Here is a 113,881-nt window from a genome sequence, read left to right on the forward strand (position 1 = left end):
GCGGCTGCTCGCCCGCGTGCCCACCGGCGGCCGGACCCCGCTCGCCGAGGGGCTCACCGCCGCCTACGAGCTCGTCCGCCGCGAGCGCGCCAAGGACCCGCACCGCCGCGCGCTGCTCGTCGTGCTGACCGACGGCCGCGCGAGCTCTGGTGGGCGGCAGGCGATCCCGCGCGCCCACCGGGTCGCCGCGGGCATCGCCCACACCGGCATCGCCAGCGTGGTGGTGGACTGCGAGGAGGCCCGCGCCGGCTTCCGCCTCGGCCTGGCCCGCGACCTCGCGCGCCACCTCCGGGCTGAGCACCTCGAGCTGAGACAGCTCGCGGCGGAGCAGCTGTCGGGCGCCATACGGCAGCGAACCGGCGCCGGCAGCGCCGAGACTCGCACCCCCAGGAGCGTGGCCTGATGCCCAAGGGAGTCCCCACCACCGTCCCGACCGACGGGCTCACGACGCGCCAGCGCCGCAACCGGCCCCTCGTCGTCGTCCACACGGGTGAGATGAAGGGCAAGTCCACCGCCGCCTTCGGGCTCGCGCTGCGCGGCTGGAACCAGGGCTGGCGCATCGGCGTGTTCCAGTTCGTCAAGAGCGCCAAGTGGAAGGTCGGCGAGGAGAACGCCCTCAAGGCGCTCGGCCGCCTGCACGAGCAGACCGGCGAGGGCGGACCCGTCGAGTGGCACAAGATGGGCGAGGGCTGGTCCTGGGCCCGCAAGGCCGGCACCGACGAGGACCACGCCCAGGCTGCGCTCGAGGGCTGGCGCGAGATCCAGCGCCGCCTCGCCGCCGAGGCCCACGACGTCTACGTCCTCGACGAGTTCACCTATCCCATGAAGTGGGGCTGGGTCGACGTCGACGAGGTCGTCACCACGCTGCGCGACCGCCCCGGGCACCAGCACGTCATCGTCACGGGTCGCGACGCGGACCCCCGGCTCGTCGAGGCCGCCGACCTGGTCACCGAGATGACCAAGGTCAAGCACCCCATGGACGCCGGGCAGAAGGGCCAGCGAGGCATCGAGTGGTAGAGATGGCTCGGGCGGCAGCGCCGTTGACGCGGCTGCCCCGCGTGGTGATCGCCGCCCCCGGGTCGGGCAGCGGCAAGACCATGCTGACCACCGGGATCCTGGCGGCGCTCACCCGCCGCGGTGTTGTCGTGTCGCCGCACAAGGTGGGGCCGGACTACATCGACCCCGGCTACCACGCGGCGGCATGCGGGCGGGTCGGCCGCAACCTCGACGCGCACCTGCAGGGCGTCGAGCGGATCGTGCCGCTGCTGCTGCACGGCGCGCTGACCCCCGAGCCGGCCGACGTGGCCGTCATCGAGGGCGTCATGGGGCTCTTCGACGGGCAGCTGGGCGGACGCGGCTTCGCCTCGACGGCCCATGTGGCGCAGCTGACCTCGTCGCCGGTCGTCCTCGTCGTGGACGGCGCGCACACCTCGCGCTCGGTGGGCGCGACGGTCCTGGGCTTCTCCCGCTACGACCCCGGGGTGCGGATCGACGGCGTCATCCTCAACAACATCGCCTCCGCGCGGCACGAGGCGGAGGCGCGAGACGGCATCGAGGAGACCGGGATCCCGGTCATCGGCTGCGTCCCGCGGGTGCCCGAGGTCGTCGTGCCGTCGCGTCACCTGGGGCTCGTCCCCGCCGCCGAACGCTCGCCCGAGGCCGCCGCCGCCGTGGACGCCCTCGCCGACATGGTCAGCGCCCACGTCGACCTGGATGCGTTGCTCGAGGTCGCCGGTGCCGCAACGGATCTGGCAGGGGAGCCTTGGTCGCCGTCCGCGGCGCTGGGCGCCCTCGCAGCCCCCGCCGGATCGCGCGGTGGGGTCGCCGTCGCCGGGGGTCGAGCCTTCACCTTCGGGTATGCCGAGACCACCGAGCTCCTCGCCGCCGCCGGGCTGTCCGTCGAGGTCTTCGACCCGCTGGTGGACACCGAGCTCCCCTCTGGTGTCTCAGGACTCGTGGTCGGGGGCGGCTTCCCCGAGGTGCACGCCGTCGACCTCGCCGCCAACCGCTCTCTGCTGCAGTCGATCCGGTCGCTGGCGGCGGGCGGGGCCCCGGTCTCGGCCGAGTGCGCCGGGTTGCTCTACCTCGGGCAGACGCTGGACGGGCACGCGATGGCCGGGGTGCTGCCCACGCGCGCTGAGTTCGGGCGCCGGCTCACCCTCGGCTACCGCTCCGCCGTGGCGCTGACCGACTCGGTGCTCGCGCCCGCCGGGACCCGGGTGACCGGGCACGAGTTCCACCGCACCCAGGTCGTGGCGGCCGACGGGGACGCGCAACCCGCCTGGGCGTGGGCCGACCGCGACGGCGGATCTCGCGTCGAGGGTGTCGTCCAGGGCACCGTCCACGCGAGCTACCTGCACGTCCACTGGGCCGGGCAGCCCCACCTCGCCCGGCGGTTCGTGGAGGCGGTGGTCTCGTGACCGGAGCGGGCGACCCGGGGCACCACGGGGACGTGGAGGCGCGAGGCGCGCGGCTGGACCTCGCGGTCAACGTCGCGGTGGCGCAGCCGCCGGCGTTCGTCGCCGAGGCCATCGTCCGCGAGGTCCCACGCCTAGCCGCCTACCCCGACCCCACCGCAGCCACCGAGACCCTGGCCGCCGAGCTCGGTGTCCCCGCCGGGTGCGTCCTGCTGACCAACGGGTCCGCCGAGGCCTTCACCCTCGTCGCCCGCCTCCGCCCCTGGCGCGAACCCCTCGTCGTGGAGCCGCAGTTCACCGAGCCGGCGGAGGCGCTGCGGCACGCCGGCACGCCTGCCACCGCGCACCTCCTCGACCCGGCCACCGGGTGGGCGGTGGACGGCGCGTCCGTCCCCGCCGCGGCCGACCTCGTGGTCGTCGGCAACCCGACCAACCCCACCTCCCGACTGCACCCCCGCGAGCAGATCCTGCGGCTCGTGGACACCGCCACCACCCCCGACGACCGGGTGCTGCTCGTCGACGAGGCCTTCCTCGACGTCTCGACCGACCCCGCCCAGACGGTCGTGCCCGACGCCGCCTGCCGCACCGCGGGCGACCGCACCATCCTCGTCACCGGCAGCCTCACCAAGACCTTTGGCCTGGCGGGCCTGCGTGCCGGCTACGTCGTGGGGCCGGAGCGCGAGATCGACCGGCTCCGACGCCTCCAGCCGCACTGGTCGGTCAACGCGCTGGCCCTCGCTGCCGTCCTCACGGTCTGCACCCCGCGGGGCCGCGACTTCCGCGACGAGCAGCGAGCCCGCTTGCGCGCCAACGCGTCCCACCTCGCCGCCACCCTGCGCGCGTGTGGCCTGCACGTCCCCGTCGATCCTGACGGGCCCTTCGTCCTGGCCCAGCACCCCCGCGCGGCCAGCCTGCGAGAGGGCCTGCGCGCCACCGGGATCGCCGTCCGCCGGGCCGACACCTTCTGGGGCCTGGACGACACCTGGTTGCGGTTCGCCGCGCGAGACAGCGGCCCGGTCGACGAGCTGGCGGCCGGCATACGACAGATCGAGGAGGAGATCCGATGAGCTCCAACGCCTTTGACCGGGCCGGCCGTGAGGCTGTCTATGACGTCATCCGCGAGCGGCGCGACATCCGCTCCACCTTCACGATGGACCCGATCGACGACGCCACGCTGACCCGCGTCCTCACCGCCGCGCACATGGCGCCGAGCGTGGGGTTCAGCCAGCCGTGGGACTTCGTGCTGATCCGCGACGAGGAGCGGCGCCGGCGCGTCCAGCGGCTGGCGCAGCGGCAGCGGGACGAGTTCGCCGCGAGCCTGCCGAGCGATCGTCAGCGGATGTTCGACGGGCTCAAGATCGAGGCCATCTGCTCCACGCCCCTCAACGTCGTCGTCACCTGCGACCCGACCCGCGGCGGTCCGCACACCATCGGCCGGCACGCCGACCCGCGGATGACGAGCTTCTCCACGGCCACCGCCGTGCAGAACCTCTGGCTCGCCGCCCGCGCCGAGGGCCTCGGCGTCGGCTGGGTCAGCTTCTTCGACCCGCACGAGCTGGCCCGCGAGCTGGCGCTGCCCGAGCACCTCGAGGTCGTCGCCTACCTGTGCGTCGGGCACGTCAGCGCGTTCCCGCCCGCCCCCGAGCTGCAGACGACGGGCTGGGCCCGCCGTCGGCCCCTCGCGTGGGCCGTGCATGATGAGACCTGGTCCACCCGCACCCTGCCCGGAGGAGTCCCCGTGTCGCTGCTCGACGAGACCATCGCCGCCATCACCCCCGCCGACGCGACGGTCCTCGAGCAGGCGCAGGCGCGGCAGGCCCAGCTGACCAAGCCACCGGGCGCCATGGGCCTGCTCGAGTCCACGGGGGAGCGCGTCGCCGCCGCGACCGGGGAGTGGCCACCGCACATCCCCTCGCCGGTCGCGCTGGCGGTCTTCGCCGGCGACCACGGGGTGCAGGCGCACGGCGTCTCCCCGTGGCCGCAGGAGGTGTCGGTGCAGATGGCGGTCAACATCGCGACGGGTGGCGCCGTGTGCAACGCCGCCGCCCGCCAGGTCGGCGCCGAGGTCGACGTCGTCGACGTGGGCCTGGCCGCGGACCTGCCCGCCATGCCGCACCTGCTCGTCCGCAAGGTCGCGCGCGGCACGGCCGACCTGTCCGAGGGCCCGGCCATGACCGCCGAGCAGGTCCACCAGGCCATCGAGGTGGGCATCGACGTCGCCCGCGACCTGGTCGCGCAGGGCAACCGCCTCCTGCTGGCCGGCGAGGTCGGCATCGGCAACACGACGCCCGCGGCCGCCCTCGTCTCGGTCTTCACCGGTCGCGCCCCCGAGGAGGTCACCGGCCGCGGGGCAGGACTGGACGAGGCCGGTCGCGCCGCCAAGGTCGCCGTCGTCGAGCGTGCCATCGCCACCAACGGTGCCACCCGCGAGGACCCGCTCGCGGCCCTCGCCGCCGTCGGAGGCCTGGAGCACGCCGCCATCGTCGGCTTCCTGCTCGCGGCCGCCGCCGAGCGCACCCCCGTCGTCCTCGACGGCGTCATCGTCTGCTCGGCCGCGCTGGTGGCCCAGGCCCTCGCACCCGACTGCGTCGACTACTTCGTCGCCGGGCACGCCGGCGTCGAGCCCGGCATCCTCGCGGCGCTGTCGACCCTCGGTCTGGAGGCGCTGGTCGACCTGGACCTGCGCCTCGGCGAAGGCAGCGGCGCCGCCCTCGCCGTCCCGCACGTGCAGCTGGCCGTGCGCATGCTGACCGAGGTCGCGACCTTCGAGTCGGCCGGGGTGAGCGGCAAGGACGCCGAGGCGCACGCATGACGGCACCGACCTGGCGGCTCGCCGGCGTCCCCGTCCTGGTGGCCGGCGGTGGGCCCGGCGCCCTCGTCGAGGTGGTGCGGCTGCGCGAGCGGGGGGCCGACGTCACGGTCGTCGCGCACGAGCTCGTCCCCGCGCTGGAGGACCTCGTGGACCGTGGTCTGGTCGCGCGGGGCGCTGACGTGACGGAGGCCGACCTCGTGCGCGCCTCGCGCCTGGTCGTCGACGCCCGCGACCGGACGGAGCAGGGCGAGGGACCCGACGTCCTGGCCCTCGCCGCGGAGGCGGGCGTCCCGGCATACGGCCTCCAGGGGACCGACCAGGTGACGGGCGCGCAGGGCCCGGCCGGCACGGGCTCGGTCGTCCTGGTCGGTGGCGGCCCCGGGGACCCCGGTCTGCTCACCAGGCGGGGGTATGACGCCCTGCGGGCGGCCGACGTCGTCGTCACGGACCGTCTGGCGCCGGTGAGCCTGCTGTCCGAGCTGGCGGCCCACGTCGAGGTGATCGACGTGTCCAAGATCCCGCGAGGCCGGTTCACCCCGCAGGAGGAGATCAATCGTGTGATCGTCGAGCAGGCCCTGCGGGGGCGCCGCGTCGTGCGGTTCAAGGGCGGGGACTCGTTCGTGTTCGGGCGCGGCTACGAGGAGGTGCTGGCCTGCCGGGAGGCGGGCGTGCCGGTGGAGGTCGTCCCGGGCGTCACCTCGGCGGTGTCCGTCCCCGAGCTGGCCGGCATCCCGGTCACCAATCGCGGCACGGTGCAGGGCTTCACCGTCGTCAGCGGCCACGCGGCGCCGGACGACCCCCGCAGCTCCGTCGACTGGGACGCCCTGGCGCGGGCCGGCACGACGATCGTCGTGCTCATGGGCGTCGAGACCCTGCCACGGATCGCCGGGGCCCTGCTGGCGGCCGGCCGCGAGCCCCGGACGCCCGTCGCCTGCGTCATGGACGGCGGGCTTCCCTCGATGCGCACCGTCCGCACGACCCTGGGCGCCCTGCGCGACGAGGGGGTGCCGGAGGGCCTGGTGCCCCCGGCAGTGACGGTCGTGGGCGAAGTCGCCGCGCTGTCGTGACCCGCGGCGCGCGCCGTCAGCCGGACTACCTCTCCCGACTAGGGTTGGCGGCATGAGCACCGACGCCTACACCTGGTCCTACCTCGACGCCGACGGCCGCCCGACGACCTCCGACGCGCTGCCGGCGCTGACCTTCCCCAGCCAGGGCGAGGCCGAGGCGTGGTTCGCAGAGGAGTGGGAGGAGGTCAGGGCCGCCGGCGTCGACGCGGTGGCCCTGCTGCGCGGCGAGGACGTCGTCTACGGCCCCATGTCGCTGCAGGCGATGGGGGAGTGACGGTGCCTGACCTGCTGCCTGCCGACCTCGCCCGCACCCTGCAGCACCTGGTGGGCACCGCGCAGCTCGAGTGGCGCAGCCCCGGCGTGAGCGCGGGCGTGGTGCGCGACGGGCGGCTCGTCTGGTCCACCCACGTGGGCTCTGCCCGCCTGGACGTCGACGCCGGCACCCCCGGCCCCAGCGCCCACGACGACACGCAGTTCCTCATCGGCTCGGTCACCAAGACCTTCAGCGCCGTCACGATCATGGCCCTGCGCGACCGGGGTCGGCTGTCGGTGGAGGACACGCTGGAGGACCTGCTGCCCGGGACGCCGTTCGGCGACCTGACGATCCGGTCGCTGCTCGCCCACGCGTCGGGCCTGCAGCGCGAGCCGGTCGGCCACCTGTGGGAGTCCTTCGAGGCGCCCGACGAGGACGCCCTCTTGAGTGACCTGGTCCGGGCCGAGCGCGTGCTGCCGCCCCAGCGGGCGTTCCACTACTCCAACCTCGCCTACGCCCTGCTCGGGCAGGTCATCTCCCGGGTCGAGGAGCGCCCCTGGGAGGACGTGGTGCGAGAGGTGGTGCTCGAGCCGCTCGGTATGACGCGCACCGGCCTCGTCCCGGACGAGCAGGACCGGGCGCACGGCTACCAGATCCACCCGCACGCCCGCACCGCCACCCTCGAGCCGGTCATCGACCTGCGCGCCACCGCGCCGCTCGGGGGCCTCTGGTCGACCGTGGCCGACCTCGGCCGCTACGCCGCGTTCTGCTCCGACGCGGGGCGGTTCGACGTCCTGGCTCCGGAGACGATCGCCGAGATGTGTAGCCCGGTGATCATGGCCGACCCCGAGGACTGGACCACCGGCCAGGGCCTCGGCTTCGGACTCTTCCGCCGGGGCGAGCGCGTGCTCGCCGGCCACGGGGGCGCCATGCCCGGCTTCCTCACCGGCCTGCGCTTCCGGCCCCGTGACCGGGTGGGGGCCGTGGTCTTCGCCAATGCGACGTCCGGCCCCTCGCCGCTGGTCCTGGCCACCGACCTGCTGTGCGCCCTGCTGGACCACGAGCCCACCACGCCCGGCGTCTGGACGCCCTCACCGCGGGACGACGAGCGCGACGCCCTGCTGGGTCGCTGGTGGTGCGAGGGATCGCCCCTCGACTTCGAGGTGCGGGGCGACGCCCTGTGGTCCACGATGCCAGGCTCGCGCGGGATGCTCGACGACACGCGTTACGAGCAGGTGGACCGGGACCTCTACCGCGCGGTCGAGGGGCGCGAGCGCGGCGAGCTGCTGGAGGTCGTCCGCGCCGACGACGGGCGGATCCGCAAGCTCTACTTCGCGACCTACGCCGTCACCCGCGAGCCGCTCGCCTTCGCCGACCTGGAGGCGTGACCGGTCACAGGACGGGGCCGCGGCCCTCCCCGCGCCGACCCACGAGGTGCATCAACGTGCCCGCCCGCCGGTAGGGCTCGGTGCGGCCGAGGCGCTCCTCCATGTCGAGGATCGCGGCCAGCTCGGCCGGGTCCGCGGGCACCGGGGTGTCGATGGCGACGCCGTCGCTGAACGTCCGTATGCCGTACCAGTACTCCAGCGAGCACCGGATCCCGCCGAAGAACGCCCCGAGGCGCTCCAGGGAGTCCGCCCGGCACTCGACCCCGAGCTCGTTGGTGTAGCGCGGGTCGCGGCGCTCCCAGGCCGACCGCTCGACCTCGTCGAGCAGGGCGGTGGCGCGGGCGAAGTCCCCCCGCTGCACGTGCCGCCAGGCCATGGCGCCGGCGTTGCGTGCGACGACCGACACGATGCCGTCGACGTGGACGCGGCGTCCGAGCGCGCGCAGAGCGGGGTTGGGGTCCTCGACATACATCAGGACGCCGTGGCAGAGCACGGCGTCGAAGGTGCGGCCCTCCAGGCCGGGGACGGCGTCCAGCGTCTCCAGGGAGCCGTCCAGCACCCGCAGCCGCGCACGGACGCTCGAGGGCTCCTGGGCCAGAGCGGTCCCGCAGACCGCCCGCATCTCGGGGTCGGGCTCCACGGCCACGACCTCGTAGCCGTCGCGCGCCAGCTGGATCGCCTGCGTCCCCTGGCCCGCCCCGACGTCGAGGACGGTGGCGGGGGGCAGGGTCAGGTGCACCGCGAGCTGCCGCCGGACGAGCTCCTGGCGCACCACGTTGCGCAGCAGGCCCTGCCGGTCGAGCCAGTGCCCGCGACCCCGGCCGAAGCCCGCTCCGGTCACCGGGGGTGCTGGCCCCGCTTGACCTGGGGGCGCGGGACGCGCGTGGGGCGCAGCTGGAAGGCCCGCATGCCGGAGTAGAAGCCGGCTCGGGGAGGCCAGATCTCGCCCGGGTGGGTGGCCGCGAACTTCCGCTTCATCGCGTAGTGCACGATCGTCTGCTCGACGATCCCCAGCAGGATGACGCCGTAGGTCAGGACCATCACCGCGGTGATCAGGGCCGGGTTCTTGAACTGCCCGACCAGCAGCGACAGGACCATCGCCACGATGAGCGCGGGCATCGTGAACTCCGCGATGTTCCATCGCGCGTCGACGTAGTCGCGCATGTAGCGACGCGCCACGCCCCGGTCGCGGGGGAGCAGCGCCCACTCCTCGCCGCGCATCATGGCCTGCTGCTGCTTGGCGCGCTCCTCGCGCGACGCGGCCCGGTCGCGCTGGGCCGCGGCCTTGCGGTCGGTCTCGATCAGCGGGCGCCGCCGGGCGGCCTCGGCCTCGCGCCGCTTGGGCGTGGGGCGGTTCTTGGCCCCGGGGCGGTCCTGGTGGGCCTGCTCCTCGAGCTGCTCGAGGGTCGCTGCCTCGGTCTTCTTGCGTCCTAGCACGAGGGTCAGCCTATCCGCCCGCACCTCCGCTGGGCCTCACGGCTCACAGGCGCTCGCTCGTCCGACGGTAGGCTCGGGCTGCCGACCGCCCCGCTGAATGGAGTCCTCGCATGTCCGTCCGTCCCGTCGTCATCTACGGCGAGCCCGTGCTGCACCGTCGCGCGGAGGCGGTGACCGAGTTCGACGACGCCCTCCGGGGACTGGTCGAGGACATGTACGCGACGATGGACGCGGCCAACGGCGTGGGCCTCGCGGCCCCCCAGATCGGTGTGGGGCTGCGGATCTTCACCTACGAGATGGACAACGAGGACGGGGTGCCTCGGCGCGGGGTGGTGGTCAACCCCGTGGTCACGACCTCCGGCAAGCCGTCCGACGACCCGGATCCGCACGACGACGCGGAGGGCTGCCTGTCGGTCCCCGGCGAGTCCTTCCCCCTGGTCCGGCCCCAGCGCGCGCACGTCATCGGCCAGGACCTCGACGGCAACCGGGTCGAGTGGGACGCGACCGGCTGGTTCGCCCGATGCATGCAGCACGAGTACGACCACCTCAACGGCACCCTGTACGTCGACCGGCTCGAGGGCCGCTGGGCCCGCAAGGGCAAGCGCATGCTCAAGGCCAACGGCTGGAACGTCCCCGGCCTGACCTGGATGCCGGGGGTCGACGCGGATCCCTTCGGCCACGACGCCCCGGGTGCCGTCGGCGACGGTGACGGCGACGCCGACGGTCATGGTGGTGTCGAGGGGGACCAGCCGGCCGAGGGGACGACCGTCGCGGAGGGCGGGGGGACCGGGCGGCCGTGAGGGTCCTCGTCGCCCCCAGCGCCTACCGCGGCACCCTGACCGCCGCCCAGGCCGCCGACGCGATCGCCGAGGGCTGGCGGCGGGCCGCGCCCCACGACGAGGTGCTGGCCCTCCCGCTGTCGGACGGCGGGGAGGGTTTCGTCGACGTGCTGAGCGCGCTCGCCGGTGCTCGCCCCCTGGCCACCACGGTGCGCGGGCCCCTCGGCGACCAGGTCCCCGGGGTCGTGCTGCTGCTCGAGGGCCCGTCGGGGACGATCGCGTATGTCGAGGCCGCCCAGGCCTGCGGTCCCGCCCTCCTGCCGGCCGACCGGCGCGACCCGCGACGCGCCTCGTCGTACGGCGTCGGCCAGCTCGTACGCGAGTCGGTCGCCGCGGGGGCCTCGCGGGTGGTCATCGGCGTGCGCGACCTGCTGTGCAACGACGGCGGCTACGGCTTCTGGTCCGCGCTGGCCGGGCGACCGGCTCCAGGGACCCAGGAAGACGCTCTACCTGACGTCGAGGTCGAGGACTGGGGCTGGCTGCACCAGCTGCGTCGATCCCTGGTCGAGGTGCAGCTCGTCGTGGCAACGCCCGACGAGCTGCCCCTGCTGGGTCTACAGGGCACCTCGGCGCAGCAGAGCCCTGCTCGCGGGGCCACGCCCGAGCAGGCCCAGGCGTTGGAGGGGAGGCTCGGGGCCCTCGTCGACGCCGTGGGTCGCGTCCTCCCCGGCCCCACCGATCTGCTGACCGGCCGTAGGCGCCGCCTCGACAAGCTCACGGGCGCGGGCGCCGGAGGGGGCCTCGGCTACGGCGTGCTGGTGCTCGGCGGCTCCATCCAGCCGGTGGGCGAGACCCTCGCCGCGGCGCTGGACCTGGACGGCGCCGTCGCGGCCTGCGACCTGGTCGTCACGGGGGAGGGTCGACTGGACTGGGCGAGCCTGCGGGGCCGGGTGGCGGCGGTGGTCGGCGAGACGGCGCTGCGCCACGCGCGTCCCGCGATCGTCATACCCGGTCAGAGCCTCGTCGGTCGGCGCGAGTGCGCAGCGATCGGCGTGACCGGCATCTATCCCGTCGCCGACACGCTGACGGCCGTGCCGCGGTCGATGGCCGACCCCGCGGGCACCCTCTCGGCCAGGGCCACACGCGTCGCGCGCACCTGGTCACCGGCCCCACCGTCACCGGCGACGGGCTGACGTCGTCGTCCGTGCCCGCCCGGGGAGCGGCCCTGGTCGATGCGCACGGCGCGCCCGGGAAGTTTCCGGGAACACGATCCGGTGTGCGAAGGTTGTTGTTCGTATCCCGCCGACCTGTGCGGGGGATCCCGAACCATGGAGGAGACTGCTCATGAGTCTTCAGGACGACACCCAGACGCGCGCGGACTCGGTCACCGCTGCCACGCACGGGGTGCAGCTCACCGACGTCGCCGCCGTCAAGGTCAAGAGCCTGCTCGAGCAGGAGGGGCGCGACGACCTCCGGCTGCGCGTGGGCGTGCAGCCCGGCGGCTGCTCCGGCCTCATCTACCAGCTGTACTTCGACGAGCGCACCCTCGACGGTGACCTCGTGCGCGACTTCGACGGTGTCGAGGTCGTCGTGGACCGGATGAGCGCTCCGTACCTCGACGGCGCCTCGATCGACTTCGCCGACACGATCGAGAAGCAGGGCTTCACGATCGACAACCCCAACGCCGGTAGCAGCTGCGCGTGCGGGGACTCGTTCAGCTGATCGGTCCCGTCGGCAGCGTCCGGCGACCACGAGGGGGCGGCACCGCATCGCGCGGCGCCGCCCCCTCGTCGCGTGCGGGGTAGGGTCTGCCCGTGCAGATCGTCGTCACCGGGTCCATCGCGACCGACCACCTCATGACCTTCCAGGGCCGATTCGCGGACTCGCTCCTGGTCGAGCAGCTGGACAAGATCTCGGTCTCCTTCCTCGCCGACAGCCTCGACGTGCGACGGGGAGGGGTGGGGGCCAACATCTCCTTCGGCCTGGCGGCCCTCGGGCAGCGCCCGGTCCTCGTGGACGCCGTCGGCAAGGACTTCGAGGACTACCGGACGTGGCTGGTCGACCACGGGGTGGACTGCGACCACGTCCACCGTTCGCACGACCAGCACACCGCCCGGTTCGTGTGCACCACCGACCGAGACCTGGCCCAGATGGCGACCTTCTACGCGGGCGCGATGAACGAAGGCAGCCGCATCGACCTGGCGCAGGTCGTGGCGGCGCTCGGGACCGTCGACCTGGTGGTGATCGCCCCCAGCGACCCGGAGCGGATGACCCGACATACCCAGCAGTGCCGCGAGCTCGACATCCCCTTCGCCGCCGACCCCTCCCAGCAGCTGGCCTTCATGGACGGCCCGGCCATCCGCGAGCTGATCGACGGGGCGCACTACCTGTTCACCAACGAGTACGAGCTGCACCTGGCGGCGCAGAAGACCGGCTGGACCGTCGACGAGATCACCGACCGGGTGCGGGTGCGCGTCACCACCAGGGGCAAGGACGGCGCCGAGATCATCGCCCGCGGGCAGGAGCCCGTGCGCGTGCCGGCCGCGCTCACCGAGCAGGTGGTGGACCCCACGGGCGTCGGAGACGCCTTCCGGGCCGGCTTCCTCGCCGGCGTCGCGGCGGGGCTCGGCCACGAGCGGTCCGCCCAGCTGGGGTCCATGCTCGCGACCCACGTCCTCGAGACGACGGGCACGCAGGAGTACCACCTCGACCACGACGGCTTCTACGCCCGCCTGGCCGGCGTCTACGGCCAGGAGGCGGCGGACGAGCTGGCCGGGGCCGTCACGGTGCGGTGACACCTCCGGTCGAGCCGCCGCCGAGCCCCTGGCGCCTTACCCTGGAGGGCGCCGAGCCGGGCGAGGACGTCGTGGGCGTGGGCGCGGACCTGGGGCCCGGCACGCTGCTGGCGGCCTACCGGGCAGGGATGTTCCCCATGGGGCTGGGGGACGGCGGTCGCGGCCCGCTGGGCTGGTGGTCGCCCGACCCGCGAGGCGTGCTCGAGGTGACGGACCTGCGCGTCACCCGCTCCCTGCGTCGTTCCTGCCGCCGGCTGCAGGTGCGGGTTGACACGGCGTTCGACGACGTAGTGGCGGGGTGTGCGGACCCGTCCCGCTCCGGGCGGTGGATCACCCCGGCCGTCGCCCGGGCCTACGCCGAGCTGCACCGTCTCGGCTGGGCGCACAGCGTCGAGGCGTGGGACGGCGACCAGCTCGTGGGCGGGTTGTACGGCATCGCCGTCGGGGGCCTGTTCGCGGGGGAGTCGATGTTCCACCGCAGCACGGACGCCTCCAAGGTCGCGCTCGTCGGTCTCGTCGAGCTCCTCGGCGCGGACCTGCCGGACGTGCGGGCGGCCGGCGGCGACCGTCTGGTGGACGTGCAGTGGAGCACCCCGCACCTCGCCGGGCTGGGGGTCAAGGAGGTCTCACGGGCGGACTACCTGGCCCGGCTGCCCCGGCTCCTACGGAGCCGGCTGCCGGACGTATGGCGCTGAGCCGCCGGGGCGTCCGGGGCTGCGGACCGGTGCGGCGAGACTCACATCACGACTCGCCCGACAACGGTTCCGTCCGGCGTGCGGGGAGGCGATCAAGGCCATTCACAGGGTAGTGTTCGGGTGTCGTTCCACCTGTAGGAGTGCTTCACATGTCGGAAGGTGCGTCTGTTGCGCAGGCACAATGACTCATCGCGAGGAACCAAGCGCTCCCGTCTGCTGACGGGCGGCCTGGGGCTTGCGGTCCTGACCACGTTGGTGAGCGGCTGCAGCGAGGCCGCGCAGCGCGGCTTCCTGCCTCAGGGGGCGACCGTCTCCACCGAGCGCATCGAGAACCTCTGGGTCTGGTCGTGGATCGCCGCGTTGGTCGTGGGGTGCATCGTCTGGGGACTCACCATCTACTGCATGGTCGCCTTCCGCCGCAAGAAGTCCGACACGGGCTACCCCGCGCAGCTGCGCTACAACGTCCCGGTCGAGATCTTCTACACCGTGGTGCCGATCCTCATGGTGGGCGTGCTGTTCTACTACACCGCCCGCGACGAGGCCGCCCTCCTGGACACGTCCGAGAAGCCGGACGTCACCGTCAACGTCGTGGGCAAGCAGTGGAGCTGGGACTTCAACTACGTCGAGGCCAACACCTACGAGGCGGGCAAGCAGGCCGCGCTCGACGGCAAGCCCGGCGCCGAGGCGGCTCTGCCCACCCTGGTCCTGCCCGTCGACAAGCGCGTGGAGTTCGTGCTCACGAGCCGCGACGTCATCCACTCCTTCTGGGTGCCGGCCTTCCAGCAAAAGCTGGACATGATCCCGGGGCGGGTCAACAAGTTCCAGGTGGTCCCCGACCGGATCGGCGACTACAAGGGCAAGTGCGCCGAGCTCTGCGGCGCCTACCACTCGGAGATGCTGTTCAACGTCAAGGTCGTCTCACAGGCGGACTACGACAAGCACATCGCCGACCTCAAGGCCTCGGGGCGCACCGGGCAGCTCCCCAACGGCCTCAACCGCGAGAAGCTCGAGCCGACTGAGCAGGCCAAGATCCCGACCACGCAGGGGAGCAGCAACTGATGGCCACCGCAACGACGAGCCGAGCGCCGCACACGCCTCGAGAGATCCGGAGCGAGCGGCGCAAGAAATCCATCGGGACGCAGATCGCCAACATCCTCACGACGACCGACCACAAGCTCATCGGCAACATGTACTTCGTGACCTCGGTCGCGTTCTTCATGCTCGGTGGTCTGCTCGCCCTGCTGATCCGCCTCGAGCTCTTCGGGCCCGGTCTGCAGATCGTGGACAACAAGGAGCAGTTCAACCAGCTGTTCACGATGCACGGCACGATCATGCTGCTGCTGTTCGCGACCCCGCTGTTCGCCGGCTTCGCCAACGCGCTCATCCCGCTCCAGATCGGTGCCCCGGACGTCGCGTTCCCGCGGCTCAATGCGCTGGCCTACTGGATGTACCTCTTCGGCGGCCTCGTCGCCGCCTTCGGCTTCCTGACCCCCAACGGCGCCGCCTCGTTCGGCTGGTTCGCCTACGCGCCGCTGTCCGACGCGAGCTACAGCCCCGGCCTCGGCGGCGACCTGTGGGTCTTCGGCCTTGCCCTCACCGGCTTCGGCACGATCCTCGGTGCGGTCAACTTCATCACGACGATCCTGTGCATGCGCGCGCCGGGCATGACGATGTTCCGCATGTCCGTCTTCACGTGGACCGTCCTGGTGACCTCGCTGCTGGTCATCATGGTCTTCCCGGTCCTGGCCGCGGCGTTGTTCGCCCTGGGTGCCGACCGCAAGTTCGGGTCCTTCATCTTCTCGCCGGAAAACGGCGGCCCCGTCCTGTGGCAGCACCTGTTCTGGTTCTTCGGCCACCCCGAGGTCTACGTCATCGCGCTGCCGTTCTTCGGCATCATCAGCGAGGTCATCCCGGTCTTCTCCCGCAAGCCGATCTTCGGCTACAAGACCCTGGTCTTCGCGACCGTGGCCATCGCCGCGCTGTCGATGTCGGTGTGGGCGCACCACATGTACGTCACGGGCCAGGTGCTGCTGCCCTTCTTCTCCGTCATGACCATGCTCATCGCCGTCCCCACGGGCGTGAAGTTCTTCAACTGGATCGGCACGATGTGGGGAGGGTCCCTGACGTTCGAGACGCCCATGATCTGGGCGATCGGCTTCATCGTGACCTTCTGCTTCGGCGGCCTGACCGGCGTCATCCTGGCCAGCCCGGCCATGGACTTCCACCTGTCCGACTCCTACTTCGTCGTGGCGCACTTCCACTACACGGTGTTCGGCACCGTCGTCTTCGCGATGTTCGCGGGCTTCTACTTCTGGTGGCCCAAGTTCACCGGCAAGATGCTCGACGAGCGACTCGGCAAGATCCACTTCTGGATGCTCTTCGTCGGCTTCCACGGCACCTTCCTCATCCAGCACTGGCTGGGTGTCGAGGGCATGCCGCGCCGCTACGCCGACTACATGCCCGAGGACGGGTTCACGCTCTTCAACCAGATCTCGACCTACTTCGCCGTGATCCTCAGCCTGTCGATGCTGCCCTTCCTCTACAACGTCTGGCACACCGCCCGCACCGCCCCCACGGTGCTGGTCGACGACCCGTGGGGCTACGGCGCGTCGCTGGAGTGGGCGACGTCGTGCCCGCCCCCGCGGCACAACTTCCACAGCATCCCGCGGATCCGTTCCGAGCGCCCCGCCTGGGACCTGCACCACCCGGACGCGGAGGGTGCCCACCCCGAGGCCGACCCGGCCACCATGGAGCGCCTGGGCGCAGACGCTTCGCAGCGTGGGCGAGCCACCGCGACCGCCGCGCACCGAGAGGACCGTCACTGATGCGCACCGCCGTCAAGCTGTTCACGATCCTCGGCTTCTTCTTCCTGCCGGTCGGGATCATCTACGGCTTCGTGACTAGCTGGTCCGAGCCCGTCGGCGTCGTGGCGCTGCTGCTGCTGGTCCCCGAGATGTGGATGTCGGCCTTCTACATCAACGCCACGGCCAAGCGCCTCCCCGGGGTCGGCCCCGAGGACAACCCGCGCGGGGAGATCGCCGACGCCGAGGGGGACTACGGCTTCTTCGCGCCCCGGTCCTGGTGGCCGATCCTGCTGGCGGGTGCCGCGGCCCTGATGTTCATGGGGTTCGCCGTCGGCTGGTGGTTCTTCATCCTGGCTACGGGCCTGGGCATCATCGGGCTGATCGGTTGGGTGTTCGAGTTCTTCCACGGGGAGCACGCGGTCTGACGCCGCCGGTGCAACCTGGCGGGCCCCGGGGACGTCCTGTCCCCGGGGCCCGTTCGCGCACCCCGGCAACCGGCCACCGGCCACCGGCAGGCGGCCTCCCGGCCGAGCGCCGGGCTGCGCGGACACGCCACAGCTCGACCATGATCCAGGCAGCCCGATCGGTCCTGGAGGAGGACCCAGGGCGCTCACGCAGGGGGGGGAACGCTTGACCCGAACGACGCAGACCAGCAGGACCGCCACGCTGGCGGTGAGCCTGGCAGTGATGACGGGGGCCACGACGGCCCTGGCGGGCTGCTCCCGCGCCCAGTCGGGGGCGGGGGAGGCCCGCAGGACGGACGGCAGCCCCGAGCGCCTCACGGAGCGCTGTGGCCCCCTCCACGACCACGCCCGCCGGGGTTGCCCCGGTCAAGGTGACGGTGACCCCCGCGGACGGCGCCCGCGGGGTCGAGCCCGCCGCCTCCGTGACCGTCTCCGCCACCGGCGGTCAGGTCCGGGACGTCGTCGTGACCGACCGGTCCGGGGCTCACGTCCCGGGGACGGTCAAGGACGGCGCCTGGACCCCGCAGCGTCGTCTGGGGCTCGACTCGACCTATTCGGTGCGCTCGGTCGTCAGCCTCTCCGACGGGACCTCTCAAACGGCGTCGTCGTCCTTCCGGACGCTCAAGCCGGCGACCACCGCGAAGTACACGCTCCTGCCCTCCGACGACACGGTGGGAGTCGGCATGCCGGCGATCGTGCAGCTCGCCTCCGCCGTCAAGACCCCGCAGCAGCGCGCCGAGGTCGAGCGCAACGTGGAGATCACCACCGTGCCGGCCGTGGAGGGGTCCTGGGGCTGGCTCGACGACCGCCAGCTGATGTGGCGCCCCAAGGACTACTAGAAGCCGGGCACGCGAGTCACCGTCAACGCCCGGCTCGCGGGCGTGCAGACCGGGGCGGGCAAGTACCTCGTCCGGGACGACACCCGCTCGTTCACCATCGGCCGGTCGCAGGTCAGCACCGTCGACATGAGGACGCACCACATGGCCGTCGTCCGGGACGGCGAGCAGATCAACAACATCCCGGTGACGACCGGCAAGCCGGGGTTCACCACCCGCTCGGGCACCAAGGTGATCATGGAGAAGGTCGGCGCGATGACCATGGACTCCGAGACGGTCGGCATCCCCAAGGGCAGCCCCGAGTACTACAAGCTCGACACGAGGTGGAACATGCGGATCACGTGGACCGGGGAGTTCCTCCACGCCGCACCCTGGTCGCAGTGGGCCCAGGGCAGGCGCAACGTCTCGCACGGCTGCACCAACATGGGCCTCGACGATGCCCGCTGGATGTTCGAGAGCTCCATGGTCGGCGACGTCGTGCGGTTCACGGGCTCGGACCGACCCTTCGAGCCCACAGAGGGCATCGGGGTGTGGCAGTACTCCTGGCCGCAGTGGCAGCAGCAGAGCGCCCTTCGCTGACGACCGGGAGCGGGGGCGCTCAGCCCCACCCCATCGCGTGCAGCCGTTCGTCGTCGATCCCGAAGTGGTGAGCGATCTCGTGCACCACGGTGACGGTCACCTCGTTGCGCAGGTGGTCCAGGTCGTCGCACATGCGGCTCAGGGGACCGCGATAGAGGTAGATGCGGTCCGGCAGCAGCGCCTCGGCGCCCCAGCCGCGCTCGGTGAGGGGAGTCCCCTCGTAGAGCCCCAGTAGGTCGCCGAGCTCCTCGGGGGGTTCGTCCTCCACGAGGAAGACCACGTTGTCCAGCAGGTCCATCAGGGCCACGGGCACCTCGTCGAGGGCAGCTCCGACGGCGTCGTCGAAGGTCGCGTCGTCCACGAGAACCGGCATGCCCCCAGCCTGCCACGTCGGCCCGGACAGGGCAGGAACGCGGCACGGGCGCCCTCCCGAGAGGGGAGACGCCCGTGCCGCGGCGGAGCCGAGGAAGGTCAGCTGCGCTCGACCTCGACGGGCCGGTGACCATCGATCGCCTCGTGGCCATGGCCGTCGTGGTGCGCGGCAGCGAGGTCGCGCGGGGTGACGGGCGGGATGTCGTCCTCGAAGAAGAAGCGCGACAGCCGAGCACGACGCTTGTCCGAGGTCGTCCCCGGTCGCGGCACGCCGTTGGCGTCGGTCGCGTCCCCCAGCTCGAGCGGACGGGCCGCCTCGTACTCGACGAGGTTCCACCGGGTGTACTCGTCGATGTCCTCGTGCTTCTCCGAGAAGGCGCCGTCCGCGGTGCGCATGATGCGACCCGTCTCACGGCCATGCAGCACCAGGTCGCGGTCGCGGCGCTGCAGGGAGATGCAGACGCGCTTGGTAGCCCAGAAGGCCACGAGCGGCAGCACGAAGAAGCCGATGCGCAGGAACCACGTGATGTCGTTGATGGACAGGTGCAGATGCGTGGCGATCAGGTCGTTGCCCGCGGCGGCCCACAGCACGGTGTAGGCCGTGATGGCGGCCAGACCGATGGCCGTGCGCGTCGGGGCGTTGCGAGGACGCTGGAGCAGGTGGTGCTCACGGTCGTCACCGGTGATCCAGCGCTCGAAGAAGGGGTAGGCCCCGAGCAGGACGTAGACGAGGGGGAGCAGGAGCAGCGACCCGATGAGGACACCGTAGGTGAGCGTGAAACCGCCGAACGAGACCTCGGTCCAGCCGGGCATCAGGCGCAGGGCACCGTCGGCGAAGCCCATGTACCAGTCGGGCTGCGACCCCGCCGTCACCTGCGTCGGGTCGTAGGGGCCGTAGTTCCAGATCGCGTTGATCGAGAAGAGGCCAGCGATGAGGGCCGTGATCCCGAAGACGATGAAGAAGAAGCCGCCCGCCTTCGCCGTGTAGACCGGCATGAGGGGGTAGCCAACGACGTTCTCGTTGGTACGGCCGGGCCCGGGATACTGCGTGTGCTTGTGGACCATCACCAGGATCAGGTGGGCGGCCAGCAGCCCGACCAGGATCGCGGGCAGCAGCAGCACGTGCGCGGCGAAGAGTCGCGGGATGATCGCCTCGCCGGGGAAGCCCCCGCCGAAGAGGAAGTACACGAAGTAGGAGCCGATGACCGGGATCGTCAGCATGAAGCCCTGGGCGGCGCGCAGGCCCGTGCCCGACAGGAGGTCGTCGGGCAGGGAGTAACCGGCGAAGCCTTCGACCAGCGCGAGCATGGCCATGAGGGCACCGATGACCCAGTTGATCTCACGCGGCTTGCGGAAGGCCCCGGTGAAGAACACACGGAACATGTGCACGACCAGCGCGACGACGAAGATGAGGGCCGCCCAGTGGTGGATCTGCCGGATGAGCAGACCACCGCGCACGTCGAAGGAGATGTCCAGCGTCGAGCGGTAGGCCTCGGACATGTGGATGCCCTTGAGCGGGACGTAGGAGCCGTCGTACTCGACGTGGCCGGCGCTCGGGACGAACCACATGGTCAGGAAGACCCCGGTGATCAGACAGATGATCATGGAGTACATCGCGACCTCGCCGAGCATGAACGACCAGTGGTCCGGGAAGACCTTGCTCATCATGTAGCGGACGCCCTTGGCGGCACCGGTGCGGTCGTCGACCCACCCGCCGACGCCCGCCACTCCACCGGGCTTGCGTGCCGGGCGGACCTCGCGGATGTCGTCGGCCCGCAGGTCGTTGGTCGAACGGGTGGTGGTGCTCATCAGCCACGCTCCCAGAAGCTCGGGCCGACTGCCTCGGCGAATCCTGAATCGGCGACGAGGTAGCCCTCGTCGTCCACCGTGATCTTGAGCTGCGGCAGCGGACGGTGTGCTGGGCCGAATATTACCTTGCAATCCTGCGTCACGTCGAAGGTCGACTGGTGGCAGGGGCACAGCAGGTGGTGCGTCTGCTGCTCGTAGAGGCCAACTGGGCACCCGACGTGCGTGCAGATCTTGGAGTACGCGACGATGCCCTGGTAGCCCCAGTCACGCTCCTTCTTGACCTTGATGTCGTCCGGGTCAAGACGCATGAGCAGGACCGCGGCCTTGCCCTTCTCGTTGAGCGGGTGCTCCGACTTCTCGATGCCCTCGGGCAGGACGTGGTAGACGGAGCCGATCGTGACCTCGTCCGCCCGGATCGGGAGGTTCTGCGGGTCCCGCATGAGACGAGGACGACGGCCCTTCGGCCAGTGCTTCTCGTCCCAGAAGGTCGTCGACAGGTCGTTGCCCGGCAGCGGACCCAGCCCCCCGACCACCGGCAGGACCAGCGGGATGGCGAACAGGCCGAGCGCGCCGCCCAGCGTGGCCTTGATGAGCGGACGACGGTTGAGCTGGGCCGCCTCGCCGCCCTCGCCGAGCGCCGCGGCGAAGGCAGCCCGCTCGTCGGGCGAGCTGCGGAGCTCATGACGCTCCTCGACGACCTCGTGGTCGGGCATGAGCGTCTTGGCCCAGTGCACCGCCCCGGCGCCGATGAAGAACAGGCTGATCGCGAGAGTCAGCCCCAGCCCGACGTGCATGGCGAGGACGTTGCCGAGGAAGGGGATGGCGACGTAGGTGTGCTGGGGGATGGCGAAGTAGAGCACGACGAACGCCAGCGTGCCGAGGATCGACAGCAGGAACATCGTGGCCACCTGGCGCTCCGCGCGACGGGCGGCGGCCGGGTCCTTGTCGGCGAGGCGCTCGACGTGCGGGGGGAGGCCGGGGTTCTGGAAGCGCTTCGGGATCCCGCCGTGGCCGACGACGTCGCCCTGGTCGAGACGAACCGCACCCTTGCCGAAGTCGTTGGAGTCAGTCATGCGCTGCGATGCCCCATCAGGAACGGAGTGGTTGGTCTGGTCGTTCATGTCCTCAGGCCGCCTTCTTGCCGAGCCACACCGCGGCGACGATCATCAGGCCGATGCCCAGCGTCCAGGCCAGCAGGCCCTCCGGCACGGGCCCGAGGTTGCCGAGGGCGGCGCCTCCGGGGTTCTTGTCCTCGTCCATGGCCTTGAGGAAGGTGATGACGTCGCGCTTGGCCTCGGGGCTGAGGTTGGCGTCGTTGAAGACGGGCATGGACTGCGGGCCGGTCTGCATCGCCTCGTAGATGTGCTTGCCCTCGACGCCCCGCAGCGTCGGCGCGAACTTGCCGCGCGTCAGGGCACCGCCCGACCCGACCGCGTTGTGGCACATGGCGCAGTTGACGCGATAGATCTCGCCGCCCTCGGCCGCATTGCCGCCGCCCTCGGTGAACTCCTCCGAGGGGACGGCGGGCCCGGCGCCCAACGTCGCCACGTAGGCGCCCATCTGACGGATCTGCTCCTCGTTGAACTTCGGCGTGTTGCGGGCCGCCTGGACTGCGGGGGCCGCCATCGGCATACGACCGGTCCCGACCTGGAAGTCGACGGCCGCCGCGCCCACGCCGGCGAGGGTCGGGGCGTCGGGACCACCCTCGGCGTTGAGGCCGTGGCAGCTGGCGCAGTTGGCGAGGAAGAGCTTCTTGCCCTCCTCGACGTCCTGGGCGCTCGAGGCGGTGGCCGTGGCTGTCGCGTCCTGCGGCTTGGCCACGGCGTAGGCCGCACCCACCACGAAGAGCATGGCCAGGAGGAGAACGAACAGTGTGGCGGGGTGCCTGCGCCGGGCGGCCAACGCGTTCACGAAAGGGTCCTGTCGTCGACGGTCATGGGGCGGGTGCTGCTGGGTGTGTCGAGCTGCGGGGAGCGGGTCTGCACTGTTACTTGAGGATGTAGATCACGGCGAAGAGCGCGATCCACACGACGTCCACGAAGTGCCAGTAGTAGGAGGTGACGATCGCTCCGGTGGCCTGGGCGTGGGTGTAGCGACGGGTCGTGAAGCTGCGGGCGATGATGAGCAGGAAGGCGATGAGCCCGCCCGTCACGTGGATGGCGTGGAAGCCGGTGGTCATGTAGAAGACCGAGCCGTAGCCGTTGGAGTTCAAGGTGATGCCCTCGCTGGACAACTTGGCGTACTCCCAGGCCTGGCCGGAGACGAAAACAGCCCCGAAGAGGTAGGTCAGGACGTACCACTCGCGCATGCCCCAGCGGCGCACGTCCAGCAACGACCCGGTGCGGGCGGGCTGGCCGGCCTCGGCCTTCCACACGCCGAGCTGGCACCAGACCGAGGAGATGACCAGGATCAGCGTGTTGACCGCGGCGAAGGCGACGTTGTGCTTGGGCGTCTCGGCGGCCCACTGCTCCGGCACGACCCCCCGGATCGTGAAGTACATCGCGAACAGGCCCGCGAAGAACATGAGCTCGCTGGAGAGCCAGACGATCGTGCCCACCGAGGCGAGGTTGGGCCGGGTCGCCGGGCCGAGCGCGGCATGGCTGGGGGAGCTGTGGTGCACAGCGGATGCAGTCGACACGCCGCCATCTTGCCCCAAAAACGCGGGACTTGCCCAACGACAGGCGATCTCCGGAGAGTCGGCCGCCCGGGACGCCCCTGAGATGCCCGTCGGGCGCCCGCGCGGGGGCCGCTAGGATCGGGCGCATGACCGCGAGCCACACTGCTTCGTCCAGCGGCGCCGACGCCCTCCGCGGGCTTCGCGTCCTGCTCTACTCCGACGACGTCACGACGCGTGACAAGGTCCGCCTGGCGGTCGGCAAGCGCCCGGCCAAGGACGTGGTGATCGAGGCCTGGCACGAGGTCGCGACAGGCGAGATGGCGCTGCGGGGCGCCGAGAACGGCCAGTTCGACCTGCTCATCCTGGACGGGGAGGCCGGCAAGGTCGGGGGGATGGGCCTGGCCCGGCAGATGAAGAACGAGATCTACGGCTGCCCACCCATCCTCGTGCTCACCGGCCGCCCCCAGGACAGCTGGCTCGCGGCCTGGTCTCAGGCCGACCTCGCCGTGCCGCACCCCCTGGACCCGCTCGCGCTGGCGACCGGCGTCTGCGAGCTGGTGCGCCGCGACCGCACCCGCGCGTGACGGAGATCATGCCGGGGCCGGGGCCATTCACCTGGCCCACGGTGCTCAGCGGCCTGATCGACGGTCGCGACCTGTCGGTGGACGAGGCGCGCTGGGCGATGGGGCAGATCATGTCGGGCGAGGCGACCCCGGTCCAGACGGCCGGCCTCCTGATGGCTCTGCGCGTCAAGGGCGAGACGGCCGACGAGCTGCGCGGTCTCGCCGACGAGATGCTCGCTCACGCCCGTCCCCTCGTCGTACCCGGGCCGTCGCTCGACATCGTCGGCACCGGCGGGGACCGAGCCAACACCGTCAACATCTCCACCATGTCGTCGCTGGTCATCGCCGGCGCGGGGGTACGGGTGGTCAAGCACGGCAACCGCGCGGCGTCCTCCAAGTCCGGCTCGGCCGACGTCCTGGAGGCCCTCGGCGTGGGTCTCACCCTGCCCCCTGAGCGCGTGGCCGAGGTGGCGGACGAGGCCGGCATCACGTTCTGCTTCGCGCGGTCGTTCCACCCCTCGATGGCGCATGCGGCCGCGGCGCGTGGAGAGCTGGGCGTCGGGACCGCCTTCAACTTCCTGGGTCCCCTGACCAACCCGGCCCGGCCCACCTATGCGGTGGTGGGGTGCGCCGACGCGCGTATGGCGCCCCTCATGGCCGGCGTCTTCGCAGGGCGGGGGAGCGACGCCGCCGTCTTTCGTGGGGACGACGGTCTGGACGAGGTCACGGTGTCCACGACCACGTCGGTGTGGTGGGTCTCGGGCGGCGAGGTCGTCGAGCGCACCCTGGACCCGCGCGCGCTGGGCTTCGAGCTGCACGACCTGTCCACGCTGGTCGGTGACGACGCCGCGCACAACGCCGGGGTGGTGCGCCGGCTGCTCGCGGGCGAGCGCGGCCCCGTGCGGGACGCGGTCCTGCTCAACGCGGGCCTGGGCCTCGCGGTCGCGGGCGCCCGGGACGCGGGCGGTGCCGCTGACCACGCGACCTTCGTGGCGCTGGTGGCCGACGGGGTCGAGCGGGCGCGCCGTGCGATCGACGAGGGCGCCGCCGCCCAGGTGCTGGAGCGGTGGGTGGCAGCGACGTCGACCTCGAGCTGAGGTCGAGGTGCTGGGGCGCCTCGCCGGGCAGGTCCCTACGCGGCGTCCGACGCGTGCGGTCTCAGCCGTCGACGCCGAGGCTGAAGGCGGCCTCGAGGTCGTGCCGCGAGTAGGTGCGGAAGGCGATGTGGGTCTGGGTCCCCACGACCCCGTCGACCTTGTTGAGCCGGTCGGCGATGACGTCGGCGAACTCGTCGTGCTCGCGCACGCGCACCATGGCGACGAGGTCGACGTCCCCGGTCACCGAGTAGACCTCGGTGACGCCCTCGAGCTCGGCGATGGCCTGGGCCACCTCGGGGATGCGGTCGACGTCGGCGTTGATGAGGACGATGGCTGAGATCACAAGCCCACCCTAGTGCGCCACCAGCGAGGCCGTCCCCCTCGACCGACGGACCGGCCAGGCGTCGAAGCCGGGGTCGGTGGCCGCCGCCACCAGCGGCTCCAGCCGGGCGTGCTCGCCCTGGGCGCCGTGCACGGGGCAGCTCCACGACCCGTCGAGCTCGACCAGCCGGACGCCGTCGGTCTCGAGCCAGCGCAGGACCAGCTCGGTCTCCTCCGTGCCGACCGCGCCTCGCAGCCCCACGGAGGAGGGCTCCGGCACGTGCTCGGCGGAGGCGCGCAGGGCCTCGACGTGCGGCATCGGGTCGGCCCCGGCCGGGGTCACGACGGTCCCGGCCAGTCTGCCGTGGCGGACGCACACGACCTCCCACCCGCCGCCGGGAGCGCGACGGGCGGCGACCAGCTCGGGCGTGGCACGCAGGGGCGCGAGCCGTTGCGCCTTGCCCGCCCCCCGCACCAGGGCGAGCAGCCGGTCCCGCACGACGCCGGCCTCCTCGTAGCGGTCCTCGCCGGACAGGTCCGCCATGCGGCGGTGGAGCGCCCCCACGACCGCACGGCAGTCCCCCCTCAGCATGTCGCGCACCCGATCCGCTACCGCTGCGTAGTCCTCGACCGTCTGGTCGCCCGTGCACGGGGCGCCGCACCGCCCCATCTCCGCGAGAGCGCACGCGGTGCCGCGGGGGCGCAGACTCAGTCTGGAGGTGCACTGGCGCAGCGGCACCGCGTCGTGGACCGCCGCCACCGCCGCCTCTGCGGACAGCCGCGAGGTGTAAGGGCCGGAGTAGGTGGCGCCGTCGTCGCGCAGCTGCCGCACGAGGGACAAGCGGGGAAAGGGCTCGTCGGTCAGCTTGATCCACACGCCGCGGTCGGGGTGCCGGGACCGCCGGTTGTAGCGGGGCTGGTGGGCGGCGATCAGCCGCAGCTCGCGGACCTGGGCCTCGAGCCGGGTGCCGCACACGATAGGGGTGACGGACTCGGCGAGCGCGACCATCTCCGCCATCCGCGTGCGTCGCTCGGACGCCGTGAAGTAGGAGCGGACCCGGGACCTGATGTCGTGCGAGGTGCCGACGTAGAGCGGCCGACCCTGGGCGTCCTTGAAGACATAGACCCCGGGCCGGGACGGCAGCCCCTCGGCGAGGTGCCGCTTGCGTCGCTGGGCGGGGGACACGCGCGAGGTGAAGGTCAGGAGCTCGTCGAGGGTGTGCACCCCCTGGTTGCCGACCCGGCCGATCAGCTCGTGCAGGACGTCGACGGTGGCCTTGGCGTCGTGCAGCGCCCGGTGGTCGGGGATGGTGCGGGAGGAGAACAGCGCCGCCAGCGTGGCGAGCTTGTGGTTGGGCGCCTCGTCGCGGGGCACCAGCTGCCGGGCGAGGTGCACGGTGTCGAGGACGCGGACGGCGGGCCAGTCCAGGCCGCAGCGCTCCGCAGCGGCCCGCAGGAACCCCACGTCGAAGCGGGCGTTGTGCGCGACCAGCACGCTGCCCCGGGCGAACTCGAGGAAGGAGGGCAGCACCTGGGCGATCGACGGCGACTCGGCGACCATGGCGTCGGTGATGCCGGTGAGCACCGAGATGAAGGCCGGGATGTGCGCGTGCGGGTTGACCAGCGTCTGGAACTCGCCCAGCTCGACCCCGCCGCGGACCTTGACCGCACCGATCTCGGTGATGGCCGAGGTGGCGGGGCTGCCGCCCGTCGTCTCCAGATCCACGACGACGAAGGTGGTCTCCGCGAGGGTGGGGCCCAGCTCGTCGAAGGTGCCCTGGACGGCGTGCCCGGTGCGGAGGGTGGGGGTCGAGCTCATGGCGACGACCCTAGGGGCGGCCACCGACAGACCCCCGCGGCGGGCCGTCGACACGCTGGTGACCCGGGGTCTGTCAGTGGTGGCGCCTAGCGTCCTGGACATCGGGACCGTCCGGTCCCGCCGACGTGAGGAGTCACTCATGCTGCTGGAGTGCCGCACCTGCCCCGTCCGTGGTGACGCCTGCCGCGACTGCATGGTCAGCGCCCTCGTGGAGGGGCCCGCCGTGCCGCTGGACCCGCGCGAGCTCGCCTTCGTGGCGCAGCTCGTCGGGGCCGGGCTCGTGAGCCGTGACCACGCTCGGGAGCTGTATGCCCGCCGCCAGCCGGTGTCCGCGGGCCACGGCGACCCGCTCTCGGGCACGCGGGCCGGCTGAGCCGGTGGCTATGGTGTCGCCGTGACGAGTCCGCGCCCGAGAGCCCGCTGGTGGCCCGTAGTGCTCGGCTTCGTCCTGGCGGCGAGCCTGCTGGCGGTCGCGGTCCTCGGGTGGGGACGACTGACCGCCACCGACCTCGGGGCGGCGACCCCGGCAGGTCGCTCCACCACAACGGCCCTGGCCGGGGTCCAGGAGCTCCTGGACCGGCGGGTGGCGGCGGCACGGTCCGGGGATGCGAGCGCGTGGCTCGCCGACCTGGACCCGTCCGCGACGTCGATGCTTGACCGGCAGCGGGCCCTCTTCCGCTCCCTGCGGGCCCTCAAGGTCGAGGGGCTGACGTTGCGGGCCGAGCGCTTCCTGCCCGGCCCGGCGGTCCGCGCCGACGGCACGGTGGGCGACGGCACGGCACGGGTGGACGCCGTCGGTGCCTGGACCCTGCCGGGGGTGGACGCCCGGCCCGCGCCCTTCGCCGTGGAGCTCACCGTCCGCAGGCAGGGAGCCGGGTGGGTGCTGGTGGACGACACGGCCGTGGGGACGGTCCGTCAGGCCTTCGACCTGCCGGGGCTGCAGGTGCGCCGCACCGCGGCGGGCGTCGTGGCGGGCAACGCGTCCGCGGCGCACCTGGACGAGGTCGCCGCCGACCTGGCGGGGGCGCGCGCCCAGGTGGAGCGAGCCTGGGGCCGACTCGCCCACCTGCCGGCCGTCGTGGTGCCGAGGACGGAGGCCGAGTTCGCCTCGCTCACCCGTCGCACGGGCCAGGACACCTCCCAGGTCGCCGCCGTCACCTACGGGATGCTCGAGGAAGGCTCCACCGCCCGCGGTGATCGGGTGGTCGTCAACCCGCGGGCGTGGTCGCAGTCCACCCGGCAGGGACGACGCATCGTGCTCGCCCACGAGCTCACGCACCTGGCCGTCCGAGGGTCGACCACGCACCCCGTGCCCCAGTGGCTGAGCGAGGGTTATGCGGTGCACAGGTCCTACGCGGGGCTGCAGGTCGACCCCCGCCAGGCGGCTCCCGAGCTGCTCGACGCCGTCGCCCGGGGACGGCTGCCGACGAGCCTCCCCGCTGACGCGCGCTTCGAGGGGGCGGCCTCGGGCACGGCCTACGACGAGGCCTGGCTGCTCGTCGACTGGCTGGCCCGGACCTACGGCGAGGAGACGCTGCGCCGGGTCTACCGCGAGGCAGGGGCAGGGGGCTCCGTCGAGGAGGCGCTCGGGAGGATCGGCCTCAGCGAGACCGACCTGCTCGTGCGGTGGCAGCAGGAGCTGCGTCGGCTGGCGGGGGCGCCTCAGGAGCCGGTCCCGTGATCAGGTCGGCTGCACCGACGCCGTGATCGGGCCGGCTGTGGCGACGCCGTGACCGCTCCGGAGGACCCGCGGCGCGGTCCGCACGACCCCGCCGACGCCGTGACCGACCGCCAGGCGCCTCAGTCGTCGGAGACCGGCCCGCCGTACATCGCGTCGATCACCGGCGCGAAGTCTCGCACCACGAGGTGCCGCTTCACTTTGAGGGAGGGGGTGAGGTAGCCGTTGGCCTCGGTGAAGTCCTGGTCGAGGATGGCGAACTCGCGGATGGACTCGGCCCGCGAGACGGCCTCGTTGGCGTGCGCCACGGCCTCGTGGACCTCCCGTCGCACCCGGGGGTGCGACGGGGCGTCGGCGAAGTCCACCTCACCCAGCCCGTGACGCGCGGCCCAGCCGGGCCACATCTCCTCGTCGAGGGTGACCAGCGCACCCACGAACGGCCTCTTCTCACCGACAACGATGCACTGCGACACGACCGGGTTGGACCGCAGGCGGTCCTCCAGGACCCCGGGCACGACGTTCTTGCCGCCGGCCGTCACGATGATCTCCTTCTTGCGACCGGTGATGCGGACGTGACCGCTGTCGTCGATCGAGCCGAGGTCGCCGGTCCGGAACCACCCGTCGGTGAACGCTGCAGCCGTGGCCTCGGGGTTGCCGCGGTAGCCCCGGAAGACGTTGACGCCCCGGGTGAGCAGCTCGCCGTCGTCCGCGACCCGGCACTCCACACCAGGCATGGGCCGCCCGACCGTGCCGATCTTGAGGCCGGGCACGTCGTTGACGCTCATGGGGGCGGTCGTCTCGGTCAGGCCGTATCCCTCGAGGACCGTGACGCCGATGCCGCGGAAGAAGTGTGCCAAACGAGGACCGAGCGGGGCACCTCCCGAGACGGCGTAGCGGACCCGACCGCCCATGGCGTCCCGCAACTTGCGGTAGACGAGGCGGTCGTAGACCGCGTGCTGGAGCCGCAGCGTCACGGGGACCCGCCCTTGGTCCATGGCCCGGCTGTGCGCGATGGCGGCGCGGGCGGCGGCGTGAAAGACCTTGTGCGTGCCGGCCACCTCGGCCTTGGCCTCGGCCCCGACGTAGACCTTCTCGAGGACCCGGGGGACGACGAGCAGGAAGGTCGGCTGGAAGGACTGAAGGTCGGCCATGAGGTTCTTGATCGACGGGGTGTGTCCCATCCGCAGGCCGTAGTCCACGACGAGGACCTCGATGAGCCGACCGAAGACGTGCGCCAGCGGCAGGAACATGATGGTCGAGGCGTCGTCCGTGACGACCTCGGGGAGGTGGTGGCGGGTGTTGTCCGACAGGGTCATGAAGTTGGAGTGGGTGAGCTCGGCACCCTTGGGCCGGCCTGTCGTGCCGGACGTGTAGATGATCGTGGCCAGGTCCGAGGGGCCCGCCAGCCGCGCCCGCTCGTCGACGACCTCGTCGGCGACCGTGGACCCGGACTCGACGAGCCGGCCGAGGCCCCCGTCGTCGATGACCCACACCTCGCGGAGGTCGGGGAGCCGGTCCCGCACGTCCGCCACCGAGGCCGCGTGCTGGGGCTTCTCGACGACGACGGCCGCGGCCCCGGAGTCCTCGAGGATCCACGCGATCTGCTCCGCGGAGCTGGTCTCGTAGATCGGGACGCTCACGGCGCCCGCGGTCCACAGCGCGAAGTCGGTCAGCGTCCACTCGTAGCGGGTGCTCGAGAGGATCCCGACGCGCTCTCCGGGCTCGATCCCCGCCGCGACGAAGCCCTTGGCGAGTGCCCAGACCTCGTCCCGCCACTGGGCGGACGTGACGTCCTGCCAGGCCTCGCCAACCCGGCGCCCGAACACCACGCGGTCCGGGTGCCGCGCCGCGTTGCGCGTGACCAGCCCGGCGAGGTTCCCCTCGGTGGGTGCGGGGACGATGATGGGCGTGCTGGTGGCGTCCACGGGCTGCTCCTTGGCTCGACGTCGGACCGGATGCAGGCTACAGCCGGCGGAACCTACCGGAGAGTAACCATATTCCCGGCCCCGCGGTGTCGGATGTGGCCGGACCCACACGCTCGGGAGCGCCCGGGCGTCGTCCTGGCTAGGGTGGCACCCATGGCCCAGCGCACCGAGTCCAGCATTGTCATCCCTGCCTCTCCGGCGGCCGTCCTCGACGTGGTCGCGGACGTCGCGTCCTATCCCGAGTGGACGCCCGAGATCCGCTCGGTGGAGGTCCTGTCCGAGGACGACGGCTGGGCCGAGCAGGTGCGGTTCTCCCTGGAGGCCGGGCCCGTCAAGGACACCTACACCCTGGCCTACGACTGGGACGTGGACGAGGACGGAGCCGGCACGGTCTCCTGGCACCTCGTGGAGGGCGGCGTCCTGAAGGCCATGGACGGGTCCTACCTCCTGGAGCGCGTGGACGGCGGCACCAAGGTGACCTACGCGCTCGGCGTCGACGTGAGGCTGCCGATGCTGGGCGCCATGAAGCGGGCCGCCGAGAAGCGCATCGTGGAGGGTGCGCTGCAGGGTCTGGCCGGGCGCGTCCGCGGCTGATGGGCGCAACCCACGAGACGGCCGGGGCCGGCACGGTCGACGAGGAGTCGCGCCGGCTCAAGGATCTGCTGAGGGCGAGCCTGGGCACCCAGGCGTCCCTGCCCGACCAGCCCGACGAGCGGGACCAGCCCGACGAGCGGGACGAGCCGGAGGCGTCCGGCCACGCGGCGGGCACCTGCCCCGTTTGCCGGGCCAGCCGCCTCGCCCACGCCGTGGCCCCGGACATGATCGACGAGGTAGGACGCGGGGTGGAGGCGCTGGGGCGATCGCTCCGGGCCCTCGCGACGGCGGCCAGACGGCATACTGACGAGCACCTGCACGCACGGACGGATGAGGAGCGAGGATGACCACCATCGGTCTGGACGTGGGCGGCACCAAGATCGCCGGCGCCCTGGTGGACGAGGACGGCGCCGTCGTCGCCCGGGCCCGCCGGGAGACGGGGATCCCAAGTGCGGAGTCCGTGGCCGGCGCCTCGGCGGACCTCGTGCGTGAGCTGGCTCAGCACCACGACGTCAAGGCCGTGGGCATGGCGGTGGCCGGGTTCGTGGACAAGTCCGGCGCGCACGTCGTCTACGGCACCAACCTGGGTATGCAGGACGAGCCCATGAAGCAGCGCATGGAGTCGCTCATCGACTACCCGGTCATCCTCGACAACGACGCCAACGCGGCCGCTTGGGGCGAGTTCCGGTACGGCGCCGGCCGCGACAGCGACGACATGCTGCTGGTCACCGTGGGGACCGGCATCGGGGGCGGCATCATCCTCGACAAGCGCCTGCTGCGCGGGGCGTACGGCTTCGCCGCCGAGATCGGGCACATGCGGGTGGTGGTGGACGGTCCCCGGTGCGGCTGCGGCAACCGCGGCTGCTGGGAGATGTACGCGAGCGGCAGCGCCCTGCTGAGGTCCGCCAAGGAGCTCGTCTCCTCGGGCACCCCCCATGCGGCCCGGCTGCGCGAGGCGTGCGGTGGGCGGGCCAAGGACCTCAAGGGTCAGGCGATCACCGAGCTGGCCGCGAAGGGCGACCTCGCCAGCATCGAGCTGCTCGAGGACCTGGGGCGCTGGCTCGGCGAGGGGTGCGCCAGCATGACGGCGATCCTCGACCCGGACATGATCGTGGTCGGCGGGGGCGTCGTCGAGGCGGGCGACCTCCTGCTCGACCCGGCCCGTCATGCCTATGGACGCCACCTCACGGCGCGTGGGCACCGCCCCGTGGCACGGTTCGTGCCGGCCTCGCTCGGCAACGACGCCGGCATGATCGGCGCCGCCGCCATCGCTGCCGAGGTCTACGACGGGGCGGGGGCCGACGCGTGAGCGATCTCGCCATCGGGATCGACATCGGTGGCACCAAGGTCGCCGGGGGCGTGCTCGACCAGCAGGGGGCGATCGTGGCGCGCGCCCGCCGGGACACCCCGCACCGCAGCAAGAGCCCCGGCGTGGTCGAGGACACGATCGTCGGCGTCATCGAGGACCTGCTGGTGCAGGTGCGCCGCGAGGAGGTCCTGGCCGTGGGCGTCGGCGCGGCCGGATGGGTCTCGGCGGACCGCGCGACCGTGCTGTTCGCGCCGCACCTGTCCTGGCGCAACGAGCCGCTCCGGGAGCGGCTCTCGACCCGGGTGCCGGTCCCGGTCTACGTCGACAACGACGCCAATGCGGCGGGGTGGGCGGAGCACCGCTTCGGCGCCGGTCGCGGCGAGACCCACCTCATGATGATCACGCTCGGCACCGGCATCGGCGGCGCCCTCGTCATGGACGGGCAGGTCCAGCGCGGACGGTATGGCGTGGCGGGGGAGTACGGCCACATGATGGTGGTCCCCGGCGGCCACCGGTGCGAGTGCGGCAACCGTGGCTGCTGGGAGCAGTACGCCTCGGGCAACGCCCTGGTCCGAGAGGCGCGCAGCCTCCTGCTGGCCAACTCGCCGGTGGCCCATGACCTGCTGGAACGTCTCGGCGGCGAGGACCAGGCCCTGACCGGCCCCGTGATCACGGAGGCCGCCCAGGACGGCGACCAGACCTGCGTCGAGCTCATCGCGGACATCGGACGGTGGCTCGGCACCGGTCTGGCCAACCTCGCGGCGGCCCTCGACCCCGGCAGCTTCGTCATCGGCGGCGGCGTCAGCGCCGCCGGGGACCTGCTGCTCGGCCCGGCCCGCGAGACCTTCGCCCGTGAGCTGACCGGGCGTGGCTACCGCCCCATGGCGCGCATCCTGCAGGCCAGCCTGGGCAACGAGGCGGGGCTCATCGGCGCGGCGGACCTCGCGCGCAGCGAGGTCCTCGCGACGCCATGACGGTGCGCGTCGCGAGCTACAACACCCGCGACTTCCTGGACGACCGCAGGGCCGCCGCCCGCGTGGTGCGAGCGCTGGCGCCGGACGTCCTGCTGCTGCAGGAGGCTCCGCGGCGGTTCTGGCCCGGCCCGCTGGTGCGCAGCTTCGCCCGCGAGACCGGCCTGCGCTGGCCAGGCGGCCACCGCGGCTCGGGCGGGACGACCGTCATGCTCTCGGACCGCCTCACACTCGTCGACTGCCGGCACCACGGCCTGCCGGTGCCGCTCGGTCAACGGACCCGAGGGTATGCCGTCCTGCGCGCCCAGCTCCCCGAGGGGCCGCTGCTGACGGCGGTGAGCGTGCACCTGGGGTTGTTCGAGGGGCAGCGGCTCAGGCACACGCACCAGATCCTGCGCGACCTGCCGCGCGAGGGGCCGCTCGTGCTCGCCGGCGACCTCAACGAGGGCCCGGGCGGACCCAGCTGGCAGACCATCGCCAGGGTGCTCGACGTGCTGTCGGTGGAGGAGCCCACCTACCCGTCGTGGGCTCCGGTCGAGATGCTCGACGTGGTCTGGGGGAGGGGCCTGCGCCGGGTGGACGGCACCCCGCCGCCGTTGGACCGAGGAGGCCGGGACGTCCGGCGCGCCTCGGACCACCTGCCGGTGTGGGCGGACGTCGACCTGCTCGCGCCCTGACGGGCGGGGCGCTGGGCCTCGGCGGCCCAGAGGTGCACCTCGTCCTGCGGTCACACCCGCGCGCCGTCGTCGTCCTCGTCGTGCGTGCTGGGCAGACGCAGCACCAGCCCCGCGAAGGCCGCGACGGTGGCGAGCCCCGCCAGCCACAGGTAGATGCGCGGGGTGGTGTGGCCCGTCAGCACCAGCAGCAGCAGCACGAGCGGGCCGGCGCAGAGGCCGACGAGGATCGCCCACCAGACGGGGTCGGAGCGCCACGACGGCATCGGGGCAGGCGGCGGTGGCACGTAGCGGTCGTCGGGGTCGTCGGGGTCGACGGGAGGGCTCCAGGAGCGGTGGTCGGTCCCCATCGACAGCCCCGACGCGGGGTCGCGGTAGACCAGGCGCGGGTCCAGGGCGCGGCGCTGCTGCGGCGTCCCGGTGGGTGGCGGAGGAGGCACCGACTCGGGGGCGTGAGCGGGACCGGCAGCGGCGCCCTGGCCCGGTCGGCCCTCACCCGGGAGGTCATCTGAGGTCGATCCGTCCTCGTCGTCCCAGCGCGCGACGATCTCCTCGAAGCGGGCGTTGATGTCGTCCGGCTCGTGGGTGCCCATGGGTCAGCCTCGCCGCACGCGCTCGACGAACTCCACCGATCGGTCGTGGATCATGTGCGCGTCGTGGTCGAGGGTCGCGACGTGATAGCTGTCGGCGAGGCGCACGTGCGTGACGTCGGTGCTGGAGATGCGGCTCAGCAGGAGCTCGGAGCTGGAGGCCGGGACCACGTGATCCTCGTCGGACTGCATGAGCAGGACGGGCTGAGTGATGTCCGGCAGGTCCCGCACGGTCAGGGCCCACAGCTGCATCATCGACGACAGGGCGTGCAGGGGGGTCCGGTCGTAGGCCAGCTCGGTCACCCCGCTCGCCCGGATGTCGCTCGCGATCCCGGCGATCGACGGCGCCAGCCGGCGCATGAGGGGGAGGGCCCGCAGGCGGTGGTCGTCGCTGCGGTAGGCGGGATTGACCAGCATTAGGCCCGCCACGCTGGGCCCGTGCAGCTCAGCGAGCCGGGTCACGAGCGCGCCCCCGAGGCTCAGCCCGGCGACGAAGACGGTGTCGCACTCGTCGAGCAGGCGCAGCAGCTCGCGCTCGAGCACGGCGATCCAGTCGTGCCACTCGGTGCGGTTCAGCGCCTGCCAGGTCGTCCCGTGCCCCGGCAGGCGGGGCAGGCGTACGGCATACCCCTGGTCGGCGAGGTGCTGGGCCCAGGGCCGCACGGACTGCGGACTGCCCGTGAAGCCGTGGCTGACCAGCACGCCGACCCCGTGCCCCTCGGATCGCCCAGGGCTGCTGAACGCCTCGGCACCTGGCAACACCTGCACGTCGACCTCCTGATGGCTGAGCCGCGCGTCACGGCCGTCCCAGGGTAACCGGGGCTGGGTTAGAGTGCTGATCACGCGCGCGCAGATCGAGGTGGCTACGGTGCTCTACTGGTTCTTCAAGTCGCTGGCCCTCGGCCCGCTGCTGAAGGTGCTCTTCCGACCCTGGGTCGAGGGCTCCGAGCACGTCCCCACCCGTGGTGCGGCGATCCTCGCCAGCAACCACCTGTCCTTCTCCGACTCGTTCTTCCTGCCGCTCGTCCTGAGCCGGCGCATCACCTTCCCGGCCAAGATGGAGTACTTCACGGGTCGGGGGGTCAAGGGGCGGCTGACCGCGGCCTTCTTCCGCGGGGTCGGGCAGATCCCCATCGATCGCACGGGCGGCTCGGCGAGCGCCGCAGCCCTGCGCTCCGGTCTCGAGGTCCTGCACCGGGGCGAGCTGTTCGGCATCTACCCCGAGGGCACGCGATCCCCGGACGGTCGGCTCTACCGCGGCAAGACCGGGGTGGCGCGCCTGGCGATCGAGGCCGGGGTCCCCGTCATACCGGTCGCCATGATCGGGACCGACAAGGCCCAGCCGACCGGCAAGCTCATCCCCAAGGTCATGCGCATCGGGGTGCGCTTCGGCGAGCCGATCGACTTCTCGCGGTATGCCGGGATGGAGGGCGACCGTCACGTCCTGCGCGCCATGACGGACGAGATCATGTACGCCCTCATGGAGCTTTCCGGCCAGGAGTACGTCGACGAGTACGCCGCGACCCGCAAGCAGCGGATGGTGGAGACGGCACGGGCCAAGGCCGAGGAGGCCAGGGTGCGGGCGCGCGAGCTGCAGGACCAGACGCGCGTCAAGGCCGACGAGGCGCTGACCCGGGCCAAGGAGCTCGGGGACCCCGCGGCGCTGAAGGAGCTGGGCGACCAGACCCTGGCGCGCGCCGAGGAGGCCATCGCCAAGGCCAAGGACCGACGCACGCACAAGGACTGAGCCGATGGCTGCGCGGCGCTCGACGATGGCCGGCCTGGAGCGGGGCATCTGGCGCGGCATCGACGTGTTCCGCCTGCTGGCGCTGTGCTACGCAGCCTCGATGGTGTGGATCCACCGGGACACCATGACCCGTCCCTGGGTGGCCTGGCTGGTGCTCGTCGTCCTCGCGGCCTGGTCCTGCTGGCTCGCGACGCGTCAGGCCCGCAGCGCCGGCGCCCTGGGGGCCGACCTCGCCCTCGCCTGCGGCGCGATCCTCGCGACCATCGCGGTGCACCCGCCGGAGCTCATCGCCGGCGGTTCCACGACGATCCCGTCCATGTATGCCGCCGCGCCCGTCGCCGCCTGGGCCGTCAGCTGGGGCCTGCGGGGGGCCCTGGTGTCCGCCGGTGTCGTGACCGTGGCCAACCTCGTCGAGGTCGGCCAACCGACCGGCGCGACGATCTACAACACCTTGCTGCTCGTCGTCGTGGCCGCCTGCCTGGGCCTCTGCATGGACCTCGGCCGCCGCAGCCAGGCCGCGCTCGACGAGGGTCTGCGCCTGCAGGCGGAGGCGGCCGAGCGGGAACGAATCGCCCGCGTCGTCCACGACGGGGTCCTGCAGACGCTCGCGCTGATCCACCGCCGCGGGGCCCAGGCGGGCGGCGAGGCCGCGGCGCTCGGGGCGCTGGCAGCCGCCTCCGAGCGCGACCTCCGCTCGCTCGTGACGGCGGCCCGGCCCCGCGAGCGTCCCGGCACCGTGACCAGCATCGACGTGCGGGCCGCCCTCATGGCTCTGGCTGGGCCGGGGGTGGAGGTCGTGGCACCCGCCGAGGCCGTTCCCCTGCCGTCCCGGCGGGGTCAGGAGCTGGTCGCCGCCGTGGGTGCCCTGCTCGACAACGTCGCCCGCCACGCCGGACCCGGGGCGCGCGCCTGGGTGCTGCTCGACGACCTCGGCCCGGCGATCGAGGTCACGGTCCGTGACGACGGCTGCGGCATACCGCCCGGTCGTCTGGAGGAGGCGGAGCGCGACGGCCGGCTCGGCGTCGCGTCCTCGGTGCGCGGTCGCCTGCGGGACCTCGGGGGAGAGGCGACCGTCCGATCGACCATGGGGCGAGGCACGACCGTGCGGCTGTGCCTGCCCACCCAGGAGGAGTGATGACCCAGCGGAACGACACCGACCGCGACGGACGCCGGACCTCGGTGCTCGTCGCCGATGACCACCCCATGTGGCTGGACGCCGTGGTGCGCGACCTCGACGACGCGGGGTACGACGTCGTCGGCACCGCCACGGACGGGGAGGCGGCGGTGCGCAGGTCGCTCGCCACCCGGCCCGACGTCCTCGTCCTCGACCTCAACATGCCGGGGCTGCGGGGGCAGGAGGTCTGCGCGCGCCTCGCCGCGGCCGGCCTCGGCACGCGGGTGCTGATCCTGACGGCGAGCGGGGAGCAGCAGGACGTCCTCGACGCCATCAAGGCCGGCGCGACGGGCTACCTGCTGAAGTCCACCGGCCGCACGGAGTTCCTCTCCGCTGTGCGGGCGACGGCCGAGGGCCGCGCCAGCTTCACGCCGGGCCTGGCCGGGCTGGTCCTGGGGGAGTACCGCCGCCTGGCGTCACGGTCCGAGCGGCATCCGGAGCCGGACGCCGCTCCCGTCCCCGAGCTGACGGCGCGCGAGGTGGAGGTGCTGCGGCTGGTGGCGACGGGCATGTCCTACAAGGACATCGCCGCCGAGCTCACCATCAGCCACCGCACCGTGCAGAACCACGTCCAGAACACCCTGACCAAGCTGCAGCTGCACAACCGCGTCCAGCTGGTGCGCTATGCCATCGACCAGGGGCTCGACGGCCCGGCCTGACCGAGGCCTGACCTCCGCCTGACCATGGTCAGAAGGTCGGGAAGCGCTCGCTGGTCTGCTCCGGCGGCAGCGTCTGCTCACGCAGCACCTGCAGCACCCGCGCGTCGATGCCGTCCGGCGTCAGACGCATCTCGAGGTTCTCCATGGCGCCCCACGCGCCGAGGGCCGTGGCCACGTCGCCGGCGTAGCCCAGCCGCTCCAGCCGCTCCCGCACGTCCTCGAGCAGGGGGCCCTCCAGGGGCAGGACCTTGGTCGGGCGGCCGAAGTGGAGCTCGTTGAGGGCCACCAGCCGGTGCAGCTCCTGCACCGGCTGAGGGTGGTCGTCGACCCGCAGGTCGGCCAGCACGCCGCAGGCGTCGTAGCCCGCGCCCGGGAAGGTCGCATAGACGCCGGCGCTCTGACGTCCCCGGCGGTCCCCGCCGGCCCGGTCACCGGCGAGCAGGGTCTCGACGAGCCGGTCGACGAAGGGCAGGTGCGCGCCCTCGAGCCAGGTGCGCTCCATCGACGTGACGACCTCCTCGCCCGTGAGGATGTTGCCCTGGATCGCGTAGCCGCCGTCCGCGTCGCGACCCGCGACCCCACCGCACCACGGCACGCAGTCGGCGCCAGTGAAGGTCACCTGGCTGGTCGCCCCCACGATCCCGACCTGACGGGTAGCGGCCTGGGAGTCCTCGCCGGTGATCCGTGCCAGGGCCTCGTCGGCGGTCAGGCCCTCCTCGAGCCGGTCCAGCGCGGCGACCCGGTAGCCGGCGTTGGCGAGCGCCTGGCTGGCGACCGCCCCGACCCCCGGGCGCACCATCGCCACCGGTCCGCTGGCGGCGAGGAACCTGCTCGCGACGGCGACGCCGTAGGCGTCTCCGACGTTGGCCACGATCGAGAACGTCATGCGTCGACCCTAACGTCTGGGGGAGCCCGGGGCGCGGCGCCCGTGATGCGGACGCGTCCTGGTGCGTGCGGCGAGGGCCGTAGGCTGTGGCCGTGAGTACCCAACCCGCTCCCGAGCTCCTGACGGCCCTCGACGCGTGGCGCGACCTGCCCGCCGCCCAGCAGCCGTCGTGGCCGCAAGGGTCCGGGCTGGAGGCGGCGGTGGACACGCTCCGCTCGATGCCGCCGCTGGTGTTCGCCGGGGAGTGCGACCAGCTCACCGACCGGCTGGCCTCGGCGGCCCGCGGCGAGGCCTTCGTGCTGCAGGGCGGTGACTGCGCCGAGACCTTCGCCTACGCCACGGCGGACAACATCCGGGACCGGGTCAAGACCCTGCTGCAGATGGCGGCGGTCCTCACCTACGGCGCCAGCGTGCCGGTCGTCAAGATCGGCCGTATGGCGGGGCAGTACACCAAGCCCCGCTCCTCGGACACCGAGACGCGGGGGGAGGTCACGCTCCCGGCCTACCGCGGCGACATGGTCAACGACTTCGAGTTCACCCCCGAGTCGCGCCGGCCCGACCCGCAGCGCATGGTCCGCGGCTACCACGCCAGCGCCGCGACGCTGAACCTCGTGCGGGCGTTCACCACGGGCGGGTTCGCCGACCTGCGGCACGTCCACGCGTGGAACCGCGGGTTCTCCGCCAACGCCGAGTACGCCCGCTACGAGTCCATGGCGCGCGACATCGACAAGGCCATGCGGTTCATGCTGGCCTGCGGCGCCGACTTCGACGCGATGCGGTCGGTCGAGTTCTACGCCAGCCACGAGGCGCTGCTGCTGGAGTACGAACGCGCGCTCACCCGGATCGACCACCGCACGGGGGTCGCCTACGACACGAGCGGCCACATGGTGTGGGTCGGCGAGCGCACCCGCCAGCTCGACGGGGCCCACCTGGAGTTCGTCTCCCGCATCCACAACCCGGTCGGCGTCAAGCTGGGCCCCTCCACCACCGGCGACGACGTGATGGCGATCGTCGACAAGGTCGACCCCGAGCGTCGTCCCGGCCGACTGACCTTCATCACGCGCATGGGGGCCGGCACGATCCGACAGGCGCTGCCGCCCATCGTCGAGCGGGTGCAGCAGGAGGGAGTCCTGGTGACCTGGGTGACGGACCCCATGCACGGCAACACCCACACGAGCGCGAGCGGCTACAAGACCCGCGACTTCGACGACGTGGTCGACGAGGTGCGGGGGTTCTTCGAGGTGCACGCCGACCTCGGCACGATCCCCGGTGGCATGCACGTCGAGCTCACCGGCAACGATGTCACCGAGTGCACAGGCGGGTCGATCCGCATCGAGGACGCCGACCTGTCGGCGCGCTACGAGACGGTGTGCGACCCGCGGCTCAACCACCAGCAGAGCCTGGAGCTGGCCTTTCTCGTGGCCGAGATGCTGGCCCAGCGGTCCTGAGCCGCACCTGGGCAGATGTGAGAGAGTTCGTCGCATGCCTCGCACCGAGCCGCGCACCGTGCCCCCCGGGCAACGGCTCGTCGCGGAGCTGCCGGTGCAGCACTACGGACGGGTGCCGGTGCTCTCGCCCGAGACGTGGACGTTGTCGATCGTCGGCGAGACGGCCGGGCCGGATCGGGTCCTGACCTGGGAGGACCTGCAGGCGCTGCCGCGTGACACCCTGGTGGCTGACCAGCACTGCGTGTCCAAGCTGACCAGCCAGGACGTCGTGTGGGAGGGGGTCCTGGTGCGGCACGTCGTGGACCTCGCGCCCCCGGCCGACGGCGCGGGCCACGTGCTCGTCTCGGCGACCTACGGCTACAGCGCCAGCCTGCTGCTCGACGACCTGATCTCCCCGCGGTCGCTGCTCGCCACGCACCGCAACGGCGACCCCCTGGCCGCCGAGCGAGGAGGTCCGGTGCGCCTGGTCGTGCCGCACCTCTACGGCTACAAGGGCCCCAAGTGGGTCGGCGAGATCGCCTACCTGCGGGAGCCGGTGCGCGGCTTCTGGGAGCAGCGCGGCTATCACCTGGTGGGTGACGTATGGCGGCAGGAGCGGTACTCCTACCAGGAGTGAGCGTGAGCGCACGCCCGCCGGACCTGTCTGCACGGCCGGTCGACGCGCGGGTGGGCTCACGGCTCGTGGTGCAGCGCCTCCAGCGGAGGGTCGTCCGCCCCGCGACCACGGCGGCCCGCGAGCTCCACGACATACATCGCGGCCAGGACGAGACCGCCGCCGAGCACCATCCGCGAGGTCACCGACTCCCCGCCCAGCGTGACGGCGAAGCCGGCGGCGAAGACCGGCTCGAGCGTCATCACGATCGCTGCGCGGCTGGCGCTCAGGTGGGCCTGCGCCCAGGTCTGGGCCCAGAGCGCGCCGGCGCCGGCCACGACCGCCATGTAGACCACGGCCCACCAGGCGCCGGTGCTGGGTGGCAGACCCACGCCGTCGACCGCGGCCACGACCGAGCATCCCACCGCGAGCGCGACCATCTGGACGGTCGACAGGGCGGTGGCGAGCTCGGCGGTGGAGAAACTCGCGACGCCGAGGATGTGGATGGCGTAGACCGCGGCGCAGGCGAGAGTGAGCGCCTCGCCGAGGCCCACCGGTGAGGCCACGTCACCGAGGGACAGGACGGCGAGGCCCAGGACCGACAGCACCACGGCGACCCAGGTGGCGCGGCCGACCCGGTCGCGGAGCAGGACGGCCCCGAGCACGGGAGTGAGGACGACGTACAGGCCGGTGATGAACCCCGACCGGGAGGCCGCGGTATGGGCGAGCCCCACGGTCTGCAGGACCTGGGCGACGGCGTAGACGAGGCCGAGCAGCACGCCGGCCACGCAGGCGCGCCGGTCCAGGGTCCGCAGGCTGCGGCCGAAGAGCAGGAGCAGGCACACGGCCGCGATGGTGAACCGGACGGCCAGGAAGTCCACCGCGTCCATGGAGCCGAGCAGGTCGTGGATGAGGTAGAAGGTCGAGCCCCACACCGCCGTCACAGCGACCAGGGCCATGGTGGCGACCCCGGGGCGAGGGGTGTCGCGGTGTCTCGAGGAGGCCGCGTCCGCCACTCAGACCACCACGACGGTGACGGTGCTGCCCTTGGGGGCGCGCCCCCCGGAGGGCCGCTGCTGCGACACGAGGCCGAACACCTCGCCCAGGGGTGACGAGACGCGCACCTGGAACCCCGCGGCCCGCAGCGCGGCCACGGCGTCGTCCTTGCTGCGCCCCCTGACGGACGGCACGTCCACCATCTCAGGCCCCTTGGACAGGGTCACCGTGACCGGGTCGCCCTGGTGGAGGGTGCCACCGGCGGGGGACTGCTGGGTCACCGATCCCTCGGGCACGGTGGTGGAGTAGACCCGCTCGGGGCCCTCGGCATAGGTCAGGCCGACGGTCGTGAGGGCGCGGCGCGCCTCGGCCGCGGTGCGCCCCGTCAGGGAGGGCACCGGGATAGGGCGACGGCCCTTGCTGACGACGAGGGACACCTTGGTGAGCGGGCGCAGCGAGGTGCCCGCGGCCGGGTCCGTGGAGACCACCTGGCCCGCGGGCACCTGCTCGTCGTAGGCCTCGGTCACCGCCCCGACGGCCAGGCGGGCACCCTCGAGCGACTGCCGCGCCGCGTCGGTCGGGGTCCCCCGCACCTGGGGCACCTGGTGGCGCTCGGGGCCGCGGCTCACCACGAGGGTCACGTCGTCGGTGCGGTGCAGCCGCGTGCCCTCGCCCGGCGTGGCCTGGATGACCGAGCCCTGGGGGACCTGCTCGTCATAGGTCTCCTCGACGGACGCGTCCAGGTGCGCCGCGGCGAGCCGGGCCTGGGCCTCGGTGAGGGGGATGCCCGTGAGGGTCGGCACGGTGGTGGGGGCGCCGGGGCCCTGCGTGAGGTACCACGCCGCGCCGCCGCCCACCAGCAGCAGGAGCGCCAGCAGGGGCACCAGCAGGCGCAGCCGCCGTGGGCCACGCGGGCCGCCGACGGGTGGGGTCGCGCCGCGCGTGGCCCCGGCGGGGGCGCCCGGCTGCACCGGCGTCGGGATGGGTCGGGCCGAGCCGGCTGCGCCGGACCGGGGTATGGCGACCGTCGGGGTCGCCCTGGCGGCGGCGGCCTCCGGCTCGCGGGGCCTGGCGTCGAGCTCGTCCGGCCCGAGCGCCGACCGGACCTCGCGCAGCCGCGCCGCGAGAGCCGCCCCGTCGGCGGGGCGCTCACCGGCGTCGCGGTGGGTGGCCCAGGCGATCACCTCGTCCAGCACGGCCGGCACGCTGGGGACGGCCTCGCTGGGCGCGGGGATGCTGCCGTGCACGTGCTGGTAGGCCACGTGGATCGGGGACTCGCCCTCGTAGGCCTTCTGCCCCGTCAGCAGCTCGTAGAGGACGAGGCCGGTGGCGTAGACGTCGCTGCGGGCGTCGGCGATGCCCCGCTCGACCTGCTCGGGGGACAGGTAGGACACGGTCCCGAGGATCGTGCTGCTGGCGGCGGTGACGGTCTGGGCGGTGACGGCCCGCGCCAGACCGAAGTCCGCCACCTTGACGCGGCCGTCGTCGCGGATGATGACGTTCTCGGGCTTGACGTCCCGGTGGATGATGCCCGCCTGGTGGGCCACCCCGAGCGCCTCGGCCAGCGGCACCACGAGGTCCAGGGCCGCGCGCACCGTCAGGGGCGCCTCGGCGTGGACGACCTCGCGCAGGGTGCGCCCGGGCACGAGCTCCATGACGAGGAACATGTCGTCGTGGTCGACGCCCTGGTCGAACACCGCGACGATGCGGGGGTCGTTGAGGCGGGCCGCGGACCGGGCCTCGCGCTGGAACCTCGAGGCGAAGGACTCGTCGTCGGTCAGGCCCCTCCGCAAGATCTTGACGGCGACCTCACGGTCGAGGCGCTCGTCGAGGCCCTCCCACACGGACGCCATGCCTCCGTCGGCGATGTGCCGGACCAGGCGGTAGCGCCCGTCCAGCACCCGTCCCGGGGCGGTGAGGTCGGTGGGGCGAGGCACCGTCCGATCCTAGGCGGGGGAGCCGCCGCGGCCTCACATCCGGGACCGGTGTGCCTTGACCGAGGCGACGTAGCGCCGCGTCTCGCGGTACATCCCGCGCTGCGTCACCGAGGGGAGACCCTGGTAGTAGGCGCCGATCGCGGCGTCCTCGCTCCCGGCGGTCGCCCGCAGCTGCTTGAGGATGACCACGCCGGCCGTCACGTTGTCGCGGGCGTCGCCGAGATCGAGGCGCCGCCCCGCGAGGGCGGAGGCCCATCGGGCGTTGGCGGGCATCACCTGCATCGCGCCGCGGGCGCCGACGTGGGACGTGACGTCCTGGCGCCACCCGGACTCCTGGAGCCCCACGGCGAGGGCGAGGCGGCGGTCGACGCCGTGCTCGGCGGCCACCTGCTCGATGAGGGCGCGGACCTGGGCCTGCTGCGCGGCCCGCGAGGTGGTCGGGGCGGGCCTCGGCGTGGCTGCCGCACGGCGTGCCGCGGTCGGCGACGCCGGCGCTGCTGCCTGGACGCGCCTGATCGGCGCGCTCGTCGTCGGGGCGGCGGCCTTGGTCGCGGACGCGGCGCCGGGGACGGGGATCACGAGCCGCTGGCCCGGGTGGATGCGTCGTCCACCGGCGGGAAGGGCGTTGGCCGCGACGACGGCCTGCACCGTGGTGCCGGCACGACGGGCGATGGTGTATGTCGAGTCGCCACGGCGGACGACGTAGTCCCCCGCAGCCACGGTGCCGGCGGCGGCGGCCGGCGGGGTGGTCGAGGCGGTGCTGGGGACGACCGCGGCGGCGATCGTGACGGCGGCGATTCCGGCGATGAGGGGCATCGGGGGTCCTTGCGGTCGGTGGGTCCGGATCAGGAGGCTGCTCGGGTCGTCCCCTGCCTGCTGGGCGGCGACGGGCCGCGGCACGTTGAACGATCCATCACTCACCAGTGAAGCACGGTCACCCGGATGGCGCACCCGTGCGCGTCGACCTGAGCGCATGGCACCCTAGGGGACGTGAGTCGCTCCGCAGCCCCTGACCAGGTCCTCCTCGCCCGCCTCGACGAGCTCGTTCCCGGATGGGTCACCGTGCCCGACGTGGCCGAGACGTGCGCCGTCCCGCTGTCGACGGTCCGGTCGTGGCTCGCAGAGGGCGAGCTCGCCTCGGTGCGCCGCGGCGAGCGCAGGGTCGTCAGCGTCCCCTCGACCTTCCTGCAGGACGGCGCTCCGCTGCACCTGCTGCGCGGCACGCTCTCGGTGCTGCACGACTCCGGGCTCAGCGACGCCGAGGCGATCGCCTGGCTCCACGAGCCTGACGACACGCTGCGCACCGGCACCCCGGTCGGCGACCTGCGCGCGGGGCACCGCACCGAGATCCGCCGCCGGGCCCAGGAGCTGGCCTTCTGAGGGTGCCCCGGCGCTGCGGGCACCTCCCGGCATACGGCTGAGGACCGGCGGCCGGTCGCGACCCCGTCAGCTGGTGCGGGTCGTGGCGTAGGCCGCGAGCTCGACGAGGACCTGCCGACCCTCGTCGAGCAGGGCTGCGGTGTCGTCGAGCCGCTCCAGGCCCTGCTGCACGAGCCGGTCGATGTCGCGCTCCACGGCGTCGACCGCCCCCGCGGCGAGGATCGTCTCGCACATCCAGGCCACCGTCTCGTCGTCGACGGCGGCGTCGCCGAGATGGCGGGCGAACCTCGCCGCGCGCTCCTCGTCGAGGGCGGCCAGGGTGTGCGCCACGAGGACGGTGTGCTTGCCCTCGCGCAGGTCGTCGCCGGCGGGCTTGCCGGTCGTCACCGGGTCCCCGAAGACGCCGAGCAGGTCGTCGCGCAGCTGGAAGGCCTGCCCCACCGCCAGCCCGAACTCGCCCAGCTTCTTGAGGTCGCCCTGCTTGGCGCCCGCGGCGGCCGCCCCGATGACCAGGGGGTGCTCGATGGAGTACTTCGCGCTCTTGTAGGTGATGACGCGGTGCGCCAGCCGCAGCCGCTGCTCGGTCGTGAGGTGGTCCCAGCCGCGCGCCGCCTCGAGGACGTCCAGGAACTGCCCGCCCATGAGCTGGGTCCGCATCTCGTCGAACACCGGCCGCGCGCCCTGCAGCTCGTGCCGGCTCAGGCCGGAGCCCGCGAACATCGAGTCGGTCCAGGTCAGGCAGAGGTCGCCGGCGAGGATGGCCCCGGCCACCCCGAACCGCTCCGACAGGCCCTCCCACCGCTGCTCCGCGTGGTGCGCGGCGAGCCGACGGTGCGCGGACGGCAGGCCGCGCCGGGTGTCGCTGTCGTCCATGACGTCGTCGTGGATCAGCGCGGCGGCCTGGAAGAGCTCCATGGCGGCGGCCGCCCGCACGATGGCCTCGTTGTCATCGCCCCCGGCGGCGCGGTAGCCCCAGTAGCAGAAGGCGGCGCGCAGCCGCTTGCCCCCGCGGAGCAGGTCCGCGATCGCGTCGACGAGCAGTCGGGTGTCGCGGCCCACGGGCGCGAGCTGGGACGTGCGCAGGGCGATCTCTTCGTCGATCTCGGCCTGGACCCGGTGACGCAGCTGCGCCAGGTCGACGATCTCGGTCCCTGCGGTGGTCATCCCGGCATCCTCCGTCGGTGCGGCCCTGCGGCGCGGTGGGTACGGCGACACGGGGGTGCCCACATGTCGGTGCAGCCCGAGCCTACGCGGTCGGCTCACCTAGAGTCGCGGCCATGGCACCGGGCTCGTCCTTCCTCGCTCCTCGCGACCTCTCCGGCATCTCCATCCCGGACATGCTGCGGGCCGAGGGGACGAGCTTCAGCTTCGAGTTCTTCCCGCCCAAGGACGACGAGTCCGAGCAGGTGCTGTGGGAGGCGGTCCGCCACCTGGAGAAGAAGCGCCCGTCCTTCGTGTCGGTGACCTACGGCGCCGGGGGGTCCACCCGCGACCGCACGGTGCGGGTGACCCGGCGCATCGCGGAGGAGACGACCCTGCTGCCCATGGCGCACCTGACCTGCGTCGCCTCCTCGCGGGCCGAGCTGCGCAGCGTCGTCGGGGCGTATGCCGACGCCGGGATCCGCAACGTCATGGTGCTGCGCGGTGACCCCGCGGGCGGCCTCGGCGCCCCCTGGGTGGCCCATCCCGAGGGGCTGGACCACGCCGACCAGCTGGTGGCCCTGGTCCGTGACCTGGGCGGCTTCACGGTGGGGGTGGCGGCGTTCCCCGACAAGCATCCCGAGTCGGCCTCGCTCGAGCAGGACGCCGACGTGCTCGTCGCCAAGCAGCGGGCCGGCGCGGACTTCGCCGTGACGCAGATGGTCTTCGACGTCGACAACTACCTGCGGCTGCGGGACATGGTGACGTCCCGCGGCGGCACCCTCCCGATCATCCCCGGCCTGATGCCCATCACGTCGGCCAGGCAGGTCGCGCGCATGGCGGAGCTGTCGGGATCGGCCCTGCCCGTCGCCGTGACGTCCCGGCTGGAGGCGGTCGGTGACGACGCCGAGGCCGTGCGCGAGGTGGGGGTCGAGATCGCGACCGAGCACGCCGCCCGGCTCATGGCCGAGGGCGCTCCGGGGCTGCACTTCTACACGATGAACCGGTCGACCGCGACGCTCGAGGTCTTTGCCAACCTGGGGCACTGACCTAGGAGGGGTCTGCCCTTCCGGCGCCGGTGCCCCAGTCGTCGTACCTCCGCTTGAGCCGGGCGATGCGGCGCAGCAGCCAGACCACGGCGACGATGCCGGCGAGCAGCAGGACGCCGGCGACGGCCGCGGCGGCCCAGGGGTGCTCGGTGGCCAGGGTCATCACCCCGATGACGGCGACGTCCTCCGCCGAGGAGATCGCGACATTGCTGACCGGCTCCGGCGAGGCGTTGACCCCCGCGCGGATCCCGGCCTTGACGCCGTGGCTCGCCAGGGCGCTGAAGCCACCGGTCGCGGCGGCGAAGGCCTGCTCCAGACCCGACCCCTCGTGCCCGGCCAGGAGGTAGCCGAGGGTCGCTCCCACAGCGGGGCGCACGAAGGTGTGCACGCCGTCCCACACGGAGTCGAGGTAGGGGATCTTGTCGGCGAACATCTCCAGCAGGAACAGCACCGCGGCGGCGACCAGCACGTCCGTGCGGGTCAGCACGTGCGGGACCAGGTCGATCGAGAAGAACCGCCCGGCCAGGCCCATGACGAGCACCACCGCGTAGGCGTTGATGCCGCTCGCCCAGCCGCTGGTGAAGACCATCGGCAGCAGCTCGGTCCCCATGCGTCCTCCTGCGTGCTCGGTGCTTTGTGATGGCTCGGTGCTCGTGATTGCTCGGTGCTCGTGCGTGGTGTCGTCGGCGACGCCCCACCGTATCCGGTCCGGGTCCCGCCGGAGGGGGATTCGAACGTAGTCGGGAAGGACTGACCAGCGCCGATGCGCAAGTGGGTGACAGGGGGGGTGGGGTCTGTCGGTGGTCGGCCCTAGAGTTCTCTTCATCGAACACATGTTCGGTCAGGTGGGTCGGTTGTTCGAAGGAGGAGCGGTCATGAGGCGGTGCGAGGACACCATCGAGGTCAGGTACGAGCTCAGGCAGGAGGGCCGGCCGGTGCAGTTCATCTGGCGGGGGCGCCTCTACGACGTGCGCTCGGTCGTCGACCACTGGCGCGAGCGTCGCCCCTGGTGGCGCGAGGTGCCCGACACCCGGTCCATCACCCCCGCCGACCTCGAGGAGGAGGTCTGGCGGGTCGAGGCGGCCCCCGGCCGCTCCGGCTCCCTCGGCGTCTACGACCTGGCGGTGCGCGGCTCGCGCTGGCAGCTCGTCCGGCTCTCCGACTAAGCCCCTTCCCACCTCTGCGGCCGGCCCTCCCGGCCGGCTCTCCCCGACCAGACCGTATGACGAAAGCAGGTGCACGATGACCGCCACGATCGCCACGAGCACGCGGCCGCCGCTGACGACGGCGACGCTCGACCTGCTCGACCGCGCCTACGCCGCCCTCGCCGAGGCGACCTGCGCGGGCACGACCGCCGACCGCTACGTCGCGGCGCACCTGTCGGGCCTGCGCGCCGGCGCGGCGCTGCTCGCCGCCAGGGGACCGGTGCCGGGCCGGGGGCGGCCCCGCAGCGTGTGGGAGCTGCTGCCGGCCGCCGCACCCGAGCTGGGGGAGTGGGCCGCGTTCTACGCCGCGTCGGCGAGCCGCCGCGCGGTCGCCGAGCGGGGCGGCCACGTCTCGGCGCGCGAGGCCGACGACCTGGTCCGGGCCTCGGAGACCTTCCTCGCCCTGGTCGAGTCCGCCCTCGGGGCCCCACCGCACGCGCCGCTGCCGTCCCTGCAGGTGGTCACCGGTGGCCGATGACTTCGTCCACCTGCACGTGGCGTCCGGCTGCTCCCTGCGCTACGGCACCACTCCGCCGGCCGACCTGGTCGACCTTGCCGCGGGGCACGGGCAGGGCGCGCTGGCGCTGACCGACCGCGACGGTCTCTACGGCGCCGTGAAGTTCGCCCAGGCCTGCCTGGCCCGGGGCGTCGACCCGATCCTCGGGTCCGACCTCGCGCTGGGCGAGGTCGCCGGGCAGCGCATCCGGCCGGTGGGTCGCACCCCGGTGCGTGGCGGTGCCGTCGTGGACCCGAGGCTGCCCCGGGTCACCGTGCTCGCCCGGGGGCGATCCCGGGTCGAGCAGGGGCGCGGCTGGGCGCGGCTGTGCCGACTGGTGTCGGCGACCCACCTGGCGGGCGAGCGGGGCGAGCCGGTGACGAGCCGCGTGCTGGTGGCCGAGCACGCCGACGCCCTCACGGTGCTGGTCGGACCGGACTCCGACGTGGGCCGGGCGATCCTGCGAGGTCGGTCCGACCAGGCTCGGCAGCTGCTGGAGCGGTGGCGGCACGCGCTGCCCGGGGACGCGCTCGTCGTCGAGGTCGTCCTGCACGAGGGGCCACCGGGATCCGTGGGCAGCCGCCGCCAGGCGGCCGCTCTGCTCGCGCTCGCCGACGAGGTCGGGGTCCCCGCCGTGCTGACCGCCGCCGTGCGCCACGGCCGCCCCGACGACGCGGTGACGGCCGACGTCCTGGACGCCGCCCGCCGCCTGGTCGCCCTGGACACCCGGCACCTCGACCGAGTGACCACGCTCGGCCACCTCGCCTCCACCCCGGACATGCTCGCCCTGGCCCGCCAGGCGTGCGGCGGGGACCGGGCTCGTGCCGACGAGCTGGTGCGCGCCACGCTGCGGGTGGCCGACGACTGCCGGCTCGACGCGCGCCGCGACCTCGGGATCGGGTCCGTGCAGCTGCCCGAGCCCGGCATCCTCGGCATACGGCCCGGGCAGTCCCCCCAGGCCGTCCTGGACGAGCGCTGCCGAGGTGCGCTGCTGACCCGCTATCCCGACGCGGGCGACAGCGAGCGCAGGGCCATCGAGTCCAGGCTCGACGACGAGCTGGGGGTCGTCGCCGGCCTCGGCTATCCGACCTACTTCCTCACCGTCGCGACCGTGTGCGACCTGATCCGCGAGATGGACGGCCGGGTCGCGGCGCGCGGGTCGGGCGCCGGCAGCCTGGTCAACTACCTGCTCGGGATCAGCGGCGTCGACCCGATCCGCCACGACCTGCTGATGGAGCGCTTCTGCTCGCCGCTGCGGGCGCAGCTGCCCGACATCGACATCGACGTGGAGTCCGACCGGCGCACCGCCATCTACGAGCGCGTCCTGCAGCGCTTCGGCGGCGACCGGGTGACCTGCGTGTCGATGATGGACACCTATCGGGTGCGCCATGCCGTCCGCGACGTCGGGGGAGCGCTCGGCATGCCCCCGATCGAGGTCGACGCGATCGCCAAGGCCTTTCCCCACATCCGCGCCCGGGACGCCCGCAACGCCATCGCGGACCTGCCCGAGCTGCGGGCCAGCGGCCTGGACGCGCCACGGCTGCAGACCTTCTTCGACCTCGTGGAGCGGGTCGACGGGCTGCCCCGGCACGTCGCCCTGCACCCGTGCGGGATGGTGCTGTCCAACTCCGGGCTGCTGGACCGCACGCCGGTCGAGGCCAGCTGGCTGGGCTTCCCCATGAGCCACTTCGACAAGGACGACGTCGAGGCCATGGGACTGCTCAAGCTCGACGTCCTCGGCATCCGCATGCAGTCCTCGATGGCGCACGCCGTGGCCGAGGTCGAGCGGGTCGACGGGATCCGCATCGACCTGGACGACCAGGCCCAGGTGCCGCTGGACGACGAGGCGACCTTCCGCCTGATCCGGAGCACCCACACCCTCGGCTGCTTCCAGATCGAGTCGCCCGGGCAGCGCGAGCTCATCGGCAAGTTCGGGCCGGAGAGCTTCGACGACATCATCATCGACATCTCGCTGTTCCGTCCGGGACCGGTCAAGTCCGACATGATCACCCCCTTCCTGCGGGCCCGTCAGGGCTGGTCGGAGCCGGACCACCTGCACGAGACCCTCGTGCCCGCGTTGTGCGAGACCGCGGGCGTCGTGGTCTTTCACGAGCAGGTGCTCCGCATCGTCGCCGAGACGGCGGGCGTGACGCTCGCCGAGGCGGACGAGGTCCGCCGCGCCATGGGATCCCCTGAAGGTCAGGTCGAGGTCGAGGCCTGGTGGCGCCCGGCAGCGGCGGCACGCGGCTACTCCCCGGACGACGTCGACCGCATCTGGGCCGTCCTCAAGGCCTTCGCGTCGTTCGGCTTCTGCAAGGCGCACGCGGCGGCCTTCGCCCTGCCGACCTACCAGTCCGCGTGGCTCAAGACCCACCACCCGGCGGCCTTCCTCGCCGGGGTGCTCACCCACGACCCGGGGATGTACCCCAAGCGACTGATCCTCGACGATGCCCGCAACCTCGGCATCGCGGTCCTCGGCCTGGACGTCAACGCCTCCGACGACACCTACCGCGTCGAGAAGGTCGCGCCCTGGGAGGAGCCTCCACCGCAGATCCTCGACCAGCAGACCCGCTCCCGGCCCGTCCACCCCGACCTGCCCGACGGGCGGGCCTACGGCATCCGGCTGTCCCTGTCGGACGTCAAGGGCATCAGCGAGGCCGAGGTGCAGCGCCTGGTCGCCGGCCGGCCCTACGTCACGCTGGCCGATGTGTGGAACCGCGCCCAGCCCTCGCGTCCTGTCCTCGAGCGGCTGGTGATGGCCGGGGCGCTCGACTCGCTCTACGGCCTGTCGGGCCACCGGGCGGTCGCCGGGCTCGGCCGTCGCGGCAAGGTCACCCGCCGGGACCTGCTCCTGCACGTGGCCGAGCTCGAGCGCTACAGCCGGGCCACGGCGCGCAGGGCGCCGCGTGGTCGCCGGGGGAGCGCACCCACGGTCCCCGACCGACAGGCCGCCTACCCGCAGCGCGCCGACCTGAGGCTCGCCGCGCCGGACGTGCGCTCCGCCGCTGCGCGCCAGTCCCGGCAGCACGCTCCCGTCGTCCCGGCCGGGCAGCAACCCGTCCAGCTGTCCCTCGACCTCGGGGACGAGCCCACGCTGACCGTGGGCAGCGGTCTGCCCGAGATGACCCAGACCGAGCGGGTGCGCGCCGAGCTCGACGTGCTGGGGCTCGACGCGACCGCGCACGTCCTCGAGCCCTACGCCCCTATGCTGCAGGCCCTGGGCGTCGTGCGGTCCGCGGACCTCCTGGGGTGCCGCAGCCGTGCCGTCGTGCACGTCGCCGGTGTCAAGGTCGCCACCCAGACCCCACCGGTCCGCTCGGGGCGGCGAGTCGTCTTCCTCACGCTCGACGACACGACCGGGCCGGTCGATGCGACCTTCTTCGAGGACGTCCAGGGGCCCTACGCCGCCACCGTCTTCCACTCCTGGATGCTGCTCGTGCGGGGCGAGGTGCGCCGCACCGGTCCCCGGGGGATCTCGCTGCGGGCGACCGGCTGCTGGGAGCTCGGGGCGCTGTGGGAGGCCTGGCTGCAGGACGGGCCGCGGGGCGTGCACGACCTGCTCGCCCGCGGCGACGCCGAGGCCCGGGAGCTCGCCGCCGAGGCCGAGCGGGCCACCGGCACGGCCGGACCCCGCCCGCGTCGGGTCCTGCGCCACGCGTCGGGGTTCGAGCAGTCGCCCTATGCCGACATCCGGCCTGCGGGGGGCGACCAGGGCGAGGCCCACCGCACGCCGCCGCGCAAGCTGTGGCACTCCAGCCCGGGCAGCTCGGGGCACTAGGGTGGACGAGACGGCGCGTCCGCGCGCACCCCGCCCCGAAGGAGCCCTCCGATGCCCGACCACGCGGACCGTCCCGCGGCCCGTCGCTCCCGCGGTGCCGGGGTCGAGACCAACCTGCGCACCGCCGCGGTGTGGGAGGCCGTCCAGTCCGTCGCGGACGACCTGTCGGCCCAGCTCGACCGTCCGCTGCGGGTCCTCGACCTCGGCGGTGGGACCGGTGGCGTCGCCGTCGCGCTCGGTGGGCTCGGGCACGAGGTCACCGTCGTCGACCCCAGCCCCGACGCCCTGGCCGCCCTCGGCCGTCGCGCCCGCGAGGCCGGCGTCGCCGACCGCGTCCGTGGTGTCCAGGGTGACGCCAGCACGCTGCGGGAGGTGCACGAGGTCGGCACGGCAGACCTGGTGTGCTGCCACGGGGTCCTGGAGTTCGTCGACGACCCGAGCGACTCCCTCGCCCAGATCAGTGCCGCCCTCACCCCCCACGGCGTCCTCAGCCTGGTCGTCGCCCAGCGGCTGGCCGTCGTGCTCGCGCGCGCCATCGCGGGGCAGTTCGGGCAGGCCCAGCACGCCCTCACCACGCCCGAGGGCACCTGGGGGGCCGCCGACCCCCTGCCCCGCCGGTTCGACCTGTCCTCCGTCTCGGCCCTCGTCGAGGCCGCGGGCCTGGAGATCATCGACACCCACGGCGTCCGCATCTTCAGCGACCTCGTCCCGTCGGCCCTGGTGGACTCCGAGGCCGACCGGATGGCGCTGCTGGACCTCGAGCGCGCGGCCGCGAGCCACCCAGACTTCGCGATCCTCGCGCAGCTCGGCGCGGCGCTGCACGTCATCGCCGCACGGCACTGAGGCGGGCGCGCCGTGAGCCGGCGACAGTTCCGCCTTGACGACCCAGAGGCACAGCCCGGGGACCTGGACGACACCGGCTGCCACATCCTGCACGTCGACATGGACGCCTTCTACGCCTCCGTCACCCTGCTTGAGCACCCCGACCTCGTCGGCACGCCGGTGATCATCGGTGGGGGCACGCGCGGGGTGGTGCTGTCGGCGACCTACGAGGCGCGACGCTACGGCGTCGCGTCGGCGATGCCGATGGCCCGGGCGCGGCGGCTGTGCCCCCAGGCGACCGTCCTGCGGCCCGACCACCAGCGCTACGCGGAGGTGTCTCGGGGCGTCATGGCCGTGTTCCGTTCGGTCACGCCCCTCGTCGAGCCCCTCTCGGTCGACGAGGCCTTCCTCGACGTTTCGGGATCCCTGCGCACCCACGGTCGCCCCACGCGGATCGCCCACCAGGTCCGCGACGCCGTCACCGACGAGCAGGGCATCACCTGCTCGGTCGGCGTCGCCCCCACCAAGTTCGTCGCCAAGCTCGCCTCCGGCCTCGCCAAGCCCGACGGGCTGCGCGTCGTGCCGGTCGAGGACGTCGTGGCGACGCTGCACCAGCTGCCGGTCGCGGCCCTCTGGGGCGTCGGTGACCGGACCGAGGAGACGCTGCTGCGCCTCGGGCTGCGGTCGGTGGCCGACATCGCCCACACCCCGGTCGCGACCCTGCAGCGTGCCCTCGGCCCGGCCATGGGCGCCTCGCTCCACGAGCTGGCCTGGGGTCGTGACCCGCGCCGCGTCACCCCGGTCCACGTCGACAAGAGCGTGGGCGCCGACGAGACCTTCGGTCACGACATCGACGACCCCGTCGAGATCCACCGCCACCTGCTGGGGCTCGCCGACCGATCCACCGCCCGGCTGCGGTCCCAGGGGATGATGGCGCGCACCGTCTCGATCAAGGTCCGTTTCTCCGACTTCACCACCATCACCCGGGCCAGGACGCTGCGGGAGCACACCGACGTGAGTCAGGACGTCTACCGCACCGCGCGCGACCTGTTCGACGCGCTGGGTCTGCAACGCGCCCGGATCCGCCTCGTCGGGGTGCGGCTCGAGGGGCTCCAGGACGCCGGGCTGGTGCCGCGTCAGGGCCTGCTCGACGAGCGCGAGCACGGCTGGCGGGACGCCGAGCGGGCGGTGGACCGGGCCAGCGCGAGGTTCGGGGCGGGTGCCGTGCGGCCCGCGAGTCTGGTCCGACCTGGGGACGGATCTACCACAACCCCTCGCCGGGATCTATCCTGAAACCATCTTCGTTGAGTCAGACGGAGACCGCCGCGACGATGCTCCTCGTGCCGCCGCGACCCGGTCGCCCACGGACTCACGACCGCACGACCCCGAGGGAGGGGAGCCAGATGCCGCTCTCAGAGCGTGAGCAGGCGCTGCTCGAGCAGATGGAGCAGGCGCTGTATGCCGAGGACCCGCGCTTCGCGGCCCAGCTCGCGAGCGCCAGCTCGGCCCCCGGGCGCCGTCGGCGCTACCTCCTCGGCGCGGTCGGCGTTCTCGCCGGGCTCGGCGTCGTCCTCCTCGGCGTGACGCAGCAGCAGGTGTGGATCGGTGTGCTCGGCTTCCTGATCATGGTGGCGTCCGGGTTCTACGCCCTGGCCACGCCGAGGCGTCGGCTCGGCTCTGTGGGCGGGGACGGCACCGTCCAGCAGCACCAGGGCCGACGCTTCGGCCGTCCCGGTGGGCGGTCGACGGGCGGGCAGGCGGTCGGATCCACCAGGTCGACCCGGGCCGACCGTGCTCCCCGCGTCACGGGACGCGCCCCGCGCACCCAGAGGTCCGGGAGCTTCATGCAGCGCCTGGAGCAGCGCTGGGACGAGCGTCGACAGCGCGGGGAGCTCTGAGCCTCGCCGACCGGCGCCGCAGGCGCTAGGCCCAGACGAGCCCGGCCGCCCAGGACGCGCTGATCAGCAGACCAGTCGAGAGCTCGATGAGCATCGACAGGCCCACCGCCTTGAGCGCGTGCACGGTCGAGGGCCAGGCCGATCCCGTCGAGCCCAGCCGCTGCAGCTCCGACACGAACACCCCGAGCACGAAGCCGCCGACGGCCCCGACGACGGGGATCACGAAGAATCCCACGACGGCCACGAGCACGCCCGCGACCAGAGATCGGGTCGGGACGCCCCCGGTGCGCAGGCGTCGCCCCGGCAGGACGTACTGCAGGGCCAGGCCCGCGGCATACAGCACCGTGACGAGTACGGCGAGCCACCAGGTCTGGGTGACCACCGCCCACACCAGGACGGCACCCCAGACGAGCAGCAGGCCCGGGAGCACGGGGACCACGATCCCCAGGAGCCCGACGACGACACACAGGGCGAGCAGGACGGTCACGGTGGTGGTCACGCCCTCAGCCTAGAGGCAGCACGACGAGACCCCCGCCGTCGCCGGTCGGGGGTCTCGTCTCGCCGTCCTCGCGGACGGTCGGGATGCGCCGTCAGCTGCTCGACGACGTGTGCAGCCGGTCGGTCTGGTCGTCGATGTCAGCAGCCAGGGGGCGCAGGCGGTCCAGGTGCTCGCGCCCGTGGTGGGCGCAGAACAGCAGCTCACCTCCGGACGCGAGGCGGGCTCGGATGTAGGCCTGTGCGCCACAACGGTCGCAGCGGTCGGCTGCGGTCAGTTCGCTCGGTGCCAGTGCAGTGGTCACGATGGGCCTCTCTTTCACGTCAGTGGGGGTCGCTCCCGGACAGCTGTGGGTGCGGCCTCTACGGCGGTGACAACAGTCAAGCACGCGCATTCGTTCCCACCCGCGCATTTCTCGCTGGGCGGAGCGCCCGCGGGCGTCCCACCGCCCCGGCGAGGGCTCCGTGTGGCGAGCCTGCGAGGGGGTGTCAGACCCGGCGGGTACCCTGCCGAGCGTGTCAGACGCCACCACCCCCGCCAGCACGAGCCCCGACACCTACTCGGCGCGCCACCTCCAGGTCCTCGAGGGGCTGGAGGCCGTCCGCAAGCGGCCGGGGATGTACATCGGGTCCACGGACAGCCGCGGCCTGACGCACTGCCTGTGGGAGATCATCGACAACGCCGTGGACGAGGCGCTCGGCGGCCACTGCGGCCACATCGAGGTCGTCCTCGGGCGGGACGGCTCGGTCGTGGTGCGGGACGACGGGCGGGGCATGCCGGTCGACAAGGAGCCCCGGACGGGGCTGTCCGGGGTCGAGGTGATCTTCACCAAGCTGCACGCCGGCGGCAAGTTCGGTGGGGGATCGTATGCCGCGTCCGGCGGCCTGCACGGCGTCGGCGCGAGCGTCGTCAACGCCTTGTCCAGCCGCCTAGACGTCCAGGTGGACCGGGGGGGCAAGACCTACCAGATGAGCTTCCGGCGGGGAGAGCCCGGCACCTTCGAGGACGGCGCGGCCCCGGGCCCCGACAACGCCTTCACGCCGTTCGAGCAGACCTCGGAGCTGCAGGTCGTCGGCAAGACCAGGCGCGGGGTGACGGGGAGCCGGGTGCGCTACTGGGCCGACCACCAGATCTTCGTCAAGAACGCCTCGCTCGACCGCTCCGACCTGGTGGCCCGGGCCCGGCAGACGGCCTTCCTCGTGCCCGGGCTCGCGATCGCCGTGCGCGACGAGCGGGACCTCGACGGCGAGGGCGTCTACGAGGAGACCTTCCAGAACGACGGCGGGATCAGCGAGTTCGCGGAGTTCCTCGCCTCCGACCCGGCCCTGACCGACGTCTGGCGCCTGCAGGGCAGCGGCGAGTTCACCGAGACGGTGCCGCAGCTGGACGCCCGCGGCCACATGGTGAGCACCGAGATGACGCGCGAGTGCACCGTGGACGTCGCGGTGCGCTGGGGGACCGGTTACGAGACGCGGACCGAGGCCTTCGTCAACATCATCCACACCCACAAGGGCGGCACCCACGTCAGCGGCTTCGAGCAGGCCCTCATGAAGGTCTTTCGCAAGCAGCTCGAGGTCAACGCCCGCCGCCTCAAGGTCGGCACGGACAAGGTCGACAAGGACGACATCCTCGCAGGGCTCACGGCGGTCGTGACGGTGCGCCTGGCGGAGCCGCAGTTCGAGGGGCAGACCAAGGAGGTGCTCGGCACCAGCGCGGTGCGCGCGATCGTGGCGCGCGTGGTCGAGCGCGAGCTGACGGCCCTGCTGACCTCCTCCAAGCGGGGGGAGAAGGCCCAGGCCGCCTTGCTGCTGGAGAAGGTCGTCTCCGAGATGAAGTCGCGGATCTCGGCGCGGCAGCACAAGGAGACCCAGCGCCGCAAGAACGCCCTCGAGACCAGCACCCTGCCCAGCAAGCTGGCCGACTGCCGCAGCAGCGACGTCGACCGCTCCGAGCTGTTCATCGTCGAGGGTGACAGCGCGCTCGGCACCGCCAAGCTGGCCCGCGACTCGGACCACCAGGCCCTGCTGCCGATCCGCGGCAAGATCCTCAACGTCCAGAAGGCCTCCGTGGGCGACATGCTCAAGAATGCCGAGTGCGCGGCCATCATCCAGGTCATCGGCGCCGGCAGCGGGCGCAGCTTCGACCTCGACGCCGCGCGCTACGGCAAGGTGATCGTGATGACGGACGCCGACGTCGACGGCGCCCACATCCGGACCCTCCTGCTGACCTTGTTCTTCCGTTACATGCGCCCCCTCGTCGAGGCGGGCCGGGTGTACGCCGCCGTCCCCCCGCTGCACCGGATCGAGGTCGTCGGTGCGGGCTCGCGCAAGAACGAGCTCATCTACACCTACAACGAGCAGCAGATGCGCACCACGGTCCGGCAGCTGGAGCGCAAGGGCCGCCGGATCAAGCAGCCGATGCAGCGCTACAAGGGCCTCGGCGAGATGGACGCCGACCAGCTGGCCGAGACGACGATGGACCCACGCCAGCGCACGCTGCGGCGGGTGACGCTCGCCGACGCCGAGGCGGCCGAGCGCGTCTTCGAGCTCCTCATGGGCAACGAGGTGGCCCCCCGCAAGGACTTCATCGTCGACTCCGCCCATTCCCTCGACGCGGAGCGCATCGACGCCTGAGCCGCCCGACGGTCACGATCTGGGCGCCGATCTGCCCGCGTCGGGCCCTCCGGGGTGGACGAAACCGTCTCCGTCGGTGATCGTCTCAGCCATGAGTGACAACGACACCTCGCCGATGACCGGCACGGCGGAGCCCAGCGCCGGCGACGGCAAGCCCGAGCTGCACCGGGCGATCGGACCCGGCCTCCTGCTGCTGTTCATCGTCGGTGACATCCTCGGCACCGGCGTCTACGCGTTGACGGGCAAGGTGGCCAAGGAGGTCGGCGGCGCGGTCTGGCTGCCGTTCCTGTGCGCCTTCGTCGTCGCGATGCTCACCGCCTTCAGCTATCTCGAGCTGGTGACGAAGTACCCCCGGGCGGGTGGGGCGGCGGTCTACACCCACAAGGCCTTCGGGGTGCACTTCCTCACCTTCCTGGTCTGCTTCACCGTCATGTGCTCGGGCCTGACCTCCGCCTCCAGCGCCGCGCAGGCCTTCGCCGGCAACCTCAACAAGGCGGCGCACCTCGGGTGGCAGTCCGGGGGCACCATGCTCCTGATCGCTGCCCTCGGCTTCATGACCCTCGTGGCCATGATCAACCTGCGCGGCGTGGGCGAGAGCGTCAAGGTCAACGTCGTGCTGACCCTGGTCGAGCTGTCCGGCCTGCTCATCATCATCGCCATCGGCCTGTGGGCGATCATGCAGGGCAAGGGCGACGCCGCGACCCTCACGCAGTTCAACGTCAAGGAGGGCTCCAACGTCTTCACGGCGGTGGCCTCCGCGACGGCGCTGGCGTTCTTCGCGATGGTGGGCTTCGAGGACTCGGTCAACATGGCCGAGGAGACCAAGGACCCCGTCAAGTCCTTCCCCAAGATGATGCTGATCGGCCTGACCGTCACCGGCATCATCTACGTCCTGGTGGCCATCGCCTCGGTCACCCTGGTCAAGCCCGCCGAGCTCGGTGAGGGCGAGACTCCCCTGCTCAAGGTCGTGCAGGCCGGTGCCCCGGCCTTCCCCATCGCGATCTTCGCGGTCATCACGATGTTTGCCGTGGCGAACTCGGCCCTGATCAACATGCTGATGGCCTCGCGCCTGCTCTACGGCATGGCGCACGAGGGCGTCCTGCCCGTGACCCTCGGCAAGATCCTCCCCAACCGGCGCACACCCTGGGTGGCCATCCTGTTCACCACCGTCCTGGCCTTCGGCCTGATCTGGTTCGCCGACCTCAAGGCGCTGGGAGGGACGACCTCCTTCCTGCTCCTCGTCGTCTTCACCATCACCAACATCGCCGTCCTCGTGCTCCGCAAGGACCGCGTCGAGCACCGGCACTTCACGGCCCCGACGGTCATCCCCGTGATCGGAGCGGCCCTGTGCGCCTTCCTCGCCTCTCCGCTGTCCAAGCGGGACCCCAAGGACTACCAGGTCGCCGCCGTCCTGCTGGTCGTCGGCGTCGCGCTGTGGATCCTGCACTGGCTGTCCACCAGGTTCATCGGGACCGGTCGCACCAACCGGCCCGAGCGCGTCGAGGAGCTCGGTGCCTACCACGAGGACCTCAACAAGCAGCGCGAGGGCCACCCCTGGACCTGACCGCCGCCGACAACGATGCACACGCTCGGCTACGGCAGCGTCGCCGCTCGTGCTGGCGGGGTGACGACGGCGGGGTCACGACGGCGGGGTCACGACGGTTCGAGGACGCCCGGCATAGGGTGGGCGGGTGACCTCAGAGCGCCCTGACCCGACCTCCAAGCTGCCGGAGACGGCCTGCTCGCTGTCCTGGGAGGGGGCCGGGCACCCGGTGGGCGGGACCGCCGCGATGGCGGACTTCTGGATCGCCCTCGAGCAGCCCGGCCCGTGGGGCAGGGATGCGTTCACCGAGTCCTGGCTCGACCCCGCGCTGGGGGACCGGCTGGAGGGTGCCTGTGCCCGGGCCGGTGGGCGTCTGGTGCTCATCCGCTCGGTGTCCGACCGCCGGTCCCAGGCCGACGGGGCACCGCGCCAGGTCTACGTCGCCGGTGACCTGCGGGGCGCGTCCGGCGGCCCGTGGCTGCTCGCCGGGGCGATCGTCGACCCCGCCGACCTGCTCGGCCTGGACCTCGGTGCCCTGGTCGACCGGGGACCGGACGCGGTGCTGCAGGCCCTGCCCGGGCTGCACCGCACCGACGCCGGGATCCTCCTGGTCTGCACCAACGGCAAGCGGGACGTGTGCTGCGCCGTGCGGGGCAGGCCGGTGGTGCTCGAGGGTGCGCGGCACCGCCCCGGCCAGGTGTGGGAGTGCACCCACACCGGCGGCCACCGGTTCGCCGCCACCGGCATCGCGCTGCCCAGCGGACACACGATCGCCCGGCTGACCGGCGAGCTCGCCGTCCAGGTCGTCGACGCCGAGGCGCGGCGCGAGCTGTGCCTCGCCGCCCTCGACGCCGCGCACGACCGTGGCCGCAGCCACCTCGACCTGCCCGCCCAGGCCGCCGAGGCCTGGGTCCGGGCGCGCACCCAGGAGACGTCGCTGAGGGCCCTGACGAGCCGGATCGAGAGCGGCGACGAGTGGGACGCGCAGGTCAGGGTCACGCACGAGGACGGTCGCGCGTGGCGGCTGCGGGTCCACAAGGAGCCCACGGGCGAGCGCCTCTACGACTCCTGCGGCAACGACCCCGCCCCGGCGCACCGGTTCTACGTCGACGAGCAGGACTGACCGAGGTCACTGCGTCGAGGTCTGCACCACGTCGTCGAGGCTGTCCGGGTCGTAGTCGTCGCGGTCCACGACCACCCGCTCGCGCGTCGGTCCGGTGTTGGGCGGCAGGTCGAAGAGCCCCTCGCCCTGGGCCGTCCCGGCGGCGTCGGAGGACGTCGGCGAGGAGGAGGCCGCCGCCCCGGCGCTCACGGGTGAGCCCGTGGGCAGCGGACCGCCGATCCCCGCGATGGGGCCCTTGGCGGGCACGCCGGAGCCGTCCCGCTTGCCGGTCGCCTCGGGCAGCGGGACCGCCACGCCGTTGGGCCCGCAGGCCCGGGCGGGCAGGTCACCGACCCAGGCCAGGATCAGCTGGTCCTGCCCGTGCAGGAAGCGCTGGCACCGGACCCCGCCCGTGGCCCGGCCCTTGACGGGGTACTCGCCGAGCGGGGTGACCTTGATCGAGGGGGTCTGCGTGCCCGGGAGCGCTCCGGCCGTCCCTGCCCCGGTCACGACGACCGAGTCCGCGGACGGCTCGACGGCGCCGAACCACAGGGCAGAGGCCTTGGCGGAGAGGCGGATTCCCGCCATACCTCCTGCGGTGCGGCCCTGGGGCCGGACCGCCGAGGCGGGGAAGTGCAGCAGCTGCGCGTCCGTCGTCACGAAGCACAGGTGCTCGTCGCCGGTGCGCAGCTCGACCGCGCCGACCACCCGGTCGCCCGGCTTGAGCGAGATCGCCTCCCACTCCCTGCGGTTGCCGGGGTAGTCCGTCGTCACCCGCTTGACGACGCCCTGCGCCGTCCCCAGCGCGAGGCCGCGGGACTGCGGGGCGAGAGACTTGAGCGTCAGCGGCACCTCGTCCTTGCCCAGCTCGACATAGGCCGTGAGTGGCGCGCCGCCGGACAGTGAGGGGGCGCCGTTGGTCGGTGGGAGTGTCGGCAGCTCCAGCGCAGACAGCCGGACCACCCGCCCGCTCGAGGTGACCAGGCCGACCTCGCCCCGTGCCGTCGTCGCCACGGCGGCGACCACCGCGTCGTGCTTGGACCGGCCGCCCTCGTTGGACAGGGCGCTGCCGTCGGCCGTGCGGGCCAGCAGCCCGGTGGAGGACATCAGCACGTGGCAGGGGTCGTCGGCCACCTCCAGCGGCGTCGCCGAGGTCGCGGGGGTGCCTGCGGACTCGAGCAGGACCGTGCGGCGCGGGGTGCCGTGCTGCTTGGCGACCTCGCCGAGCTCGGTGGACACGAGCCGCAGCAGCAGGCCCTCGTCGGCCAGGAGCTCGCGCAGCTCGGCGATCTCGCGCTGCAGCTCGTCGCGCTCGTTCTCCAGCTCGATGCGGGAGAACTTGGTGAGGCGCCGCAGCTGCAGGTCCAGGATGTAGGTCGCCTGCGCCTCGGAGAGCTCGAACACGTCCATCAGGCGCGCCCGGGCGATCCCCGCGTCGTCGGAGGTGCGGATGACCTGGATGACCTCGTCGATGTCGAGGATCGCGACGAGCAGGCCCTCGACGAGGTGGAGGCGGTCCTCCTTCTTGCCGAGGCGGAACTGCGAGCGGCGGCGCACCACGTCGGTGCGGAAGTCGACGTAGACGCGCAGCAGGTCCTTGAGCCCCAGGGTCTGCGGCTGGCCCTTCACGAGCGCGACGTTGTTGATGCCGAAGGAGTCCTCCATCGGCGTCAGCTTGTAGAGCTGCTCGAGGACCGCGTCCGGGTTGAAGCCGTTCTTGATCTCGATGACGAGGCGCAGCCCGTGCTTGCGGTCGGTGAGGTCCTTGAAGTCGCTGATGCCCTGGAGCTTCTTGGACTGCACGAGGTCCTTGATCTTGTCGCGGACCTTCTCCGGACCGACCAGGTAGGGCAGCTCGGTGACGACGATGCCCTTCTTGCGGGCGGTGATGCTCTCGACGCGGCAGGTGGCGCGGGTCCTGAAGGTGCCGCGGCCGGTGAGGTAGGCGTCACGGATGCCCTCCAGACCGATGATCCGGCCGCCGCAGGGCAGATCCGGGCCTGGCACGAACTTCATCAGGTCGTCGAGCGAGCAGTCCGGATGAGCGATGAGGTGGCGCGCAGCGCCGATGACCTCCACCAGGTTGTGCGGCGGCATCTGCGTCGCCATACCGACCGCGATGCCCGAGGCGCCGTTGACGAGGAGGTTGGGGAAGGCCGCCGGCAGGACCCCCGGCTGGGTGAGCTGCTCGTCGTAGTTGGGGACGAAGTCGACGGTGTCCTCGTCAAGACTGCCCAGCATGGCCAGGGCGGCGGGTGCCATCCGGGCCTCGGTGTAGCGGCTCGCGGCCGGCCCGTCGTCGAGGGAGCCGAAGTTGCCGTGCCCGTCGACCAGGGGCAGACGCATGGTGAACGGCTGCGCCTGACGGACGAGGGCGTCGTAGATCGCGGTGTCGCCGTGGGGGTGGTACTTGCCCATGACCTCGCCGACGATGCGGGAGGACTTGACGTGGCCGCGGTCGGGGCGCAGACCCAGCTCGTGCATGCCGTAGAGGATGCGCCGCTGCACCGGCTTGAGGCCGTCGCGGGCGTCCGGCAGCGCGCGGCTGAAGATCACCGAGTAGGAGTACTCCAGGAAGGCCTGCTGCATCTCGTCGGAGACGTCGATGTCGATGATGTTCTCGACGAAGTCGTCGTCCAGGGTGGGAGCGGTGGTGCGGCGCGCCATGCGGGTGCAGTCTCCTTCGTGGGTGGATCCGCTCCATCCTGCCTGTCGGGCACCCCATCAGGCCGTATGGCGCGCCGGGGCCACCGCCTGACGGGGAGACGCACGAGGCCCGGTGCGCCAAGGGGGTAGCGCACCGGGCCTCACGCCGGCTGGGCCGGCCGATCAGACCGTCAGAGCAGGTCGAGCATGATCGGGTCGGCCAGGTCGAGGACGGCCTGGCGGGCCTTGCGGGCGGAGCGGGCCTTGAGGGCCGCCGTGGCCATCCGCTGGCAGGCCCCGAGCTCGTGCAGGCTGAGCGCGGTGCGCACGGCCGCCAGCTTGGGGGTCGCCATCGACAGGGAGGAGACACCGAGACCGACCAGCACGAGCGCGAGGAGCGGGTCACCGCCGGCCTCGCCGCACACGCCGATCGGCTTGCCCGTCGCCCGGCCGCCCTCGCAGGCCATCTTGACCAGGTCGAGCAGCGGCGGCTGCCACGGGCTCAGCAGGGGCGCCAGCGCGCCCTGCATGCGGTCCGCGGCCATGGTGTACTGCGACAGGTCGTTGGTCCCGAGCGACGCGAAGTCGCACACCTCGAGGATGTCCTTGGCGCGGATCGCCGCCCCCGGGACCTCGATCATGGTGCCGCCCTTGGGTAGTCCCACGGCCTTGACCTGCTGGGCGAACCAGCGGGCCTCCTCGCGGGTGGCCACCATCGGGGCCATGACGCGCACGTCGGCGCCCGTCGCCTGGTAGGCCGCGGCCAGGGCCTGGAGCTGGGTGTCCAGCAGGTCCTGACGCTCGCGCTGGAGCCGCAGGCCGCGCACTCCGAGGGCGGGGTTCTCCTCCTCGCCGAGGTCGGCGAAGGCCAGCGGCTTGTCGGCCCCGGCGTCGAGGGTGCGGACGACCACGCGACGCTCGGGGAAGGCGCGGAAGACCCGGGTGTAGGTCTCCGTCTGCTCCTCCAGCGTGGGCGCGTCCTCGCGGTCGAGGAAGAGGAACTCCGTGCGGAAAAGCCCCACGCCCTCGCAGTCCAGCTTGCCGGCCTTCTCGGCGTCCTCGGCGGTGCCGATGTTGGCCAGGAGGGCGACCTTGGTGCCGTCGCGGGTGACGCCGACCCCGCTGACGTTGGACAGGGCGGCGGCCCGGCGGCGGGACCGCTCGGCGAGCTGCTCCTGCTCGTCCTCGGTGGGGTTGACGATGACCTCGCCGACGCCGCCGTCCAGCGCCACGACCGTGCCGGCCGGGATCTCCAGGGCGCCCTGGACCCGCACGACCGCGGGGATGCCCAACTGGGCGGCGAGGATGGCGGTGTGGCTGGTCGGTCCGCCGGCCTCGGTGACGATCCCGCGCACCTTGTCGATGTCCAGGGTCGCGGTCTCGGCGGGCGCCAGGTCGTTGGCGACCAGGACGCTCGGCTCGTCGAAGTCGGGGACCCCCGGCTCGGGCTCACCCAGCAGGCGGGCGACCGTGCGGTCCCGGACGTCGCGCAGGTCGGTGACGCGCTCGGCCATGTAGCCGCCGAGCGACTCGAACATCGTGCAGAACTCCTCGACGGCCGCGGTGACGGCGGTCGCGGGACCCTTGCCGGCGTCGAGCTGGGTGTCGATCCCCCCGGCGAGCCCGGGGTCGCGGGCCATCATGACGGTGGCCTGCAGGATCGTGGCGGCCTTGGGGTCGGCCTTGGCGGCCCGCGCCTCGAGGCCGGCGGCAACCTGCTCCATCGTCTCGCGGACGTGGGCCTTGGCCGCCGCCGCGTCGGGGGCGGCGGGCTCGTGGGCTGGTGCCGTGGGAGCCGGCCGGACCTGCACGACAGGTCCGGCCGACGTGCCCACGCTCACACCGATGCCGCTCAGCTGACGGTGCGGGGCGTCGGTCATCGCCGGGTCACTCGTTGTCGAGGTCGCGCTCGAGCAGGGCGACGAGCTCTCCGAGCTTGTCCTCGGCGCCGTCGCCCTCGGCGGAGAGCGTGACGACGTCGCCGTGCTTGGCGCCCAGGGCCATGACGGCCAGGATGCTGCGGGCGTCGACCGGGGTCTGGCCCTCCTTGGCGATCGTGACGGGCAGGCCCGTGGCCGTGGCGGCCTGGACGAACATCGAGGCCGGACGGGCATGCAGGCCGACGGACGACGCGATGGTGACGTTGCGAGAAGCCATGAGGATCAGTCCTTCTGGGTGTGCGGTGGTCGGTCGTGGGACTCACCGTATGCCGGGGACGTGGTCCCCGTCATACCGGGCTGGTGCAGGTGGTGCTGTGCTGTGCTGTGCTGGGTCAGGCGGTGACGGCGTCCTGCGCCGCCGACGTGGACGCCACGACCCGGCGGCTCTCGTCGGCGCCCTTGAGCGCGACGACGAGGAGCCCGGTGATGACGGATCCGACGATGACGGACAGGAGGAACATCAGCGGGTTGGTGATCAGCGGCGTGACCCACAGACCGCCGTGCGGGGCGCGGCTGCCGGAGCCGAAGGCCATGATCAGCGCGCCGGCGACGCCGGAGCCGACCATGGACGACAGGATGACGCGCCACGGGTCGGCGGCGGCGAACGGGATGGCGCCCTCAGAGATGAAGGACGCCCCGAGCAGCCAGGAGGCCTTGCCGTTCTCCTGCTCGGCCTTGGTGAAGAGCTTGGGCCGCAGGGCGGTGGCGAGGGCCATGCCCCAAGGGGCGACCATGCCGGCGCCCATGACGGCCGCCATGATCTTGAGCTGGGGAGCGTCGGTGGCGCCCGCCGCCACAGCAGACAGGCCGGTGGTGCCGAAGGTGTAGGCCACCTTGTTGACGGGACCGCCCAGGTCGAAGCCCATCATGAGCCCGAGGATGAGCCCGAGCAGCACCGCGTTGGAGCCGGACATGCTCGTCAGGCCGCTGCTCAGGGCGTCCATCAGACCCTTGATCGGTCGGCCGAGCAGCAGGATCATCGCGCCCGCGGTGATCAGCGTCGACAGCAGCGGGATGACGACGACGGGCATGACGCCGCGGACGCCCTTGTGGACCTTCCAGCCGGAGATCCAGCGGGCCATGAAACCGGCGAGGAAACCGGTCACGATGCCGCCGAGGAAGCCGGCGCCCATGGTGTTGGCGATGAACCCGCCGACGATGCCCGGCACCAGGCCCGGCCGGTCGGCGATGCCGTAGGCGATGAACCCGGACAGGATCGGGACGAGGAAGCCGAAGGCGGCCGCGCCGATGAGGAAGAGCAGCGCCGCCCAGTGCATCCCGGCGCCGGGGTTGAAGGCGTTCTGCAGGACGGTGACCTTGTCGGTGGCTCCCGCCGGGTTGAGGGTGTACATCGACGTGACGTCGATGGCGCCCTGCTTGCCGCCGAAGAGCTGGGCGAGCATGAACCCGAGCGCGATCATGATGCCGCCGGCCGCGACGAACGGGATCATGTAGGACACGCCGGTCATCAGCCACTGGCGGATCTTGGTGCCGGTGCCGACGCGCTCCCCCTCGCGGGCCGGGGTGGCCCCCGCGGCGGCGGTCGTCGTCGCGGCAGCCGCTGCCGGCGCGGTCGAGCCCGCCTGGCCGCGCTCGGCGACCAGGCGCTCGATCTCGGCGATGAGTGCAGGGGAGTCGGACACGGCCCGCTTCACGCCCACGTCCACCGTGGGCTTGCCCGCGAACCGCCCGACGTCCTTGACCTCGAGGTCGTGGGCGAAGATCACGCCGTCGGCCGCGTCGATGACCGACTGGTCGAGCGGCTCGGATCCGGCCGACCCCTGGGTCTCCACGACCATGGTGTGGCCGGCGTCCTTGGCGGCCTGCTCGAGGCCCTCGGCGGCCATGTACGTGTGCGCGATGCCGGTCGGGCAGCTCGTGACGCCGACCAGGGTGAGGGAGCGGGCACCACCGGCGGCGTCGCCCGAGGCAGCACCGGCCGACCCGGCGGGCGACGGCGTACGAGCCTGCTCCGCTGCCTCGACCGCCTGGGCCACCAGCGTCGGGGCGTCGGAGACGGCCCGCTTGACGCCGACGTCGACGGTCGGCTTGCCGGCGAACCGGCCGGCGTCCCTGACCTCGAGGTCGTGGGCGAAGATCACGGCGTCCGCGGCGTCGATGACCGACTGGTCCAGCGGCTCGGAGCCCGCGGACCCCTGGGTCTCGACGACCATCTCGTGCCCGGCCTCGCGCGCCGCCTGCTCGAGGGCCTCGGCGGCCATGTAGGTGTGCGCGATCCCCGTCGGGCAGCTCGTGACCCCGACCAGCCTCACTGCTCGACCTCGGACCGGACGATCTGAACGACCTCGGCCGGGGTGACGGCGTTGCGCAGGGACTCCTTGAACTCGGCGCGCATGAGCTTGCGGGCGAGCATGGCCAGGATCTTGAGGTGGTCCTCGCCGCCGCCCTCGGGCGCCGCGATGAGGAAGATGAGGGTGGCCGGGCCGTCCTCGGACCCCCAGTCGATGCCCTCGCGGGACCGCCCGAAGACCAGCGACGGCTCCGTCACGTGCGTGGACCGGCAGTGGGGGATGCCGATGCCGCCGGGCAGCCCGGTCGCCATCTGCTCCTCGCGCTTGCGCACGTCGTCGAGGAAGCCCTCGAGGTCGGTGACCCGGCCCTCCGACGCCAGGGTCTGGCCGAGGGTCCGGGTGGCCTCGGTGCGGTCCGTGGCACGGAGGTCCAGCACGACCTGCTTCTCGGTGATGAGGGACATGATCTCTCCTTGATGGGGTGGGGTCTGGTGGGCGGCGTCTCAGAGAGACAGGGTGAGGTCGACCGGGTCGCTGACCCTGACGTCGATCCTCGCAACATCCTCGGGAGTCGGCACCTCGGTGCCCGGCAGGCACACCGCGGCGGACCCGAAGGCGACGGCGGTGCGCAGCGCGACCGACGGGGCGTCGCCCCGGCTGAGCGCGTGGAGGTAGCCCGCGAGCAGGGAGTCGCCGGCGCCGACGGTGGACAGCGGGTGGGTGATCGTCGCGGCGGCGTGGGCGACCTCGTCCGGGGTCACCAGCAGGGCGCCCTTGCTGCCGAGGCTGACCACGACGCTGCCGACGCCGCCGGCGATCAGGGTGCGGCAGGCGTCGACCACGTCGCCGAGCGTCGCGAGCGGACGGCCGACGAGCTCCTCCAGCTCCTCGTCGTTGGGCTTGATGAGGTCGGGCGAGGCGCCGACCGCCGCCGCCATGGGTGCTCCGCTGGAGTCGATGGCGACCTTGGCGCCCGCCTCGTGGCCGCGGCGCACGAGGTCGACGTAGAACGCGGGGTCCAGTCCCGGGGGCAGGGAGCCGCACCCGACGAGCCAGGCCAGGCCCTGGTCGGCGGCGCGGTCGACAGCCGCGAGCAGCGCCGCGACCTCGTCCTCGGACAGGGCCGGGCCCAGCTCGTTGACCTTGGTGGTGGTGCCGTCCGGCTCGACGATCCCGACGTTGGCGCGGATGCTGCCCGAGATCTCGACAGCCTCCACGGGCAGGGCGATCTCCCGCAGGAGGGTCTGCATGATCTGGCCCTGCGGGCCCCCCACCGGCAGCACCGCGACCGTGTCGGTGCCGTTGACGGCGAGGGCGCGGGAGACGTTGATGCCCTTGCCGCCCGGGTCGAGGCGCGAGTCGGTGGCCCGCTGCACGGCGCCACGCTGCAGCGTCGTCACCGCGATCGTGCGGTCGACGCTGGGGTTGGGTGTCAGGGTCAGGATCACGCGCGGACCACCTCCGGGCCGTGGGCTTCGAGCTCTGCGGCGGTCTCGGGGTCGAGGCCGCTGTCGGTGACGATGGTGTCGACGTCGCTCAGCCGCCCGAACCTCGAGAAGTGGGCGACGCCGATCTTGCTGTGGTCGGCCAGGACCACTACACGCTGGGCGACGGTGACCATGGCGCGCTTGACGGAGGCCTCCGACGGGTCCGGGGTGGTGAGGCCCTCGTCCAGGGTCAGGCCGTTGGTGCCGATGAAGGCGACGTCGACGTGGATGTCGCGCAGGGCGTCCACCGACCAGGAGCCCACGGAGGCGAGGGTCTTGGCCCGTACCCGCCCGCCGAGCAGGTACAGCGCGACGTCCTCGCGGGTGCTGACCACCTGGGCGATGGACAGGGAGTTGGTGACGACGGTCAGCTCGCCCCCCGTCGGCAGCAGGTGAGCGAGGGCCAGCGTCGAGGTGCCGGCGTCGAGCAGGATGCTGCCGTCGACAGGCACCAGCTCACGGGCGCGCTGGGCGATGGCGGACTTCTCGGCGGTCCGCTGCTCGGAGCGCATCTGGGTGGTGGGCTCGAAGGCGAGCTTCTCGATGGCGATCGCCCCGCCGTGGACCCGCCGGACCAGGCCGTGGCGCTCCAGCACCGTCAGGTCGCGCCGGATGGTCTCGGGCGTGACGTCGAGCTCGGCCGCGAGCGCGGCGACCTCGACGCGGGACTGCGAGCGGGATCGCTCGACGATCAGCTGGTGACGCTCGTGCTGGTGCACAGCGACCTCTCCTTCATCGGGCCTGGCCCGCCCGTCGTCGACGACGGGCGAGCTCCGCGGCCCCGCCAGACGGCGACGGCTCCCGGATGCCGCAACGGTAAACCCGGTTGTGTTTGTTATGCCAGAGATGACGCGAACAGACATGGCGAGGTGACGCGTTCTGGCGCGTTCACGCCCGTGGTGCATGTCCGAGCAGACGTGACGGATGTCCGATTCCTACAACGGTGGCGCCGCGCGACGGTGCGCTCGTCTCGTCATACGGGGTTGTCGCCGCCGCTGCGGTCCGCCGCGCTCGGCCCGGCAGGGAACGGTCGCCCGAACGCACCGTCGTGGGCCACCTCCGCCAACGGGCGCCGGCGTCGCGAGGCGCTGCCCGGCGCCCCGCGGTCGCCGCCCGGGTCGGGATGACCCAGGGCCAGCGTCGCCACCAGGCGCCGGTCGGCCGGTATGCCGAAGGCCTCGCGTACGGCGTCGTGACGCCCCCGCGGCACCCCGAAGAACAACCCGCCGAGACCCTCGTCGTGGACCGCGAGCAGCGCCAGCAGGGCCGCCATGCCCGCGTCGACGTCCCAGTAGGGGATGGGCCACCGCTCGGTCGAACGGTCGCCCCACCTCTTGTCGGGCTCGGCGTAGCGGTCCAGGTAGCGCTCCGGGTCGCTGCACACCAGCACCAGGCAGGGAGCCGTCAGCAGGCCGCGCAGCCAGGCGTCCGGCGGCCCGGGGCGGCGGGTCGCCTCCCAGTAGCGGTCGACGTCCGGCCGTCGCGAGAGGACCACGAAGTCCCAGCCCTGGGACCAGCCGGCGCTCGGCGCGTGGGTCGCGTGGGTCAGCGCCCGCACCAGCACGTCCCGCGGCACCGGCCGGTCGGGGTCGAACCGGCGGTGCATCCGGCGGGTGGTGACGAGAGTGCCGTGATCCATCACCAGAGCGTGACACAGTGACCGCGTTGGATCGGCACCCAGCCCATGAGCGGACTGGGACGTCGAAGGGGCATGACCACAGCGACGATCGTCCTCGACGTCTCGGCAGCCACGACGGCATGTCGTGGAGCAAGGTGCAGGTCGCCGGCGCACCCTGAGGCGGGACGTGGGATCCTGACGGCATGAGCGCGCAGCGTGGCAGCCACGGACCTGGCCGGCTCGGTGTCTCCGACCCCAGCTCGTGGGAGGCGGACGTCGTCCTGCGGGACGGGTCGGTGTGCCACCTGCGCCCGATCCGTCCGGACGACCGGGAGCGGGTCCAGGCCTTCCACTCCCGCCAGTCGCCTGAGTCGATCTACCTGCGGTTCTTCGCCCCGATCAAGGAGATCAGCGCCAAGGACCTGACCAGGTTCACCGAGGTCGACCAGGTCGAGCGGGTCGCCCTCGTGGCGACCGTGCGCGACGACATCATCGGGATCGGCCGCTACGACACGATCCGACCCGGCGTGGCCGAGGTGGCCTTCAACATCTCCGACCACTACCAGGGCAAGGGCATCGGCTCGGTGCTGCTGGAGCACCTGGCGGCCATCGGCCAGGAGCTGGGCGTGGAGGAGTTCGTGGCCGACGTCCTCCCGCAGAACCGCAAGATGATGAAGGTCTTCACCGACGCGGGCTACGAGGTCAAGCACTACTTCGACGACGGCGTCATCGCCGTCACCTTCCAGATCCGGCCCACCGTGCGTTCCGAGCTCGTGCGGCTGTCGCGCGAGCACCGCTCCGAGGCGGCCAGCATCCGCACCGTCGTCGAGCCCGCCTCGGTGGTCGTCGTGGGCGCCAGCCCCCGGGTCGAGGCGCTCGGTCACCTGATCCTCGACAACCTGCTGCGGGGCGGCTACACCGGGGGGCTGCACGCCGTCCACCCGACGGCGTCCGAGGTCCTCGGCGTGCCCTGCCACCCCTCCGTGAGCGCCATCGGCGAGCACGTCGATCTGGCCGTGGTGGCCGTCCCGGCGTCGGAGGTGCTGGGCGTCGTCGATGACTGCGCCGCCGCGGGCGTCAAGTCCCTCGTCGTGGCGTCCTCCGGCTTCGCGGAGTCCGGTCCGGAGGGGCGCGAGCGGCAGCAGGAGCTCCTGCAGCACGCCCACGCCAATGGGCTGCGGGTCGTCGGCCCCAACACCATCGGCGTCGCCAACAACGCCCTGCACCTCAACGCCACCGTCGCGCCCCGGCTCCCCAGGCCGGGCACGCTCGGCCTCTTCGCGCAGAGCGGGGCCCTCGGCGTGGCCGTCCTGGACGCCGCGTCACGGCGCAACCTCGGGGTCTCGGTGTTCGCCTCCGCCGGCAACCGCGCCGACGTGTCGGGCAACGACCTCATGCAGTACTTCATCGACGACCCGGGCACCGAGGCGGTGGGCATGCACCTCGAGTCGGTCGGCAACCCCCGCAAGTTCTCCCGTATCGCGCGGCAGCTCGCGGCCTCCAAGCCGGTCATCGTGGTCAAGTCCGGCTACTCCGGCTACTCGGTCCCGCCGGGGCACCCGGTGCGCCCCACCCGCGTGCCCCGGGAGGCCTTCGACGCGATGATGACGCAGGCCGGGGTCATGCGCGTCGAGAACGTCCACCAGCTCTTCGACGTCGCCGCCCTCGTCACCTCCCAGCCGCTGCCCCGCGGTCCGCGGGTGGCGATCGTCGGCAACGCCCACGCCCTCGGGGCACTCACCGCCGACGCGTGCCTGAACCGCGGCCTCCAGGTCACCCACGGGCCGGTCTCGCTGGCCCCCGAGGCGACCGCTGAGGCCTTCGCCGAGGCCCTGCGGGCCGCGCTCGACGACGCGGCCGTCGACGCCGTCCTCACGTGCTTCATCCCCCCGCTCATCACCGCCGACGAGTCGATCGTCAGCACCGTCGCCCAGGTGGCCGACGGCAGCGACAAGCCCGTCCTCGGCACCTTCCTCGGCATGCGCGGGGTCGCGGACCCCCGCACCGGTGAGGGACCCGGCCACGTGGGGGCGGTCCCGGCCTACCCGATGCCCGAGGACGCCGTGCTGGCGCTCGACCAGGCCGTCCGCTACGCCGCCTGGCGCGAGGCCGACAACGGCGAGCGGGTGACCTACGACGACATCGACCGGCACGCCGCCTTCGCCGTCATCGACCACGTGCTGCAGGACGCCCCGCAGGGCCGCGTGCTCACCGACGACGAGGCGCAGGATCTCCTCGAGGCCTACGGGGTGCCCGTATGGCGCCGCGTGCGGGTCTCGTCGCCGGACGAGGCAGCCGCGGCCGCCGCGGTGGTGGGCTACCCCGCGATGATCAAGTCCGTGTCCCAGGTGCTGCGGCACTCGCCGGGGCTCGGGGCGCTCCGGCCCGACCTCGACGACGAGAAGGAGGTCCGCGAGGCCTACGCCCACCTGGTGTCGAGGTTCGGGTCGTTCGGGGACCTCGCCCTGGTCGTGCAGGCCATGGCCGGGCCCGGGGTGGCCTGCGTCGTCCGGTCCACAGAGGACGCGTTGTTCGGACCCGTCGTGAGCTTCTCCGTCGCGGGCGCGCCGACCGAGCTCCTCGGGGACGTCAGCCACCGCATCCCCCCGCTCACCGACCGTGACGTCACCGACCTCGTGACGACGGTCAAGGCCTTCCCGATGCTCGACGGGCACCGCGGCGCGCAGCCCGTGGACCTGGCGGCGCTGCACGACGTCATCGGGCGGGTCTCCGTGCTCGCCGACGACTTCCCCGAGGTCGCCGCGCTGGAGCTCAACCCCGTGAACGCCCGCCCCGGCGGGGTCGACGTGCTCGGCGCCGAGATCACCGTCGCCCGGCCCGGGCTGCGCACCGATGCCGACCGCCGGGCGATGACGGGCTGACGCGCGTGACGGGTCGGTCGCCCGCAGGTGCCACAATGGCGGCCATGCCTCGCGCCTCGCAGACCCCGGCCGACCTGCTCCCGCACCCCTTGCGGCGTGACATCGAGAGGGCCGGCTACTACCCGGCCCTCGTGGCGGACGTCGTCGCCGAGGCCGCCTGCGGCGAGGAGGTCGTCGAGCACCTGGTCCACCAGGAGACGACCTTCGACCACGACGGCATCCTGCGCCACGTGACCGTGCTGGTGCTGACCCCCTCCCGGCTCGTGGTGGGGCACGTCGACGACCACGTCGACGCCGCCGCGTCCGCCGGGGTGCCCCGCACCGGCCGGGCGGCCGACCGTCCCGTCGACACGGTCGTGACGGCGACCTCGGAGTCCGTGCCGCTGTCCTCCGTCCGCGGCGTCATGCTCACCCACGTCGTGGCGTCGGCGGCGTCGTACCGGCCCGGGAGCCTCGGGGGAGAGGTGACGGTCTCGCTCGGGTGGGGAGCCGTCAACCGAGTCGACCTGATGCCGGCCACCTGCGACAACCCGGACTGCGACGCCGACCACGGCTACGAGGGCACGATCTCCAGCGACGACATCTCGTTCCGGGTGAGCGCGGACGCCGACGGGCCGGAGGCCGTCGCGCAGGCCCGGGCGTTCGCGCGGGCGCTGTCCCTGGCCACGGGGCGCTGACGTGCGGCGGGAGGCGGTCGCCCGGCTGGCGGACGCCTACTCGGGCCTGGGGCTCGCCGACGTGCTCCCCGGCGTCGCGCGCTCCCTCGGGGTCGACCTCGGGCCGCGCGAGGTGGGACGGCTGACGCTGCCGCGGTCGCGGCGCGCCGTCGTCGTGCTCGTCGACGGGCTCGGTCGTCACCTGCTGGAAGCCCGTCGCGGTCACGCGCCGTTCCTGCGGGCAGCCATGTCCGGCGCGCCGGGGCTGCACGCGGGGTTCCCGTCCACCACGGCCACGAGCATGGGGACCTTCGGGACGGGGCTGCCGCCGGGTGCCCACGGCCTGGTCGGCTACCAGGTGCTCGTGCCGGGCGAGGACCGCACCTTCAACGAGCTGGCCTGGGACGAGGGCGTCGATCCCTTCGTGTGGCAGCCGCACGACACGGTCCTGCAGCGGTGTGAACGCGCCGGGGTCGCGGTGACCCGCATCGGGCCGCACTACTTCGACGGGTCCGGCCTGACCAACGCGGCCCTGCGTGGCGGCGCCTTCCTCGGCGCCAAGGACCTCGACGCGCGCGTGGAGGTGGCGGCGCGCGCCGCGGCGTCGGGTCCTCGCACCCTCACCTACCTCTACTGGGGAGAGCTCGACAAGACCGGCCACGTGCACGGCTGGCAGTCCCCGGAGTGGACCGCCGAGCTCGAGCACGTCGACGACCAGCTCGCCCGGCTGCGCCGACTGCTCCCCGACGACTGCGCCCTGCACGTCACGGCCGACCACGGCATGGTCGACGTCCCGCTGGACCGTCGGCTCGACATCGCCGCCGAGCCCGACCTCGCCGACGGCGTGCGCCACGTCGGGGGAGAGCCGCGCTCCCTGCAGCTGTATGCCGAGGACCCCGGCGCCTCGGGGGTCGCCGCCATGGTTCGGCGCTGGTCCGAGCGGCTCGGGGACGAGGCGCTCGTCAGGACGCGCGAGCAGGTCGTCGACGAGGGGTGGTTCGGCCTGGTGGAGGCCGCGGTCGTCCCCCGCATCGGCGACGTGGTGGTCGCCATGACGGGGTCGGTGGCCGTCGTGGACTCGCGCACCATGCGGCCCGAGCTGATGGGTCTGCTCGGCGTGCACGGGTCGGTGACCGAGCAGGAGACCGCCATACCCCTGCTCTCCTGGCCGGCGAGGAGGGGCTGATGATCGAGCAAGACGCGGGCCGTCCCAGCCCGGACCAGAACCCGTTGTTCGGCATCTGCCACCTCGCGCCGGCCGTGGGGCGCCTGCGCCTCCACGCCGGTCTGATGGGCGCGGGCAAGTCGGCGCTGGCGATCCAGGTGGGCTTCCACCGGCGCCAGGCGGGCCGTCCCGGCCTGATCTTCACGTCCGCGGACCGCGCGGGGTCCGGCACGCTGTCCTCCCGGCTCGGGCTGTCGGTCTCGGCCCGCGAGTTCACTGAGGACACCGACTTCGTCGCGACGATCGGTGAGGCGCTGCCGCCGCGCGGCTTCGTCATCGTGGACGAGGCGCAGTTCCTCACACCCGCCCAGGTCGACGAGCTCGCGCTGCTCGTGGACGAGATGGCCGTGGACGTGGACTGCTTCGGGCTGCTCACGGCCTTCGACTCGCACATGTTCCCCGGCTCCCAGCGGCTCGTCGAGCTCGCCGACGACATCCTCGACCTCGTCGAGGTGCTGTGCTGGTGCGGGCAGGCGGGTCGGGTCAACGCGCGCATCGAGGACGGCGCCGTCATCCGGTCCGGCTCACAGGTGGCGGTCGGCGACCTGGGCGGTGGCGCAGGCGCGACCTATCGCGTGCTGTGCCGACGGCACTGGCGCGAGGGAGAGCCCGGTCCCGGCGTCCTGTGACGCGATGTGACCTGCACCACCGACCCCCGGGTGGGGGGCCTGCGGGGTTCGGGTTAGGTTGGGGCCACCAGGGCGAGCACCGACGGCTCGTGACCAGAGGGTTGTCAAAGGGGACGATCGATGACGACGTACGTGTACGACTTCGAGCACGGTGACAAGGACCAGAAGGATCTGCTCGGGGGCAAGGGTGCCAACCTCGCCGAGATGACCAAGCTCGGTCTGCCGGTGCCGCCGGGCTTCACCATCACCACCGAGGCCTGCCGCGCCTACCTCGAGCAGGGCCAGGCCCCCGCGGAGCTGGGGGTCCAGGTCACCAAGGAGCTGCGGCTCCTCGAGCAGAAGATGGGTCGCCGGCTGGGCAACGCCGACGACCCTCTGCTCGTGTCGGTGCGGTCCGGGGCCAAGTTCTCGATGCCGGGCATGATGGAGACGGTCCTCAACATCGGTCTCAACGACGACTCCGTGGAGGGGCTCGGCCGCATCGGCGGCGACGAGCGGTTCGCCTGGGACTCCTACCGCCGGCTGATCCAGATGTTCGGCGCCACCGTCATGCACATCGAGTCGCGCCGGTTCGCCGACGCCCTCGACGCCAAGAAGGACCAGCACGGCGCCAAGACCGACCCCGAGCTCGGTGTCGAGGCGCTCCGGGAGCTGGTCGGCGAGTACAAGCAGATCGTCCGCGACGAGACCGGACGCGACTTCCCCCAGTGGCCCCGCGAGCAGCTGGACATGGCCATCATCGCCGTGTTCAAGTCCTGGAACACCGAGCGCGCCCGGCTCTACCGCCGCCGGGAGCGCATCCCGCACGACCTCGGCACCGCCGTCAACGTCTGCACCATGGTCTTCGGCAACATGGGCGACACCTCCGGCACCGGCGTGGCGTTCACCCGCGACCCCTCCACCGGCCACTCGGGCCACTACGGCGACTACCTGATCAACGCCCAGGGCGAGGACGTCGTCGCCGGCATCCGCAACACGATGTCCTTGGCGGACATGGGCACCCACCACCCCGAGCCCTTCAAGCAGCTCGAGCAGAACCTGCACCTGCTCGAGACGCACTACCGCGACCTGTGCGACGTCGAGTTCACGGTCGAGCGGGGCAAGCTGTGGATGCTGCAGACCCGCGTCGGCAAGCGGACCGCCAACGCGGCCTTCCGGATCGCCAGTCAGCTGGTCGACGAGCAGCTCATCACGATGAACGAGGCCCTCGAGCGGGTCACCGGCGAGCAGCTCGTCCAGCTGATGTTCCCGCAGCTCGACCCCGACGGGGACCGGACCCTGCTCGCCCGGGGCATGGCGGCCTCGCCCGGCGCCGCGGTCGGCACGATCGTCTTCGACTCGGCGGCCGCCGTCGCCAAGGCCGCAGAAGGGGAGCAGGTCCTGCTCGTCCGTCGCGAGACCAACCCCGACGACCTGTCGGGCATGATCGCCTCCGTGGGCGTCCTGACGGCCCGCGGCGGCAAGACCTCGCACGCGGCCGTGGTCGCCCGGGGAATGGGCCGCACCTGCGTCTGCGGGGCCGAGGAGCTCCAGATCGACGCCAACGCCAAGACCCTGGTGGTCGGGGACCAAACCTTCGGCGAGGGCGACTGGCTGTCCATCGACGGCGCCACGGGCGAGGTCTTCGACGGCCGGCTCGAGGTCGTCCCCAGCCCCGTCATGCGTTACCTCGAGCACGGGATCGAGCGCGGCGTCGAGGGGCTGGACGACGAGACCACCGAGCTCGTCAAGGCCGTCGACCGATTGCTGAGGCACGCCGACAAGGTGCGCCGCCTCGACGTCCGCACCAACGCCGACACGGCCGAGGACTCCCGGCGCGCACGCCAGCTCGGGGCCCAGGGCATCGGCCTGTGCCGGACCGAGCACATGTTCCTCGGCGATCGCCGGGTACTCATCGAGCGGATGATCCTCGCCACGTCCGACGAGGACAAGCAGTCGGCGCTCGACGCGCTCCTGCCGCTCCAGCGCCAGGACTTCGTCGAGATGCTCGAGGCCATGGACGGGCTCCCGATGACCGTGCGCCTGCTCGACCCGCCGCTGCACGAGTTCCTGCCCGACCTGACGGAGCTGTCCGTCAAGGTGGCGGTGGCCGAGGCCAAGGCCGAGACCGACCCCCACGACGTCGAGCTGCTGGCCGCCGTGCGCAAGCAGCACGAGTCCAACCCCATGCTCGGCCTGCGCGGCGTCCGCCTCGGCCTCACCGTCAAGGGCCTGTTCGCGCTGCAGGTGCGCGCGCTCGCCGAGGCCGCCGCCATCCGCAGGCAGGCGGGCGGCGACCCCCGGCCGGAAGTCATGGTCCCCCTGGTGGGCTCGATCAACGAGCTCGACCTGATCCGTGACGAGGCCGAGCGGATCATCGCCGAGGTCGCCGAGCAGCAGGGGGTGCAGCTGCAGATGCCCATCGGCACGATGATCGAGCTGCCCCGCGCGGCGCTCACGGCCGAGCGCATCGCCGAGTCCGCCGACTTCTTCTCGTTCGGGACCAACGACCTGACCCAGACGACCTGGGGCTTCTCGCGCGACGACGTCGAGGCGGCCTTCTTCACCAACTACATGGACAAGGGCGTCTTCACGGTGTCGCCCTTCGAGACGATCGACCGCACGGGCGTCGGCCGCCTCGTCCAGCTCGGTGCCGAGGGTGGCCGCGCCGGCAATCCCCGCATCCACCTCGGTGTCTGCGGCGAGCACGGTGGCGACCCCGCGTCGATCCACTTCTTCGACTCCGTCGGCCTGGACTACGTGTCCTGCTCGCCCTTCCGCGTGCCGGTCGCCCGGCTCGAGGCCGGGCGCGCGACGGTCGGGGACAGCGACGCCACCGCCTGACTCTGCGGTATGACGTGCGCGTCGGCCCCGGCACCGTCCGGGACCGGCGCGCACGTCCGTCATATCGACCCGTCCCAGCAACGCGGCTCCCATCGCCATCAGGACGCCGGACGTCCGCATCCCGTGCCAGGCTGGGCCCATGAACCTTCGTTGGTACACCCTGGTCATCGACTGCCACGACATCGCTGCGCAGGCCCGCTGGTGGGCCGAGGTGCTCGACTGGCACATCGTCTACGAGGACGAGCACGAGGTCGCCGTCGTCCCCCGCGACATGACGGACGAGCCCATCGCCGCCGATCGGTGGGCCTCCACCCCACCCGGCCTGGTGTTCGTCCCGGTGTCCGAGTCCAAGGCGGTCAAGAACCGCCTCCACATCGACCTCGCGCCCCACGTCGACGACGACCGTGAGGCGCAGATCGACCGGCTGGTGGCCCTCGGGGCTCGCCGGGTGGACGTGGGTCAGGACCGCACGGACGTGACCTGGGAGGTCCTCGCAGACCCGGAGGGCAACGAGTTCTGCGTGCTGTCCTCGCGGGACCGCTGAGCGCGACCCGTCAACCGGTCACTCGGGCTTCGCGCCGAACATGATGTCGTCCCAGCTGGGGACGGACGGTCGACCGGCCTTGCGGCCCGTCTGGGCACGCCGCTGCGAGCGGTTGCCCGGGGGTGTGGCCCCGCCCACCTGCGCAGGCTCGGTGCGGTCGGGACCTGCCTGGTCGGACGCTGCCTGGGCGGCCTCGCGCTGGTCGGGCTCCGACGTCTCGGGCTCGGCCGCCCTGGAGCTGGTCCCGCTCGTGTGGTCGGCCAGCGACCTGGACTCGTCGTCACCACCGTCCAGGTCGGGCAGGGCTACCTGACCCGGCACGCGAGGGTGCGGCCGCGGAGCGGTGTCAGGTGCCTCGGTCTCGGGCTCCTCGGCGGCGGGCTCCTCGGCATCGGGGGCGAGCTCGTCGCTGGAGCCGTCAGGTCGCAGCGCCGCGGGGCTCACGGGGCCACCCTGGGGCAGGGCGGGCTCGTCGGGCGAGGGCCGCGAGAACTCGCCCTCGCGGTCGGCGATGACTTCGTCGACGACGGCGTCCAGCTCGCCCACGGACCCCGCGGACAGGGCCGCGGCGATCTCCTCGCGGTCCAGGGGCACCGTGGCCTCGGGGGTCGCCCCAGCCTCCGACGGCGCAGCCGGCGCGGACTCGGCCGGCCCCGTCTCCGGCTGCGCGGTGGACGGGGCACCGCGCCGGCGCGCACGTCCGCGTCGCGGCGCGCGCTCGACGGACGCCTGCTCAACGGGGACCTGCTCGGCGGGCGACTGGTCGGAGGCCTGCTCGACCTCCGCGGCCATCAGCGGCTCCTGCGTCGGCACCGCGCGCGCTGGCCTCGCCGGGACGCGTCGACGACGAGCGCGGCTGCGCTCCCGCATCGAGTCGACGAGGTCGCTGTCCTCGTCGTCATCGTGCTGGCGGCGGGTCCGCGCGGGCTCGGGAGCCGTGATGGGGCGCAGGTCGTCACCGCCGTCGTCGCCCTGCTGGGGGGAGTGGATCCCGCCCTCGGACTCGACGTCGTAGACGCGGGGCGTGGCGGTGCGCGGCACCAGCGGAGCCGGGCCCGTGGTGCTCGGTGCGTCATCGCCGGTCAGCCAGCGCGCCTCGTCGTCGATCGGCTCCACGGCGCGGGTGCCGAGGTCGAAGTGCCACCGCGCCTCGCGCAGCCGCCCACCGGCGGCGAACGTCAGGGCCAGCGTCCACGGCGAGTCGGCGCCGCGCCACGCGTCCCAGGACGCGCTCGTGGGGTCGACACCCCGCTCGGTCAGGCGGTCGGCCACGCGGCTCGCCAGCAAGGGGGACGGCTGGCCGCCCGGGGACCGCAGCCGCACCGACGTCGCCAGCCCGGCGACGTGCTCCCGCTCGGCGATGATCGGCCCCTCGTAACGGGCGATCCGCTCCAGGGACCATCCCGTGAGCTCGGCCACCTCGTCGGCCGAGGCACCAGCGCGGATGAGGGCCTGGACCTGGCGAGGGCCGGCGGACGGGGCTGCGTCCCCGCCCCCCGCGGGGCGGGGACGCTCGTGGCGCACGGCCGATCGCAGCGCCGAGTCGAGCGGGACCCGGTAGCGGGCGCCGTCGTCGGTCGCGAGCAGCAGATGCACGCCGTCGTCCGCGATCCCGACCAACCGCAGGTCCTGCACGCTCATGAAGTCTCCGTCCTACCGCTCGCAGGCCCGGCGCGGGGGTGCCCAGCACATGCCCAGTACACGTCGACCCTAGGTTTTCACGGAACCAGGCGTCCACCAACCGACCACGCCGACCGACGCAGCCGGCCCCACCCGCTCCTCCCCGGCGTCGTGGGCAAGGGATGCGGGGCGGGGACGGCTCGGCCACTAGGCTGCTCGGGACATGGTGACCTCCTACCCCCAAGCTCTGCTGGGCCTCGACCTCGTCGGCGTCTTCGCCTTCGCCCTGTCCGGGGGCCTCGTCGGTGTCCGCAAGGGGCTCGACATCTTCGGCGTGCTCGTGCTGGCCTGCGTGACCGCGCTGGGGGGAGGCGTGCTGCGCGACGTCGTCCTGGACGTCCGCCCGGTCGGTCTCACCGACTGGCGCCTCGTGCTGGCGGCGGTGATCGCCGGGCTGGTCGCCTTCGGCTACGCCCACGTGGTGCAGCGCCTGTCCAAGCTGGTCCTGACCTTCGACGCCTTGGGGCTCGCGACCTTTGCGATCGCCGGGACGGTCAAGGCCCTCAGCCTCGACGCGCCCGCCCTCGAGTCCGTCCTCATCGGCTTGATGACCGCGGTGGGCGGCGGCATGGTGCGCGACGTCCTCGCCGGGGTCGTGCCGGAGGTGCTGCGCACCCAGCTGTATGCCGTGCCCGCCCTCGCCGGCAGCGCCCTGCTCGTGGCCCTGACCTCCCTGGACGTGACCGGGCCGGTGCCGAGCATCGTCTGCGCAGGCTTCGTCTTCGCCGTCCGGATGGCCGCGCTGCGGTGGCACTGGTCGGCACCCCGATCCCCGAGGAGTCTCCCGTGACCACACGACCCGAGCAGGCCCGCGAGGACGTCGACCCGTCCGACGGCACCCGCGGCCCCTCCGTCCCCAGCGACCCCAGCGACCCTTATGATGCCGTGCTCGTCCTGTCCTTCGGTGGCCCCGAGCGCCCCGAGGACGTGCTGCCCTTCCTGAGGCAGGTCACGGCCGGGCGGGGCATCCCCGACGAGCGTCTGGCCGTGGTGGGGCAGCACTACTACGACCGCGGGGGACGCAGCCCCGTCAACGACCTCGGCCGCGCGCTCGTCGCCGCGCTGCACGACGAGCTGGGGCGTCGCGGCGCCGAGCTGCCCGTCGTGCTGGGCAACCGCAACTGGTCGCCCTGGCTCGACGACGCCCTGCGGTCCCTGCACGACGGCGGGGCGCGCCGGGTCGTGACGGTGGTGACGAGCGCCTTCTCGTCATACTCCTCCTGCCGGCAGTATCGCGAGAACCTGTCGGACGCCGTGGACGCCCTCGGCGCCGAGGGTCACGAGCTGGTCGTCGACAAGGTGCGCGTCTACGCCACCCACCCCGGCTTCGCCCGCACCATGGCCGGCCTCGCGGCCGACACCGCCGCCGGGCTGCCGCGCGAGGTGCTCCCCTCGACCCGCATGGTTCACGTGACGCACTCCATCCCGCTGTGGATGCAGGAGTCCTCCGGGCCGAAGGACGCGCCGGACGTGTCCTACCGCCACCAGCACGAGCAGCTCGCCGCGCTGGTCGACGCCACCGTCGAGCAGCGCCTCGGCGTCCCGCTGCCCAGCACGCTGGCCTATTGCTCGCGCTCCGGCCCGCCCTCTCAGCCATGGCTCGAGCCCGACATCAACGAGCACCTCGCGGACCTCGCCGGCGAGGGGGTCTCGGACGTGGTCGTGGCCCCGATCGGCTTCGTGTCGGACCACATGGAGGTCGTCTACGACCTCGACACGGAGGCCGCGGCCACGGCCGCCGCCCTCGGGCTGCGGCTGCACCGCGTGCCCACGGTGGGCACGCACCCGGACTTCGTGGCCGGTCTGGCCGACCTGGTGCTGGAGCGAGCGGCCGAGGCCCGTGGCGAGGTCGTCGAGCGGGCGGCGGTGCCCCCGGGCGCCTTGTGGTCGACCTGCCCGGCGGGGTGCTGCGCGGGGCGCGAGGACCGGCCGGCCCTCTGCGGGGGCTGAGCGCGGGCCGGTGCCAGAATGGGTTCATGTCGCAGACCCCGCAGCCACCCGCCGGCATCGACCTGCTCGCTCTGGAGTCGCTGGCCCTCGACGTCGCCCGCACCTGCGCCCGCCTGATCGTCGACGAACGACCCCGCGACCTGGGGGTCGCGGCCACCAAGTCCAGCCGCACCGACGTCGTCACGATCATGGACCGGCGCTCCGAGGATCTGGCCCGCGAGCTGCTCGGCCGGGCCCGTCCGGACGACGGGTTCCACGGCGAGGAGAGCAGCCGCGTGGCGACCACCTCGGGCATCACCTGGGTCGTCGACCCGATCGACGGGACGGTCAACTACCTCTACGACATACCCGCGTATGCCGTCTCCGTGGCCGCCGTGGTGGGCGACCCAGCCGTCCCCGGGGCCTGGGCCCCGGTCGCCGCGGCGGTGGTGGACGCGGCGCGCGGCGATGCCTACGTCGCGCGGCGCGGGGGCGGCGCGCGCCTGCTGCGGACCGACCCCCGGCGACCCGAGGCGGGGCACGAGGAGCAGCCGCTCGCCTGCGCGGCGACGGACGACCTCGGCGGGGCGCTGTGCGGCACGGGCTTCGGCTACGACGCGGACGTGCGGGCGGAGCAGGGGCGCGTCGTCGCGGGGGTGCTGCCGCAGGTCCGCGACGTCCGCCGCGGCGGGAGCGCGGCGCTCGACCTGTGCTGGGTCGCCGAGGGACGCCTCGACGTCTACTACGAGCAAGGGCTGCACGAGTGGGACCTCGCCGGGGCCTGGCTCGTCGTCACCGAGGCCGGGGGCCAGGTGCTGGGGCTGCGCGGCTCCGCCCCGGCAGACCCCTTCACCGTCGCGGGCCCGCCCGCGCTGACCGGCATGCTCGTGCCGGTGCTGGAGGGGCTGGTCGCGCCGTCCTGAGGCCCGCCAGAGCGCCGGTCAGGGGGGCGCCCAGAGTGCCGGTCAGGGGACCGATCAGAGTGCCGGTCAGGGGGCCGGCCCAGGCCGACCCTCTCCCGAGATGCAGCCGATCTCGATTTCGGGCACAATGCGCCGCGAGCCCGGGCACAAAACCGACCAGCGATGCGTTGGACCCGGCGCACCGTCGGGGGAGGTCCCCGCCGAGAGCTGCATGGAGAGGGCCCACATGGCAACTGACTACGACGCACCGCGCAAGACCGACGACGACCTCTCCGAGGACTCCATCGAGGAGCTCAAGGCTCGTCGCGGCGACACCGCCTCGTCGAGCGTGGACGTCGACGAGACCGAGCAGGCCGAGGGCTTCGAGCTGCCCGGGGCGGACCTGTCCGGCGAGGAGCTCTCCGTGCGTGTGCTCCCGCGCCAGGCCGACGAGTTCACCTGCAGCCGTTGTTTCCTCGTGCACCACCGCAGCCAGCTCGCCAAGGAGGTCGGCGGCCAGCCGGTCTGCCGTGAGTGCGCCTGACGAGATCGAGGTGCTGCTGCTCCGGCTCGACCCGGAGCTGGCGCCCCCGGCATACGCCCACCACGACGACGCCGGTGCCGACCTGCGCGCCCGCGAGGACCACGTCCTCGGCCCGGGCGAGCGGTGCCTCGTCCCGACCGGGGTCGCGGTCGCGATCCCGCAGGGGTATGCCGGCTTCGTCCACCCGAGGTCGGGGCTGGCCGCACGGCACGGGGTGACGATCGTCAACGCGCCCGGCACGGTGGACGCGGGCTACCGGGGCGAGATCCTCGTCAACCTGCTCAACACCGATCACGAGCACGCGGTCCGGATCAGCCGCGGTGATCGCATCGCCCAGCTCGTCCTCCAGCGCGTCTCCCGCGCCAGGTTCCGGACAGTAGACTCGCTGCCGGAGTCCGTCCGCGGAGTCACCGGGCACGGGGCCAGCGGACGCGCCTGACGACCCACGCCCCACCACCTGAAGGACACCGATCCCGTGGCTCTCTTCCGCCGAGGCAAGGCCGGCAAGGCCGACGTCGACAGCACCGCCGCCGACACCACGACGCAGGCCCCCGCCCCGCAGCCGGCCAAGGAGCAGGGTCCCTACGACCGCACCGAGGTCAGCGAGCTCGGCGAGCGGCTGGACCTCGGGTCGCTGTGGGTCCCCGGGATCACCGGCATGGAGCTGCGGCTCGAGCTCGACCAGCAGACCGGGGACGTCGTGGCGGTGAGCTGCCACCTGGCGGGCTCGGCCCTGCAGCTGCAGGCCTTCGCCGCGCCGCGGACCCTCGGCATCTGGGACGACATCCGCGACGAGATCGCGGCCGGCATCCAGGGGCAGGGCGGCGCGGCCGAGACGCGCGACGGCAGGTTCGGCACCGAGCTGGCGGTCCAGATGCCCACCGGCCCCGGCAGCTTCGCCCCGGCGCGCTTCCTCGGCGTCGACGGCTCTCGCTGGTTCCTGCGGGGGTTCCTGTCAGGCCCGGCCGCGGAGGACGACCAGCAGGCGGCCGAGCTGCTGCAGGTCTTTGCCGATGTGGTGGTGGTGCGCGGCGACCAGGCGATGGCGCCCCGGGAGCTGCTGCCCCTGACCCTGCCCGAGGGAGCCCAGCCGGGCTTCGACGAGGCCGGTCAGGACGGTCTGGACAGGCACGACGGGCACGACGACGCGCGGCACCGGTCCGCTCGTGGGACCGACGACCTCCAGCCCTTCGAGCGCGGGCCCGAGATCACCGAGATCCGCTGATGGCCACGCGCGCCGACCGCCGAGGCGGCTTCCTGCGCCGAGCGCTGCACCGGATGGTGCGACCGGCGGAGGAGATCGAGGACCACGAGCTTCGCTCGGACTCCGACCGGCTCGGCGTGACCTGCATCGCCGATCTCGTCGACCGCGAGATCGCCACGGTCTCCGGCGCGGTCCGGTCCACGACCCTGAGCCCCGAGGGCACGGTGCCCGCGCTCAAGGCCGAGATCTACGACGGCTCCCAGCCCCTCCAGCTCATCTGGCTCGGCCGGCGCCGCATCGCGGGCGTCCGTCCCGGCACCTACCTCACCGCCCACGGGCGCGTCTGCCGGGTCGAGGGCGTCCCCACCATCTACAACCCCCACTACGAGCTGCTGCCCGGGCGGGGCACGCCCACCGCCGGGGGACGGTGACCGTGTCCGCCGACGTCGAGATGGTCGAGCATCTGATTCGCGCGCGGCTGGCCACCGCCGTCGGGGGCCTGCGGGGGTCGATCGAGGCCGCGCTGCCCACGATCGCCTTCGTCGTCGTGTGGCTGGTGACGAGCGACGTACGCACCGCGGTGATCGCCTCGCTCGTCCCCGTGGCCGTCCTGCTCCTGGCGCGGCTCGTCCAGCGGCAGACGCCCCAGTACGTCCTGTCCAGCCTGGTCGCGACCGCGCTCGCGGCGTTCTTCGCGCTCCGGTCGGGGCGGGCCGAGGACGCCTTCCTGCCCGGCATGGCGCTCAGCGCCGCCTACCTCGCCGGGACGCTCCTGTCGATCCTCGGACGGGTGCCGGCCGTCGGCTTCCTCGTGGCCATCGGCGACCCGGGCTACCGCGAGGACCCGCTCGGGTGGCGGCGCAACGAGCCGCTTGTGCGGGTGAGCGCCCGCCTGACCTGGGTGCTCGTGTGCTTGTTCGCGCTCCGGCTGCTCGTGATGGTCCCGCTCTACCTCGCCGGTCAGGTCGCCGCCCTCGGCGTCGCCAAGATCGCCCTGGGGTGGCCCGCCTACCTCGCCGCGGTCGCCGTGATGGGCCTCATCCTGGTCAAGGGAGCCACCCCGGTGGAGCGCGAGGAGCTGGGGCACGAGGCGGACCGGCAGCTCTGAGCTGAGGTCCGGGTGTGTCGAGCGCGAGGCGGCGGACACCATGCGACCTGAGCCCAGTGCCGCCGACGCACCTACCCCCGGTAGTCACATCGACCGGCCTTCGTCCCCCAGGCTGATGCCCCTACCCCCGGTAGTCACATCGACCGGGGGTAGGTCAGTCCTCGTCGTCCTCGGCGTGGTCGACCTCGGCGCGGGGCTTGCGATGACCGGGGGAGAGCAGGTCCTCGAGGCGGTCCTCGACCTCCTGCACGGTCAGGAACAACAGCTCGTCCCCGGCCTCGACTGAGTCGTCCCGGGTGGGGGCGATCGGCAGCCCGTCCCGGATGATCCCCACCAGCGCCGTGTCCCGGGGCAGATCGACGTCGCCGACGCGGCTGCCGGCATACGGGCTGTCCGGGGGGAGGGTGATCTCCACCATCGTCGCCCCGCCCTTCTGGAAGGTGAAGATCTGCACGAGGTCGCCGATGCTCACGGCCTCCTCGACCAGGGCGGTCATCAGGCGCGGCGTCGAGACGGCCACGTCCACGCCCCACGACTCGTCGAACATCCACTCGTTGCGCGGGTTGTTGACGCGAGCCACGGTGCGGGGCACGCCGAACTCGGTCTTGGCGAGCAGCGACACGACCAGGTTGGCCTTGTCGTCGCCGGTCGCCGCCACCACGACGTCGCAGTCCGCGAGCCCCGCCTCGGTCAGCGAGGTGATCTCGCACGCGTCCGCCAGCAGCCAGGAGGCCTCGGGGACGCGGCTGGCCTGCACGTCGTCGGCGTCCTTGTCGACGAGCAGGACCTGGTGGCCGTTGTGGAGCAGCTCTCGGGCGATGGACCGACCCACGGACCCGGCTCCGGCGATGACGACACGCATGGACTGGCTGACCTCACTCCGTGGGCGGCGCGGCGGCAAGCACGCGCTCGATGGCTGGGATGTCCTCGGTGGTCGACAGGACCCGGACGATGTCGCCCTCCTGCAGCACCGTGTCCGGGCCCGGGAGCATCCCGACGCCGAGACGGCTGAGGTAGGCCACGCGCGCGCCGGTGGCGGACTCGACCGTAGACAGCCGCAGGCCGACCCAGCTGCGGTCGATGGCGACCTCGCTGAGGGCGACCTGGCCGCTCGGGTCGATGAACTCCGGCACGGAGCCCTGGGGCATGAGGCGGCGGACGACCCGGTCGACGGTCCACTGGACGGTGGCGACGGTCGGGATCCCGAGCCGTTGGTAGATCTCGGCGCGGCGGGGGTCGTAGATGCGGGCCACCACGTGCTCGACGCCGAACGTCTCGCGGGCCACGCGGGCGGCGAGGATGTTGGAGTTGTCGCCGTTGCTGACGGCCGCGAAGGCGTAGGCCGACTCGATGCCGGCTTCTTTGAGCGTGTCCCGGTCGAAGCCGATGCCCTTGACCCGGCGGCCCTCGAACCCGCGTCCCAGCCGGCGGAAGGCCGCGGCGTTCTGGTCCACCACGGCCACGTCGTGGCCGCGCTCCTCGAGGCTCAGCGCCAGCGTCGATCCGACTCGGCCGCAGCCCATGATCACGAAGTGCACGGTGAGAACGCTACACCGGGCGCGCCCACCGTCCTCGGCCGCGCCACCGGTGGCGCTCGCCGGGAATACAGTGGGCGTCGTGTCAGATCTAGGTCGTGCGCTCAAGCGCGTCGTCGTCGGTCCCGCCATGAGGTCGGACAAGCTGGGGGAGACCCTCCTGCCCAAGCGTCTGGCGCTCCCGATCTTCGCCAGCGACGCCCTGTCGTCGGTGGCCTACGCCCCGGACGAGATCTTTCTGACGCTCGCGCTCGCCGGCGGGGCGTTCGCCACGACCCACTCCTGGCAGATCGGTCTCGGCGTCGTCTTCGTCATGGTCGTCGTGGTGATGTCCTACCGCCAGAACGTCCATGCCTACCCGAGCGGCGGCGGGGACTACGAGGTCGCCAACGAGAACCTCGGCCCGTGGGCGGGTCTCGGCGTGGCGAGCGCCCTGCTCGTGGACTACGTCCTGACGGTGGCCGTGTCGATCTCGTCCGGCGTCCAGAACGCCACCGCCGCCATACCCGCCCTCGACGGGCACGAGATGCCGGTCGCCGTGGCCCTCATCGTCCTGCTGACGGCGATGAACCTGCGCGGGGTCCGCGAGTCCGGCAAGGCCTTCGCCATCCCCGTCTACGCCTTCATGCTGTCCATCATCGGCATGGCGGTGTGGGGCATGGTGCGCTCGGCGAGCGGGTCGCTGCCGCAGGCCGAGAGCGCGAGGTTCGAGCTGCTGCCCGAGCACGGCTACGAGGGGCTCACCGGCATCGCCCTGGTCTTCCTGCTGCTGCGGGCCTTCAGCTCCGGGTGCGCCGCCCTGACCGGCGTCGAGGCGATCTCCAACGGGGTCCCGGCGTTCGAGAAGCCCAAGTCGCGCAACGCGGCGACCACGCTGCTGCTCATGGGCGCCTTGTCGGTGACGATGCTCATGTCGATCGTCTACCTCGCCATCCAGACGGGGGTGAAGTATGCCGAGAACCCGCAGGAGCAGCTGCTCCTCGACGGCCGGCACGTGGGCCCCGGCTACGTCCAGCACACGATCATCGGTCAGCTCTCGCTCGCGGTCTTCGACAACTTCCCCCTCGGCGTCGTGGTCGTCTCGGCCGTCACCGGCCTCATCCTGGTCCTGGCCGCCAACACCGCCTTCAACGGCTTCCCGGTCCTCGGGTCGATCCTCGCCAAGGACGGCTACCTGCCCCGCCAGCTGCACAACCGGGGCGACCGGCTGGCCTACTCCAACGGCATCATGATCCTGGCGGCCGCCGCGATCGTGCTGGTGATCATCTTCGACGCCGAGGTCACCAAGCTGATCCAGCTCTACATCGTCGGGGTGTTCGTGTCCTTCACCCTGAGCCAGGTGGGGATGATCCGGCACTGGAACCGCCTGCTGCGCGACGGCGACGGCGACGCCAGGCAGCGTCGGCAGCACCGCACGAGCCGCGTCGTCAACTATGTCGGCGCGTTCATGTCCGGCTCCGTGCTCATGGTCGTCCTGGTCACCAAGTTCGCGGCCGGCGCCAAGTACGCCATCCTCGCGATGCTGGTGCTCTTCGTCATGATGAAGGCGATCCGCCGGCACTACTCGCACGTCAGCCACGAGCTCGCCGTCCCCGAGGACGACACCCTGGAGGGTCGCCTGCCCTCGCGCGTGCACGCCGTCGTGCTGGTCTCCAAGGTCCACAAGCCGACGCTGCGGGCCCTCGCCTACGCCCGTGCCTCCCGTCCCTCGACCCTCGAGGCGATCACCGTGGCCGTCGACCCCGAGGAGGGCGAGCGCCTGCAGGAGGAGTGGCTGCGCCGCGGGATCCCGGTGCCGCTCAAGGTGCTCGACTCGCCCTACCGCGAGATCACCCGCCCGGTGCTCGGCTACATCGCCTCGATCCGACGCACCTCGCCGCGCGACCTGGTCATGGTCTTCGTCCCGGAGTACGTCCTCGGCCGGTGGTGGGAGTCGATCCTGCACAACCAGAGCGCGTTCCGCATCAAGAGCCGGCTGCTGTTCATGCCCGGCGTGATGATGACCAGCGTCCCCTACCAGCTCCGCTCGTCCGACGACCTGCGCGACGAGCTCGACGCGGCGACCGCCGCCCAGGACCGCGGCCGCGGCCTGGTCCACGCCGAGGAAGGCCCCACCCCGTGAGCGGACCCCACCGCACCCCCAAGAGCTCGTCCGGTCGCCCCGGCAGGACCACCGGTCACGGTCGGGGGCGCGGACCCCGGACCTCGCCCGCCCGCGAGCGCCGCGTCAAGGGGGAGTCGCTGGTCGGCACGGAGGCCGAGCTCGAGGTCGGCAACGTCGGCCACGGTGGCTTCTGCGTCGGGCGCCTCGACGGCCGCGTCGTCTTCGTCCGACACAGCCTGCCGGGGGAGCGCGTGCGCGTCCGGATCACCGAGGGCGGCACGGGCGACCGCTTCCTGCGGGCGGACGCCGTCGAGGTGCTGGTCGCCTCGCCGCACCGGGTCGAGCCACCCTGCCCGTATGCCGGGCCCGGTCGCTGTGGCGGCTGCGACTGGCAGCACGCGTCCCTGCCGCACCAGCGCGAGCTCAAGGCCGCCGTCGTCCGCGAGCAGCTGGACCGCCTCGCCGGCCTCGACGTGGAGGGCCTGGTCGTGGAGCCGGTGGAGGGCACGGGCGCCGACGACGGGCTGGGCTGGCGCACGCGGGTCGAGTTCGCCGTCACCGCCGAGGGTCGCGCGGGGCTGCGCCGGCACCGCTCGCACGAGGTCGAGGTCGTCGACGACTGCCTGATCGCGACCCGCCCGGTCATCGACAGCGGCGTGCTCGCCACCTCGTGGGACGGCTGCTCGGGCGTCGACGTCGTGGACGCCTCGGGCCTCGAGGAGGCGGTGCTCGTGCCGCTGCACGCCGACGGGACCGCCGGCGCCGACCCGACGGCGCTCGAGCTGGTCGGCTTCGAGGACTGGGAGCACGGCTTCGAGGTCTCGGCGCGCGGCTTCTGGCAGGTCCACCCTGGCGCCGCCGCGACCTTCCTCGCAGAGGTGGTGGAGCTGCTCGACCCCGTCGAGGGCGAGCACGCGCTCGACCTCTACTGCGGCGTGGGGCTGTTCGCCGCGGGGCTCAGCGATGCGGTGGGGGAGTCGGGGCACGTCCTGGCCGTCGAGGCCGATGCCAAAGCCGTGGACCACGCGCTCGACAACCTCGCCGAGCACGCGAACGTCGAGGTGCGGCAGGGCCGCGTCGACGCGGTGCTGGGGCAGGCGGCGCGCGGCGGCATACGGGCCGACGTGGTGGTCCTGGACCCGCCACGGTCGGGGGCGGGTCGACGGGTGATGGGGCAGATCACCCAGCTGGGGCCGCGGGCCGTCGCGTACGTCGCGTGCGACCCCTCCGCCCTGGCGCGCGACCTCGCCGTCGCCGAGGAGCTCGGCTACCTCCTGACCGACCTGCGGGCCTTCGACGCGTTCCCGATGACCAGCCACGTCGAGTGCATCGCCCTGCTCGAGCCGGCCGGGGAGGCAGCGGACGCCGAGGTCGACGAGGACGCCGAGGGCGACGAGGACGCCGAGGGCGACGAGGACGCCGAGGGCGACGAGGATGAGGAGACGGCTCGCCGAGCCCCCTGACCAGCGCCCCTGGACCACCCTGCCCTCGCCCCGGCGGCGTGGGTGGGGGACAATCAGCGGGAGCACCACCCCGCGTACGACAGGTGTCTTGACGTCAAGACACCGCCGTGAGATCGTTGTCTCGACGTCGAGACAATCACCCCTCGTGGAAGGAACAGGCGTGAGCCAAGAGAGTGTGAACAGCTTCGGAGCCAAGGACACGCTGGAGGTCGGTGACGCGTCCTACGAGGTCTTTCGCCTCGACAAGGTCGAGGGCAGCCAGACGCTTCCGTACTCCCTGAAGGTGCTGCTGGAGAACCTCCTGCGCACGGAGGACGGCGCCAACATCACCGCCGATCACATCCGGGCCCTCGGCGGCTGGGACGAGAAGGCCGAGCCCGACACCGAGATCCAGTTCACGCCGGCGCGCGTGATCATGCAGGACTTCACGGGCGTGCCCTGCATCGTCGACCTCGCCACGATGCGCGAGGCCGTCGCCGACCTGGGCGGGGACCCCGCTCGCATCAACCCCCTGGCCCCCGCCGAGCTGGTCATCGACCACTCGGTGCAGATCGACTCCGCGGGCAACCCCAGGTCCTTCCAGATCAACCAGGACTTCGAGTACCAGCGCAACAACGAGCGCTACCAGTTCCTGCGCTGGGGCCAGACCGCCTTCGACGACTTCGTGGTGGTCCCCCCGGGCACCGGCATCGTGCACCAGGTCAACATCGAGCGCCTCGCCCGCGTCACGATGTCTCGCGGCGGCCAGGCCTACCCCGACACCTGCGTCGGCACCGACTCGCACACGACGATGGTCAACGGGCTCGGCGTGCTCGGCTGGGGCGTCGGCGGCATCGAGGCCGAGGCGGCCATGCTGGGTCAGCCCGTGTCGATGCTCATCCCGCGCGTCGTCGGCTTCAAGCTCACCGGGTCGATGAACGCCGGGGTCACCGCCACCGACGTCGTCCTGACCATCACCGAGATCCTGCGCAAGCACGGCGTGGTGGGCAAGTTCGTCGAGTTCTACGGCGAGGGCGTGGGCGAGCTGCCCCTTGCCAACCGCGCCACCATCGGCAACATGAGCCCCGAGTTCGGCTCCACCTGCGCGATCTTCCCGATCGACGACGTGACCTTGGACTACCTGCGCCTCACCGGTCGCGACGAGGAGCAGGTCGCCCTCGTCGAGGCCTACGCCAAGCTGCAGGGCATGTGGCTGGACCCCAGCGCGGAGGCGCGTTACAGCGAGCTCGTCGAGCTCGACCTGAGCACCGTGGTGCCGTCGATCGCCGGACCCAAGCGCCCCCAGGACCGCATCGTCCTCACCGAGGCCAAGGAGTCCTTCCGCAAGGTCCTGCCGACCTACGTCAAGAACGCCGAGGGCGGGGACGTCGAGGGCGCGTCCTTCCCGGCCTCGGACGCCCCGGCCCAGGGCAGCGACCCCGAGAGCGGCGGCGCGGCCCCGGCCACCGAGGGCAACGGCTCCTCGCGCCCCTCGCGCAAGGTCTCGGTCACGACCGACAAGGGCACCTTCGAGCTGGACCACGGCCACGTGGCGATCGCCTCGATCACCTCGTGCACCAACACCTCCAACCCGTCGGTCATGATGGCTGCGGCCATGCTGGCCAAGAACGCCAACGAGCGCGGCCTCAAGGCCAAGCCGTGGGTCAAGACCTCCATGGCGCCGGGCTCCCAGGTCGTCACCGGCTACTACGACAAGGCCGGCATGTGGCCGCACCTGGAGGCCCTGGGCTACCACCTCGTCGGCTACGGTTGCGCCACCTGCATCGGCAACTCCGGGCCGCTGGACGACGAGATCAGCCAGGCGATCAACGACAACGACCTGTCGGTGTCCGCGGTCCTGTCGGGCAACCGCAACTTCGAGGGCCGCATCAGCCCGGACGTCAAGATGAACTACCTGGCGTCCCCGCCGCTGGTCATCGCCTACGCCCTCGCCGGCACGATGGACTTCGACTTCGACGCCGAGCCGCTCGGGCAGGACTCCGAGGGCAAGGACGTCTACCTCAAGGACATCTGGCCCTCGCCGGAGGACGTCGAGCGCACGATCAGCGAGTCGATCAGCCGCGACCTCTTCGTCGCCGACTACCAGGACGTCTTCGCCGGGGACGAGCGGTGGCAGGGCCTGCAGACGCCCGAGGGCAAGACCTTCGCGTGGGACCAGGAGTCCACCTACGTTCGCAAGCCGAGCTACTTCGACGGCATGACCATGGAGCTCACCCCGGTCGAGGACATCTCGGGTGCCCGCGTGCTCGCCAAGCTGGGCGACTCGGTCACCACCGACCACATCAGCCCGGCCGGGTCGATCAAGGCCGACAGCCCCGCGGGGACCTACCTCGCGGAGCACGGGGTCGAGCGCAAGGACTTCAACTCCTACGGCTCGCGCCGCGGCAACCACGAGGTCATGGTGCGGGGCACCTTCGCCAACATCCGTCTCAAGAACCTCCTGCTGGACGGCGTCGAGGGCGGCTACACCCGCAACTTCCTCGCGGGCGGCGAGCAGACGACGATCTACGAGGCCTCCGAGGCCTACCAGGAGGCCGGCGTACCGCTGGTCATCCTCGGTGGCAAGGAGTACGGCTCCGGCTCGTCGCGCGACTGGGCGGCCAAGGGCACGCGCCTGCTGGGCGTCAAGGCGGTCATCACCGAGTCCTACGAGCGCATCCACCGCTCCAACCTCATCGGCATGGGCGTGCTGCCCCTGCAGTTCCCCCAGGGCGAGTCCGCCGACTCCCTGGGCCTGGACGGCACGGAGACCTTCGACATCAGCGGGGTCACCGAGCTCAACGAGGGCCGGACGCCCAAGACCGTGCACGTCACGGCCACCAAGGAGGGCGGCGAGACCGTGGAGTTCGACGCGGTGGTCCGCATCGACACCCCCGGCGAGCGCGACTACTACCTCAACGACGGCATCCTGCAGTACGTCCTGCGGTCCCTCGTCACCGCCTGACGACCACGTCGTCCGGCTGGTCCTGGCCCGGCCCTCCTCGCGGGGGACCGGGCCACGGTCGTATGCCGGACCGCGCCGTCATAGCGGGGGACGGCACGCCAGCCGCAGCTGCCCCAGCCCCGTCCGGGTCGCCGCGACGGCGATCCGGTCACCGGGACCGAACGCCTCGTCCGGCTCGTTCCACACCCACGCGCCGTCGGCCCGCCGCACGGCGAGCAGCCGGACCTGCCCGGCCTGGGAGAGCTGGGACGGCAGCATCCCCACGAGCCCCGCGTCCGGCTCGACCTGCAGCTCGGTCAGCAGCACCACCCGCCGCCCCACGGGGACGATCGTCGAGCGTGGCCGCCCCAGCGCCGCCGCGACGAAGGCGGGCGCCGTCAGCATCGACACCGACCGTGTGGCGCCGAGGCGCAGTCGCCGCTCGACGCGGGTCGCCAGGTCGTCGTCGTAGAGCCGGGTGACGATCCGCAGGTCCTCCCGCGCCGCCCTCGCTACCAGGGAGATCTCGAGGTTGACGGCGTCGTCGTCGGTGAGGGCCATGGCGGCGTCGCAGCGGTGGACGCCGGCCTCCTCCAGGGTCGACGGGTCGCTGGCCTCGCCGATGACGACCGGCACCTTGAGGCGGCGGACCCGGTTGACGCCGTAGGCCTCCTCGTTGCGCTCGACCGCCACCACTGGGATCCCCCGCTCCCGCAGGCCCACGACGACCGCGGTGCCGATCCGGCCGAGCCCGCACACCACCACGTGGTGCCGGGGCCGTCCGCGGACGCTTCCGGTGAGGGTGGCGAGGCGAGAGCTGGTGAGGGCATCGGTCATGACGGCGGTCAGGCCCGAGGCGAGCAGCAGGCCCATCACCTGGATGACGATCGCCGTGAAGCGCACGGTCAGCTCGGCGTCGTCCGGGTCGCCGTAGCCCGTGCCCGTCGCCGTCGTGAACGCGAGGTAGAGGGAGGTCAGCCAGTCCTTGCCCGCGGAGCTGTGGAAGTAGGCCGTGCTCGCGAGGATCACGCCCAGCAGCAGCAGGAGCACGATCCGCTGGCGCCGGTCGAGGAGCCGGGCAGCGCCACCGAGCAGCCCGCGGGTGCGCACCTGCCGGCCGGAGTGCCGGTGCTGGGTGCCGATGACCACGGCGCCCCCGCCGTCGCTCGCGGACTGCCTGCCGTCCCCCACCACGGCCTGGGCTGCCACGGCCTGGGCTGCCACGGCCGGGCCGGGCCCGGCGTCCGGGAGAGGTCCGCGCTCCGGGTCTCCGAGCCGGGCCAGCACCTGCCCCGCGACCGATGCTCTCGGACCCACCACCACGTCGCGGCCGCCGAGGCGCACCGCCTGCACCTGGCCGTCACCGAGGGCCGCGCCGATGAAGGCCGGGGCCGCCAGCTGGGCGGGGGACAGGACGGTGCAGTCGCCGAGCAGGGGGGCGAGCCGCGAGCCGAAGGCCGGGTTGACCACCTCGAGGACGATGGGCACCCCGGCGTCGGCATCCTCGACCGCCAGGGCCGTCCGCGTGGACGCGACCTCGTCACGACCGAGGACGATCACGGCGCGGGCCCGGTGCACGCCGGCCTCGCGCAGGGCCCGCTCGTCGGTGCGGGCCGCCTCGACGAGCGTCGCGCCCCCGGCCCGCAGCTCCGCCACGACCACCGGGTCGGCCGTCGGCGAGACCACGACGACGGCCGGCGTGCGCGACCGGGTCAGCTCCTCCACCACACGCACCGTCGTGGTCTCGACACCGACGACGATGACGTGCTGGTCCATGCCTCGCATCGTAGGGGCCCCGCCACAGGGTGCCCGCGCCGACAGGGGCGCGCACCGACAGGGGCGCGCACCGACAGGGGCGCGCACCGACAGGGGCTCCTGGGAACGAGCCGGACGTTTCGCCCATACGGGTGCTGACGTGACGGGCGGTTCCGGCATACGGTCACGCCACCCCCAACGAAAGGCTCCGCCATGTCCCGCAGGCTCGCGCTCCCTGGTGCCCTCGTGATCGCCGCCGCAGCGGCCATCACCGCCGGACCCGCCGCCGTCGCCTCGTCCACCCGCGCCGACCAGGGCCCGGCGAGCAGTCGGCCGACGAGCAACCCCGTGCGGACCGCCTCCCGCCCCTCTGCCGGGGTGCAGGACTGCCTCGACCTGTTCTCGGCCGCCCGCAAGAAGGACACGTCCGCCGCCGAGGAGCCGGACGTCACCCGCGGCAGCGGCGCCAGGGCCTACGGCGTCCTCAAGAGCTTCCCCCAGCTGGCCCCCGGCAGCGTCACGGTCCCCGTCGTCTTCCACGTCACGTCCGACCACCTGCTCACCGACGCCGAGCGGGCGCGCTACGAGCGGATGATCGCCGCGCAGATGGACGTCATGAACGCCTCCTACAGCGGGGCGACCGGCGGGGCCGACACCCCCTTCCGCTGGCGACTGGCGGGCATCGACTACACCGTCAACCCCGCGTGGTACACCGTCGTCCCGGGCAAGACCGAGAAGGCCATGAAGGCCGCCCTGCACACGGGCGACTCCCGCACCCTCAACGTCTACACCGGCGACATCGGCGACGGTCTGCTCGGCTGGGCGTACTTCCCCAAGGACTACAACAACGGTCGCGACTACCTCGACGGGGTCGTCATGCTCGACGAGTCCATGCCGGGCGGCACCGCGGGCAAGTACGCCCTCGGCGACACCCTCGTCCACGAGGCCGGGCACTGGCTCGCGCTGTACCACACCTTCCAGGGTGGCTGCACCTGGTCCAACGACTTCGTGGCGGACACCCCAGCCGAGGCCCACCCGCAGTTCGACTGCCCGGTCGGCGCGGACTCCTGCGACGCGCCGGGACTGGACCCGATCCACAACTTCATGGACTACACGCAGGACTCCTGCATGGACAGCTTCACGCCCGGCCAGGCCAAGCGGATGAGCGACGCCTGGCAGTACCTCCGCGACCCGGTCAAGGGCTGACCGCCGGGGGGACGACGAGGCCCGGCCGGGGGGGGGCCGTCGAGGGCTGGGTCAGCCCTTGACGGCCCCCTCGTTGGCGCCCCGGACGAGGTGGCGCTGGAAGGCGAAGAACAGGATCGCCACGGGGATGGTGGTGATCAGGGCTGTCGCCATCTTGAGCGGGAACTGCGTCCCGGACCCCAGCCCGCCCGCCGTGAGGTCGGCCAGCCCGGTGACGAGGGTCTTGTGCTCGGGGCTGCCCGTCACCACCAGGAAGTGGCTGAACTCGTTCCAGGACCCCTGGAAGGACAGGATGGTCAAGGTGATCAGGGCGGGCCGGGCCATCGGAAGGATCACCGACCAGAAGGTCCGGAAGACCGAGGCGCCGTCGAGGCGCGCAGCCTCCTCGATGGTGACCGGCACGCTGTCGAAGAACTGCTTCATGATGAAGACCCCCGCCGCGTCGACCAGCAGCGGCAGGATCATCGCGGCGTAGGTGTCGTAGATGCCGAGGTACTTGACCATGAGGAACTTGGGGATGAGCAGCGCCACCCCCGGCACGGACATGACGGCCAGCACGAGCGCGAAGACCACGCCCCGACCGCGGAAGTGGAGCCGCGACAGGGCGTAGGCGGCGAGGGAGTCGAAGAACACCCGCCCGGCCGTCACGGCCACGGTCACGACCACCGAGTTGGTCAGCCAGCGCAGGATGGGCAGCCCGCTGTCACCGCTGCCGAGCACGGCGCTCCACGCCTGGGTGGACAGGGGGTGGGGGAGCAGTGACAGGGGGCTGGCCGAGGCGTCCGGGTCGGTCTTGAGGGACGTCGCCACCTGTATGACGACGGGGTAGAGGTAGACCACGGCCGCCGCCACCAGGACGGCATACGCCAGGGTGCGTCGGAGCCTCATCGCGCCACCTCGTCCCGCTCGGTCATGACCCGCCGCTGCACCCAGGTGAGCAGCACGATGATCACGAAGATGATGAAGGCCATCGCGGCGCCGGTCCCGAACCTGCCCTGCGTGAAGGACTGCTCGTAGGACAGGTAGGCCGGGGTGAGGAGTGTCTTGCCGGGGGAGCCGCCGCCGGTCGCGTAGACCTGGTCGAAGACCTGCCAGGTGCCGATCAGGCCCAAGGTGACCACCAGGAAGAGCACCGACCGCAGCTGCGGCACCGTGACGTACCACAGCTTGCGCCAGCCCGTGGCGCCGTCCAGCGCCGCGGCCTCGTCGACGTCCTCGGGCAGGTCCTGCAGTGCCGCGAGGAACATCAGCATGAAGGTCCCGGTCGTGGTCCACACGGCGAGCAGGATCAGGACGAGCATGGCGACCGACGGACCCGACAGCCACTCCCACACGCTGCGCCCGAGGACCTGGGTCTGCACCCAGCCGGGATCGGTGACGCCCACCCGCTCGAGCAGGAGGTGCAGCACGCCCGCCGGCTCGGCCATCCAGTTGGGTCCGTCGACGCCGAACAGCCGAAGGAAGGCGTTGACGGCGCCGCTGCCGGAGAACAGGAACAAGAAGACGGTCGTGATGGCGATCGAGCTCGTGACGGACGGGAAGTAGAAGGCCGTCCGGAAGAAGCCCTTGCCCTGCAGGGTCTTGGCGTTGACGACGAGCGCGAGGCCGAGGGCCAGCACCGTCTGCAGGGGGACCACGAGCAGGACGTACCAGAAGGTGTTGCCGACCGAGGTCATGAAGTCGCGCCCCGTCAGGCCCTGGCCGGTCAGCAGCGTCGCGTAGTTGTCCAGGCCGACCAGGGGAGCGTTGCCCTGGACGAACGGGTCGCCGTTGCCGTTCCAGCGGGTGAAGGACACGTAGAGCGCCATGCCGATCGGCACGACCAGGAAGGTGCCGAGGACCAGGATCATCGGCAGGGTGAAGGCCCAGCCGGCCGCGGTCTGCCCGGCGTGGATGCCGGGCCCGGAGCGGGCCCGTCGCAGTCGGGGCCGCGTCGCCGTGGGGAGGGTCATGACCGTCCTCTCGCTGCAGGCTGCGTCAGCCCTTGAGGGCGGCCTCGGCGTTGCCCTGCATCTGGGTGAGGATGGTCTTGGGGTCGCCGGTGGCCAGGGACTCGATCTTGGCGTTGGCGTCCGCGATCACGGCGTCGAAGCCGGGTGTGGTGGGCATGCCCTTGCCGTACTCCGCGCCGGCGACGAAGGCGGCGTCCGCGGGGGTGGCCGCCTGGTACTTGGCCATGGCGGAGGTGGTGGAGGGCATGACGCCGAAGGCCTGGGCGGCGCTCAGCTGCTGGACATCCTGGCCGAGGAACTTCACGAGGTCCACCGCGGCGGCCTGGTTCTTGCTCTTGGCGGCGATGCCCCAGCAGTTGGTGAACATCAAGGTGCCCTTGCCCTTGGGGCCGGCCGGGAGCTCGGCGACCTTGACCTTGAGGTCGGGGGCGTCCTTGGCGAGGGCGCCGCGGATCCAGTTGCCCTCGATGGTCATCGCGGCCTTGCGCTTGACCAGGGCCTCGCCACCCCACCCGACGTCGACCTGCTTGGAGAACTTCATGGCGCCGCCGCGCAGGAGCTTCTGGGCCTCGGTGAGGCCGGCGAGGTTCTCCGGGGAGTCGACCGTGGCCGTCCGGGCGTCGGGGGACAGCACCCAGCCGCCCGCCTGGGTCATGAAGGCGCCCACGCGCTGGAGCTCCGGGGAGATCACCAGCCCGGTCTGCGAGCCCTGGGTCAGGCGGGCGGCGACCCGCTCCAGACCGGCCCAGTCCTGGGGGATGTCGGCGTCGGTGAGCCCGGCCTTGGCCCACAGCTCCTCGTTGATGACCAGGGCTAGGGTGGAGAAGTCCTTGGGCGCGCACTGGAGCTTGCCGTCGATCGTGAAGGTGTCCTTGAGGGACGGGACGTAGTCGAGACCGGTGAGCTGGTCGCCGTAGGCGTAGAGGTTGCCGGCCTTGGCGAAGGTGCCCACCTGGGCGGGCTCGAGGTAGAAGAGGTCGGCCGGAGAGCCCCCGGCGAAGCCTTTGGCCAGCTCCTCGGGCAGCTTGGCGGTGCCCGTCACCTGGACCGTGGTGCCGGTCTTGGCGGCCCAGGCCTCCGTGGCCTTGCGCACCGCGCCGAGCTCGACGTCGTTGGAGACCCCGACGAGCATCCGCAGGGTGGCTGGGCCGGACTGGGAGGCGGGCGCGCTGCTGCTCGGTGCGGCATCGAAGGCGCCTCCCCCACAGGCGCCGAGGGCGAGGGCGGTCGTCGCGGCGAGGCTGACGACGACGGTGGTGCGGGTGGGGAGGGGCATCGTGGGCTCCTGGGTCTGGTGGGGCGTGATCTGGGGTCCCGGTGGGGAGGTGGTGGGGTTGGATCGTTCATATCGAGGGTTGTCCCGTATGTCGACCGCCAGGGCCGCGAGGCGGGGACGGGCCGAGACGTGGGGCGGGGTGCCACGATCAGGCTCAGCGCCGTCGCGTGCTGCCGGCGTGTCGGAGGGTGGGTGCCAGGAGGGCACCCTCGGCGGGGGCCTCGCCGTCGGTGAGGAGGACGTCGATCTGGGTGAGCAGGTGCTCGACGATCTCGGCCAGGGGCTGCACCACGGTCGTCAGGTCGAACATCCCGGCGGTGCTGGTGCCGTCGAAGCCCACGAGGCCGATGTCCCGGCCGGGCTCGAGGCCGGCCGCGACGACGGCCTGCCAGGCGCCGAGGGCCACCATGTCCGAGACGCACACGACCGCGTCGCCAGGCTGCAGCGACCCCAGCAGGTCGGCCGCCGCGGCCTGGGCCCGCGGCAGGTCCTGCTCGGTGCGGGCCACCAGGGCGTCGTCGAGCACGCCGAGCTCCGACGCGGCCTCGCGCCACCCCTGGTAGCGGTCGTCGCCGACCGCCGAGCCCTCGGGCCACCCGAGGAAGGCCACCCGGCGGTAGCCCTGGTCGACGACGTGGCGGACGGCCGAGGCGGTCCCGATGCGGCCGTCGACGTCCCCCCAGGCGGTGAAGCCGGGGTCGTCCCAGACCCGGCCGAAGGTCACGAAGGGGATGCCCTGCTCGGTGAGCCACTGCGGCCGCGGGTCGCCGTGGTGGGTGCCGTAGAGCACGAAGGCGTCCACCAGGTGCGCGCGCACCATGGACTCGTAGCCCGAGGTGACGGGGGCGGGGGAGTCCGTCCCGAAGGTGACCACGTGGCAGCGGTGGCTGCGGGCCGCGAGGGAGAGCTGGCTGAGGAAGGGATAGGCGATCTCGGCGTTGGCGGCGGCACCGCCCCGCGCGTCCAGCTCGAGGCCGATCGCCCCGGCCCGCTGCTCGCGCAGGGACTTGGCGGCGGAGCTGGGGCGGTAGGCGAGCCGGTCGATCTCGAGCTGTACGCGCTGCAGGGTCTGCGGCGCGACCCGGTCCGGGCGGTTGACGGCATTGCTGACGGTCTGTCGTGAGACATTGGCCGCCCGGGCGACGTCGTTGATCGTTGCGCGGCGATGCCCCATGCTGCTCATCGTCACCATCGACTCCTTGGACAGGCTGTGCGATCGCTTCGAGGTATCATCGCCTTTGAACGATCAGAATCATCCTCACCCCGGGCAATCAGACTGTCAACAGCGGACGCTCGGGTTTCACGAGAGGTCGTCCCGTGCCTGAGCAGCGCCGCCTGACACCCGACACCCCCCGCCGGCAGCCGTGGCTGCACGAGCTGGAGCTGGCCGTTCACGGTAATGCGACGGCCCTGTCCACGCATGACGGGACGATGGGCGCCCCGGGCACGGGGGTCTTCGTCGACGACCGCCGCGTCGTGTCCCGCCTCGCGGTCCTCGCCGACGGCCAGACCGGCGACCTGGTGACGTCCTCCAGCGTTGGCCAGGAGACGCAGGTGCTCACCTCCCTGCGCCACCTCGGCACGCCCGGCCCGGACCCGACGGTCGAGCTGCGGCGCACCAGGGTGGTGCAGGACGCCGGGATGACCGAGACGCTGCGCCTGACCTCGCGCGCGGCCGAGACCGTGCGCACCCGGCTGACCGTGGAGATCGGCGGTGACGGTGCCTCCCTCGGCGCGGTCAAGTCCGGCGAGCCCGCCGGCCCGCTGCTGCCCTCGATGACCGCCGGGGCGCGGACGCCCGACGTCGTCCTCACCTGGTCGGACGACCGCCACCTCACCCACGTCACGGCCGAGCCGCGGCCCACCGTCATCGAGGCAGGCGAGGCGGGGCAGCCCTCGTGCATCGGCTTCGACCTCGAGGTGCCCCCGGGCCAGACGAGATCGGTGCGCCTGTCGGTGGGCACGCAGCGGCTGGCCTCCTCGGCGTTCGACGCCGACCCGGGTGCGGACCTGGTGGACTGGTCCGCGGTGCGGGTCCGGGCCGCCGACACCCGCCTGGACGTCGTCGTGAGCAGCGCCCTCGAGGACCTCCGCCACCTGACGATGCGGGACCCCGACGCTCCCGACGACGTCTTCGCCGGCGCCGGGTCCCCGTGGTACCTCACGTTGTTCGGTCGCGACTCGGTCTGGGCGGCCCGGCTGTCCCTGCCGTTCGGGACCGCCCTGGCGGGCGGGACGCTGCGCGCCCTGGCCCGGCGGCAGGGACGCGTGGACGACCCCGCGACCGCCGAGCAGCCCGGCAAGATCCTCCACGAGGTGCGGCGGGAGCAGTACGTCGACGACGTGACTGGCCTGGCCCTGCCGTCCACCTACTACGGCACCGTTGACGCGACGTCGCTATGGGTGTGCCTGCTGCACGACGCGTGGCGGCACGGGCTCCCCGAGGACGAGGTGCGCGCGCTGCTGCCGCCCCTGCGGGCGGCGCTCGCCTGGATCTCCCGCCAGGTGCAGGACAGCCCCGACGGGCTGCTGCGCTACGTCGACCGCACCGGCACGGGCCTGGCCAACCAGGGGTGGAAGGACAGCGGCGACTCGATGCGCCGCAGCGACGGCAGCATCGCCCCGGCGCCGATCGCGCTGCTCGAGGCACAGACCTACGCCGTCGAGGCGGCCCGCAAGGCTCGGGCCCTGCTGGCGGCGCTGGACCCCGGCCGGTCGCAGGAGGGCGAGGACCTCGACCGCCTGGCCGACGTGCTGCAGACCCGGGTCCGCCAGGCCTTCTGGGTGCGCGGTCCGCGGGGGCCGCACCTGGCCATGGCCCTGGACGCAGACGGCAGGCCCGTGGACGGCATCGGGTCCAACATGGGCCACGCCCTCGGGTCCGGTGCCCTCACCGCGGACGAGGCGGCCCTGGTCGCCGACACACTGACCGGCCCGGACCTGCTCGGCCCCTACGGCATCGCCACCCTGTCCCGCAGCAACCCCGCCTACAACCCGATCGGCTACCACACGGGCTCGGTGTGGGTCCACGACACGGCGATCGGCCTGCTCGGGCTGGTGGCCGAGGGCCGCGCGGAGCGGGCCGGCGACGTGGCTCGTGCGCTCGTCGCCTCGTCGGCCGCCTTCGGCTACCGGTGGCCGGAGCTGTATGCCGGGGACCCCGTCCTCGCCCGCCCCGCACCATATCCGGCGTCCTGCCGCCCCCAGGCATGGTCCGCCGCATCGGCCGCCGCCGTCGTGACCGCCGTCCTCGGCCTGCGGGTCGACGTGCCGGGCCGCCACGTCGAGGTGCGGCCGCTGCCGTCGCTGCCCTTCGGACCCCTCACCGTGAGCGGCCTGCGGTACGGCCCCACGGCGTTCGCCGTGTCGGTCGCGGCGGACGGGACGACCTCGGTGCAGGGCCTGCCGGACGAGGTCACGGTGTCGACCGGCTGACGGCGTACGGTCTGGTCGACCGGCCCGACCTCCCCGGGGGAGGGTCTGTCACAGGGGCGCGGCACACTGTCCCCATGACCGCGCACGTCCCGCCAGGCTGGCCCGAGGCGATCCCGCCGCCCGAGAGCCCGGGGTGGCGCGAGCACGCCGTCCCGTGGCTGCTCGACCAGTGCCCGGCCGACTTCCGGGGCTATGCCTCCTGGCGCCGTCACCCGCAGGCGCTCGCGTGGGTGGCGGTGCAGCACGTGGACGCCCAGCTCGCCGCGATGCGCCAGGCCTACCGCCAGGTCCGCGTCGCGCTCGGTGAGGAGCTGCCGCCCGAGGCGCTGCGCGAGGTCATGGAGGACCTCGAGGCCGAGGGGGTCCGTCTGCGCGGGACGGCGCGCAGCGTCCGCCTGGTGCACGAGGCCCTCCAGGGGCGCAGGTTCGTCCCCCGGCTATGAGCCGACCCGCCCCTGCGCGACCACCGGCCTGGTCTAGACTCGCAAGTCGCGTCCTCTTCCGAAGGAGTCGGATCCACTCGTGGCTCAAGGTGCTCAAGGTGTGCTCTCGACCATCACCAGCCCGACGGCGCTGCGTCGGCTGCCCGCCTCCCGCCTCCCCGCGCTGGCGGCCGAGATCCGGGAGTTCCTCGTCACCCAGGTCGCCAGGACGGGCGGCCACCTCGGCCCCAACCTCGGCGTCGTGGAGCTGACCATCGCCCTGCACCGCGTCTTCGAGTCGCCGCACGACACGATCGTCTTCGACACCGGCCACATCAGCTACGTCCACAAGCTGCTGACCGGACGCCAGGACTTCTCCCGCCTGCGGTCCCAGGGTGGCCTCTCGGGCTACCCCTCCCGCGCGGAGTCCGAGCACGACGTCGTCGAGAACTCCCACGCCTCGACCTCGCTGTCCTGGGCCGAGGGGATCGCCATCGCCCACCAGCTCAAGGGCGACCGGCAGAGGCACACCGTCGCCGTCATCGGGGACGGCGCACTGACCGGCGGCATGGCCTGGGAGGCGCTCAACAACATCGCGGCCCGCAAGGACCTGCCGCTGGTCGTCGTGGTCAACGACAACGAGCGGTCCTACGCGCCGACCACCGGCGGGCTCGCCGAGCACCTGTCCATGCTGCGGACCACGCAGGGCTACGAGCGGGTGCTGAGCCTCGGCAAGCGCGCCATCTCGGGGGCCCCCGTCGTGGGGCGCCCGGCGTTCGAGACCCTGCACGGCATCAAGAAGGGGATCAAGGACATCGTCGCCCCGCAGGGGTTGTTCGAGGACCTCGGGATCAAGTATGTCGGCCCGGTCGACGGGCACGACGAGCACGCCCTCGAGGTGGCGCTGCGCCAGGCCAAGGGCTACGGCTCGCCGGTGCTGGTGCACGTCCTCACCAAGAAGGGCAAGGGCTACCGCCCCGCGCGCCAGCACGCCGACGACCAGTTCCACGCGGTCGGGGTGATCAACCCCGAGACGGGCCTGCCCCTCGAGGTGTCGGGCCGCTCCTGGACCGACGACTTCTCCGACTCGATGGTCGCCCTCGGCCAGGAGCGCGACGACGTCGTGGCGCTGACCGCTGCCATGCTCATCCCGGTCGGGCTGCGCGACTTCTCCCTCAAGTTCCCCGAGCGGGTCATCGACGTCGGCATCGCCGAGCAGCACGCGGTGACCATGGCCGCCGGCCTGGCCTATGCCGGGCTGCACCCGGTCGTCGCGATCTACTCGACCTTCCTCAACCGCGCCTTCGACCAGCTGCTCATGGACTGCGCGCTGCACCGCGCGGGCGTGACCTTCGTGCTGGACCGCGCCGGCGTCACCGGCTCGGACGGCGCCTCGCACAACGGCATGTGGGACATGACCTTGGCCAACGTCGTGCCGGGGCTGCACCTCGCCGCCCCCCGCGACGGCGAGCAGATCGAGCTCGCGCTGCGCCGCTCGGTCGACATCACCGACGCCCCGTCGGTCATCCGCTTCGCCAAGGGCAACCCGCCTGCGCCGATCCCGGCCCTCGAGCAGCACGGCACCGTCGACGTCCTGCACGGCCCCGGCGAGGAGCACGTCGACACCCTCGTGGTGGCGGTGGGCTCCATGGTGCCGACCGCCCTCGGCGTCGCCGCCCGCCTCGAGGACGCCGGCCGCACCGTGCGGGTCGTCGACCCGGTGTGGGCGCTGCCGGTCGGCGCGGACGTGGTGCAGGAGGCCCGGCGCGCGGACCAGGTCGTCGTCATCGAGGACAACCTCGTCTCCGGAGGGGTGGGCTCCGCCATCACCCTGGCGCTGCAGCAGGCCGGGGCGACCGCCCCGGTGCGGCCGTTCGGCATCCCCAAGGAGTTCCTCGACCACGCCTCCCGCGGCCAGGTGCTCGCCGCGATCGGGCTCACGCCCGACGCGATCGCGCAGGCCCTGCTCGCCTAGCGGCCGGGCGAGGTCTACCGACCCGGCCTCCTCGGGTATGCCGACCCCATGACCCGATTCGGCTACACCCTGATGACCGAGCAGGCCGGCCCCAAGGACCTGGTCCGCTTCGCCCGCCAGGCCGAGGACGTCGGCTTCGACCTCGAGGTGGCGAGCGACCACTACTTCCCGTGGCTCAGCGCGCAGGGCCATGCCCCCTTCGTGTGGAGCGTCCTCGGGGCCGTCGCCCACGTCACCGAGCGCGTCGAGCTGATGACCTACGTCACCTGCCCGATCCTGCGCTACCACCCCGCCGTCGTGGCGCAGCAGGCGGCGACCGTCCAGATCATGGCCGACGGCCGGTTCACCCTCGGGCTGGGGGCAGGGGAGAACCTCAACGAGCACGTCGTGGGGGCGGGCTGGCCCACGGTGTCCGCGCGCCAGGACATGCTGGCCGAGGCCATGGAGATCATCCACGAGCTGCACACCGGCGAGCTGGTGACCTACGACGGGGACTACTACCGCGTCGACTCGGCCCGGATCTGGGACCTGCCCGACCAGGGCGTCGAGCTCGCCCTCGCCGCGGGCGGTCCCCATGCGCTGCAGCGGTGCGCGACCTTCGCCGACCACCTCGTCGCGACCGAGCCCGACCGCGACCTCGTCGCCGCGTGGGACGACCTGCCGGGCAAGCCCGGCATCGGCGCCGGCGCCCGCGCCATCGGGCAGATCCCCATCAGCTGGGACCCCAGCAGGGATGCCGCCGTGCAGCGCGCCCACGAGCAGTTCCGCTGGTTCGCCGGCGGCTGGGCCGTCAACGCCGACCTGCCGACCACGGCCGGGTTCGCGGCGGCCACGCAGTTCGTGCGTCCCGAGGACGTCGCCGAGGCCATCCCCTGTGGGCCGGACCTCGACGCCATCGTCGAGAGCGTGCGCCCCTACTGGGAGGCCGGGTTCACCGACGTCGCGCTCGTCCAGATCGGCGGCGACACCCAGGACGCCTTCCTGGAGGAGGCCGCCGGCCCGCTGCTCGAGCGTCTGCGGGAGGCCTCCCGTGGCTGACCTGCGACCCGGCGTCCTGTTCGACGTCGACGGCACCCTGCTCGACACCAACTACCTGCACGCCCTGGCGTGGTGGCGGGCACTGCGGGCCACCGGCCACGACCAGATCACGATGCAGCAGTGCCACTCGGCCATCGGCATCGCCAGCGAGGGTCTGGTCCGCCACCTCACCGGGGGCGAGGACGCGCAGGCCGTGGACCGGCACAGCGAGGAGTACGAGCCCCTCAAGGCCGACCTCACGGCGTTCCCCCGCGCGGCCGACCTGCTGCGCGCCTGCCACGACGCGGGGCTCCTGGTCGTCCTGGCCACCAGCGGGCAGGAGGGCGACCTGGAGTGGATGGTCCCCGCGATCGGCGTCTCGCAGGAGGTGATCGCGGGCGCGACCACCAGCGGCGACGTGGAGGAGGCCAAGCCCGAGCCGGACCTGCTGACGGTCGCCGTCAAGCGCTACGGCCTCGACCCGGAGCGGACCGTCGTGGTCGGCGACACCGTCTGGGACGTCGCGGCGGCCGAGCGGGCGGGGCTGCCCTCGATCATGGTCACCTGCGGCGGCATCGGGCGGGCCGAGCTGCTCGAGGCCGGCGCCGACGAGGTGTATGCCGACCCCGCCGACCTGCTCGCCCATCTCGACTCGTCCCTGCTGGGGCAGCTGGCGCGCCCGCTCGGCGAGGACACCGCGGGCCGGGCCTAGCGCCGCGTCACGCCAGCCCGTGCCGGTCCAGGAGGTGCTGCACGTCGGGGTCCTGCCCACGAAACCTGCGGTAGACCTCGGTGACGTCCAGGGACCCGCCGCGGGCCAGCAGCTCGCGCCGGAACCTCTCGCCGGTCTCGCGGGTCAGACCGCCGTTCGCGGCGAACCACGCCACCGTGTCGGCGTCGTAGACCTCCGACCACATGTAGGAGTAGTAGCTCGCGGCGTACCCGCTCGCGAAGACGTGCGAGAAGTAGGTCGACCGGTAGCGCGGCGGCACCAGGTCGAAGGCCATGCCGGCCCGCTCCAGCGCCTCCTGCTCGAAGGCCTCCACCTCGTCCGCCGACGAGGGGAGGCGGTCCAGCGGGGTCTGGTGCCAGGCCTGGTCGAGCAGCATCGCGGCATACGACTCGGTCATCTCGTGGCCCTGGTCGAACTCCCGGGCCTCGAGCAGCGTGGCGATCCACTCGGGGGGCATGGGCTCCCCGGTCTCGTGGTGCACGGCGTAGCGCGCGAGCAGCTGCGGGTCCCAGGCCCAGATCTCGTTGACCTGGCTCGGGAACTCCACGAAGTCCTGCGGGGTCGCGGTCCCTGAGCGCGAGGGGTAGCGCACGTCGGACAGCAGACCGTGCAGGTCGTGACCGAACTCGTGGAAGAGGGTGATCACCTCGTCCCAGGACATCAGGGTGGGGCGACCGGGGGCGGGCCGGGACAGGTTGCACGTGTTGGTGACCACCGGTCGGTGGCCGAGCAGGTGGCTCTGGTCCACCAGCGAGGTCATCCAGGCACCCCCCTGCTTGCCGGGGCGGGTCCAGGGGTCCAGGACCACGGCACCCAGCACCGAACCGTCCGGCTCGCGCACCTCCAGGACCCGGGCGTCCGCCGTGTAGCCGACGAGCCCCGGCTGCTCGTGGAAGGTGATGCCGTAGAGCGCGGTGGCCGCGGCGAAGACGCCTTCGTGCAGCACGCGCTCGAGCTCCAGGTAGGGGCGCAGGAGGCTCTCGTCCAGCGAGTAGCGCTCGCCGCGCACGAGGTTCGCGACATACGGCCAGTCCCAGGGCTCGAGCACGGCCCCCGGCTCGACCTGCTGCAGCCGCTCCTGGAGCACCTGCGCCTCGGCGCGCGCGTTGCGCACCGCGGCGGGCCCGACCCGGGTGAGGATCTGCATGACCGCCTCCGTCGACCCGGCACAGCCGTCGGAGGCGACGTACGCGGCGTAGTGCTCGTGGCCGAGCAGCGCCGCCTTCTCCGCCCGCAGGCGGGCCGTACGCACGACGAGGTCACGCGTGTCGTGCTCGCCCGAGAGCCCTCGGGAGACCGAGGCCCGGTGGAGCTCCTCGCGCAGGGTCCGGTCCTGGAGCACGGCGAGGCGCGGCTGCACGGTCGTGTTGACGAGCTCGACCAGCCAGCCGTCGAGCCCACGGGCCTGCGCTGCGGCCCGGGCGCCGTCGACCTCGGCGTCGTCGAGGCCGGCCAGCCGGTCCCGGTCGGTGACGTGCACCGCGGCGGCGTTGCGACCGGCGACGGCTCGCTCGTTGAACTCGGCCGCCAGCGTGGCGAGCTCGGCGTTGATCTCGCGCAGGCGCGCCTGGCCGGCGTCGTCGAGGGCGATCCCTCCGCGCTCGTAGGCGCGGACGGACTCGTGCAGCAGCCACGCCGTCTCCTCGTCCGGGGTCACCTCGCCGGCCTCCACCCGCGCCCGCAGGGCGAGGAGCCGGTCGTAGAGTCGCCGGTCGAGCAGGATCGTGTCGGCGTGGGACGCCAGGAGCGGTGCCAGCTCGCCGCGGATGGCGTCCCGCCGGTCGTTGGTGTCCGCCGCCGCCACGGGCCAGAAGGCGTCCATCGAGCGACGCAGGGTCTGCCCGGAGCGCTCCCAGGCCTCCAGGACGTTCTCGACGGTGGGGACCGACGCGTCGGTGGCGACGGCGTCCAGCTCGCGCAGCTGCTCGGCCATGCCCTCGAGGATCGCCTCGCGGTAGTCGTCGTCCTCGAGCTCGGAGTGCGGCGGCAGGTGGTGGGGGAGTACGGAGGGGGACAGCAGCGGGTTGGGACGCGTCATGCCCGTAGTCAATCCCATCCCCGGGGTGGGTGCCGCACCGCCGCACTGGCGTCGAGGCAGCGACGGATTGACGCCGCCTATCTCACACATGCACACAAACGATCGACTCCGGCTTTCGTTTCGGCCTCGATCCATATAGATTCTTTATCGGCAGTTCCCACCAGCACCGTAGCCAAGGAGCACGCATGAACCTCATGAACACCAAGATCCTCCCGTTCTCCACCACCGCCTTCAAGAGTGGCGAGTTCGTGGAAGTGAGCGAGAAGGACGTCCTCGGCAAGTGGGCCATCTTCTTCTTCTACCCGGCGGACTTCACCTTCGTCTGCCCGACCGAGCTGGGCGACGTCGCCGACCACTACGAGGAGCTGCAGAAGCTCGGCGTCGAGGTCTTCTCGGTGTCCACCGACACGCACTTCGTGCACAAGGCCTGGCACGACACGTCCGAGACCATCGGCAAGATCGACTACTACATGCTCGGCGACGCCAGCGGTGTCATCACCAACAACTTCCAGAACATGCGTGAGGGCGCCGGCCTCGCCGACCGCGCCACCTTCCTGGTCGACCCGGAGGGCACCATCCAGTTCATGGAGGTCACCGCCGAGGGCATCGGCCGCAACGCCGCCGAGCTGCTGCGCAAGGTCAAGGCCGCCCAGTACGTCGCCGCCCACCCGGGCGAGGTCTGCCCGGCCAAGTGGGAGGAGGGCGAGGCCATCCTCGCCCCCGGCCTGGACCTCGTCGGCAAGATCTGACGCCACCCTCGGGAGTCTCCCGAGCAGGTCGTAGGACGAGCCCACCCGCTCGTCGACGCACCACCACGTGCCGCGGCGGGTGGCCGGACCCCGGTCACCCGCCGCCGCCGTCCTCACCCTCGCCGCCCCCGTCATACCGAACCAAGGAGTGTCCCGTGCCCGTGCTCGACGCCGCCATGACCACCCAGGTCACGTCCCTGCTCGTCAACGTCAAGGAGCCGATCGAGCTGGTCGCGTCCCTCGACGACCGGCCCAAGGCCGACGACCTGCGTCAGCTCCTCGAGGAGATCGCGGCGCTGTCGGACAAGGTCAGCCTGCGCACGGACGGCACGTCGAGCCGCCGCCCGTCCTTCCGCATCGAGCGCACCGGCACCGACGTGGGCGTCGAGTTCGCGGGCATCCCGCTCGGCCACGAGTTCACCTCGCTGGTCCTGGCGCTGCTGCAGGTGGGCGGGCACCCGATCAAGGAGGACGCCGAGACCATCGAGCAGGTGGCGGCGATCGACGGCGACTTCGAGTTCGTGACCTACATGTCCCTGTCCTGCCAGAACTGCCCGACGGTGGTCCAGGCGCTCAACGCGATGTCGGTCATCAACCCCCGCATCCGGCACACCGCGGTCGAGGGCTCGCTCTTCCAGGACGAGATCGAGGAGCACGGCATCAAGGCCGTGCCCACCGTGTACGTCAACGGCGAGCTGTTCGACTCCGGCCGGATGACGATGAGCGACATCCTCGGCCGGATCGACTCCGGGGCGGCGGACCGCGCCACCGAGAAGCTCAACGGCAAGGAGCCCTACGAGGTGCTCGTCGTCGGGTCCGGCCCCGCGGGCGCGGCGGCCTCGATCTACACCGCCCGCAAGGGGATCCGGACCGGCCTGGTCGGCGAGAGGTTCGGCGGGCAGGTGCTCGACACGATGGCCATCGAGAACTTCGTGTCCGTCTCCTACACCGAGGGGCCGCGCTTCGCCGACTCCCTCAAGGAGCACGTCGGTCAGTATGACGTCGACGTGGTCACCGGCCCGGCCGCCACCGAGCTCGTGCCCGCCGACACCGAGGGCGGCTACCACACGGTGCGGTTCGGCGGGGCCGAGCTGCAGGCCCGCTCGGTCGTGCTCGCCACCGGGGCGCGCTGGCGCCACATGGGTGTGCCCGGCGAGGAGGAGTACCGCAACAAGGGCGTCACCTTCTGCCCGCACTGCGACGGACCGTTGTTCAAGGGCAAGCGCATCGCCGTCATCGGCGGCGGCAACTCCGGCGTGGAGGCCGCCATCGACCTGGCCGGCGTCGTCGGCCACGTCACCCTGATCGAGTTCCTCGACGAGATGCGCGCCGACCAGGTGCTCCAGGACAAGCTGCGCAGCCTGCCCAACGTCGACGTCATCCTGTCCGCCCGGACGACCGAGGTCGTCGGGGACGGCAAGCAGGTCACCGGCCTGCGCTACGAGGACCGCGCCTCGGGCGAGGCCCGGGAGCTGCAGCTCGAGGGGATCTTCGTCCAGATCGGGCTGCTGCCCAACACCGAGTGGCTCAAGGGTGCGGTCGAGCTGACCGACCGCGGCGAGGTCGTCGTGGACGCGATGGGG

Annotated in this window: 105 protein-coding genes (2 of these 105 running past the window's edge); 68 read left to right on the plus strand and 37 right to left on the minus strand. The window is 72.6% G+C overall.

The window, feature by feature from the left end; translation table 11 throughout:
* The 8 genes in view from GGG17_RS16975 to GGG17_RS12905 are tightly spaced (at most 52 nt apart) and all read left to right on the plus strand, a layout consistent with a single transcriptional unit that may run on beyond the window.
* Positions 1-403, plus strand: the 3' end of a protein-coding gene (locus GGG17_RS16975) for a VWA domain-containing protein (RefSeq protein ID WP_154594101.1). Its footprint begins 1,730 nt before the window's first position; the window shows 403 of its 2,133 coding nt (coding positions 1,731-2,133); its start codon lies beyond the left edge, outside the window; the stop codon is at positions 401-403.
* Positions 403-1,017: a cob(I)yrinic acid a,c-diamide adenosyltransferase gene (gene cobO, locus GGG17_RS12875; protein ID WP_154594102.1), complete on the plus strand. Its 615-nt coding sequence runs from the start codon at positions 403-405 to the stop codon at positions 1,015-1,017. Before GGG17_RS16975 ends, cobO begins: the two co-directional genes overlap by 1 nt.
* A 2-nt stretch (positions 1,018-1,019) precedes the next feature.
* Positions 1,020-2,420 (plus strand): cobyrinic acid a,c-diamide synthase CobB, encoded by a 1,401-nt coding sequence (locus tag GGG17_RS12880; protein ID WP_154594103.1) that lies wholly within the window; start codon positions 1,020-1,022, stop codon positions 2,418-2,420.
* Complete coding sequence (locus GGG17_RS12885) at positions 2,417-3,484, plus strand: aminotransferase class I/II-fold pyridoxal phosphate-dependent enzyme (RefSeq protein ID WP_288797652.1); 1,068 nt, start codon at positions 2,417-2,419, stop codon at positions 3,482-3,484. The genes GGG17_RS12880 and GGG17_RS12885 overlap by 4 nt, the downstream gene beginning before the upstream one ends.
* The gene (gene cobT / locus GGG17_RS12890; protein WP_154594104.1) at positions 3,481-5,229 is read left to right on the plus strand and encodes a nicotinate-nucleotide--dimethylbenzimidazole phosphoribosyltransferase; all 1,749 of its coding nucleotides are present in this window, start codon (positions 3,481-3,483) and stop codon (positions 5,227-5,229) included. The genes GGG17_RS12885 and cobT overlap by 4 nt, the downstream gene beginning before the upstream one ends.
* Positions 5,226-6,296: a uroporphyrinogen-III C-methyltransferase gene (gene cobA / locus GGG17_RS12895; RefSeq protein ID WP_154594105.1), complete on the plus strand. Its 1,071-nt coding sequence runs from the start codon at positions 5,226-5,228 to the stop codon at positions 6,294-6,296. Before cobT ends, cobA begins: the two co-directional genes overlap by 4 nt.
* A 52-nt stretch (positions 6,297-6,348) precedes the next feature.
* The gene (locus GGG17_RS12900; RefSeq protein WP_154594106.1) at positions 6,349-6,570 is read left to right on the plus strand and encodes a hypothetical protein; all 222 of its coding nucleotides are present in this window, start codon (positions 6,349-6,351) and stop codon (positions 6,568-6,570) included.
* Positions 6,571-6,572: 2 nt separating this feature from the next.
* Positions 6,573-7,937 carry a serine hydrolase domain-containing protein gene (locus GGG17_RS12905; RefSeq protein WP_311966670.1) on the plus strand — a complete coding sequence of 455 codons (1,365 nt, stop codon included), beginning with the start codon at positions 6,573-6,575 and terminating at the stop codon, positions 7,935-7,937.
* Between the two features lie 4 nt (positions 7,938-7,941).
* Here the strand turns inward: GGG17_RS12905 and GGG17_RS12910 are convergent, their stop codons facing one another.
* Together GGG17_RS12910 and GGG17_RS12915 are read right to left on the minus strand one after the other, a co-directional pair.
* Positions 7,942-8,778 carry a class I SAM-dependent methyltransferase gene (locus GGG17_RS12910; RefSeq protein ID WP_311966671.1) on the minus strand — a complete coding sequence of 279 codons (837 nt, stop codon included), beginning with the start codon at positions 8,776-8,778 and terminating at the stop codon, positions 7,942-7,944.
* Positions 8,775-9,374: a DUF3043 domain-containing protein gene (locus GGG17_RS12915; protein ID WP_311966672.1), complete on the minus strand. Its 600-nt coding sequence runs from the start codon at positions 9,372-9,374 to the stop codon at positions 8,775-8,777. Before GGG17_RS12915 ends, GGG17_RS12910 begins: the two co-directional genes overlap by 4 nt.
* Before the next feature lie 110 nt (positions 9,375-9,484).
* On the opposite strand from GGG17_RS12915, the gene def reads away from it, so the two are divergent.
* The 10 genes from def to GGG17_RS17255 all read left to right on the plus strand — a co-directional run bounded on the left by def (position 9,485) and on the right by GGG17_RS17255 (position 18,326).
* Positions 9,485-10,174, plus strand: coding sequence for a peptide deformylase (def, locus tag GGG17_RS12920; RefSeq protein ID WP_154594107.1), 690 nt, complete (start codon positions 9,485-9,487; stop codon positions 10,172-10,174).
* Positions 10,171-11,346 carry a glycerate kinase gene (locus GGG17_RS12925; RefSeq protein WP_311966673.1) on the plus strand — a complete coding sequence of 392 codons (1,176 nt, stop codon included), beginning with the start codon at positions 10,171-10,173 and terminating at the stop codon, positions 11,344-11,346. Before def ends, GGG17_RS12925 begins: the two co-directional genes overlap by 4 nt.
* A gap of 151 nt (positions 11,347-11,497) precedes the next feature.
* Positions 11,498-11,875, plus strand: coding sequence for an iron-sulfur cluster insertion protein ErpA (gene erpA / locus GGG17_RS12930; RefSeq protein WP_154594108.1), 378 nt, complete (start codon positions 11,498-11,500; stop codon positions 11,873-11,875).
* Between the two features lie 92 nt (positions 11,876-11,967).
* A complete protein-coding gene (locus tag GGG17_RS12935) occupies positions 11,968-12,948 on the plus strand; it encodes a carbohydrate kinase family protein (protein WP_288797644.1) in 981 nt (326 codons plus the stop codon).
* On the plus strand, positions 12,945-13,643 hold the full coding sequence (gene aat, locus GGG17_RS12940; protein ID WP_311966674.1) for a leucyl/phenylalanyl-tRNA--protein transferase: 699 nt from the start codon (positions 12,945-12,947) through the stop codon (positions 13,641-13,643). Before GGG17_RS12935 ends, aat begins: the two co-directional genes overlap by 4 nt.
* A gap of 255 nt (positions 13,644-13,898) precedes the next feature.
* Positions 13,899-14,702 carry an aa3-type cytochrome oxidase subunit II gene (gene ctaC / locus GGG17_RS12945; RefSeq protein ID WP_311966675.1) on the plus strand — a complete coding sequence of 268 codons (804 nt, stop codon included), beginning with the start codon at positions 13,899-13,901 and terminating at the stop codon, positions 14,700-14,702.
* Positions 14,702-16,468, plus strand: a complete 1,767-nt coding sequence (gene ctaD, locus GGG17_RS12950) for an aa3-type cytochrome oxidase subunit I (protein WP_154594110.1) — start codon at positions 14,702-14,704, stop codon at positions 16,466-16,468. Before ctaC ends, ctaD begins: the two co-directional genes overlap by 1 nt.
* Positions 16,468-16,872, plus strand: coding sequence for a cytochrome c oxidase subunit 4 (locus GGG17_RS12955; RefSeq protein ID WP_154594111.1), 405 nt, complete (start codon positions 16,468-16,470; stop codon positions 16,870-16,872). The genes ctaD and GGG17_RS12955 overlap by 1 nt, the downstream gene beginning before the upstream one ends.
* Positions 16,873-17,237: 365 nt before the next feature.
* Complete coding sequence (locus tag GGG17_RS17250; RefSeq protein ID WP_154594112.1) at positions 17,238-17,750, plus strand: Ig-like domain-containing protein; 513 nt, start codon at positions 17,238-17,240, stop codon at positions 17,748-17,750.
* Positions 17,751-17,792: 42 nt separating this feature from the next.
* On the plus strand, positions 17,793-18,326 hold the full coding sequence (locus tag GGG17_RS17255; RefSeq protein WP_154594113.1) for a L,D-transpeptidase: 534 nt from the start codon (positions 17,793-17,795) through the stop codon (positions 18,324-18,326).
* Between the two features lie 19 nt (positions 18,327-18,345).
* Here the strand turns inward: GGG17_RS17255 and GGG17_RS12970 are convergent, their stop codons facing one another.
* The 5 genes from GGG17_RS12970 to ctaE all read right to left on the minus strand — a co-directional run bounded on the left by GGG17_RS12970 (position 18,346) and on the right by ctaE (position 23,145).
* Positions 18,346-18,699: a metallopeptidase family protein gene (locus GGG17_RS12970; protein WP_154594114.1), complete on the minus strand. Its 354-nt coding sequence runs from the start codon at positions 18,697-18,699 to the stop codon at positions 18,346-18,348.
* Between the two features lie 98 nt (positions 18,700-18,797).
* Positions 18,798-20,507: a cytochrome bc1 complex cytochrome b subunit gene (qcrB, locus tag GGG17_RS12975; RefSeq protein ID WP_154594115.1), complete on the minus strand. Its 1,710-nt coding sequence runs from the start codon at positions 20,505-20,507 to the stop codon at positions 18,798-18,800.
* Positions 20,507-21,580, minus strand: a complete 1,074-nt coding sequence (gene qcrA, locus GGG17_RS12980; RefSeq protein WP_230082955.1) for a cytochrome bc1 complex Rieske iron-sulfur subunit — start codon at positions 21,578-21,580, stop codon at positions 20,507-20,509. Before qcrA ends, qcrB begins: the two co-directional genes overlap by 1 nt.
* A 52-nt stretch (positions 21,581-21,632) precedes the next feature.
* Positions 21,633-22,418, minus strand: a complete 786-nt coding sequence (gene qcrC / locus GGG17_RS12985; RefSeq protein WP_288797639.1) for a cytochrome bc1 complex diheme cytochrome c subunit — start codon at positions 22,416-22,418, stop codon at positions 21,633-21,635.
* Between the two features lie 76 nt (positions 22,419-22,494).
* On the minus strand, positions 22,495-23,145 hold the full coding sequence (ctaE, locus tag GGG17_RS12990; protein ID WP_288797638.1) for an aa3-type cytochrome oxidase subunit III: 651 nt from the start codon (positions 23,143-23,145) through the stop codon (positions 22,495-22,497).
* 125 nt (positions 23,146-23,270) lie between these two features.
* Between ctaE and GGG17_RS12995 the strand changes: the two genes are divergently transcribed.
* Together GGG17_RS12995 and trpD are read left to right on the plus strand one after the other, a co-directional pair.
* The gene (locus tag GGG17_RS12995) at positions 23,271-23,708 is read left to right on the plus strand and encodes a response regulator (protein ID WP_154594118.1); all 438 of its coding nucleotides are present in this window, start codon (positions 23,271-23,273) and stop codon (positions 23,706-23,708) included.
* 8 nt (positions 23,709-23,716) lie between these two features.
* Positions 23,717-24,784, plus strand: coding sequence for an anthranilate phosphoribosyltransferase (gene trpD / locus GGG17_RS13000; protein ID WP_154594255.1), 1,068 nt, complete (start codon positions 23,717-23,719; stop codon positions 24,782-24,784).
* Between the two features lie 61 nt (positions 24,785-24,845).
* Here the strand turns inward: trpD and GGG17_RS13005 are convergent, their stop codons facing one another.
* Both GGG17_RS13005 and GGG17_RS13010 read right to left on the minus strand, forming a co-directional pair.
* A complete protein-coding gene (locus GGG17_RS13005; protein WP_288797637.1) occupies positions 24,846-25,127 on the minus strand; it encodes an Lrp/AsnC family transcriptional regulator in 282 nt (93 codons plus the stop codon).
* A 9-nt stretch (positions 25,128-25,136) separates the two neighbouring features.
* Complete coding sequence (locus GGG17_RS13010; protein WP_154594119.1) at positions 25,137-26,924, minus strand: DEDD exonuclease domain-containing protein; 1,788 nt, start codon at positions 26,922-26,924, stop codon at positions 25,137-25,139.
* Positions 26,925-27,063: 139 nt separating this feature from the next.
* On the opposite strand from GGG17_RS13010, the gene GGG17_RS13015 reads away from it, so the two are divergent.
* Both GGG17_RS13015 and GGG17_RS13020 read left to right on the plus strand, forming a co-directional pair.
* Positions 27,064-27,297, plus strand: coding sequence for a hypothetical protein (locus GGG17_RS13015; RefSeq protein WP_154594120.1), 234 nt, complete (start codon positions 27,064-27,066; stop codon positions 27,295-27,297).
* Positions 27,298-27,318: 21 nt separating this feature from the next.
* On the plus strand, positions 27,319-28,605 hold the full coding sequence (locus GGG17_RS13020) for a gluzincin family metallopeptidase (protein ID WP_154594121.1): 1,287 nt from the start codon (positions 27,319-27,321) through the stop codon (positions 28,603-28,605).
* Between the two features lie 119 nt (positions 28,606-28,724).
* On the opposite strand, the gene GGG17_RS13025 is transcribed toward GGG17_RS13020, so the two are convergent.
* Positions 28,725-30,527, minus strand: a complete 1,803-nt coding sequence (locus tag GGG17_RS13025; RefSeq protein WP_311966676.1) for an AMP-dependent synthetase/ligase — start codon at positions 30,525-30,527, stop codon at positions 28,725-28,727.
* Between the two features lie 153 nt (positions 30,528-30,680).
* Here GGG17_RS13025 and GGG17_RS13030 point away from each other — a divergent pair, with 153 nt between their 5' ends.
* The 5 genes from GGG17_RS13030 to GGG17_RS13045 are packed head-to-tail and all read left to right on the plus strand — an operon-like array spanning position 30,681 to position 34,078.
* Positions 30,681-31,121 (plus strand): SRPBCC family protein, encoded by a 441-nt coding sequence (locus tag GGG17_RS13030; protein ID WP_154594122.1) that lies wholly within the window; start codon positions 30,681-30,683, stop codon positions 31,119-31,121.
* Positions 31,121-31,468: a hypothetical protein gene (locus GGG17_RS13035; protein ID WP_154594123.1), complete on the plus strand. Its 348-nt coding sequence runs from the start codon at positions 31,121-31,123 to the stop codon at positions 31,466-31,468. The genes GGG17_RS13030 and GGG17_RS13035 overlap by 1 nt, the downstream gene beginning before the upstream one ends.
* Positions 31,465-32,430: an ROK family glucokinase gene (locus tag GGG17_RS16655; protein WP_230082956.1), complete on the plus strand. Its 966-nt coding sequence runs from the start codon at positions 31,465-31,467 to the stop codon at positions 32,428-32,430. Before GGG17_RS13035 ends, GGG17_RS16655 begins: the two co-directional genes overlap by 4 nt.
* A complete protein-coding gene (locus GGG17_RS13040; RefSeq protein WP_288799355.1) occupies positions 32,427-33,404 on the plus strand; it encodes an ROK family glucokinase in 978 nt (325 codons plus the stop codon). The genes GGG17_RS16655 and GGG17_RS13040 overlap by 4 nt, the downstream gene beginning before the upstream one ends.
* Complete coding sequence (locus tag GGG17_RS13045; RefSeq protein ID WP_154594124.1) at positions 33,401-34,078, plus strand: endonuclease/exonuclease/phosphatase family protein; 678 nt, start codon at positions 33,401-33,403, stop codon at positions 34,076-34,078. The genes GGG17_RS13040 and GGG17_RS13045 overlap by 4 nt, the downstream gene beginning before the upstream one ends.
* Before the next feature lie 50 nt (positions 34,079-34,128).
* On the opposite strand, the gene GGG17_RS13050 is transcribed toward GGG17_RS13045, so the two are convergent.
* Positions 34,129-34,668, minus strand: coding sequence for a hypothetical protein (locus GGG17_RS13050; RefSeq protein WP_154594125.1), 540 nt, complete (start codon positions 34,666-34,668; stop codon positions 34,129-34,131).
* A 3-nt stretch (positions 34,669-34,671) separates the two neighbouring features.
* Entirely contained in the window at positions 34,672-35,433 is a 762-nt protein-coding gene (locus GGG17_RS13055; RefSeq protein ID WP_311966677.1) for an alpha/beta hydrolase, read from the minus strand.
* Positions 35,434-35,497: 64 nt separating this feature from the next.
* On the opposite strand from GGG17_RS13055, the gene GGG17_RS13060 reads away from it, so the two are divergent.
* From GGG17_RS13060 to GGG17_RS13070, 3 genes are read left to right on the plus strand one after another with little or no spacing between them, the layout of a single operon-like run.
* On the plus strand, positions 35,498-36,412 hold the full coding sequence (locus GGG17_RS13060; RefSeq protein ID WP_375804521.1) for a lysophospholipid acyltransferase family protein: 915 nt from the start codon (positions 35,498-35,500) through the stop codon (positions 36,410-36,412).
* A gap of 4 nt (positions 36,413-36,416) precedes the next feature.
* Positions 36,417-37,547 (plus strand): MacS family sensor histidine kinase, encoded by a 1,131-nt coding sequence (macS, locus tag GGG17_RS13065; protein WP_154594126.1) that lies wholly within the window; start codon positions 36,417-36,419, stop codon positions 37,545-37,547.
* Entirely contained in the window at positions 37,547-38,245 is a 699-nt protein-coding gene (locus GGG17_RS13070) for a response regulator (RefSeq protein ID WP_154594127.1), read from the plus strand. The genes macS and GGG17_RS13070 overlap by 1 nt, the downstream gene beginning before the upstream one ends.
* A gap of 28 nt (positions 38,246-38,273) precedes the next feature.
* Here GGG17_RS13070 and GGG17_RS13075 read toward each other — a convergent pair whose 3' ends face one another.
* A complete protein-coding gene (locus tag GGG17_RS13075; RefSeq protein ID WP_154594128.1) occupies positions 38,274-39,131 on the minus strand; it encodes a DUF1028 domain-containing protein in 858 nt (285 codons plus the stop codon).
* Positions 39,132-39,217: 86 nt separating this feature from the next.
* Between GGG17_RS13075 and GGG17_RS13080 the strand changes: the two genes are divergently transcribed.
* Together GGG17_RS13080 and GGG17_RS13085 are read left to right on the plus strand one after the other, a co-directional pair.
* The gene (locus GGG17_RS13080; protein WP_311966678.1) at positions 39,218-40,579 is read left to right on the plus strand and encodes a class II 3-deoxy-7-phosphoheptulonate synthase; all 1,362 of its coding nucleotides are present in this window, start codon (positions 39,218-39,220) and stop codon (positions 40,577-40,579) included.
* Positions 40,580-40,613: 34 nt separating this feature from the next.
* Positions 40,614-41,195 (plus strand): molybdopterin-dependent oxidoreductase, encoded by a 582-nt coding sequence (locus tag GGG17_RS13085; protein WP_154594129.1) that lies wholly within the window; start codon positions 40,614-40,616, stop codon positions 41,193-41,195.
* A gap of 56 nt (positions 41,196-41,251) precedes the next feature.
* On the opposite strand, the gene GGG17_RS13090 is transcribed toward GGG17_RS13085, so the two are convergent.
* From GGG17_RS13090 to GGG17_RS13100, 3 genes are read right to left on the minus strand one after another with little or no spacing between them, the layout of a single operon-like run.
* On the minus strand, positions 41,252-42,130 hold the full coding sequence (locus GGG17_RS13090) for a DMT family transporter (RefSeq protein ID WP_154594130.1): 879 nt from the start codon (positions 42,128-42,130) through the stop codon (positions 41,252-41,254).
* Between the two features lie 57 nt (positions 42,131-42,187).
* Positions 42,188-44,104 carry a Stk1 family PASTA domain-containing Ser/Thr kinase gene (pknB, locus tag GGG17_RS13095; protein ID WP_154594131.1) on the minus strand — a complete coding sequence of 639 codons (1,917 nt, stop codon included), beginning with the start codon at positions 44,102-44,104 and terminating at the stop codon, positions 42,188-42,190.
* Between the two features lie 33 nt (positions 44,105-44,137).
* Positions 44,138-44,920 (minus strand): LysM peptidoglycan-binding domain-containing protein, encoded by a 783-nt coding sequence (locus GGG17_RS13100; RefSeq protein WP_154594132.1) that lies wholly within the window; start codon positions 44,918-44,920, stop codon positions 44,138-44,140.
* A gap of 174 nt (positions 44,921-45,094) precedes the next feature.
* On the opposite strand from GGG17_RS13100, the gene GGG17_RS17260 reads away from it, so the two are divergent.
* Positions 45,095-45,484 (plus strand): Rv2175c family DNA-binding protein, encoded by a 390-nt coding sequence (locus GGG17_RS17260; RefSeq protein WP_288799996.1) that lies wholly within the window; start codon positions 45,095-45,097, stop codon positions 45,482-45,484.
* Positions 45,485-45,550: 66 nt separating this feature from the next.
* On the opposite strand, the gene GGG17_RS13110 is transcribed toward GGG17_RS17260, so the two are convergent.
* Positions 45,551-46,648: a polyprenyl synthetase family protein gene (locus GGG17_RS13110; protein ID WP_154594133.1), complete on the minus strand. Its 1,098-nt coding sequence runs from the start codon at positions 46,646-46,648 to the stop codon at positions 45,551-45,553.
* 113 nt (positions 46,649-46,761) lie between these two features.
* Between GGG17_RS13110 and metF the strand changes: the two genes are divergently transcribed.
* Entirely contained in the window at positions 46,762-47,673 is a 912-nt protein-coding gene (gene metF / locus GGG17_RS13115) for a methylenetetrahydrofolate reductase [NAD(P)H] (protein WP_154594134.1), read from the plus strand.
* Between the two features lies 1 nt (position 47,674).
* Here metF and GGG17_RS13120 read toward each other — a convergent pair whose 3' ends face one another.
* Positions 47,675-48,283 (minus strand): DUF4126 domain-containing protein, encoded by a 609-nt coding sequence (locus GGG17_RS13120; protein ID WP_154594135.1) that lies wholly within the window; start codon positions 48,281-48,283, stop codon positions 47,675-47,677.
* A 265-nt stretch (positions 48,284-48,548) separates the two neighbouring features.
* Here GGG17_RS13120 and GGG17_RS13125 point away from each other — a divergent pair, with 265 nt between their 5' ends.
* From GGG17_RS13125 to GGG17_RS13150, 6 genes are all read left to right on the plus strand, one after another.
* Positions 48,549-48,839 carry a DUF6504 family protein gene (locus GGG17_RS13125; RefSeq protein ID WP_154594136.1) on the plus strand — a complete coding sequence of 97 codons (291 nt, stop codon included), beginning with the start codon at positions 48,549-48,551 and terminating at the stop codon, positions 48,837-48,839.
* 76 nt (positions 48,840-48,915) lie between these two features.
* A complete protein-coding gene (locus GGG17_RS13130; RefSeq protein WP_154594137.1) occupies positions 48,916-49,356 on the plus strand; it encodes an SAV_6107 family HEPN domain-containing protein in 441 nt (146 codons plus the stop codon).
* Positions 49,346-53,152: a DNA polymerase III subunit alpha gene (locus GGG17_RS13135; protein WP_311966679.1), complete on the plus strand. Its 3,807-nt coding sequence runs from the start codon at positions 49,346-49,348 to the stop codon at positions 53,150-53,152. Before GGG17_RS13130 ends, GGG17_RS13135 begins: the two co-directional genes overlap by 11 nt.
* A 51-nt stretch (positions 53,153-53,203) precedes the next feature.
* On the plus strand, positions 53,204-53,995 hold the full coding sequence (locus tag GGG17_RS13140; protein ID WP_154594138.1) for a methyltransferase domain-containing protein: 792 nt from the start codon (positions 53,204-53,206) through the stop codon (positions 53,993-53,995).
* Positions 53,996-54,007: 12 nt separating this feature from the next.
* Positions 54,008-55,267 (plus strand): DNA polymerase IV, encoded by a 1,260-nt coding sequence (gene dinB, locus GGG17_RS13145; protein ID WP_288798041.1) that lies wholly within the window; start codon positions 54,008-54,010, stop codon positions 55,265-55,267.
* Between the two features lie 110 nt (positions 55,268-55,377).
* Positions 55,378-55,872 (plus strand): SCO2097 family morphological protein, encoded by a 495-nt coding sequence (locus GGG17_RS13150; protein ID WP_154594139.1) that lies wholly within the window; start codon positions 55,378-55,380, stop codon positions 55,870-55,872.
* Positions 55,873-55,897: 25 nt separating this feature from the next.
* On the opposite strand, the gene GGG17_RS13155 is transcribed toward GGG17_RS13150, so the two are convergent.
* Together GGG17_RS13155 and GGG17_RS13160 are read right to left on the minus strand one after the other, a co-directional pair.
* Positions 55,898-56,371 (minus strand): DUF456 domain-containing protein, encoded by a 474-nt coding sequence (locus GGG17_RS13155; RefSeq protein WP_288798040.1) that lies wholly within the window; start codon positions 56,369-56,371, stop codon positions 55,898-55,900.
* Positions 56,372-56,462: 91 nt separating this feature from the next.
* On the minus strand, positions 56,463-56,672 hold the full coding sequence (locus tag GGG17_RS13160; protein ID WP_288798039.1) for a DUF7455 domain-containing protein: 210 nt from the start codon (positions 56,670-56,672) through the stop codon (positions 56,463-56,465).
* 211 nt (positions 56,673-56,883) lie between these two features.
* Between GGG17_RS13160 and GGG17_RS13165 the strand changes: the two genes are divergently transcribed.
* The 3 genes from GGG17_RS13165 to GGG17_RS13175 all read left to right on the plus strand — a co-directional run bounded on the left by GGG17_RS13165 (position 56,884) and on the right by GGG17_RS13175 (position 61,667).
* Positions 56,884-59,001, plus strand: a complete 2,118-nt coding sequence (locus tag GGG17_RS13165; RefSeq protein ID WP_288798038.1) for a DNA gyrase/topoisomerase IV subunit B — start codon at positions 56,884-56,886, stop codon at positions 58,999-59,001.
* A gap of 91 nt (positions 59,002-59,092) precedes the next feature.
* Entirely contained in the window at positions 59,093-60,565 is a 1,473-nt protein-coding gene (locus GGG17_RS13170; RefSeq protein ID WP_154594140.1) for an APC family permease, read from the plus strand.
* Between the two features lie 127 nt (positions 60,566-60,692).
* Complete coding sequence (locus GGG17_RS13175; RefSeq protein WP_154594141.1) at positions 60,693-61,667, plus strand: ferredoxin family protein; 975 nt, start codon at positions 60,693-60,695, stop codon at positions 61,665-61,667.
* 6 nt (positions 61,668-61,673) lie between these two features.
* On the opposite strand, the gene GGG17_RS13180 is transcribed toward GGG17_RS13175, so the two are convergent.
* The 8 genes from GGG17_RS13180 to GGG17_RS13215 form a co-directional block, all read right to left on the minus strand.
* Complete coding sequence (locus GGG17_RS13180) at positions 61,674-64,313, minus strand: DNA gyrase/topoisomerase IV subunit A (protein ID WP_154594142.1); 2,640 nt, start codon at positions 64,311-64,313, stop codon at positions 61,674-61,676.
* Between the two features lie 170 nt (positions 64,314-64,483).
* Complete coding sequence (gene ptsP, locus GGG17_RS13185; RefSeq protein ID WP_154594143.1) at positions 64,484-66,172, minus strand: phosphoenolpyruvate--protein phosphotransferase; 1,689 nt, start codon at positions 66,170-66,172, stop codon at positions 64,484-64,486.
* 7 nt (positions 66,173-66,179) lie between these two features.
* The gene (locus GGG17_RS13190; protein WP_019284733.1) at positions 66,180-66,449 is read right to left on the minus strand and encodes an HPr family phosphocarrier protein; all 270 of its coding nucleotides are present in this window, start codon (positions 66,447-66,449) and stop codon (positions 66,180-66,182) included.
* Positions 66,450-66,564: 115 nt separating this feature from the next.
* Positions 66,565-68,505, minus strand: a complete 1,941-nt coding sequence (locus GGG17_RS13195) for a PTS fructose-like transporter subunit IIB (RefSeq protein ID WP_311966680.1) — start codon at positions 68,503-68,505, stop codon at positions 66,565-66,567.
* The gene (locus tag GGG17_RS13200; RefSeq protein WP_154594144.1) at positions 68,502-68,948 is read right to left on the minus strand and encodes a PTS sugar transporter subunit IIA; all 447 of its coding nucleotides are present in this window, start codon (positions 68,946-68,948) and stop codon (positions 68,502-68,504) included. The genes GGG17_RS13195 and GGG17_RS13200 overlap by 4 nt, the downstream gene beginning before the upstream one ends.
* A gap of 39 nt (positions 68,949-68,987) precedes the next feature.
* Positions 68,988-69,932, minus strand: coding sequence for a 1-phosphofructokinase (pfkB, locus tag GGG17_RS13205; protein WP_288798031.1), 945 nt, complete (start codon positions 69,930-69,932; stop codon positions 68,988-68,990).
* Positions 69,929-70,690 carry a DeoR/GlpR family DNA-binding transcription regulator gene (locus GGG17_RS13210; RefSeq protein ID WP_288798029.1) on the minus strand — a complete coding sequence of 254 codons (762 nt, stop codon included), beginning with the start codon at positions 70,688-70,690 and terminating at the stop codon, positions 69,929-69,931. Before GGG17_RS13210 ends, pfkB begins: the two co-directional genes overlap by 4 nt.
* 254 nt (positions 70,691-70,944) lie before the next feature.
* Positions 70,945-71,610, minus strand: a complete 666-nt coding sequence (locus GGG17_RS13215; protein WP_154594146.1) for a nitroreductase family protein — start codon at positions 71,608-71,610, stop codon at positions 70,945-70,947.
* A gap of 182 nt (positions 71,611-71,792) precedes the next feature.
* Here GGG17_RS13215 and GGG17_RS13220 point away from each other — a divergent pair, with 182 nt between their 5' ends.
* From GGG17_RS13220 to GGG17_RS13245, 6 genes are all read left to right on the plus strand, one after another.
* Positions 71,793-74,471 (plus strand): bifunctional acetate--CoA ligase family protein/GNAT family N-acetyltransferase, encoded by a 2,679-nt coding sequence (locus tag GGG17_RS13220; RefSeq protein ID WP_154594147.1) that lies wholly within the window; start codon positions 71,793-71,795, stop codon positions 74,469-74,471.
* A gap of 35 nt (positions 74,472-74,506) precedes the next feature.
* Complete coding sequence (locus GGG17_RS13225) at positions 74,507-75,148, plus strand: DUF5998 family protein (RefSeq protein WP_375804522.1); 642 nt, start codon at positions 74,507-74,509, stop codon at positions 75,146-75,148.
* Position 75,149: 1 nt separating this feature from the next.
* Positions 75,150-76,313: an alkaline phosphatase family protein gene (locus GGG17_RS13230; RefSeq protein ID WP_289033846.1), complete on the plus strand. Its 1,164-nt coding sequence runs from the start codon at positions 75,150-75,152 to the stop codon at positions 76,311-76,313.
* A complete protein-coding gene (locus tag GGG17_RS13235; RefSeq protein ID WP_154594149.1) occupies positions 76,313-76,981 on the plus strand; it encodes a thymidine kinase in 669 nt (222 codons plus the stop codon). Before GGG17_RS13230 ends, GGG17_RS13235 begins: the two co-directional genes overlap by 1 nt.
* A gap of 120 nt (positions 76,982-77,101) precedes the next feature.
* Positions 77,102-79,804 (plus strand): pyruvate, phosphate dikinase, encoded by a 2,703-nt coding sequence (gene ppdK / locus GGG17_RS13240; RefSeq protein WP_154594150.1) that lies wholly within the window; start codon positions 77,102-77,104, stop codon positions 79,802-79,804.
* A 139-nt stretch (positions 79,805-79,943) separates the two neighbouring features.
* Positions 79,944-80,348 carry a VOC family protein gene (locus GGG17_RS13245; RefSeq protein WP_154594151.1) on the plus strand — a complete coding sequence of 135 codons (405 nt, stop codon included), beginning with the start codon at positions 79,944-79,946 and terminating at the stop codon, positions 80,346-80,348.
* Between the two features lie 18 nt (positions 80,349-80,366).
* Here the strand turns inward: GGG17_RS13245 and sepH are convergent, their stop codons facing one another.
* On the minus strand, positions 80,367-81,989 hold the full coding sequence (gene sepH / locus GGG17_RS13250) for a septation protein SepH (RefSeq protein ID WP_154594152.1): 1,623 nt from the start codon (positions 81,987-81,989) through the stop codon (positions 80,367-80,369).
* A 202-nt stretch (positions 81,990-82,191) separates the two neighbouring features.
* Between sepH and GGG17_RS13255 the strand changes: the two genes are divergently transcribed.
* The 8 genes from GGG17_RS13255 (at position 82,192) to GGG17_RS13285 (ending at position 87,715) form a co-directional block, all read left to right on the plus strand.
* Positions 82,192-82,818, plus strand: a complete 627-nt coding sequence (locus GGG17_RS13255; protein WP_154594153.1) for a trimeric intracellular cation channel family protein — start codon at positions 82,192-82,194, stop codon at positions 82,816-82,818.
* The gene (locus tag GGG17_RS13260; protein ID WP_311966681.1) at positions 82,815-83,978 is read left to right on the plus strand and encodes a ferrochelatase; all 1,164 of its coding nucleotides are present in this window, start codon (positions 82,815-82,817) and stop codon (positions 83,976-83,978) included. Before GGG17_RS13255 ends, GGG17_RS13260 begins: the two co-directional genes overlap by 4 nt.
* Positions 83,979-84,004: 26 nt before the next feature.
* Positions 84,005-84,880, plus strand: a complete 876-nt coding sequence (locus GGG17_RS13265; protein WP_154594154.1) for an inositol monophosphatase family protein — start codon at positions 84,005-84,007, stop codon at positions 84,878-84,880.
* A 226-nt stretch (positions 84,881-85,106) separates the two neighbouring features.
* Positions 85,107-85,403: a DUF4193 domain-containing protein gene (locus GGG17_RS16665; protein ID WP_029210022.1), complete on the plus strand. Its 297-nt coding sequence runs from the start codon at positions 85,107-85,109 to the stop codon at positions 85,401-85,403.
* Complete coding sequence (gene dut / locus GGG17_RS16670; protein ID WP_288799478.1) at positions 85,390-85,842, plus strand: dUTP diphosphatase; 453 nt, start codon at positions 85,390-85,392, stop codon at positions 85,840-85,842. Before GGG17_RS16665 ends, dut begins: the two co-directional genes overlap by 14 nt.
* 36 nt (positions 85,843-85,878) lie before the next feature.
* A complete protein-coding gene (locus tag GGG17_RS13275) occupies positions 85,879-86,628 on the plus strand; it encodes a DUF3710 domain-containing protein (RefSeq protein WP_288799476.1) in 750 nt (249 codons plus the stop codon).
* Positions 86,628-87,038 (plus strand): OB-fold nucleic acid binding domain-containing protein, encoded by a 411-nt coding sequence (locus tag GGG17_RS13280; protein WP_230082957.1) that lies wholly within the window; start codon positions 86,628-86,630, stop codon positions 87,036-87,038. The genes GGG17_RS13275 and GGG17_RS13280 overlap by 1 nt, the downstream gene beginning before the upstream one ends.
* Before the next feature lie 2 nt (positions 87,039-87,040).
* Positions 87,041-87,715: a DUF3159 domain-containing protein gene (locus tag GGG17_RS13285; protein WP_311966682.1), complete on the plus strand. Its 675-nt coding sequence runs from the start codon at positions 87,041-87,043 to the stop codon at positions 87,713-87,715.
* Positions 87,716-87,869: 154 nt separating this feature from the next.
* On the opposite strand, the gene GGG17_RS13290 is transcribed toward GGG17_RS13285, so the two are convergent.
* Positions 87,870-88,577 (minus strand): potassium channel family protein, encoded by a 708-nt coding sequence (locus GGG17_RS13290; protein ID WP_154594156.1) that lies wholly within the window; start codon positions 88,575-88,577, stop codon positions 87,870-87,872.
* A gap of 13 nt (positions 88,578-88,590) precedes the next feature.
* A complete protein-coding gene (locus GGG17_RS13295; RefSeq protein ID WP_288799470.1) occupies positions 88,591-89,253 on the minus strand; it encodes a potassium channel family protein in 663 nt (220 codons plus the stop codon).
* 79 nt (positions 89,254-89,332) lie between these two features.
* On the opposite strand from GGG17_RS13295, the gene GGG17_RS13300 reads away from it, so the two are divergent.
* The 3 genes from GGG17_RS13300 to acnA all read left to right on the plus strand — a co-directional run bounded on the left by GGG17_RS13300 (position 89,333) and on the right by acnA (position 95,761).
* Positions 89,333-91,372 carry an APC family permease gene (locus tag GGG17_RS13300; RefSeq protein WP_288799468.1) on the plus strand — a complete coding sequence of 680 codons (2,040 nt, stop codon included), beginning with the start codon at positions 89,333-89,335 and terminating at the stop codon, positions 91,370-91,372.
* Positions 91,369-92,817 carry a class I SAM-dependent RNA methyltransferase gene (locus GGG17_RS13305; RefSeq protein ID WP_311966683.1) on the plus strand — a complete coding sequence of 483 codons (1,449 nt, stop codon included), beginning with the start codon at positions 91,369-91,371 and terminating at the stop codon, positions 92,815-92,817. The genes GGG17_RS13300 and GGG17_RS13305 overlap by 4 nt, the downstream gene beginning before the upstream one ends.
* 160 nt (positions 92,818-92,977) lie before the next feature.
* Complete coding sequence (gene acnA, locus GGG17_RS13310) at positions 92,978-95,761, plus strand: aconitate hydratase AcnA (protein WP_375804523.1); 2,784 nt, start codon at positions 92,978-92,980, stop codon at positions 95,759-95,761.
* Between the two features lie 78 nt (positions 95,762-95,839).
* Here acnA and GGG17_RS13315 read toward each other — a convergent pair whose 3' ends face one another.
* Entirely contained in the window at positions 95,840-97,516 is a 1,677-nt protein-coding gene (locus GGG17_RS13315; protein WP_195849234.1) for an NAD-binding protein, read from the minus strand.
* Positions 97,517-97,708: 192 nt separating this feature from the next.
* On the opposite strand from GGG17_RS13315, the gene GGG17_RS13320 reads away from it, so the two are divergent.
* A complete protein-coding gene (locus GGG17_RS13320) occupies positions 97,709-98,701 on the plus strand; it encodes a zinc metalloprotease (RefSeq protein ID WP_154594160.1) in 993 nt (330 codons plus the stop codon).
* A 51-nt stretch (positions 98,702-98,752) separates the two neighbouring features.
* Here the strand turns inward: GGG17_RS13320 and GGG17_RS13325 are convergent, their stop codons facing one another.
* From GGG17_RS13325 to GGG17_RS13340, 4 genes are all read right to left on the minus strand, one after another.
* Positions 98,753-99,589 carry a carbohydrate ABC transporter permease gene (locus GGG17_RS13325; RefSeq protein WP_154594161.1) on the minus strand — a complete coding sequence of 279 codons (837 nt, stop codon included), beginning with the start codon at positions 99,587-99,589 and terminating at the stop codon, positions 98,753-98,755.
* Positions 99,586-100,653 (minus strand): carbohydrate ABC transporter permease, encoded by a 1,068-nt coding sequence (locus GGG17_RS13330; RefSeq protein WP_154594162.1) that lies wholly within the window; start codon positions 100,651-100,653, stop codon positions 99,586-99,588. The genes GGG17_RS13325 and GGG17_RS13330 overlap by 4 nt, the downstream gene beginning before the upstream one ends.
* Before the next feature lie 25 nt (positions 100,654-100,678).
* Entirely contained in the window at positions 100,679-101,929 is a 1,251-nt protein-coding gene (locus tag GGG17_RS13335) for an extracellular solute-binding protein (protein WP_154594163.1), read from the minus strand.
* 154 nt (positions 101,930-102,083) lie between these two features.
* Entirely contained in the window at positions 102,084-103,112 is a 1,029-nt protein-coding gene (locus tag GGG17_RS13340; protein ID WP_230083006.1) for a LacI family DNA-binding transcriptional regulator, read from the minus strand.
* A 134-nt stretch (positions 103,113-103,246) separates the two neighbouring features.
* Here GGG17_RS13340 and GGG17_RS13345 point away from each other — a divergent pair, with 134 nt between their 5' ends.
* The 5 genes from GGG17_RS13345 (at position 103,247) to GGG17_RS13365 (ending at position 109,490) form a co-directional block, all read left to right on the plus strand.
* Entirely contained in the window at positions 103,247-105,364 is a 2,118-nt protein-coding gene (locus GGG17_RS13345; RefSeq protein WP_154594165.1) for a glycogen debranching N-terminal domain-containing protein, read from the plus strand.
* Positions 105,365-105,438: 74 nt separating this feature from the next.
* Positions 105,439-105,807, plus strand: a complete 369-nt coding sequence (locus tag GGG17_RS13350; protein ID WP_154594166.1) for a hypothetical protein — start codon at positions 105,439-105,441, stop codon at positions 105,805-105,807.
* Positions 105,808-105,907: 100 nt separating this feature from the next.
* Positions 105,908-107,761, plus strand: coding sequence for a 1-deoxy-D-xylulose-5-phosphate synthase (gene dxs, locus GGG17_RS13355; protein WP_288797462.1), 1,854 nt, complete (start codon positions 105,908-105,910; stop codon positions 107,759-107,761).
* 48 nt (positions 107,762-107,809) lie between these two features.
* Positions 107,810-108,799 (plus strand): TIGR03557 family F420-dependent LLM class oxidoreductase, encoded by a 990-nt coding sequence (locus GGG17_RS13360; protein WP_154594167.1) that lies wholly within the window; start codon positions 107,810-107,812, stop codon positions 108,797-108,799.
* On the plus strand, positions 108,792-109,490 hold the full coding sequence (locus GGG17_RS13365; protein ID WP_311966684.1) for an HAD family hydrolase: 699 nt from the start codon (positions 108,792-108,794) through the stop codon (positions 109,488-109,490). Before GGG17_RS13360 ends, GGG17_RS13365 begins: the two co-directional genes overlap by 8 nt.
* Positions 109,491-109,497: 7 nt before the next feature.
* Here GGG17_RS13365 and GGG17_RS13370 read toward each other — a convergent pair whose 3' ends face one another.
* Complete coding sequence (locus GGG17_RS13370; protein ID WP_154594168.1) at positions 109,498-111,549, minus strand: M3 family metallopeptidase; 2,052 nt, start codon at positions 111,547-111,549, stop codon at positions 109,498-109,500.
* A 185-nt stretch (positions 111,550-111,734) separates the two neighbouring features.
* Between GGG17_RS13370 and ahpC the strand changes: the two genes are divergently transcribed.
* Together ahpC and ahpF are read left to right on the plus strand one after the other, a co-directional pair.
* Entirely contained in the window at positions 111,735-112,298 is a 564-nt protein-coding gene (gene ahpC / locus GGG17_RS13375) for an alkyl hydroperoxide reductase subunit C (protein WP_154594169.1), read from the plus strand.
* Positions 112,299-112,453: 155 nt separating this feature from the next.
* On the plus strand, positions 112,454-113,881 hold the 5' portion of the coding sequence (gene ahpF, locus GGG17_RS13380) for an alkyl hydroperoxide reductase subunit F (RefSeq protein ID WP_311966685.1). Its footprint extends 153 nt past the window's final position; the window shows 1,428 of its 1,581 coding nt (coding positions 1-1,428); its start codon is at positions 112,454-112,456; its stop codon lies off the right edge, out of view.

The sequence above is a fragment of the Arsenicicoccus cauae genome, assembly GCF_009707125.1.
In the GTDB taxonomy this organism is placed as follows: Bacteria; Actinomycetota; Actinomycetes; order Actinomycetales; family Dermatophilaceae; genus Arsenicicoccus; species Arsenicicoccus cauae.

What these genes read in the sequence shown, in the direction of transcription:
- ctaD (WP_154594110.1), top strand. Translation starts at nt 14,702, where the DNA reads ATGGCCACCGCAACGACGAGCCGAGCGCCGCACACGCCTCGAGAGATC.
- GGG17_RS13265 (WP_154594154.1), top strand. Translation starts at nt 84,005, where the DNA reads ATGTCGCAGACCCCGCAGCCACCCGCCGGCATCGACCTGCTCGCTCTG.
- qcrB (WP_154594115.1), bottom strand. Translation starts at nt 20,507, where the DNA reads ATGAGCACCACCACCCGTTCGACCAACGACCTGCGGGCCGACGACATC.
- GGG17_RS12995 (WP_154594118.1), top strand. Translation starts at nt 23,271, where the DNA reads ATGACCGCGAGCCACACTGCTTCGTCCAGCGGCGCCGACGCCCTCCGC.
- GGG17_RS13235 (WP_154594149.1), top strand. Translation starts at nt 76,313, where the DNA reads ATGATCGAGCAAGACGCGGGCCGTCCCAGCCCGGACCAGAACCCGTTG.
- GGG17_RS13130 (WP_154594137.1), top strand. Translation starts at nt 48,916, where the DNA reads ATGACCGCCACGATCGCCACGAGCACGCGGCCGCCGCTGACGACGGCG.
- GGG17_RS13360 (WP_154594167.1), top strand. Translation starts at nt 107,810, where the DNA reads ATGACCCGATTCGGCTACACCCTGATGACCGAGCAGGCCGGCCCCAAG.
- ppdK (WP_154594150.1), top strand. Translation starts at nt 77,102, where the DNA reads ATGACGACGTACGTGTACGACTTCGAGCACGGTGACAAGGACCAGAAG.
- GGG17_RS13335 (WP_154594163.1), bottom strand. Translation starts at nt 101,929, where the DNA reads ATGCCCCTCCCCACCCGCACCACCGTCGTCGTCAGCCTCGCCGCGACG.
- GGG17_RS13245 (WP_154594151.1), top strand. Translation starts at nt 79,944, where the DNA reads ATGAACCTTCGTTGGTACACCCTGGTCATCGACTGCCACGACATCGCT.
- GGG17_RS13075 (WP_154594128.1), bottom strand. Translation starts at nt 39,131, where the DNA reads ATGACGTTCTCGATCGTGGCCAACGTCGGAGACGCCTACGGCGTCGCC.
- GGG17_RS13325 (WP_154594161.1), bottom strand. Translation starts at nt 99,589, where the DNA reads ATGAGGCTCCGACGCACCCTGGCGTATGCCGTCCTGGTGGCGGCGGCC.
- GGG17_RS13215 (WP_154594146.1), bottom strand. Translation starts at nt 71,610, where the DNA reads ATGGATCACGGCACTCTCGTCACCACCCGCCGGATGCACCGCCGGTTC.
- GGG17_RS12970 (WP_154594114.1), bottom strand. Translation starts at nt 18,699, where the DNA reads ATGCCGGTTCTCGTGGACGACGCGACCTTCGACGACGCCGTCGGAGCT.
- GGG17_RS13225 (WP_375804522.1), top strand. Translation starts at nt 74,507, where the DNA reads ATGGCGGCCATGCCTCGCGCCTCGCAGACCCCGGCCGACCTGCTCCCG.
- GGG17_RS13320 (WP_154594160.1), top strand. Translation starts at nt 97,709, where the DNA reads ATGTCCCGCAGGCTCGCGCTCCCTGGTGCCCTCGTGATCGCCGCCGCA.
- sepH (WP_154594152.1), bottom strand. Translation starts at nt 81,989, where the DNA reads ATGAGCGTGCAGGACCTGCGGTTGGTCGGGATCGCGGACGACGGCGTG.
- qcrA (WP_230082955.1), bottom strand. Translation starts at nt 21,580, where the DNA reads ATGACTGACTCCAACGACTTCGGCAAGGGTGCGGTTCGTCTCGACCAG.
- GGG17_RS13085 (WP_154594129.1), top strand. Translation starts at nt 40,614, where the DNA reads ATGCCTCGCACCGAGCCGCGCACCGTGCCCCCCGGGCAACGGCTCGTC.
- GGG17_RS16655 (WP_230082956.1), top strand. Translation starts at nt 31,465, where the DNA reads ATGACCACCATCGGTCTGGACGTGGGCGGCACCAAGATCGCCGGCGCC.
- trpD (WP_154594255.1), top strand. Translation starts at nt 23,717, where the DNA reads ATGCCGGGGCCGGGGCCATTCACCTGGCCCACGGTGCTCAGCGGCCTG.
- GGG17_RS13045 (WP_154594124.1), top strand. Translation starts at nt 33,401, where the DNA reads ATGACGGTGCGCGTCGCGAGCTACAACACCCGCGACTTCCTGGACGAC.
- GGG17_RS13370 (WP_154594168.1), bottom strand. Translation starts at nt 111,549, where the DNA reads ATGACGCGTCCCAACCCGCTGCTGTCCCCCTCCGTACTCCCCCACCAC.
- ahpC (WP_154594169.1), top strand. Translation starts at nt 111,735, where the DNA reads ATGAACCTCATGAACACCAAGATCCTCCCGTTCTCCACCACCGCCTTC.
- GGG17_RS13220 (WP_154594147.1), top strand. Translation starts at nt 71,793, where the DNA reads ATGAGCGCGCAGCGTGGCAGCCACGGACCTGGCCGGCTCGGTGTCTCC.
- GGG17_RS13350 (WP_154594166.1), top strand. Translation starts at nt 105,439, where the DNA reads ATGACCGCGCACGTCCCGCCAGGCTGGCCCGAGGCGATCCCGCCGCCC.
- GGG17_RS13180 (WP_154594142.1), bottom strand. Translation starts at nt 64,313, where the DNA reads ATGGCGCGCCGCACCACCGCTCCCACCCTGGACGACGACTTCGTCGAG.
- cobA (WP_154594105.1), top strand. Translation starts at nt 5,226, where the DNA reads ATGACGGCACCGACCTGGCGGCTCGCCGGCGTCCCCGTCCTGGTGGCC.
- GGG17_RS16665 (WP_029210022.1), top strand. Translation starts at nt 85,107, where the DNA reads ATGGCAACTGACTACGACGCACCGCGCAAGACCGACGACGACCTCTCC.
- GGG17_RS13015 (WP_154594120.1), top strand. Translation starts at nt 27,064, where the DNA reads ATGCTGCTGGAGTGCCGCACCTGCCCCGTCCGTGGTGACGCCTGCCGC.
- GGG17_RS12900 (WP_154594106.1), top strand. Translation starts at nt 6,349, where the DNA reads ATGAGCACCGACGCCTACACCTGGTCCTACCTCGACGCCGACGGCCGC.
- GGG17_RS13290 (WP_154594156.1), bottom strand. Translation starts at nt 88,577, where the DNA reads ATGCGTGTCGTCATCGCCGGAGCCGGGTCCGTGGGTCGGTCCATCGCC.
- GGG17_RS13200 (WP_154594144.1), bottom strand. Translation starts at nt 68,948, where the DNA reads ATGTCCCTCATCACCGAGAAGCAGGTCGTGCTGGACCTCCGTGCCACG.
- GGG17_RS12955 (WP_154594111.1), top strand. Translation starts at nt 16,468, where the DNA reads ATGCGCACCGCCGTCAAGCTGTTCACGATCCTCGGCTTCTTCTTCCTG.
- GGG17_RS13330 (WP_154594162.1), bottom strand. Translation starts at nt 100,653, where the DNA reads ATGACCCTCCCCACGGCGACGCGGCCCCGACTGCGACGGGCCCGCTCC.
- def (WP_154594107.1), top strand. Translation starts at nt 9,485, where the DNA reads ATGTCCGTCCGTCCCGTCGTCATCTACGGCGAGCCCGTGCTGCACCGT.
- GGG17_RS13100 (WP_154594132.1), bottom strand. Translation starts at nt 44,920, where the DNA reads ATGCCCCTCATCGCCGGAATCGCCGCCGTCACGATCGCCGCCGCGGTC.
- metF (WP_154594134.1), top strand. Translation starts at nt 46,762, where the DNA reads ATGGCACCGGGCTCGTCCTTCCTCGCTCCTCGCGACCTCTCCGGCATC.
- GGG17_RS13190 (WP_019284733.1), bottom strand. Translation starts at nt 66,449, where the DNA reads ATGGCTTCTCGCAACGTCACCATCGCGTCGTCCGTCGGCCTGCATGCC.
- GGG17_RS13280 (WP_230082957.1), top strand. Translation starts at nt 86,628, where the DNA reads ATGGCCACGCGCGCCGACCGCCGAGGCGGCTTCCTGCGCCGAGCGCTG.
- cobO (WP_154594102.1), top strand. Translation starts at nt 403, where the DNA reads ATGCCCAAGGGAGTCCCCACCACCGTCCCGACCGACGGGCTCACGACG.
- GGG17_RS13010 (WP_154594119.1), bottom strand. Translation starts at nt 26,924, where the DNA reads ATGAGCTCGACCCCCACCCTCCGCACCGGGCACGCCGTCCAGGGCACC.
- GGG17_RS13150 (WP_154594139.1), top strand. Translation starts at nt 55,378, where the DNA reads ATGCCGCTCTCAGAGCGTGAGCAGGCGCTGCTCGAGCAGATGGAGCAG.
- GGG17_RS13050 (WP_154594125.1), bottom strand. Translation starts at nt 34,668, where the DNA reads ATGGGCACCCACGAGCCGGACGACATCAACGCCCGCTTCGAGGAGATC.
- cobT (WP_154594104.1), top strand. Translation starts at nt 3,481, where the DNA reads ATGAGCTCCAACGCCTTTGACCGGGCCGGCCGTGAGGCTGTCTATGAC.
- GGG17_RS13140 (WP_154594138.1), top strand. Translation starts at nt 53,204, where the DNA reads ATGCCCGACCACGCGGACCGTCCCGCGGCCCGTCGCTCCCGCGGTGCC.
- GGG17_RS13340 (WP_230083006.1), bottom strand. Translation starts at nt 103,112, where the DNA reads ATGAGCAGCATGGGGCATCGCCGCGCAACGATCAACGACGTCGCCCGG.
- macS (WP_154594126.1), top strand. Translation starts at nt 36,417, where the DNA reads ATGGCTGCGCGGCGCTCGACGATGGCCGGCCTGGAGCGGGGCATCTGG.
- erpA (WP_154594108.1), top strand. Translation starts at nt 11,498, where the DNA reads ATGAGTCTTCAGGACGACACCCAGACGCGCGCGGACTCGGTCACCGCT.
- GGG17_RS13090 (WP_154594130.1), bottom strand. Translation starts at nt 42,130, where the DNA reads ATGGCCCTGGTCGCTGTGACGGCGGTGTGGGGCTCGACCTTCTACCTC.
- GGG17_RS13030 (WP_154594122.1), top strand. Translation starts at nt 30,681, where the DNA reads ATGGCCCAGCGCACCGAGTCCAGCATTGTCATCCCTGCCTCTCCGGCG.
- GGG17_RS13255 (WP_154594153.1), top strand. Translation starts at nt 82,192, where the DNA reads ATGGTGACCTCCTACCCCCAAGCTCTGCTGGGCCTCGACCTCGTCGGC.
- GGG17_RS13125 (WP_154594136.1), top strand. Translation starts at nt 48,549, where the DNA reads ATGAGGCGGTGCGAGGACACCATCGAGGTCAGGTACGAGCTCAGGCAG.
- GGG17_RS13170 (WP_154594140.1), top strand. Translation starts at nt 59,093, where the DNA reads ATGAGTGACAACGACACCTCGCCGATGACCGGCACGGCGGAGCCCAGC.
- GGG17_RS13110 (WP_154594133.1), bottom strand. Translation starts at nt 46,648, where the DNA reads ATGACCACCGCAGGGACCGAGATCGTCGACCTGGCGCAGCTGCGTCAC.
- GGG17_RS13035 (WP_154594123.1), top strand. Translation starts at nt 31,121, where the DNA reads ATGGGCGCAACCCACGAGACGGCCGGGGCCGGCACGGTCGACGAGGAG.
- GGG17_RS13070 (WP_154594127.1), top strand. Translation starts at nt 37,547, where the DNA reads ATGACCCAGCGGAACGACACCGACCGCGACGGACGCCGGACCTCGGTG.
- GGG17_RS13120 (WP_154594135.1), bottom strand. Translation starts at nt 48,283, where the DNA reads ATGGGGACCGAGCTGCTGCCGATGGTCTTCACCAGCGGCTGGGCGAGC.
- GGG17_RS12880 (WP_154594103.1), top strand. Translation starts at nt 1,020, where the DNA reads ATGGCTCGGGCGGCAGCGCCGTTGACGCGGCTGCCCCGCGTGGTGATC.
- GGG17_RS13315 (WP_195849234.1), bottom strand. Translation starts at nt 97,516, where the DNA reads ATGGACCAGCACGTCATCGTCGTCGGTGTCGAGACCACGACGGTGCGT.
- ptsP (WP_154594143.1), bottom strand. Translation starts at nt 66,172, where the DNA reads ATGACCGACGCCCCGCACCGTCAGCTGAGCGGCATCGGTGTGAGCGTG.